This window comes from Pirellulales bacterium (assembly GCA_019636345.1).
Taxonomy (GTDB): domain Bacteria; phylum Planctomycetota; class Planctomycetia; order Pirellulales; family Lacipirellulaceae.
Window position 1 is genome coordinate 114,915 of sequence record JAHBXQ010000003.1, and the last position, 115,343, is coordinate 230,257.

At 66.9% G+C, this 115,343-nt stretch carries 90 protein-coding genes, 1 tRNA gene and 1 riboswitch (1 of these 92 only partly in view); of the genes, 38 read left to right on the plus strand and 53 right to left on the minus strand.

What is annotated here, in order from left to right:
- A protein-coding gene (locus tag KF688_08250; GenBank protein MBX3425655.1) for a PKD domain-containing protein crosses the window boundary here: on the minus strand, positions 1 to 1,788 show its 5' portion. 3,081 nt of this gene lie to the left of the window's left edge; 1,788 of the gene's 4,869 nt are visible here — the first part of the coding sequence; its start codon is at positions 1,786 to 1,788; the stop codon falls past the left edge of the window.
- A gap of 301 nt (positions 1,789 to 2,089) precedes the next feature.
- Here KF688_08250 and KF688_08255 point away from each other — a divergent pair, with 301 nt between their 5' ends.
- Positions 2,090 to 2,893 carry a hypothetical protein gene (locus KF688_08255; GenBank protein MBX3425656.1) on the plus strand — a complete coding sequence of 268 codons (804 nt, stop codon included), beginning with the start codon at positions 2,090 to 2,092 and terminating at the stop codon, positions 2,891 to 2,893.
- 127 nt (positions 2,894 to 3,020) lie between these two features.
- Here the strand turns inward: KF688_08255 and KF688_08260 are convergent, their stop codons facing one another.
- The 3 genes from KF688_08260 to KF688_08270 form a co-directional block, all read right to left on the minus strand.
- A complete protein-coding gene (locus KF688_08260) occupies positions 3,021 to 5,222 on the minus strand; it encodes an HlyD family efflux transporter periplasmic adaptor subunit (GenBank protein ID MBX3425657.1) in 2,202 nt (733 codons plus the stop codon).
- A 71-nt stretch (positions 5,223 to 5,293) separates the two neighbouring features.
- The gene (locus tag KF688_08265; protein MBX3425658.1) at positions 5,294 to 6,187 is read right to left on the minus strand and encodes an efflux RND transporter periplasmic adaptor subunit; all 894 of its coding nucleotides are present in this window, start codon (positions 6,185 to 6,187) and stop codon (positions 5,294 to 5,296) included.
- Positions 6,187 to 8,184 (minus strand): biotin/lipoyl-binding protein, encoded by a 1,998-nt coding sequence (locus KF688_08270; protein ID MBX3425659.1) that lies wholly within the window; start codon positions 8,182 to 8,184, stop codon positions 6,187 to 6,189. The genes KF688_08265 and KF688_08270 overlap by 1 nt, the downstream gene beginning before the upstream one ends.
- A 419-nt stretch (positions 8,185 to 8,603) precedes the next feature.
- Here KF688_08270 and KF688_08275 point away from each other — a divergent pair, with 419 nt between their 5' ends.
- A complete protein-coding gene (locus KF688_08275) occupies positions 8,604 to 10,751 on the plus strand; it encodes a TolC family protein (GenBank protein MBX3425660.1) in 2,148 nt (715 codons plus the stop codon).
- Positions 10,752 to 10,788: 37 nt separating this feature from the next.
- Here KF688_08275 and KF688_08280 read toward each other — a convergent pair whose 3' ends face one another.
- The 7 genes from KF688_08280 to KF688_08310 form a co-directional block, all read right to left on the minus strand.
- A complete protein-coding gene (locus KF688_08280; GenBank protein ID MBX3425661.1) occupies positions 10,789 to 12,933 on the minus strand; it encodes an AMP-binding protein in 2,145 nt (714 codons plus the stop codon).
- Between the two features lie 155 nt (positions 12,934 to 13,088).
- Positions 13,089 to 13,670 carry a hypothetical protein gene (locus tag KF688_08285; protein MBX3425662.1) on the minus strand — a complete coding sequence of 194 codons (582 nt, stop codon included), beginning with the start codon at positions 13,668 to 13,670 and terminating at the stop codon, positions 13,089 to 13,091.
- An 81-nt stretch (positions 13,671 to 13,751) separates the two neighbouring features.
- Positions 13,752 to 14,288 carry a hypothetical protein gene (locus KF688_08290; protein MBX3425663.1) on the minus strand — a complete coding sequence of 179 codons (537 nt, stop codon included), beginning with the start codon at positions 14,286 to 14,288 and terminating at the stop codon, positions 13,752 to 13,754.
- Between the two features lie 109 nt (positions 14,289 to 14,397).
- Positions 14,398 to 16,842, minus strand: coding sequence for an ATP-binding protein (locus tag KF688_08295; protein MBX3425664.1), 2,445 nt, complete (start codon positions 16,840 to 16,842; stop codon positions 14,398 to 14,400).
- A gap of 104 nt (positions 16,843 to 16,946) precedes the next feature.
- A tRNA-His gene (locus KF688_08300) sits at positions 16,947 to 17,020 on the minus strand.
- Between the two features lie 355 nt (positions 17,021 to 17,375).
- The gene (locus KF688_08305; GenBank protein MBX3425665.1) at positions 17,376 to 18,719 is read right to left on the minus strand and encodes a hypothetical protein; all 1,344 of its coding nucleotides are present in this window, start codon (positions 18,717 to 18,719) and stop codon (positions 17,376 to 17,378) included.
- A gap of 208 nt (positions 18,720 to 18,927) precedes the next feature.
- The gene (locus KF688_08310; protein ID MBX3425666.1) at positions 18,928 to 19,926 is read right to left on the minus strand and encodes a sugar phosphate isomerase/epimerase; all 999 of its coding nucleotides are present in this window, start codon (positions 19,924 to 19,926) and stop codon (positions 18,928 to 18,930) included.
- A 179-nt stretch (positions 19,927 to 20,105) separates the two neighbouring features.
- On the opposite strand from KF688_08310, the gene KF688_08315 reads away from it, so the two are divergent.
- From KF688_08315 to KF688_08325, 3 genes are all read left to right on the plus strand, one after another.
- Entirely contained in the window at positions 20,106 to 21,158 is a 1,053-nt protein-coding gene (locus KF688_08315) for a hypothetical protein (GenBank protein ID MBX3425667.1), read from the plus strand.
- A gap of 105 nt (positions 21,159 to 21,263) precedes the next feature.
- Entirely contained in the window at positions 21,264 to 22,022 is a 759-nt protein-coding gene (locus KF688_08320) for a hypothetical protein (GenBank protein ID MBX3425668.1), read from the plus strand.
- A gap of 110 nt (positions 22,023 to 22,132) precedes the next feature.
- Positions 22,133 to 23,818: a sigma-70 family RNA polymerase sigma factor gene (locus tag KF688_08325; protein ID MBX3425669.1), complete on the plus strand. Its 1,686-nt coding sequence runs from the start codon at positions 22,133 to 22,135 to the stop codon at positions 23,816 to 23,818.
- Positions 23,819 to 23,849: 31 nt separating this feature from the next.
- Here the strand turns inward: KF688_08325 and pepF are convergent, their stop codons facing one another.
- From pepF to KF688_08355, 6 genes are all read right to left on the minus strand, one after another.
- The gene (gene pepF / locus KF688_08330; GenBank protein ID MBX3425670.1) at positions 23,850 to 25,640 is read right to left on the minus strand and encodes an oligoendopeptidase F; all 1,791 of its coding nucleotides are present in this window, start codon (positions 25,638 to 25,640) and stop codon (positions 23,850 to 23,852) included.
- A gap of 164 nt (positions 25,641 to 25,804) precedes the next feature.
- Positions 25,805 to 26,791 (minus strand): ketoacyl-ACP synthase III, encoded by a 987-nt coding sequence (locus KF688_08335; protein MBX3425671.1) that lies wholly within the window; start codon positions 26,789 to 26,791, stop codon positions 25,805 to 25,807.
- Between the two features lie 211 nt (positions 26,792 to 27,002).
- Positions 27,003 to 27,683 (minus strand): hypothetical protein, encoded by a 681-nt coding sequence (locus tag KF688_08340; protein ID MBX3425672.1) that lies wholly within the window; start codon positions 27,681 to 27,683, stop codon positions 27,003 to 27,005.
- Between the two features lie 71 nt (positions 27,684 to 27,754).
- On the minus strand, positions 27,755 to 28,312 hold the full coding sequence (gene pyrE, locus KF688_08345; protein ID MBX3425673.1) for an orotate phosphoribosyltransferase: 558 nt from the start codon (positions 28,310 to 28,312) through the stop codon (positions 27,755 to 27,757).
- 134 nt (positions 28,313 to 28,446) lie between these two features.
- The gene (locus tag KF688_08350) at positions 28,447 to 29,916 is read right to left on the minus strand and encodes a LysM peptidoglycan-binding domain-containing protein (protein MBX3425674.1); all 1,470 of its coding nucleotides are present in this window, start codon (positions 29,914 to 29,916) and stop codon (positions 28,447 to 28,449) included.
- 394 nt (positions 29,917 to 30,310) lie between these two features.
- The gene (locus KF688_08355; protein MBX3425675.1) at positions 30,311 to 30,976 is read right to left on the minus strand and encodes an endonuclease III domain-containing protein; all 666 of its coding nucleotides are present in this window, start codon (positions 30,974 to 30,976) and stop codon (positions 30,311 to 30,313) included.
- A 273-nt stretch (positions 30,977 to 31,249) separates the two neighbouring features.
- On the opposite strand from KF688_08355, the gene KF688_08360 reads away from it, so the two are divergent.
- A complete protein-coding gene (locus KF688_08360; protein ID MBX3425676.1) occupies positions 31,250 to 31,792 on the plus strand; it encodes a DUF2617 family protein in 543 nt (180 codons plus the stop codon).
- A 71-nt stretch (positions 31,793 to 31,863) separates the two neighbouring features.
- Here the strand turns inward: KF688_08360 and KF688_08365 are convergent, their stop codons facing one another.
- The 8 genes from KF688_08365 to KF688_08400 all read right to left on the minus strand — a co-directional run bounded on the left by KF688_08365 (position 31,864) and on the right by KF688_08400 (position 43,932).
- Positions 31,864 to 32,685: an alpha/beta fold hydrolase gene (locus KF688_08365; protein ID MBX3425677.1), complete on the minus strand. Its 822-nt coding sequence runs from the start codon at positions 32,683 to 32,685 to the stop codon at positions 31,864 to 31,866.
- Positions 32,686 to 32,790: 105 nt separating this feature from the next.
- On the minus strand, positions 32,791 to 34,836 hold the full coding sequence (locus tag KF688_08370) for a hypothetical protein (protein ID MBX3425678.1): 2,046 nt from the start codon (positions 34,834 to 34,836) through the stop codon (positions 32,791 to 32,793).
- 77 nt (positions 34,837 to 34,913) lie between these two features.
- Positions 34,914 to 35,363 (minus strand): response regulator, encoded by a 450-nt coding sequence (locus KF688_08375; GenBank protein MBX3425679.1) that lies wholly within the window; start codon positions 35,361 to 35,363, stop codon positions 34,914 to 34,916.
- 181 nt (positions 35,364 to 35,544) lie between these two features.
- Positions 35,545 to 36,807, minus strand: a complete 1,263-nt coding sequence (locus KF688_08380) for a serine hydroxymethyltransferase (GenBank protein ID MBX3425680.1) — start codon at positions 36,805 to 36,807, stop codon at positions 35,545 to 35,547.
- A 112-nt stretch (positions 36,808 to 36,919) separates the two neighbouring features.
- On the minus strand, positions 36,920 to 38,233 hold the full coding sequence (locus KF688_08385) for a hypothetical protein (protein MBX3425681.1): 1,314 nt from the start codon (positions 38,231 to 38,233) through the stop codon (positions 36,920 to 36,922).
- 116 nt (positions 38,234 to 38,349) lie between these two features.
- Entirely contained in the window at positions 38,350 to 40,596 is a 2,247-nt protein-coding gene (locus KF688_08390) for a biotin/lipoyl-binding protein (protein MBX3425682.1), read from the minus strand.
- Between the two features lie 153 nt (positions 40,597 to 40,749).
- Complete coding sequence (locus KF688_08395) at positions 40,750 to 41,667, minus strand: HlyD family efflux transporter periplasmic adaptor subunit (protein ID MBX3425683.1); 918 nt, start codon at positions 41,665 to 41,667, stop codon at positions 40,750 to 40,752.
- 129 nt (positions 41,668 to 41,796) lie between these two features.
- On the minus strand, positions 41,797 to 43,932 hold the full coding sequence (locus KF688_08400) for an HlyD family efflux transporter periplasmic adaptor subunit (protein MBX3425684.1): 2,136 nt from the start codon (positions 43,930 to 43,932) through the stop codon (positions 41,797 to 41,799).
- Positions 43,933 to 44,381: 449 nt separating this feature from the next.
- On the opposite strand from KF688_08400, the gene infA reads away from it, so the two are divergent.
- From infA to lysA, 3 genes are all read left to right on the plus strand, one after another.
- Positions 44,382 to 44,606 carry a translation initiation factor IF-1 gene (infA, locus tag KF688_08405; protein ID MBX3425685.1) on the plus strand — a complete coding sequence of 75 codons (225 nt, stop codon included), beginning with the start codon at positions 44,382 to 44,384 and terminating at the stop codon, positions 44,604 to 44,606.
- A 341-nt stretch (positions 44,607 to 44,947) separates the two neighbouring features.
- Positions 44,948 to 46,648 carry a hypothetical protein gene (locus tag KF688_08410; protein MBX3425686.1) on the plus strand — a complete coding sequence of 567 codons (1,701 nt, stop codon included), beginning with the start codon at positions 44,948 to 44,950 and terminating at the stop codon, positions 46,646 to 46,648.
- 155 nt (positions 46,649 to 46,803) lie between these two features.
- A complete protein-coding gene (gene lysA, locus KF688_08415; GenBank protein MBX3425687.1) occupies positions 46,804 to 48,084 on the plus strand; it encodes a diaminopimelate decarboxylase in 1,281 nt (426 codons plus the stop codon).
- Between the two features lie 110 nt (positions 48,085 to 48,194).
- Here lysA and KF688_08420 read toward each other — a convergent pair whose 3' ends face one another.
- Both KF688_08420 and KF688_08425 read right to left on the minus strand, forming a co-directional pair.
- On the minus strand, positions 48,195 to 48,971 hold the full coding sequence (locus tag KF688_08420; protein ID MBX3425688.1) for a hypothetical protein: 777 nt from the start codon (positions 48,969 to 48,971) through the stop codon (positions 48,195 to 48,197).
- A 234-nt stretch (positions 48,972 to 49,205) separates the two neighbouring features.
- A complete protein-coding gene (locus KF688_08425) occupies positions 49,206 to 50,210 on the minus strand; it encodes an NADPH:quinone reductase (GenBank protein ID MBX3425689.1) in 1,005 nt (334 codons plus the stop codon).
- Between the two features lie 289 nt (positions 50,211 to 50,499).
- On the opposite strand from KF688_08425, the gene KF688_08430 reads away from it, so the two are divergent.
- The 3 genes from KF688_08430 to KF688_08440 all read left to right on the plus strand — a co-directional run bounded on the left by KF688_08430 (position 50,500) and on the right by KF688_08440 (position 54,386).
- Positions 50,500 to 52,047, plus strand: a complete 1,548-nt coding sequence (locus KF688_08430) for a DUF697 domain-containing protein (protein MBX3425690.1) — start codon at positions 50,500 to 50,502, stop codon at positions 52,045 to 52,047.
- Between the two features lie 116 nt (positions 52,048 to 52,163).
- On the plus strand, positions 52,164 to 52,970 hold the full coding sequence (locus tag KF688_08435) for a hypothetical protein (GenBank protein ID MBX3425691.1): 807 nt from the start codon (positions 52,164 to 52,166) through the stop codon (positions 52,968 to 52,970).
- 60 nt (positions 52,971 to 53,030) lie between these two features.
- Positions 53,031 to 54,386, plus strand: coding sequence for a GTP-binding protein (locus tag KF688_08440; protein ID MBX3425692.1), 1,356 nt, complete (start codon positions 53,031 to 53,033; stop codon positions 54,384 to 54,386).
- 60 nt (positions 54,387 to 54,446) lie between these two features.
- On the opposite strand, the gene KF688_08445 is transcribed toward KF688_08440, so the two are convergent.
- Positions 54,447 to 57,509, minus strand: coding sequence for a hypothetical protein (locus tag KF688_08445; GenBank protein MBX3425693.1), 3,063 nt, complete (start codon positions 57,507 to 57,509; stop codon positions 54,447 to 54,449).
- A gap of 437 nt (positions 57,510 to 57,946) precedes the next feature.
- Here KF688_08445 and KF688_08450 point away from each other — a divergent pair, with 437 nt between their 5' ends.
- Positions 57,947 to 60,145 carry an MMPL family transporter gene (locus tag KF688_08450; GenBank protein MBX3425694.1) on the plus strand — a complete coding sequence of 733 codons (2,199 nt, stop codon included), beginning with the start codon at positions 57,947 to 57,949 and terminating at the stop codon, positions 60,143 to 60,145.
- 77 nt (positions 60,146 to 60,222) lie between these two features.
- On the opposite strand, the gene KF688_08455 is transcribed toward KF688_08450, so the two are convergent.
- The gene (locus tag KF688_08455; GenBank protein MBX3425695.1) at positions 60,223 to 61,329 is read right to left on the minus strand and encodes a right-handed parallel beta-helix repeat-containing protein; all 1,107 of its coding nucleotides are present in this window, start codon (positions 61,327 to 61,329) and stop codon (positions 60,223 to 60,225) included.
- 172 nt (positions 61,330 to 61,501) lie between these two features.
- Positions 61,502 to 61,732: riboswitch (cobalamin riboswitch) on the plus strand.
- A 140-nt stretch (positions 61,733 to 61,872) separates the two neighbouring features.
- On the opposite strand from KF688_08455, the gene KF688_08460 reads away from it, so the two are divergent.
- The 3 genes from KF688_08460 to KF688_08470 all read left to right on the plus strand — a co-directional run bounded on the left by KF688_08460 (position 61,873) and on the right by KF688_08470 (position 65,028).
- Entirely contained in the window at positions 61,873 to 62,715 is an 843-nt protein-coding gene (locus KF688_08460; GenBank protein ID MBX3425696.1) for a DUF1559 domain-containing protein, read from the plus strand.
- A gap of 229 nt (positions 62,716 to 62,944) precedes the next feature.
- Positions 62,945 to 64,135 (plus strand): hypothetical protein, encoded by a 1,191-nt coding sequence (locus tag KF688_08465; GenBank protein MBX3425697.1) that lies wholly within the window; start codon positions 62,945 to 62,947, stop codon positions 64,133 to 64,135.
- 56 nt (positions 64,136 to 64,191) lie between these two features.
- Positions 64,192 to 65,028, plus strand: coding sequence for a PEP-CTERM sorting domain-containing protein (locus KF688_08470; protein ID MBX3425698.1), 837 nt, complete (start codon positions 64,192 to 64,194; stop codon positions 65,026 to 65,028).
- Positions 65,029 to 65,201: 173 nt separating this feature from the next.
- Here KF688_08470 and KF688_08475 read toward each other — a convergent pair whose 3' ends face one another.
- Positions 65,202 to 66,059 carry a hypothetical protein gene (locus KF688_08475; GenBank protein ID MBX3425699.1) on the minus strand — a complete coding sequence of 286 codons (858 nt, stop codon included), beginning with the start codon at positions 66,057 to 66,059 and terminating at the stop codon, positions 65,202 to 65,204.
- A 344-nt stretch (positions 66,060 to 66,403) separates the two neighbouring features.
- Between KF688_08475 and KF688_08480 the strand changes: the two genes are divergently transcribed.
- The 3 genes from KF688_08480 to genX all read left to right on the plus strand — a co-directional run bounded on the left by KF688_08480 (position 66,404) and on the right by genX (position 69,225).
- Positions 66,404 to 67,261 carry a shikimate dehydrogenase gene (locus KF688_08480; protein MBX3425700.1) on the plus strand — a complete coding sequence of 286 codons (858 nt, stop codon included), beginning with the start codon at positions 66,404 to 66,406 and terminating at the stop codon, positions 67,259 to 67,261.
- A 196-nt stretch (positions 67,262 to 67,457) separates the two neighbouring features.
- Positions 67,458 to 68,144, plus strand: a complete 687-nt coding sequence (gene bioD, locus KF688_08485; GenBank protein MBX3425701.1) for a dethiobiotin synthase — start codon at positions 67,458 to 67,460, stop codon at positions 68,142 to 68,144.
- Between the two features lie 130 nt (positions 68,145 to 68,274).
- On the plus strand, positions 68,275 to 69,225 hold the full coding sequence (genX, locus tag KF688_08490; protein ID MBX3425702.1) for an EF-P lysine aminoacylase GenX: 951 nt from the start codon (positions 68,275 to 68,277) through the stop codon (positions 69,223 to 69,225).
- 35 nt (positions 69,226 to 69,260) lie between these two features.
- Here genX and KF688_08495 read toward each other — a convergent pair whose 3' ends face one another.
- The 4 genes from KF688_08495 to KF688_08510 all read right to left on the minus strand — a co-directional run bounded on the left by KF688_08495 (position 69,261) and on the right by KF688_08510 (position 71,723).
- Positions 69,261 to 69,872, minus strand: coding sequence for a DNA-3-methyladenine glycosylase I (locus KF688_08495; protein MBX3425703.1), 612 nt, complete (start codon positions 69,870 to 69,872; stop codon positions 69,261 to 69,263).
- On the minus strand, positions 69,869 to 70,387 hold the full coding sequence (locus tag KF688_08500; protein ID MBX3425704.1) for a dihydrofolate reductase: 519 nt from the start codon (positions 70,385 to 70,387) through the stop codon (positions 69,869 to 69,871). Before KF688_08500 ends, KF688_08495 begins: the two co-directional genes overlap by 4 nt.
- A 179-nt stretch (positions 70,388 to 70,566) precedes the next feature.
- The gene (locus KF688_08505; GenBank protein MBX3425705.1) at positions 70,567 to 71,361 is read right to left on the minus strand and encodes a thymidylate synthase; all 795 of its coding nucleotides are present in this window, start codon (positions 71,359 to 71,361) and stop codon (positions 70,567 to 70,569) included.
- A gap of 98 nt (positions 71,362 to 71,459) precedes the next feature.
- Complete coding sequence (locus KF688_08510; GenBank protein ID MBX3425706.1) at positions 71,460 to 71,723, minus strand: hypothetical protein; 264 nt, start codon at positions 71,721 to 71,723, stop codon at positions 71,460 to 71,462.
- A 233-nt stretch (positions 71,724 to 71,956) separates the two neighbouring features.
- On the opposite strand from KF688_08510, the gene KF688_08515 reads away from it, so the two are divergent.
- The 3 genes from KF688_08515 (at position 71,957) to KF688_08525 (ending at position 73,417) form a co-directional block, all read left to right on the plus strand.
- Positions 71,957 to 72,370, plus strand: coding sequence for a (2Fe-2S)-binding protein (locus KF688_08515; protein ID MBX3425707.1), 414 nt, complete (start codon positions 71,957 to 71,959; stop codon positions 72,368 to 72,370).
- 103 nt (positions 72,371 to 72,473) lie between these two features.
- The gene (locus tag KF688_08520) at positions 72,474 to 72,800 is read left to right on the plus strand and encodes a P-II family nitrogen regulator (protein ID MBX3425708.1); all 327 of its coding nucleotides are present in this window, start codon (positions 72,474 to 72,476) and stop codon (positions 72,798 to 72,800) included.
- Between the two features lie 95 nt (positions 72,801 to 72,895).
- Positions 72,896 to 73,417, plus strand: coding sequence for an ACT domain-containing protein (locus KF688_08525; GenBank protein ID MBX3425709.1), 522 nt, complete (start codon positions 72,896 to 72,898; stop codon positions 73,415 to 73,417).
- Positions 73,418 to 73,545: 128 nt separating this feature from the next.
- On the opposite strand, the gene KF688_08530 is transcribed toward KF688_08525, so the two are convergent.
- Positions 73,546 to 75,117 (minus strand): alpha-N-arabinofuranosidase, encoded by a 1,572-nt coding sequence (locus KF688_08530; GenBank protein ID MBX3425710.1) that lies wholly within the window; start codon positions 75,115 to 75,117, stop codon positions 73,546 to 73,548.
- A gap of 399 nt (positions 75,118 to 75,516) precedes the next feature.
- On the opposite strand from KF688_08530, the gene KF688_08535 reads away from it, so the two are divergent.
- The gene (locus KF688_08535; protein MBX3425711.1) at positions 75,517 to 75,912 is read left to right on the plus strand and encodes a 4Fe-4S binding protein; all 396 of its coding nucleotides are present in this window, start codon (positions 75,517 to 75,519) and stop codon (positions 75,910 to 75,912) included.
- A gap of 112 nt (positions 75,913 to 76,024) precedes the next feature.
- On the opposite strand, the gene KF688_08540 is transcribed toward KF688_08535, so the two are convergent.
- Positions 76,025 to 76,849 (minus strand): sugar phosphate isomerase/epimerase, encoded by an 825-nt coding sequence (locus tag KF688_08540; GenBank protein ID MBX3425712.1) that lies wholly within the window; start codon positions 76,847 to 76,849, stop codon positions 76,025 to 76,027.
- Positions 76,850 to 77,123: 274 nt separating this feature from the next.
- Here KF688_08540 and KF688_08545 point away from each other — a divergent pair, with 274 nt between their 5' ends.
- The 3 genes from KF688_08545 (at position 77,124) to KF688_08555 (ending at position 78,865) form a co-directional block, all read left to right on the plus strand.
- Positions 77,124 to 78,059 (plus strand): site-specific DNA-methyltransferase, encoded by a 936-nt coding sequence (locus KF688_08545; GenBank protein ID MBX3425713.1) that lies wholly within the window; start codon positions 77,124 to 77,126, stop codon positions 78,057 to 78,059.
- Positions 78,060 to 78,125: 66 nt separating this feature from the next.
- A complete protein-coding gene (locus KF688_08550; GenBank protein MBX3425714.1) occupies positions 78,126 to 78,395 on the plus strand; it encodes a ribbon-helix-helix protein, CopG family in 270 nt (89 codons plus the stop codon).
- An 11-nt stretch (positions 78,396 to 78,406) separates the two neighbouring features.
- Positions 78,407 to 78,865, plus strand: a complete 459-nt coding sequence (locus KF688_08555; protein ID MBX3425715.1) for a PIN domain-containing protein — start codon at positions 78,407 to 78,409, stop codon at positions 78,863 to 78,865.
- 13 nt (positions 78,866 to 78,878) lie between these two features.
- On the opposite strand, the gene KF688_08560 is transcribed toward KF688_08555, so the two are convergent.
- The 4 genes from KF688_08560 to epmB form a co-directional block, all read right to left on the minus strand.
- Positions 78,879 to 80,000, minus strand: a complete 1,122-nt coding sequence (locus KF688_08560; GenBank protein MBX3425716.1) for a hypothetical protein — start codon at positions 79,998 to 80,000, stop codon at positions 78,879 to 78,881.
- A 31-nt stretch (positions 80,001 to 80,031) separates the two neighbouring features.
- Entirely contained in the window at positions 80,032 to 81,057 is a 1,026-nt protein-coding gene (locus tag KF688_08565) for a substrate-binding domain-containing protein (GenBank protein ID MBX3425717.1), read from the minus strand.
- Between the two features lie 336 nt (positions 81,058 to 81,393).
- Complete coding sequence (locus KF688_08570; GenBank protein MBX3425718.1) at positions 81,394 to 82,491, minus strand: 23S rRNA (adenine(2503)-C(2))-methyltransferase RlmN; 1,098 nt, start codon at positions 82,489 to 82,491, stop codon at positions 81,394 to 81,396.
- Positions 82,492 to 82,521: 30 nt separating this feature from the next.
- Positions 82,522 to 83,553 (minus strand): EF-P beta-lysylation protein EpmB, encoded by a 1,032-nt coding sequence (gene epmB / locus KF688_08575; GenBank protein MBX3425719.1) that lies wholly within the window; start codon positions 83,551 to 83,553, stop codon positions 82,522 to 82,524.
- A 164-nt stretch (positions 83,554 to 83,717) separates the two neighbouring features.
- Here epmB and efp point away from each other — a divergent pair, with 164 nt between their 5' ends.
- The 5 genes from efp to KF688_08600 all read left to right on the plus strand — a co-directional run bounded on the left by efp (position 83,718) and on the right by KF688_08600 (position 88,551).
- Positions 83,718 to 84,296, plus strand: coding sequence for an elongation factor P (gene efp / locus KF688_08580; protein ID MBX3425720.1), 579 nt, complete (start codon positions 83,718 to 83,720; stop codon positions 84,294 to 84,296).
- A gap of 147 nt (positions 84,297 to 84,443) precedes the next feature.
- On the plus strand, positions 84,444 to 85,076 hold the full coding sequence (locus KF688_08585; protein ID MBX3425721.1) for a LemA family protein: 633 nt from the start codon (positions 84,444 to 84,446) through the stop codon (positions 85,074 to 85,076).
- A 130-nt stretch (positions 85,077 to 85,206) separates the two neighbouring features.
- The gene (locus KF688_08590; GenBank protein ID MBX3425722.1) at positions 85,207 to 87,240 is read left to right on the plus strand and encodes a M48 family metallopeptidase; all 2,034 of its coding nucleotides are present in this window, start codon (positions 85,207 to 85,209) and stop codon (positions 87,238 to 87,240) included.
- Positions 87,241 to 87,440: 200 nt separating this feature from the next.
- Complete coding sequence (locus KF688_08595) at positions 87,441 to 88,076, plus strand: HdeD family acid-resistance protein (protein MBX3425723.1); 636 nt, start codon at positions 87,441 to 87,443, stop codon at positions 88,074 to 88,076.
- A gap of 73 nt (positions 88,077 to 88,149) precedes the next feature.
- Positions 88,150 to 88,551, plus strand: coding sequence for a diacylglycerol kinase (locus KF688_08600; GenBank protein MBX3425724.1), 402 nt, complete (start codon positions 88,150 to 88,152; stop codon positions 88,549 to 88,551).
- A 136-nt stretch (positions 88,552 to 88,687) separates the two neighbouring features.
- On the opposite strand, the gene KF688_08605 is transcribed toward KF688_08600, so the two are convergent.
- Entirely contained in the window at positions 88,688 to 89,848 is a 1,161-nt protein-coding gene (locus KF688_08605; protein ID MBX3425725.1) for a DNA topoisomerase IV subunit A, read from the minus strand.
- Positions 89,849 to 89,892: 44 nt separating this feature from the next.
- Positions 89,893 to 91,833: a DNA topoisomerase VI subunit B gene (locus tag KF688_08610; protein ID MBX3425726.1), complete on the minus strand. Its 1,941-nt coding sequence runs from the start codon at positions 91,831 to 91,833 to the stop codon at positions 89,893 to 89,895.
- A gap of 568 nt (positions 91,834 to 92,401) precedes the next feature.
- Between KF688_08610 and KF688_08615 the strand changes: the two genes are divergently transcribed.
- Positions 92,402 to 92,794 (plus strand): hypothetical protein, encoded by a 393-nt coding sequence (locus tag KF688_08615; protein ID MBX3425727.1) that lies wholly within the window; start codon positions 92,402 to 92,404, stop codon positions 92,792 to 92,794.
- Positions 92,795 to 92,987: 193 nt separating this feature from the next.
- Entirely contained in the window at positions 92,988 to 93,359 is a 372-nt protein-coding gene (locus tag KF688_08620) for a hypothetical protein (protein ID MBX3425728.1), read from the plus strand.
- Between the two features lie 161 nt (positions 93,360 to 93,520).
- Here the strand turns inward: KF688_08620 and glnE are convergent, their stop codons facing one another.
- The 7 genes from glnE to KF688_08655 form a co-directional block, all read right to left on the minus strand.
- Entirely contained in the window at positions 93,521 to 96,673 is a 3,153-nt protein-coding gene (glnE, locus tag KF688_08625; protein ID MBX3425729.1) for a bifunctional [glutamate--ammonia ligase]-adenylyl-L-tyrosine phosphorylase/[glutamate--ammonia-ligase] adenylyltransferase, read from the minus strand.
- Positions 96,674 to 96,959: 286 nt separating this feature from the next.
- Positions 96,960 to 98,423, minus strand: coding sequence for a tRNA (N6-isopentenyl adenosine(37)-C2)-methylthiotransferase MiaB (gene miaB, locus KF688_08630; GenBank protein MBX3425730.1), 1,464 nt, complete (start codon positions 98,421 to 98,423; stop codon positions 96,960 to 96,962).
- Between the two features lie 129 nt (positions 98,424 to 98,552).
- Entirely contained in the window at positions 98,553 to 98,720 is a 168-nt protein-coding gene (locus tag KF688_08635; protein ID MBX3425731.1) for a hypothetical protein, read from the minus strand.
- A gap of 171 nt (positions 98,721 to 98,891) precedes the next feature.
- Complete coding sequence (gene fmt / locus KF688_08640; GenBank protein MBX3425732.1) at positions 98,892 to 99,827, minus strand: methionyl-tRNA formyltransferase; 936 nt, start codon at positions 99,825 to 99,827, stop codon at positions 98,892 to 98,894.
- Between the two features lie 60 nt (positions 99,828 to 99,887).
- A complete protein-coding gene (gene def, locus KF688_08645) occupies positions 99,888 to 100,475 on the minus strand; it encodes a peptide deformylase (protein ID MBX3425733.1) in 588 nt (195 codons plus the stop codon).
- A 139-nt stretch (positions 100,476 to 100,614) separates the two neighbouring features.
- Positions 100,615 to 101,766, minus strand: a complete 1,152-nt coding sequence (locus tag KF688_08650; protein MBX3425734.1) for an FAD-binding oxidoreductase — start codon at positions 101,764 to 101,766, stop codon at positions 100,615 to 100,617.
- 118 nt (positions 101,767 to 101,884) lie between these two features.
- Positions 101,885 to 104,257: a DUF4159 domain-containing protein gene (locus KF688_08655; GenBank protein ID MBX3425735.1), complete on the minus strand. Its 2,373-nt coding sequence runs from the start codon at positions 104,255 to 104,257 to the stop codon at positions 101,885 to 101,887.
- A gap of 479 nt (positions 104,258 to 104,736) precedes the next feature.
- On the opposite strand from KF688_08655, the gene KF688_08660 reads away from it, so the two are divergent.
- The 4 genes from KF688_08660 to KF688_08675 all read left to right on the plus strand — a co-directional run bounded on the left by KF688_08660 (position 104,737) and on the right by KF688_08675 (position 111,703).
- A complete protein-coding gene (locus KF688_08660) occupies positions 104,737 to 105,726 on the plus strand; it encodes a MoxR family ATPase (GenBank protein ID MBX3425736.1) in 990 nt (329 codons plus the stop codon).
- A gap of 384 nt (positions 105,727 to 106,110) precedes the next feature.
- Positions 106,111 to 107,007: a DUF58 domain-containing protein gene (locus tag KF688_08665; protein MBX3425737.1), complete on the plus strand. Its 897-nt coding sequence runs from the start codon at positions 106,111 to 106,113 to the stop codon at positions 107,005 to 107,007.
- Positions 107,008 to 107,127: 120 nt separating this feature from the next.
- Positions 107,128 to 109,293 (plus strand): BatA domain-containing protein, encoded by a 2,166-nt coding sequence (locus KF688_08670; GenBank protein ID MBX3425738.1) that lies wholly within the window; start codon positions 107,128 to 107,130, stop codon positions 109,291 to 109,293.
- A gap of 133 nt (positions 109,294 to 109,426) precedes the next feature.
- Positions 109,427 to 111,703 (plus strand): hypothetical protein, encoded by a 2,277-nt coding sequence (locus KF688_08675; GenBank protein ID MBX3425739.1) that lies wholly within the window; start codon positions 109,427 to 109,429, stop codon positions 111,701 to 111,703.
- 5 nt (positions 111,704 to 111,708) lie between these two features.
- Here the strand turns inward: KF688_08675 and KF688_08680 are convergent, their stop codons facing one another.
- Positions 111,709 to 112,266 carry a hypothetical protein gene (locus tag KF688_08680; GenBank protein MBX3425740.1) on the minus strand — a complete coding sequence of 186 codons (558 nt, stop codon included), beginning with the start codon at positions 112,264 to 112,266 and terminating at the stop codon, positions 111,709 to 111,711.
- A 4-nt stretch (positions 112,267 to 112,270) separates the two neighbouring features.
- Positions 112,271 to 112,444 carry a hypothetical protein gene (locus tag KF688_08685; GenBank protein ID MBX3425741.1) on the minus strand — a complete coding sequence of 58 codons (174 nt, stop codon included), beginning with the start codon at positions 112,442 to 112,444 and terminating at the stop codon, positions 112,271 to 112,273.
- A 143-nt stretch (positions 112,445 to 112,587) separates the two neighbouring features.
- Between KF688_08685 and KF688_08690 the strand changes: the two genes are divergently transcribed.
- On the plus strand, positions 112,588 to 113,367 hold the full coding sequence (locus tag KF688_08690) for a class I SAM-dependent methyltransferase (GenBank protein ID MBX3425742.1): 780 nt from the start codon (positions 112,588 to 112,590) through the stop codon (positions 113,365 to 113,367).
- 495 nt (positions 113,368 to 113,862) lie between these two features.
- Here KF688_08690 and KF688_08695 read toward each other — a convergent pair whose 3' ends face one another.
- Together KF688_08695 and KF688_08700 are read right to left on the minus strand one after the other, a co-directional pair.
- Positions 113,863 to 114,819: a zinc-binding dehydrogenase gene (locus tag KF688_08695; GenBank protein ID MBX3425743.1), complete on the minus strand. Its 957-nt coding sequence runs from the start codon at positions 114,817 to 114,819 to the stop codon at positions 113,863 to 113,865.
- Positions 114,820 to 114,965: 146 nt separating this feature from the next.
- Positions 114,966 to 115,337, minus strand: a complete 372-nt coding sequence (locus KF688_08700) for a helix-turn-helix transcriptional regulator (protein ID MBX3425744.1) — start codon at positions 115,335 to 115,337, stop codon at positions 114,966 to 114,968.
- Positions 115,338 to 115,343 lie beyond the last annotated feature (6 nt).

Sequence of the window (115,343 nt, forward strand, 5' to 3'; positions counted from 1 at the left end):
CTCGACGGTCGTCATGGCGGACGTCTGCCCGCCGTCGTCGTCGCGGAGGGTAACGTTGATCTGGTAGACGTCGGTCGGGGTGCCGGTCGGGTTGTCATCGAGATACTGGTGCGTGATGGCGAGCGTACGGGCTCCGACGGCGAGCGTGACCGTCTCCAGCGGCGAACCGTCCCCCCAGTCGATCTCGACCGTGTGGACGTCGAGCGAACCGGGATCGTCGAACGAAAGTTGCAGCGTGGCGACGCCGTTCTCGTCGATCGTCGCGACCGGCTGCAGGATCAAGTTCGAGGGGGCGACGTTGCGGACCACGACCGACGCGCCGCCGGTGACCTCGCCCCCGTCGTCGTCGAGCACGCGGACCTGTACCGCGTACGTGTCTTGCGACGTGCCCGTGGGGTTGTCGTCGAGATACTGGTGTGCGGCTGTCAGCGTGCGGGCTCCCGGCGCCACGGCGATGACCTGCAGCGGCGAACCGTCCCCCCAGTCGATTTCGACCGTGTGCGTGTCGAGCGATCCCGGGTCGACGAACGACAGGTTCAATGTCGCCGCGCCGTTTTCGTCGATCGCTGCGATCGGGTCGATCACGAGATTCGACGGCGGCACGTTATTGACGCGGATCACCCCGGTCGCGACGGCCTCCCCGCCGTCGTCGTCGATGACGCGGACCGTGACGGTGTTGAGATCAAACGGCGTGCCGGTCGGATTGTCGTCGAGGTACTGGTGGGTCGTATTGAAATCCCGAGTTCCGAGCGTCAGGGCGAACGTCTCGATCGGCGAGCCGTCTCCCCAGTCGATCTCGATCGTGTGGGTGTCAAGCGTCCCGGGATCGGAGAACGTCAGCTCGAGCGTCGCGAGGTTGTTCTCGTTGATGACCGACTGCAATTGGAGTTGCAGATTCGAGGGCGGCACGTTGTTGACGAGGATCGTTCCCGTCGCGACGCCCACTCCGCCGTCGTCGTCGATGACGCGGACCGTGACGGTGTTGAGATCGAACGGCGTGCCGGTCGGATTGTCGTCGAGGTACTGATAGGTCGTGTTGAAGTCCCGGGTCCCGGGCGTCAAGGCGAACGTCTCGATCGGCGAGCCGTCTCCCCAATCGATCTCGATCGTGTGGGTGTCAAGCGTTCCGGGATCGGAGAACGTCAGCTCGAGCGTCGCGAGGTTGTTCTCGTTGATGACAGACTGCAATTGGAGTTGCAGGTTGGACGGGGCGACGTTCGACACCTGGATCGTCGCGGTCCCCTCGACCGACTCGCCGGAGCCGTCGATCACCTTCACGCCGATCGTGTTGAGGTCCAGCGGAGTCGCGGTCGGGTTGTCGTCGAGGTACTGGTGCGTCGTCCCGAAGAATCGGCTTCCCGCGACGAGCGAGAACGACTCGACCGGCGAGCCGTCGCCCCAGTCGATTTCGACTGTGTGCGAATCGGTCGCGTCAGGGTCGGTGAACTCGAACAGCAGTTCGGCGACTTGCCCCTCGTTGATTGGCGCCAGGGGCGCGATCACTAAGTTCGAGGGCGCCGTGTTGCCGGGGCTTCCTGCGGCGGGGACCGAGTCGGCAGTTGCGCCGCCGCCGCCGGCGGGCGCCAGCGGCGCCGCTTGCACGTGGTCGCCGGACGTCATGAGCGCGTCGAGCGCGAGCCCCGGACCGGCCGCGTCGAGCAGCCGGCGCGGTTCGAGCACTCGCGGCGCCAGCATCGGCTCCAACCGCGTCGCCGGCGTCGGCAAGCCGAGCAGTTCGCTCCAACTGCGCCGCCAGGCGCGCCACCGTCGCCGCGCGGATCGCTGCACCGAGGACGGAGCGTTCGAACGAGAGGAGCGGCTGTGCATGAAGAGCCCTGACGTCGGTTCGAGGGCGCGGCGTGACCCTGCTCGCGATGCCGCGAGCCGCACGCGCCCAATCCCTCGATTATCCGAAGGAAGCGTGAAACGTGTCAAACAAGTGGCGCTGGGCAAATTGTACGGGTCGTCGCGGTCGCCTCGGTTTTGCCGGCGGCGCCGCCAGGAGTGCAGATTCCGGTTGTAACGCGTCGATGCCCGGGGAAGTGCGAGCGGCTCGGACGCTTGCGAGCACGCCGCGAGGAGAACCCCCATGCAACGAAGTGGCACGACGACCCGGCGATCGGAGTCCCGCTGGGCCGGATCCGCCCCCAGGCGGCGGCTGGCGATCCTGACGGCCCTGGCGTTGGGGGCCTTGGCCCCGGGGGCGTCGGCCGAGGACCTGATGTCCCCGCTGTCGGCCGCGGCGTGTCCGACCGGCGCCCCGCGCAAGCCGCTCAAAGTGGCCGCCCTCATGTCGCTGGTCGACCAGCGCGATGCGCCCGTGGCGCCTCGGCAATCGGGCGCGGCTGACGCGACCCTCCCTGCGCCCGACTCTGCCGTCGAGCCCGGCGAACCCATCATGCCGGCCGAGGCGACGCCGCTCGCCCGTCCGTTTCGCCCCATCGGCCAAGTGACGCTCGACGCGGCTCTCCCGCCGGGCCTGACCCCCGGGGCCGCGGCCGACGCGCAAGCGTCAGCGGCCGAAACGGTCCCCGTGTTCGACGACGAACGCCGGCTGGGCGTGTGGGCTCACGTGAACAAACAGTGGGCCGCGACGAATATGCATCACCGACCGCTGTACTTCGAGGAGGTCAACCTCGAGCGCTACGGCTACACCCCGAGCCGCTGCTTGCAACCCGTCCTCTCGGGGGCCCGATTCTTCGTCACCGTGCCGGCGCTGCCGTACATGATTGCGGCTCAACCGCAGCACTGCACGTGCATCTACACGCTGGGTCACTATCGCCCGGGGAGCTGCGTCCCGCGCCGCCCTCATTGCCCGCTGGCCGGCCGGCACGGCGCCGGCATCGCCATGGAAACCGTGGTCGCGGTCGGGCTGGTGTTCTTGATTCCGTAGCGACGTGCGCCGGCTGAGTCCGTTTGAACTCTCGCGCATCGGCGCAATGCTCGCGGAGGAACTCGGAGCGGTCGACGATGCTCTGCGTGAGACGCTCGTCCCAGAGTCCCTGGCTTGCCGCTCCGCGTCACCACGGCAAGCGGAACAACTGCGCCAACTCGCGGCGAATGATCGCGCCGAGGGTTGAGCGCTCGATCTCGATCTTGGCCGTCCCGCGGGCTGAGGGGGCGAGAGGCAGTTCGTCGCCGTCGATGGAGATCTCGGCGACGTAAGCGGTCTGCGAACCGCGCGTCGGCGTGGCGGCGGTCGTTGACCGCTCGGGGGACTCCCCCTCGTTGCGTATGCGGCGCGTCACGCGGCGGACTTCGCCCGTGACGATCTTCAGCGGCGCTTGATCGAAGACGAGCCGCACCTGCTGGCCTGGGGCGACGGCGACGACGTCGGCCGGCTCGAGCGCCGCCCAAGCGAGCGACTCCCCGGCGGGGACGATCACCGCCAGCGGCGTGCCCGGTTCGACCCACGCGCCGGCGTTGCGCGGTTCCAGCGCCGTACCGGTCCACGTCGGCAAGCGGTCGGCGGCGAGATGGTGCGACGAGCGCCGCGGCGGAGCCACGACGCGACCGGCTGTCGGGGCGCGGAGTTCGAGCTCCGCGACCCGGCGGCGACGCTCGGCGAGTTGAGCTTCCGCATCGGCGAGTTCCGCCATGGCGAGCGGCAGTTCCGTGCCGGCGGCGGCGCCGGCGGAGCGCAGGGTGCGGAGCTGCTCGACCCGCGTGCGGCACAGGGCGACCTGGCCTTCCTGTGCGGCGAGCGCCAGTTCCAGCTCGGGGTTGTCGAGCGCGGCGAGCACGTCCCCGGCCGCGACCTCGTCGCCCGGTTGAACACGGGCTCGCACGGCGCCGGCGGTCGTCACGAACACGGGCCGGGTCTCGGCCGCGGCCGACACGATCGGCGCTTCAACGCGGCGCACGACGGGATAGCGCCACACGCCCCACGCTGCGGCGAACGTCAACATCGCGGCGAGCGCCGCGCGTGGCCAGCGCAAGCGGCGGCGCAGGCTGGGGTCGCACAGCACGCGGCCGATCGCCCGCAGCGGCCCCAGGGCGATCCCCAGCGCAGCAACGCCGGCCACGGCGTAGACGAGTCCCTCGGCCCGATACGGCGCGGCCAGCACAAGGAGCGCCGCGATCACCAGAGCCAGCACGACGAGCCCGTAAACCATCGACGCCGTCGCGTAGCCGACCAGCACGCGCCGCTTGCCGGGGGCCAACAGCGGTTCGTCGACCGTGCGTTCTCCCAAGAGCCACCGGCGCAGGAATCCGCCGGCGAGTCGTCGCGAGCGCGCCCCGAGATTGGGAACCTCGAGCCAATCGGACAACAAGTAGTACCCGTCGTACCGCAACAGCGGGTTTGCGTTGATCGCCAGCGTGTTCACCGAGGCGACGACCGCCACGGCCAGCGCCAGCAGGTTCACCGCCCCGGGCTGCGTGAATTGCCATACCAGCAGCGCGGTCGCGGCTAGGGCGAGTTCCACGAGCATCCCTGCGGCGCTCACCAGCATGCGACGCCCCTTGGCCGGCAGTTGCCAGGCGTCGCTGGCGTCGCAGTACAACGACGGCACGCCGGCCAGCAGCATCACGCCGATTTCGCGGCACTCGCCGCCGTAGCGTCGCAGAGTCACGGCGTGCCCCAGTTCATGCAGCACCTTCACCGCGGCGACGGTCGCCAGCCACAGGGGGAGCCGCCGCGGGGCGAACAACTCGCCGAGCGTCGGCAGCCGGGCCGCCAAGTCGTCGCCGCGCATCGCGAGCAGCGCCGCCGCCGCGCCGACGAGGATCGCGTACGCCGCGACGCCGACGGGGGAAAACAGCGGACGCGTCCAGCGAGCGAGCCGATCGACGACGGGCCCGGCGTCGATCGCTCCCAGCCGCAGCGCCAGCAGCGACAACGCCCCGTGCCAGCGAACGGCTCGCCGCCGCTCGGTCTCGCGTCGCTGGAGCTCGGGCCCTTGCCCTGGCCGGTCTCCGACGAGCAATCCCTGCTGGTGCAGCGTTGCGAGGAACTGATGCAACTGGGCGTGCGTCACTCGCCGCGGGGCGAACTCGCGCTCGAACGCCCGCCGCAGCGCGGCCAACGACGTCTCGGTGCGCAACTCCTCGAACAGGAAGCGCTCCTCGGCCGACAACTGCACGGTGGTCAAGGCGAGCGGGTCGCGGACCACGAACGTCGGTTGCCCGGCGAACTCGACGCGCACGATCGTCACGTCCCCGCGCGCCGCAAGCGCGAGCGGTCGATCGGCGGTCGAGAGTGCGAGCGGATGGACAGGCATCGTGCGTGAAGCAAGAAATCAACCTCGCGGCTTTACGCGAGGTTCTAGCTGGCGGAAGGCAGTTCGTTCGTTCAGGACTCGCCGTCGTCGGGGACGACCAGCCGCCCTTGCTGGCCGGGCCTGAGGGCGCCGGCGGGGTTATCCAGTTCGGCCCACACGCGGACCTGCCGGGTGACGGGGTCGATCTCGGGGCTTACGAAATGGAGTCGGCCGCCGTAGCTGCTCTCCGGCGCCGCGGAGCCCGCGTCTCCCGGCACGAACTGCACCGGGGCGCCGACGGCGGCCCGAGCGTCGGCCGCGTCGACGAAGCCCTCGGCCCGCAGTTTGTCGACCGCGATCAGCCGCAGCACGGCGGCGCCCGGCTCGACCCATTCCCCTTGCCGCGCGCGGACCAGCGTCACGACCCCCGCGAACGGGGCCCGCACGGCGTGCAGTTCCAGCTCGCGACGAACGACCGCCAGCGCCGCATCCTTCGCCTGCCAATCGAATTTGGCGAGCCGCAGGTCGTGCTCGGCTTGGCGGCGCTCCAACAGCAGCTTCTCGACGGTGAGCCGCTCGACGTCGAGTTGCGAGCGGCTGATGCTCTTGGCGAACTTGGCGATCGACTCCTCGCTCCGGGCCAGTTCGGCTCGGGCCACCTCGAGCGCCTTGTCGGCGTAGTCGACCGGCAGCGTGTTTTCGGCCTTCGCCCGGGCTTGGTCGCGTTCCGACTCGGTCCGCTCGACGACGAGCGCGGCGCTGATTGCGTCGAGCTGCACGAGCAAATCCCCCGCAGCGACCCGTTGCCCCTCGGCGACCGCAATCTTTTGGACGACGCCGAGTTGTCGCGCGGGGACCTCGGCCTCGGCCAACGGGCGAAGCACGACTGCCTCGACCACAAGCGGAGGCGCCGCCTTGGACGACGGCATGCCGCCGACCAGATTGCAGGTCGTCGCGATCAGCGTCAGAAGAAGCGGGGAACGCATCAGAACATCCACCATCGGTAAACGGTCGCGGCCAGATCATGGAGCCAGACGTACCCCAGCGAGCGGCGGCCGCAGTGGATCCGCACCGTGGCGGCCGTGCCGGCACGGGGCTCGGCAAGCTGGTCGGCGTCGACCGCCACGTGCACCGGCGCCGGCGGGGCGGGGGCGGAGAGGTCCTCGACGTCGAGCGTCGCCGCGACGGCCAGCCGATCCACGCGACCGGTGCGAATCTCGTCGACGTCTCCCGCCAAGCGGAAGCGGACCGGCGGCGCGGGGAGTTGTGCCACGACATGCCCCACGTCGCGCTGGTCGACCTCGGCGATCAGCTCCCACGCGGCGGTCGTGTCGGCAATGGTCAATAGCGCCTGCCCCCGCTCGACGGGGCGGCTCGCCAGCAGCGATTCGACGTCGCGGGTGAGGACCTGCCCCGCCACGGGGCTGACGAGCGTCAGCTCGGTGCGGCGGCGGGCGAGCAATTCCCGTTGCCGGCGGAGGCTGGCCCGCTTCTCGATCAGTTGCTGCTGCTCGGCGCCGGGGGGGAGTGCGGCGGGGTCGGCCGACTCGCGCACCGTGCGGTCGGTGCGGGCCACGGCCAAGGCGTCGATCCGTCGTTCGACGGCGGCCAGCTCGCCGGCGACCTGTTCTCGCTGCAGCTGCAACTGCGGGTCGTCGAGCACCACGAGCACGTCTCCCGCGGCGACCGTTTGGCCGTGAACGACGCGGACCTCGGCGACGCGGCCGGTCGTCGTCGCGAAGATTTCGTGCCGGGCCACGGGCATCAACACCGCCGGGGCCTCGACCTCGAAGTCGGTTTCGACGAAAGTCAGCGCGGCGGCGCCGGCGAGCACCGCCACGGCGACGAGCAGCCCGCGCGGCACGACCAGCGGTCGACTGGCGCGGGCGAGGGCCCGGCGCACGATCCGTCTGGCAAGCGGGCCGTCAAGAGCCTGCGCGCGAGCGAGGCTCGGGGCGCACAACTCGGCCAACTCGGCGGCGAGCGCAGCGGCCCCGGCGGGACCGGCGGCGTGGAACCACTCGGCGACCACCAGCGCGTCGTGCCGTGCGCGACCGTGCTGCGGACGTTCGGTCGGTTCCGGAGAAACAGCGTCTGACAGCGGCGGGAACGCCGCCGGAGCAGCGGCCAGCGTGCGGGCGTGGCTGTGATCGAGATACGCGGCCAGCGCCTCGGCCAGCGGCGGGGGGAGTTCGTCGCGCGGATCGTCGTCGTTCGCCTTCGCGGCGCCGACGGCCAGCGGTTCTCCCCAATCGGCCGCCCGCGGGGCGAACCGTTCGATTCGCTGGGCGAAGGCGCTCTTCGGCTCGACATGGTCGACGCCGCTGGCGGCCAGCACGCGCCACTGACGTCCGCGGCGAACGAGCAGCGTCAGCCGCTCGCAGCCGAGCACGCGCCGCCCTTCGTTGGCGATCGCGTAGCCGAGCGACGCCAAGTCAGGCGCCGCCTGGAGCCGCCGCAGCAGATCGACGGCTTGCCGCTCGATCGTCGCGGCCCCGGCGAGCCGGCGCAGCTCGGCGAAGGCGTGAAAATCGGCCGCCGCTGCGGCCAGCGCTCCGGCGACGTCGGGCAATTCCTCGCGGATCGCGCTCGGAGCGTCGGGGGTCAGAGCGAGCTCGATGACCGCGGCAGGTTCGGCGGTCGCGGCGTTCACCACCGGTTGCCACAGCGTATCGCCGCTGCGGCGAACTTCCGCGTCGGCGAACATGGCGAGGGCTTGAGCACGTCGGTCGGCCATCGCATCCGGGTCGGCGTCCGCCGAGGCGGCGTTGCGGGCGAGGAGTTCCGCGCCGCGCCCCGACGGCACGGCTCCCCAAACGGCGATCCGAACCTCCGGCAGCGCGGCAGCGAGCTCGCGGATCGCGGCGTCGTAAAACTCGCGCGGGCTCGCCTTGCGTCGGGCGGCGTCGTGGAGCCGCGCAAGCGCCTCCTCGAGCCGTTCCCAGCGGGCTGGGACCTCGTCGAGATGGGGAACGGAAGGCATGACGAGCATTCGCTGCGACAATGCTAGCAACGGTCATGCTAGCAGCGGTTGACAAGGGGACAGGCGCCCCGTCGCGAGCCGTTCAGAGGGCATTGGCAATGGCTCGCGAGCCAGTCCCCTTTTCAACAGCCTGCTATGCGGCGACGGAGCGGCAGGTTTCAGTATACGCATGCTCGGCGCCGGAACCGCTCGGGCGCGTCTCGCGAATTGTCCGCGGGGGCGTCGCTGGCGCCGCCAGCGGCGCCGGTTCTGGCAGTCGGCGAATTTTTGCCAGTCGAAACGGAATTGGTGGTTGTAGCGGTCATTGCGGGTCGAAAACGACTCCGTGCAGCGCTGCGCCGGGTGCGGTGCGCCAGCATTGCATCCAATGCCGACATTCGAGGCCGCGTGTGCAGTCTCCGCCACCAATTTCGCAGCCGATGCTCCTGACCCGCCTTTCCACCCCTGCCTGCCGCTGGTTCGCGGCGACGACGCTCCTGGCGGGGATGGTCCCGGGGTGCTCGACGCGCAAGAGCCAGCCGTTCAAGCCGGGCGAGTGCGGAGACTGCATCTCGGCCGTCGCGACGAGCGTCGAGTATCCCGACGTCAACCAGTGTTGCAGCCTCGATTCTGACTGGGGCGCGGTCGCCCCGGTGACGATCGCCAATCCGACGCAGGTCGACTATTGGAATCTCACGCTCGAGGAGACGATCCAACTCGCTCTGGCCGAGTCGGAGGTGATTCGCGATCTGGGGGGGGCCGTGGTCCGCTCACCGCAGACGGCGACGACGACGCTCGACCCGGCCCTCCGCGAGACCGACCCCCGTTTCGGCGTCGACGCGGCGTTATCAGCGTTTGACGCCCAGTTCAGCACCAGCGTCTTTGGCGAAAAGAACGACCGAGCCCTCAACAACCAGTTCTTCGGCGGCGGCACCCGGTTGTTGCAGCAGGACCTCATGGTCTGGCAGACGGCGCTGACCAAGCGGGCCGCCGCCGGCACGCAATACACCGTGCGACAGTATGTCGATTACGACGCGAACAACGCCCCCGGCAACGAGTTCCCCAGCGCGTGGAACGCGAACATCGAGGGCGAGTTTCGGCATCCATTGCTGCAGGGAAGCGGCATCGACTACAACCGGATCGCCGGGCCGACCAATGTTCCCGGCGTCTACAACGGCGTGCTCGTGGCGCGGGTCAACACGGACGTGCAGATCGCCGATTTCGAACTGGCGATCCGCGACCTCGTGAGCAACGTCGAAAACGCCTACTGGGACTTGTACTTCGCATATCGCGATCTCGACGCCAAAATCGCGGCCCGGGACGCGAGCCTGGAAACCTGGCGACGGATTCACGCCCTGTACGAATCGGGTCGTCGCGGCGGCGAGGCCGAGAAAGAGGCTCAAGCTCGCGAGCAGTTCTTTCTGTTCCAGGAGGAAGTGCAGAACGCGCTGTCGGGCCGGTTGATCGACGGCACGCGGACCGGCAACGGCTCGAGCGGCGGCACCTTCCGAGCTCAGGGCGGCGTCCATGTCGCGGAACGGCGGCTGCGGATGCTGCTGGGGCTGCCCCCCAGCGACGGGCGACTCATTCGCCCCGCCGACGAGCCGATCACCGCGCCGATGGCGTTCGACTGGAGCGAAGTCACCGGCGAGTCGCTCGTCCGGCGGGTCGAGCTCCGCCGGCAACGGTGGGTCGCCCGACGGTACGAACTCGAGTGGATCGCCAGCAAGAATCACTTGCTCCCGCAGTTGGACGCGGTCGGGCGGTATCGATGGCGCGGATACGGCAAGGATCTGCTCCCCACCGGGGTCGACCAGGGCCGATTTGAGAGCGCCTACGGCACGCTGGCCGACGGCGACTTTCAGGAATGGCAGGTCGGCATGGAATTGACCGTGCCGCTGGGATATCGCCAAGCCTTCGCCGGCGTGCGGAACGCCGAATTGCAGCTCGCCCGGCAGCGAGCCATCCTCCGCGAGCAGGAACGACAGGTGTTGCACGACGTGGCGGCGTCGGTCGCCGATTTGGACCGGGCCCGCGTCGTCTCCGAGACGACCGCGAACCGGCTCGCCGCGGCCCAGCAGCAGTTGGCGGCGGTCACCGCGGCGTATGAAGCGGACAAGGCGCCGCTCGATCTTCTGCTCGAGGCCCAACGGACCGTCGCCGACGCCGAGAGCCGGCACTATCGCGCGCTGGCCGAATATGCGATCGCGATGAAGAACGTCCACTTCGCCAAGGGGACGCTGCTGGCGTACGACGGGGTTCACCTGAACGAAGGCCCCTGGAATTCGCAGGCCTACTCCGACGCGGCGGCGCTCGAGGCCCGTCGCGGCAAGGCGCGCCATCTGAACTACGCCTCGGCGATCTCGCCGCGGGTGAGTCGCGGGGGGTACGACCAGGACCCGGCCATGGCCGAGGCGCTGCCGTTGGACGCCCCGACAGCCCGGGGACCGGAGTTGCAGGAGGAGCCGGAGTCGGACGAGACGGCAAGCGCCGCGAGCCCGACGGTCGCCCCGACGAGCGAGATCTTGCCCAAACTCCATGCCGCCGAACCGGCGCAACACGGCGTCGAACGGATGTGGGTGAAGTAACGACCGCCGTGCAGCGAGACGCCGAAGCGCTCGAGCCTCACGCCGGCGCGGGGGTCGTTTGGATTTGCTCGGCCAGATAACGGCCCATCGAGGCGGGAGTGGGGAACTCCATGGCCATGATCGGGGGGAGCCGTACGCCGAACGCCTCCTCGATCGCCACGCCCAGTTCAAGCGCCGTCAGCGAATCGACCCCCAGCTCGGCGAAGGTCGCCTCGGGGACGAGCTGACCCGCCCCTTCGCCCAAGTGTCGGCCGATCCAGGCCAGCAGCCAACGGGCGATCTCCTCGGCCAGTCGTTCGACCGACAGCGACTCGGCCTGGTCCAGAAACGCCGGCCGGCCTGACCCCGCGGCGCGCGCGTCGGGCGCTGCGCGGTCTTCGTCTGCGGGGCGGCGCCATTCGGCCAGGATCGGCAACTCGCCCGCCTCGAACAGTTCGCGGCATCGGGTCCGCTGCACCTTGCCGCTGGTCGTGATCGGCACTCCCCCCGGGCGCACGAGCAGGATCGCGTGGGGGTCGAACTCGAACTCGTCGACGATCGTCGCGCGGATCGTTCGGAGCACGGGGGAAAGGTCGCCGCGACGATGCTCGCGCCCCACTTGGTGGACGACGACCAGCCGATCCTCTGTTCCCTCGCTCACTGCGAACGCGGCGCCGAGGTCGAGCGCCGCGTCGGCCGAGCGAACCGTTTGCTCGATGTCCTGCGGGTAGAGGTTGCGACCGCGGATGATGATGACGTCCTTCATCCGCCCGGTGACATAGAGGTTGTCCTGGTGAAAAAATCCCAGATCGCCCGTTCGCAAGTACGGCTCGTCGCGCTCGGGCAACCGGGCGGCGAACGCGGCGAAGTTCTCCTGAGGGCGATTCCAGTAGCCGCTGGCGACTGAGTCCCCGGCGACCCAGACCTCGCCGATCGCCCCGTCGGCGAGCGGCTGGCACGTTTGCGGATCGACGATCGCCACGCAGATGCCGGCGAGCGGCTGGCCGCAGCTCACCACGGGCTTGGCCGTCGGCGTGCCGTTGGCGGATGCGAATCGTCCTGCGGCCAGTTCGGCGCGATCGGCCCGCAACACCGCGCCCGCGCCGACGGCGCGCCCGCCGGTGACCAGCAGCGTCGCCTCGGCGAGCCCGTAGCAGGGGTAGAACGCCTCGCGGCGGAAGCCGCAGGAGGCGAACGCCCCCGCGAAGCGGTCGAGCGCCGCGGCGTCGATCGGCTCGGCCCCGCAGAACGCCAGCGACCAGCAACTCAGGTCGAGGTCAGCCAGGGCCGCGGCGGTCGCCTTCTCGGCGCACAGGTCGTAGGCGAAGTTCGGCGCTCCGCTGATCGCCGAGCGGGTCGTGCTCAGTTTCTCCAGCCACGACAACGGCCGCCGCAGAAACGCCGCGGGCGCCAGCAGGTGGCTCGTCCCCCCCACGTAGAGCGGCGTGAGGATGCCGCCGATGAGCCCCATGTCGTGGTACGCCGGCAGCCAGAACACGCCGGACAGCGGCGGGTGGTCGTCGTCGGCGATCTCGATCCCGAACCCGCGGCGAATCGTCTCCAGGTTCGCCAGCAAGTTGCCGTGGGTCACCATCACGCCGCGCGGCTCGCTGGTCGAGCCCGAGGTGTATTGCAGGAAGGCGAGGCTGCTGCGGTCCGCGTGGGACAGCGTCGGCACGCGGGTCGTGGCCAATTGGTCGACGGCGATCCACGGGCAATCTCGCACCGCGGGCGACTGCTCGGCCAATTGCACGGTGTCGACCGTGGCGGCGGTGGTCAGAATCGCGGCGGCCTGGCAATCGGCGACGATCGCGTCGAGCCGCGGCGACGGTCGGCGAGGCTTGGGGTAGGTGGCCGGCACGGGGACGACCCCCGCGTAGAGGCAGCCGAAAAACGCCGCGATAAAATCGAGCCCCGGCGGGAACACCAAGGCCGCGCGATCGCCTGGGGCGACTCGGCGTAGCAGCTCCTCGGCCACGGCCGCGGCCCGCGAGTCGAGTTGGGCGTAGGTCCAGGCGACTTCGGCCCCCGACTCGTCGGTGAAGGTGAACGCCGTTTGGGAGCCCCGCTGGCGCGCTCGGCGACGCAACAGCTCGGCCACGGAGGTGAGCGGCGCGTCGGACGCGGTCCCGGGCAAGGTCATGGCATGTCCGACAGGCGGGGCGAAGGCGGCGAATCGCGCAAGGCAGGCGGTCAGGGACATCGCGACGGTCTTCCATTGGAAGGCTGACGGCCGCCGCGATGAGGCTGCAAGGCCTGCGGCAGCGAGCCTCGCACCGCTTGCGATGCTCAGATAGAGTAGCGGGAAGCGACGCCCCTCTGCAACATTCCGGCCCCCCGAGCCCGGAGCGAGGGGGGCTACTTGTCGGCCGAGTCCGTCGCAGGGGTCGGTTCGCCCGGTCGCTCGGGGGTTGTCGCAGCCGCCGGCGATTGCGGCCGGGGTCGCTGCGGGACCGAGCCCACCGGGGCGCCGGTGAGATAGGCGTATTGCAGCCCATTGAGCGACAGGAACCCCTGAACGAACGATTCTTGGGGTCTGTCCTTGAGGGACACCTGCACGCTGCCGATCCCGGCCACCACTTGCCTCGAGTCGGTCGGGTCGGTCACCATCAGTCCCTCGCAGCGGACATTGCGCATTTGCAGATAGTCGTCCGCGAGCCCGAAGAACTCTTGTCCTGAGCTGTCGGTCAGGACGAGTCGCCCCACTTGGCGCGAGGGCGCCCCGGCGTCGCCGCCAGGGATCGTCGCCGAGGCGAGCTCGGCGAGGATCCGCCCCTGCGAATCGACGACGTGGAGTTGCTGGCAGGCGATCGACTTGGCCTGAACTTCGGTGCAGGCCAGCGTCTTGGTCTCGACCTGATGGAGCAGCTTGTCGCGGATTGCCGCACCCAGGGCGAAGAACAACAGCGGGTAAACGATCCAGCGTTCGCGTTCGCTCATGTGCGGGCTTTCGCGTGAGAGGCGGTCATGAATTGATTGGCTGGCTCGACGGCCGCGATGCAGTTGCCGCAAGCTGGCGGCTTAACGCTCCGCGCGGCGGAAATACAACGCGCCGAGCCGCCGATCGGCGCCGACTTCGTGAAGCGTGAACCCGTCCAGGCCGTCCGACCGCTGGTCGAGTCCGAGTTCAAACCGGCGCCGGACCGGCTCGGGATCGCCGGCCCCCTCGGGGGCGGCGGGGGTGACGATCTCAATGACCACCCCGGCGGGGCCCGATTCGACGATCTTCCACGTCCCCTCGACGGGGGCGCCGTCGACCGCGCCGTTGATCGCAAGCCGCACGCGCTGGTTCGCTTGCAGGTCGAGCGTCACTTCGACGTCGTGCCGCTCCCAATCGGTGACGAGCGCCGGGGGTCGTGCGCTGGCGTCGTCGTCGCCGTCGATCGTCAAGCCGCCGGACGCGGCGACCAGTTCGCGGTACTTGTTCTCATCACGTTCGCCGCGGGCGGCGACCGTGTCGGGTTTGCCGACCCAGGTCCCTTCGAGCGTTCGCGCCGGTCCGTGACCGCACCCCGCAAGCGGAATCAACACGAGCAGCGACAGACGAAGCGCAGACATCACGCGGCGAGATCCTGGGAGCGGGGCCGAGACTCTCAGCTTACCTGCCAGAGGCGACGCTGGCGACCCGACCGCCGTCAGGGGCGCGTGCGCCTCAGGCAACGGGAGTTCAGTACGCGGGGCGGTCGCCGCCGGAGCCGCCGATCCACCAGGGGAGCCACGCCAGCACGACCTGATCGACCGCGATGTCGCTCTTGCGAGGGCTCGCCTCGATCTTGGCGAGCTTGAGATTTCCCGGTTCAAAGTCGAAATCCAACTGCTCGATCTCCCGCTGGCAGTCGGCCTGGGCGGCAAGCACCCGCTGCCGAGCCGCGTCGACCTCCGACTCGGCCCGCGCAGTGCGGCTGCGGGCTTCCATCGTCTGCCGACTGCCGGTCGCGGTGACGACCTGCTTACGGGTTCGCCCTCCCAGCACTCGGATCGCGACCACCTCGACGATCCGCAGGATCATCTCCCACACGCGGCCCCAGAAGCGCGACTTGAGTTCCGCCAGCGTCCGCTCGGCCTTGGCGAGGTCCCCCTCGGCCCGTTCGACGAGCTTGGCGTGTTTGGCGCGGATCCGCTCCTTTTGCTCGTCGCGACGCTCACGAGCCAGTTGGCTCATCCGGATGCGGAAGTCGGCCTCCGGCTCGCCCGGCTCGCTGCGCGCATCAAGCTGCGCGCACTGCCATGCCGTGTAGCGTTCGGTTTGGTAGAGCCGGGCCTCCAGATCGCTTCGCCAGGCGCGGTAGTTCTTCGCGTCGGCCAACTCGCTCGGGTAGTCGGCGTATTCGGCGTCGCCATGGGGGTTCGCGGCCCACAGCGGCTGGCGTTCGAAGATCATCGCCGTCGTCCACATCGGGCGCGGCAACTCGCCATGGATCGGCTGCAGCGCGGCGTACTCGCACCACACGTCGACGTCGTCGGCCGCTTTGACGAAGTGGAGCCGCCCTGCGGCCGCCAGCGCGGGGCGATACGCCAGCCGGGCGCCGGCGGTCGGCGGTTCGCCGACCGGCCAGAATCGCTGCGGGACCTCGGCCGACATGACCGGCCGCGCCGAAGCGGCCGCGCCGGCAAGTCCGCGCGGCGGGACGGAGGGCGTGGCGCCGGCTGCGTCGTCGCCGCCGTTGGCCGCGCCGGCCTCGGCAGCCGCCTTCTTCTTCCTGTCCTTCATCAACTCGGCGATCTGCGTCCGCGTAAGCGGCCCTGCCAGATACGACAGCGCCCACCGCGTCTGAAACACCGTGGGAGCGTTGTCGTGGACGTTGTTCATCAGGAAGACGCGATTGCCGAGCCCGGCGAGGGTTTGCTCCATGCGGCGGCGGTCGAACTTGGCGCCCGCCTCGGCCGAGGCGCCCTCAAGTCCCTCCAGCACCCTCATCTTGTCCCGCTCGGTTTGCAGCCGCCCCAGGAACCAAGCGCCGGCGTTGGAGAGCCCCTTGTAGTCGAGGTCGACGGGGTTCTGCGTCGCCAGCACGCATCCTAGACCGAACGCCCGGGCCTGCTTCATCAGCGTCAGCATCGGCCGCTTGCTGGGAGGATTGCCCACAGGGGGGAAATACCCAAACACCTCGTCCATGTACAGGATCGCCCGCAGGCTGCCTGTGCCGGGCTGGGTGCGCATCCAAGCAAGCACCTCGTTCAGCAGGATGGTCACGAAGAACATCCGCTGCGCGTCGCTCAGGTGGGCGATCGAAAGAATCGCCAGCCGCGGGCGTCCGTCGGAAGTGTACAGCAGTCGCTGCACGTCGAGCGGTTCCCCTTCCAACCAACTGGCGAACGACGGCGAAGCGAGCAAATTGTTCAGCCGCATCCCGAGCGCCAACCGATCGGCCGCGGGAAAGAAGGCGTCCAGGTCGACGACCCCGACCCGCTTGAACGGCGGTTGCTGGATTTCGTGAATGAGCGTCGCGAGATCGAGATCGCGTCCCGCGCGCCAGGCGTGATCGAGCACGTTTGAGAGCAAGATGTGCTCGCGGCTCTTCACGGGGTCGGCGTCGATGCCCAGCAGGGCAAGCACCCCCGACGCGGCGGCTTGCACGCGGTCGAGATACGCGTCGCCGTCATCGACGATTTCCTGCGGAGGGGCGTTGAACGATTTGAGGATCGTCAGCGGCACGCCGGCCGTGGAGCCGGGGGTGTAGATCACCCTGTCGACGGCATTGTTGTAGCGGGCGATTCGCGCTCCGTCCTGCCCCCACTTCCCCAGCCCGGTGCGCCACAACTCGGCCGTCTGCGCGGCGAACTCGTCGGAGGAGATCCCCTTGCGAGCCGCGACGCTCTCGTCGATCCAGGGGCGGAAATCCTCGGGTCGCAAGTCCGGGAACGTGAGCAGCAGATTGCCGAGGTCCCCCTTGGGATCGATCGCGATCGCCGGGATGCCGTCGAGGCCCGCCTCCTCCAAGAGCGACAGGCACAACCCCGTCTTGCCGCTGCCGGTCATGCCGACGCACACGGCATGGGTGGTCAGGTTCTTGCTGTCGTACAGCAGTTCCTCAGCCGAGGTTTCGCCGGTCGCGAGGTCGTGCTTGCGTCCCAGGTAGAACGAGCCGAGGTGTTCGCGGTGCAGTGCCATCGGCGAGACGCGAAGCGAAGGGGCGAAAAAGGACGAGCCGACGCCCCCTCTGGCGACGCCGCTTCAGCGGCCGCCGCCCCCGACCGTGCAGGCGGTTAAGAAAGGGTGGCTGATGGGACTCGAACCCACGACATCCAGAATCACAATCTGGCACTCTAACCAGCTGAGCTACAGCCACCGTGCGCGTCTGGCGATGGTACCCCCCCGGGGAGCGCGGGTCAACGCCCGGGCCGGGCGTCGCGGGGGCCGGGCGAGGCTTGCTCGCTACCGCGGCCGCCGGAGCCGCAGCGCGACCGTCGCGAGGGCGATCCCCGCGGCCATCCCCGCGACGAACGTCAGCAAGCCGGCGGGGAATTCGTGAGGGGTGACATGGGCCAGCAGGCTGCTCATGGGACAAACTTTCTCGGCACGAGGTTCGGATTGACGGTTGGTCGGTAGCGGCTTTCCGTGAGCGCTTCTCTTGCGAGAATCGCCGCGACTTTCGGAGAGAGTCGCCTACGCGGCGCCGCGGAGGGGGATCTCGAAAGGGGGAGTCACTCGCCGGCCGGCAGAGTCGCGAGGAACTCGCGGTACTCGCGGTCGAGCTCGCCGTAGCTCTTGCCGGTCAATTCGCTGAGTGTATCCGGTTTGTCCTGGCCCGCGTAGATCCGCTTGAGCAGTTCCGCGAACGGTTTGCGATAGGCTCCTTCCGCCCCGTCCATGAGAAACGCGGCGAGCCCCGCACTTTGGCTGTAAAGCTGCGGCAAGTCGGTCCGTTTCTGCAAGTCGGCCATCGCCAAGGGCGCAAGTTCCGCCAGCGGCACGTAGTAATCGTCGACCAGCCGTCGCTGCCGCGCCGCGGGGAGCCGTCCTTCGCTCGCGGCGCCGATCGCGAACGCGGTCGGCCGCCGGCCCGGCTCGCCCAGCGCGATGAGCGATTCGAAGTAACATGCGATCCCTTCGATCGCCCAGGCGTTGCTCGTGGCGCCGGGGCGACGTCCGCCGGTGTTCGCCTCTTCGAAAAACTGGTGAACCGCCTCGTGATCGATCGTGCCGCGATCCTGATCGGGGCCCGCGAAGAAGTGGCTCTCCCGCTCGCGGTCGAAATAGATTCCCAGCGTCACTTCGATCTGCGGCTGGCGGGGCGCCAGCGCCGCGTTGTAGGCGGCGCGATCGCGGTGGTAGAACACCCGAAACGGCTTGCGGCGATAGCCGGTCGGCTGCTTGCCGTCGAGTCGGGCTTGCAACTCGGCGGCGGGGAGCTCGAACTCGCCGAAGAGTTGTCGCCACACGTGGTGGAGCGTTTCCAGTCGCACCGCAAACTCGACCGCCGCTTCGCGACTGTGGTTGGTTTGCACCATGACGTGGTCGGTGCGAACCTGCCAGCCGCGGTCAAGCGCGGCGTGACGCCCGGCGTCTTCGGCGGCGGTGATCCAGCGATTTCCCCAGGGGCGCTCGCCGGCGGCGTAACGCGGACCGTCTCCGGTTTGGATCCAGCCGAAGCGCGGATCCCACTCCTTGCCCGCGGCCAACTCGCGAGCCGCGTACCCGCCGGCCCATTGGTCGCCGACTCGTTGGTAGCCGAGCAGCCGCCGGGCGCCGGCGTGATCGGGATCGGCGGCGACGACCCGCGCCGCCAACCGAATCGCCGCTGAAACGTCGCCGCGGGCGACGACCGCCGGCATGTGCTTCCACAGTTCCTCGGCGTCGCCGACGCCCGTCACAGGGGGCAAGGCGCCTGAGTAAACGTCCCCCGGCACGAACAGCAACGTGGCGGGCGCCCCCGAGGTGCGGGGGCTCTTCGACTCCGTCGAGTCCGGTCCCTCGGCTGCGGCGGCGCGCGCAACGGCGCCCAGCGCGACCAAGCCGAACAGCAAGCGGAGCGACGGCGACGGCATGACCAAGCCCGACGGCGAAAGGACCTCCCGGTACGTTCGAGTATAGCAGCGCGATCGGCGGGCGGTCGCAGACTCCGCGGGCTGACGCCTCGCGGCTCCTGTCGGAGCTTGCGAGTCGTGGATGAGCCGCGAGGCGTCAGCCCGCGGAGCCGCACGGCAGACGATCCCGAAGGCGATCGGTCGCCTGCGCTAAGCTCGCAAGCCCGAGCTACTCGTCTGCAAACGCCGCGTCAAAGGCGACGTTGCTGGGGGCGAAGTCGAGGTTGCGGACGAACTCGCACGCTTCGGCCGCGCCGTGCCGGCGGTCCATGCCGCTGTCTTCCCACTCGACCGACAGCGGACCCTGATAGCCGACTTGGTTGAGGGTGCGGATAATTTCCTCGAAGTTCACCCCGCCGCGGCCCGGCGAGCGGAAGTCCCACCCGCGGCGCGGGTCGCCGAAGTTGAGATGGCTCGCCAGGATCCCCGTGCGGCCGTTGAGCGTGACGATCGCGTCCTTGACGTGCACGTGGTAGATGCGCTCCGGGAACTCGCGGAGGAACTCGACCGGGTCGATTCCCTGCCACAGCAAATGGCTGGGATCGAAGTTGAACCCGAACTCGGGCCGATTCCCCAGGGCCTCGAGCGCGCGCCGGGCGGTGTAGACGTCGAAGGCGATCTCGGTGGGATGGACCTCCAGCGCGAACCGCACCCCGCACTCTCCGAACACGTCGAGGATCGGGTTCCACCGCTCGGCGAACAGCTCGAACCCCGCGTCGATCATCGCCGCGGAGACCGGCGGGAACGAGTACAACAAGTGCCAGATCGACGACCCGGTGAACCCGTTGACGACTTCGACGCCCAGCTTCTTCGCCGCGCGGGCCGTGTTTTTCATTTCCTCGGCGGCGCGGCTGTTCACGCCGCCGGGGTTGCCGTCGCCCCAGACGTAGGGGGGGAGGATCGCCTTGTGCCGCTCGTCGATGACGTCGCACACCGCTTGGCCGACGAGATGGTTGCTGATCGCGTGGCATTCGAGGTCCGCCTTTTCGAGCGCCTCGCGCTTCTTCCCGCAATAACCGTCGTCGGCCAGGGCCTTGTCCACCTCGAAGTGGTCGCCCCAGCAAGCGAGTTCGAGCCCGTCATAGCCGAACCCGCCGACCATGTCGGCAAGCTCGGCCAGCTTGAGATCGGCCCATTGACCGGTGAACAGGGTGACGGGACGGCTCATGGCGACGCTCTCCCAAAGGCGATCGAAGAAGAGTGAAACGAGTCGCGTATTGTGGCGCGACGCCCAGTTCGGTGCAAGTTCTGCGGACTGGCGGTTCCATCCCCGTGCAGATCGGCCGGCGTGCTAGAATTCCAATGTTCAATCTCACGTTCCGCTCCCGAGGCGATCGAGGCGGCGATATGCAAGCATTTCGAATCGGCCTCGCGGCGTTTGCGGCGCTCGCTTCGGCGGCGGCCCTGGCGGCCGTGCCGGTCGAGATCGAGGTCGCCGCGGTCAGCGGGGCGCCGCTCGATCAGTTGCAGACTTGGGCGCAGGCGCTCGGCAAGATGGATCTGGAGCGCGTCACGCTGCGCGGCGCTCGTGACGGCGAACAACCCGCGATCGCGACCGAGGAGTTCGGCGGGGCGAAGCGGTTTCGCGTGCTGGCGCTGCTTACGCGCAACAACGAGCTGCAACTGCCGCGGGGTCGGTTCGCGTTGGCCGACGCCAAGCGGCTCGAGGCGCACCTTCGCGAGCTTCCCGAGGCGCTCGACGAGGCGACGATCGAGCGGGGAACGTTCGGACTCACTCGGGAGGACTTCGCCCGACTGCTGACGGCGATGAGCGCCCCGGCCGACGACGCCAAGTCCGAGACGCCGACCGGGGCGTGGCTCCGCCGGACGACCGCGGCGCTTCCGGCGTCGTGCGAGTGGTCGCCGACCGCCGAAGCGGCCCTCGCCGGCGCCGAGCCGCTGGGGATCGATCTCTCGCGCTACTCCGTCGGCATGGCCCTGGCCACGGTGTTGCGGAACCAGGGCCTCGCACTGCTTCCGGACCAGCGTCGCCGCGAGCCGCTGAAGCTGCGGATCGTCGCGTTTGGTCCCGGCGTCGACTGGGACTTGGCTTGGCCGACGGGCTGGAAGCCGGAACAGACCGCGCGGCAGGTCGCGCCGGCGATGTTCCGATCGACGACCGTCGAGATCGCGAATTACTCGCTCGCCCAGGCGCTCGCCGCGCTGGAAGGTCCGCTGGGGGCGCCGATCGTGCTCGACCGCTTCGCCCTGACCGAGGCGAAGATCGACCCCGCGGCGATCCAGGTGAAGATCCCGCGGAAAAAACTGCTCGTGAAAACCGCCGTCGACGTATGCCTCAGCCAGGGCCGGTTGGCCGGCGAGTTGCGGGTCGACGAGCTTGGTCAGCCGTTCTACTGGGTGACTCGGTTCGGACCGACGAGCCCGCGGGCGACCAAATGAATGGCGGATGTTTGATGTCGGTTTTTTGATGTGCGAGAATGCGGGAGCTTGCTTGTCGCCCATCGACAATCCAATATCCCGCACTCCGCGTTCCGATCATGTCTTATGTCCGCTGAGTCGAGCACACTGCTTCCTGCGTCGTGGGAGGTTCCGTCGGTCCTGCGACAACGGCTGGGACGGCATCCCGGCAAGCAACGGTCGATGAAGGCCGAGGGGCATTTGCTGCTCGTGCTTCACGCGCCGCCCACCAAAGACCACGAGCTTCGCGAAGGGCGCTTCTTCTGGCGCAATCCCCAGGGAAAGTGGGCCCCTGCGGCGATGCATCACGGCCAGCATGCGCTGGGCGAGTTGCTTGACGATTACGACCGCGTGCTCGACGAGCTTCAGGAAGCGTTTCAGCGGGTCGAGGCGGCGCGGGACTACTTCAACCTGTTCACTCGGCTCAACCCGTTGGTCCGCTCGCTGCGCCATGCGCACGAGGTGCTGCAATCGGCCCGCGAGTCGACGCCGGACGATCGGCAGCTGATCGTGTTCCGCGACCGGGCGTACGCCATGGTCCGCGCGGCGGAGCTGCTGCAGGACGATACGAAGTTTGCGCTGGAATTCGAGCAGGCCCGCCGGGAGGAGGAGCAGGCCGCGTCGGCCCAGCGGATGGCGGTCTCGGCCCACCGGCTCAACGTGCTGGTAGCCTGTTTCTTCCCCGTGGCGACGCTGGCGGCGATCTTCGGGATGAACCTGCGCCACGGGCTCGAGGAGGTCGACGAAACGAGCGGTCCGTGGCCGCTGACGGCGATCGTCCTCGGCGCGCTGGTCAGCGGCTTTCTGTTGTCGCTGTTCATCACGCGCAAGCCGCGGAAGAAATAGGATCCGCCAGGGTCGCGGCCTCGAAGCGATCGAGAATTCTCTCCAGCTCCACGATTTCGACGGAATTCGCGGCGGGATTGTCCGCGAGCCTGCATTCCTCCCGTAGAACGATGCACGTCCCCCCAGCCAGCCCTGCAGACTCCGTGGCGCCGACCGCCGAGGTAACGGCGACCGACGACGTGCTCCTGCAAAGGTTCGCCCAAACTCACGACGAGTCGGCGTTCGCCGAGCTTGTCCGCCGGCACGGCAGCCTCGTGATGGGGACGTGCATGCGGACGTTAGATCGTTTGCACGAGGCCGAGGACGCATTTCAGGCCACGTTCATGGTGCTTGCCCGGAAAGCGGTCGGCGTGCGCGTGGCTCAATCGCTCGCGCCGTGGCTGTATTCGACGGCTCGCCGAATCGCAGTCCGGGCGGCGCAACAACGACAGCGTCGTTTGGAGACGATGATGCCCGCGGATTTCGTCGACCGCAGCGACCCGTTGGCCGAGATGGAGGCCAAGCATCGTTTGCACGTGCTGGAGGAGGAACTCGATCGACTCCCCGCAAAGCTCCGCGATCCGCTCGTATTGCACTACTTGAGCGGCAAAACCAACGGTGAAGTTGCGAAAGCCTTGGGAATCACAATCCGTGCGGTCGAAGGTCGGCAGCGCCGCGGCAAAGCCGCCCTGCGCAACCATTTGGCGCTGCGTCGAATTAGCCTGCCGTTGGCGGTCGCAGCGCTGACGGCGGCCCAACAGACGATTGCGGTCGCCGTCGATCCTCGATTGGTTCAGTCGACGGTCGCCGCCAGTTTGTCATTCGCCGCGGGTGAAGCGTCGACAACCTGCTCTCCGGAACTGCATGCATTAGCACAGAAAGAGGTGATTCTCATGAACGCTTCCATGCCCTCGACCGTTATTGCGTTGGCCGCCGTCGTTTTGTTGGGAGGAGTCGCGACGATCGCCAGTCAGGCGGGGACCGCTGAGTCCGCTTCGTCGGGCGCGGCGCTCGATTTGGGCGCCGACGTTGTCGTCGCAGAGGGGACGGCGGTCCCGGCCGAAGTCGCCGTATCGCCGGCAAGCGATTCGGAGGTCGTTCCTGCGTCTGCAGGGGGCGAGAATCCGTTTGCCGCGAGAGTCGCGGCAAACCCGACAAGAACAGACGCATCTGCCGATCCGCAAAGCGCCACAGGCAAAAGACCGGAGGAGCGCTTGTCCTTGTCGTGGACTTACGATCGTCCCTCGCTGTCGAGGAAGCGACTTACGCAACGAGAACTCGAAATTCGCACTGCGCTGAATACGCCGATCTCGCAGATTCAGTATGCCGAGACGCCGTTGAATCGGGTGATCGAGCAAGTCGCCGACGAGGTCGGCGTCGCCATCATTTTTGATCGTCATGCGCTCGAAGACGAAGCGTTGTCGCCGGAGATCGAGGTCTCGGTCGATCTGCCGCAGATGCAGTTTCGCTCGGCGATCAACTTGATTTTGCGCGAGGCGACTCGCGACCTGACCTACGTCGTCGAGAACGAAGTCTTGGTGATCACGACTCGTCGTCGCGCCGACGCGCTTCTGGAAACAGAAATTTACGACGTTCTGCCAGTCTGCGAGGGGGGGGCGATCAGTCTCGCTGATCTGCGAGACGTCGTTCTGAAAGGCACGGACGCCGATTCGTGGCAGGAAAACGGGACGGGCGAGGGAACAATTTCAGTCGTCGACGGCGCCTCGCTCATGATTCGCCAGACGCAGGCCGTGCACGCAGAGATCGCCGACTTGTTCGAGCAAATGCTCCGACTCGTCAACTCGCGGAATCAGTAACGGGCGGCGACGGCCGATCGAGTCGCCTTGCCTACAGCAGTTCGTCCAACTCCGTCACCAGCGCCTCGAAGCGGTCGAGCGCCGTGCGCACGGGGGTGGGTTCAGCCATGTCGACGCCGGCGTCGCGCAACAAGTCCAAGGGGTCCTTCGAGCAGCCCCCCTTGAGGAACGACAGGTAATCGTTCAGCTCGCCGCGGCCGCCGCCGAGGACGCGCTCGCTGAGCGCAATCGCCGCCGACAATCCCGTGGCGTACTTGTACACGTAGAACGCCCGGTAGAAGTGGGGGATGCGGAAACACTCCAGCTTCAGTTGGTCGTCGATCGCAAAGTCGGGGCCGAAGTAGTCGGCCAGCAGCTTGCCGTAGACGTCTTTGAACGACTCGACGGTCAGCGGTTCGCCCGCTTCGCACAATTCGTGGGCGATTTTCTCGAACTCGGCGAACATCGTCTGGCGAATGATCGTGCCGCGGATCGCGTCGATGTCGCGGTTGACGAGATAGGCCCGCTCGGCGTCGCTCTTGGCGTGCGCCATCAGATGCCGGCTGAGCAGTTGCTCGTTGAACGTGCTGGCCACTTCGGCGACGAAGATGACGTAGTTGTAGTAAAGGAACGGCTGATGCTTGCTGCTGTAGTAGCTGTGCATCGAGTGCCCCGCCTCGTGCGTGAGCGTGAACACGTGGTCGAGCACGCTCGCTTGGTAGTTCATGAGGATGTACGGCGCGGCGTCGAACGTGCCGCAACTGAAGGCGCCGCTTTGCTTGCCGCGGTTGGGGTAGCGGTCGCACCAGCGGGCCTCGCCCAGCCCCTCGGCCAGCACCCCGCAGTACTCGCTTCCGAGCGGTTCGAGCGACCGCAGCACGACGTCGCAGGCCTGCTTCCAGGTGCGCTTCTGGTCGAGATCGGCCAGGATTGGCGCGTAGGTGTCGTAATGATGAATCTCGCGCAGCTTCATCTTCCGCCGACGCAGATCGAAGTACCGATAGAGGACCGGCAGCCGCTCGCGCACGGCGGAGATGAGATTGTCGTACACCGCCGCGGGAACGTTGTCGGGGAACAGCGCCGCGGCCCGGGCGCTTTCGTATCCGCGCGCTTTCGCGTAATACGCATCCCGCTGAATCGAACCGGACAACGTCGCGGCCAACGTGTTCTCGTGCGCGGCGAACACCTCGTAGTACTGGTGAAACGCCTTTTGCCGGACGCTGCGCTTGGGGGCGTGCAGCAGAGCCGAGAACGACGAGTGGGACAGCTCGACTGTCTCGCCCGCTTCGTTCTTGATCGTGCCGAATTTCAGGTCGGCGTCGGTGAGTTGCCGAAACGCGCGGTTCGCCGCGTCGGCCATCTCGCTCTGCATGGCCAGCAACCGTTCCTCGGCGTCTGACAGCGTGTGGGGCCGATAACGGTCGAGCCGCTCCAAGAGCAGCCGGTAGTGCGCCAGCTCCTTGGACGCGAGATACTCGGCGAACCGCTTTTTGGAGATCGCCATGATCTCGGGTCGAATGTAGCTGGCCGCCTGACTCGCTTCGCTGGCCGTGAACTGGTATCGCCCGACCATCCGCTGATAGACGCTGTCAGCCTGATCCTCAGTCGTCTTGAGAAACGCGTACGTGCCGATCCGCTCCCCCTCGCGATCGAACTTCTCGTCGAACGCCAGGCAGGCCGCCAGTTGTTTAGGCCCGTCGGCCAGCGTCCCGCGGAACGCGGCGAACTTGGGGATCTGCTTCTTCCACTTCTCGAACGCCGTTTCCCACGTCTCGTCGGAGGGGAACAGCGACGCGAGATTCCAGGAGTCGGCTTCCTTCACGGCAGACCGGGCCGGAAGCATTTGAGCCTGGGGCTTGGTGCGAGCAGGGGTTTTCGTGGCGGACATGGGGGAAGGGATTCGTAGTTAGTGACTAGTGATTGACGACCGGCGATTGGGGGAAGGCGACAGCGAAAGGGGGATGGCGTTTGGCGCTGGTTCCGATCGCCAATCGCCCGCGCAGCGCCCTACCATCGCCACGCCAGCGTGCCCCAGGCCAGGCCGGCGCCGAAGCCGCACATGACGACGTGGTCGCCCGACTTGATCCCGCCCGCGCGGACCGTTTCGTCGAGCGCGATCGGAATGCTCGCCGCCGAGGTGTTTCCGTAGCGGTCCATGTGCATGACGACTCGTTCGCGGCCGATTCCCAGTGCGTCGACCGCCGCTTCCAGGATGCGCACGTTCGCTTGGTGGAACAGCCAGCAATCGATCTGCTCGGGCGTCAGCCCGGCGTGGTCGAGCACCTGCAACACGTTCTCGTGAACCAGCCGCACGGCCCACTTGAACACGGGGCGACCTTGCATCTGCATGTACCAGCGGCGATCGAGCCGGCCGTCGGGGTAGACCTCGGGATGTTCCGTGCCGCCCACCGGGCGGGTCAGCGATTCGATCCCTCCGCCGTCGGCGCCGATCGTGTACGCCAACGGCCCTTGTTCGTCGCTGCCGGCGGTCAGCAGCACCGCCCCGGCGCCGTCGCCGAACAGCGGGTAGGTGGTTTTGTCGTCGGGGTCGAGAATCCGCGAGTTCGTGTCGGCGCCGATCACCAAGGCACGGCGACTGCACCCCGTGGCGACGAACTGCATCCCTGCGGCCAGAGCGTAGGTGAACCCGGCGCACGCGGCAGCGACGTCAAACGCGCCGCAATTGAGCCCCAACGCATGCTGCACTTTCGTGGCGGTCGCCGGCATCAGCCGATCGGGCGTGAACGTCCCCAGCACGAGCAGGTCGACGTCCTTGGCCGGGACGTCGGCGGCGACCAAGCAACGACGAGCCGCCTCGATCGCCATGTCGCTGGTGGCCATGCCGGGGGGGGCGTGCCGGCGTTCGCGAATCCCAGTCCGCTGGACGATCCAGTCGGCGTCGCACCCCAGGCGCGCGAGGTCGTCGTTGGTGACGATCTGGTCGGGGACGAAGCTGCCGGTCCCGGCAATCTGCACCCCGGTCAGCCGCCGCAAGGGCGATCCGCCGACCGATCCGCTCGATTCGCTCATGGTGCAGAGCATCCTCGCGGCGACTGCGGCCGCGGCAAAATACCGTCGTTGGGGCAATTTCGAGAAGATAAAAGGGTACGCCTTGGCCCCCGAAATCGCAAGGCGAACCGCGGCGTCGCGACCTCGGTCGCGAAACGTTGTGAGCGGCGGGGCGTGGAAGATCGTGACAGGCGCGTTATGCAGCGCGCCCCTTGCGGCGGTAGAGAATCGCGTTGCCTGCCTTGCCCGCTTCTTCGACGGCGCCCGTTTCGCGCAGACAGTAGGCAATCCGCTGGGCGATCCACCGCGGCACGCCGAGCCCTTCCGCGAGATGCCCCGTGTGGAACGGCCGCGGCAGCCGCGGCGGGAGCAGCCTCATGAGGTCGCTCGCCTTGCGGAACTGGTGATGCGAGTCGACGGCAACGAGTCGCTGGTCCTCGATCTGGAACTCGGCCTCCGGGCGTCGTCGCCGACGTCGCTTGCCGCGTCCCGGGTAGCGCAGCTCCTCGACCTCGACCAGCACCACTTCCAGGGTGAGCCGCGGGTGGGGAAACACGCGCGTGAAGTAGACCAACTCGTCGAACAGGTCGAGCAGCGTGCCGCGCTTCGGGCTCTTGCGCCGGCTGGTCGGCTCGGCGCCAGGCGCGGGAAGCTTCACGAGCGTCTTGCGGGCGACGATCGGCTTGACGACCCGCACGCGGTGCGAGTCCAGCAGCCGGCGGATCTTGTCGCGAATCGCCGCCAGCGACCCATGCTGCACCTCGATCAATTCTTTCCCGCGCACCGCGTCGATGCGGTAATCCCCCAACACCACCTCGTGCAACGTCGCATCGGCCACATAGAGGGCTTTGAGTTGGCGATGGAGCGAGGTTTCCATGGGGAGCGAGGAAGCAGAGGGAAGGGACAAGGCGGAGCGGGGAAGCGAACGCAGGTTGATCCGGTCGCCAATCACCCCTCCGGCCGCGCAATGCCGAAGTCCTCGATCGTCACGAGCGTCGTCAGTTCGTAGCCGCGCGCCGCGAACGCTTCGCGGCCTCCTTCGAGGCGATCGACGATCGCCAACACGCGGCGAACCTTGAGCCCGACCGCTTCGCAGCGCTCGATTGCCAGCAGCGACGATCCCCCCGTCGTGACGACGTCTTCGACGATCGCCACCTCCTCGCCGGCGACGAACGGGCCTTCGACGAACTTGCCGGTGCCGTGCTGCTTGGCTTCCTTGCGGACCATGACGCCGCGGAGCGGTTTTCCCTCGACGCCGGCCAGGGTGAGAATCGCGGCGGTGATCGGGTCGGCGCCGATCGCCATGCCGCCGACGAGCGGCGGGAGATCGTCCCCCATCAGCTCGAGCATTCCCGCGCCGATGAGCCGGGCGCCTTGCGAGTCGAGGGTCACGCTGCGGCAATCGAGGTAATAGCTGGCTTTTTTCCCTGAAGCGAGCGTGAAGTCGCCGAATTTCAGGGCTCGCTCGCGGATGAGGTCGATCAGTTGCTGGCGATCGTACGACACGGCAGTCTCGCTTCGTCCCGGTGAACGGCGGCGCGACCTCGCGCGAGGCCGCTCTCGTCGGCGTGTATAACCCACGTGACGCCGATCGTCGACGACCCCGGGGCCGAATCTCGACCGGGAGCCGGCTCGGAGCGCTACCGTCGGATCGTGATCCGCGAGCCGACCGAGAGGATGTCGAACACGTCTTCGATGTCGGGCGAATCGAGGCGGATCACCCGGCCCGCCGGCTCGGGGGAAGCTGCGTCGGGGACGCCGGGGCCGCGCAGCACCGCCACCTGGCCGCTCAGCGCCGTCGGGTTCTGCAGCATCACCGACCGGTCGACGCCGTCCGCGGGCGGATGGGGCACGTTGGGCGCGGCCGACGCGGGCGCGAGCGGCTTGTCGACCACCTCCCACTGTCCGTCTTCCACAGTCAGCGCCGGGTCGATGTTCACCCGGAACCGACCGGCATAGCGGCGATCGAGCATGAGCGTCAGTTCCCGGTCGCTCAGATCGATGAGCGCCGAAAACGGCCCACGGACGACCTTCAGTTCTTGCCCGGGCGCGAGCGGCTGTCCGGGGGCGACGCCGTTGATCTTGCCCAACAATTGCGGCGAGACGTCGTACTTGGCCGCGATCCCGTCGATCGTCTCGCCCGCTTGGACCAAGTAGGGAGGCTCAAGCCGATGCTCGGTCGAGTAGATGACGCTGCCGGCAAGCTGGCTCAGCAGGCCCTCCACTTCGGCGGATTCGTCGCGGGTGAGCGAGGGATCGCCCTGCCAGTCGCTGAGCATCTGCAACGCCTGGGCGAGCTCGCCCCGATCGAGAGCCGATTGAATCGACCGCCGCGATTGGGCGTACAGAGAACCGGTCGACGAAGCCGGCGTGTCAACCGGGGCGGGAGCTGAAGCTACGGCAGCGTCAGCGTACCGACCAAGATCGCCAGCCGGGGGCGTGGCTTCAGGCGCCTCGGTCGCGACGTCGCTCCACGGGGCGGCGGCATCCGTCGTCGCGGTTGAGACCTCGGCTGTCGGGGAAGCCGAAGAAGCCGAGTCGCCCGGCGTCGAATAACCCTGCGTCGGGTCATCTTGCGCCAGCGGAGGGGCGCCGTAACGGTCGCCGCTCATCACGGCTGCTGCAGCGCCAGCGCCAGCGAGCGTTCCCGCCGCGGCTGCCACGGCCGGTGCGGCCGAGGCGCTGGTTTGTTCCTGCGGGATCTCCGGCATCGCGGGCTGCGTCGCAGGCGCTGCAGGCTCGGCGCCGGGCGTCGTTGACGGAGCCGCTGCAACGAACGGCGGAGGCCCGTCCGTACTCGCGGCAGCCGTGTCGTTCGTGAACGGCGGCGGAGTCGTCGCTGTGCCGCCGTCCCAGGCCGGGGGTGCAGAACTCGGTTCGCTGGGGACGAACGCCGGGGGAACTCCGCCGGAACCCGCGGCCAGCGGCGCGGTTCCTTGCAACGGGGACCAAGCCGTCGGCTCGTCCATGCCGCTGTCCAGGCCGACGTTGAACTCGTATTCGCCGACGCCGTCCGGGATGACCGGCTCGGTCTCGGTGATTTTCACGTACAACACGAAACCCGCGACGGCCAACAACATGATCGTCGCGAGGGGTCGAATCGAACTCACGGCTCGTCCTCCATGACAAGCGGGGGGTGGCGCCAAAACAGCGGCGAATTCACGGTGCGCACGCGCGCCGGCAATCCTAGCGCCGCGGATCGTAGGAGAAGCCGGGGAATCGCACCACGGCAGTTCCCGCGCCGAAGACGATGGTGCTAGCAGCGGAGGGGAGGGCGGGACCATCGTGAGCCCGCGCTGCGATATTTGAAGCATGAAGCTCGAAAGTCGCGACAAATCCGAAAACCGGCTATCGAAGGATTCAAACTGCCGGAGGTCGTTGCCGGCTTGGTTGGGGGATTGGCATATTGGATTCGGGATGTGCTTCGACTTTCGTGCTTCGTATGCCGTCTTTGTTCGTCCCCTTCCGTCCGGTTGTCCCGAGGTCCCGTCGTCCCTGCCTTCGTCACCACGGCTCGGCGATTCCCCCGGGGGGAAGCAGCCCGCAGAGGGGGCAGTCGGCGCACTTCGGTTGCGGTTTGCACCACCGTTTGCCGACTTCCACGATCAGGGCATGCAGTTCGTTGTAAGTCGCCGGGTCGACGGGCAATTCGTCGACGAGCCGTTCCTGCAGACGGCTGTAATCCGCGTCGTAGTCGATCCACCCGTGTCGAGCCCAAATCCGCAGCGTGTAGGCGTCGACCGCCAGGGCCGGCATTTCCAGGGCGTAAAGCAGGATCGAGTCGGCCGTCTCGGGCCCGATGCCGTTGATCGCCAGCAGTTCCTCGCGCAGGCTCGTCATGTCGGTTTGCCGCAGGGCGTCGATCGAGCCGTCGTACTCTCGGACGAACCACCGCATGAGGTTGGCGAGCCGCTTGGCTTTGACGCGAAAGTAGCCCGCGGGGCGAATCAGCGCCTCGAGTTCCTCGGGCGGGAGTTCGACGAGGCGATGCGGATCGAGAGCCTCGGCGTCGCGCAGGTTGGCGATCGCCCGCTCGACGTTCGCCCACGCGGTGTTCTGCACGAGCACGGCGCCGACCATCACCTCGAGCGGCGAATTCGCCGGCCACCAATGTTGCGGCCCCAATGCCGCGAGCAGCGTTTGAAACACGTGCGAAGCGTCGATGCGCATCGGAAGGACTCGTACTGCTAGCGGCGGACGTCGTGCTGCGACGTACGACGCGAGGATTTGTCAAGCGAGAAGTGCGCGAATTCTCTGTGGAAGTTCCCGCCAAGAAACTTCCCTTTGAGACTCGCCGCGCGGAGAATTATAATCAAGTCGTCACAAGCGCCGATTCGTTCGTATGCGCTTGCGACGTCGCCCGCCTCCTTTCCGACTGCGACCGACGCCGAACGCTTGGCTTTGGGAGCGAGTCGGCTGAAGATACCAGCCATGAATCGTCCGATGCTGTCCGTTCGTCCGAAGATCGCGGAACTCGTCTACCAGTTCTACGGGCGGTCGCTCCACCCCGAGTTGTTCGACATTCAGCAAAGCCGTCGCGTGTCGCGCGGCGATTATGCGGCGACGATCCATATCACCAACTCGGGCCACGTGGTGACGTGGACCTACCAGGGGCTGGTGCTGACCGAGACGGCCGCAGCGGCGAACCAGCCGCTGCCGCAGCGGCGCCGGCTGATGGCCTATCGCCTGCAGGGGACCCGCTCCGACGCGATCGATTGCCGCGGCGGAGTGCGGTTCGAGATGAGCTACTCGCTGGAGCCGGCCGACAGAGAGAAGTTCGCCGCGTACGATCAGCAACTCACTCTTCCCGCGACCCGCGACGGGATGCTGCAACGGTTTGAGGCGAGCGGTCGGTTCGAACGGGGCGCCCTCAGCTATATCGCCGTCGATTGCCGCGACAAGGCGATGCGAATCCAAGCGTTCCACACCTTCCCCGACGACGCCGCGGTGCTGAAGATCCAAAGCGTCTATCGCGTGCCGAAGTAGGACAGGCTTTCAGCCTGTCGCCGCATGCCAGAGTCGGGGAACAAGGCCCTGCTGAAACGTCCGCGGGCAGGCTAGACGGCCCGCCCGACGAAGTCGAGCAGCGCCGCGTTGTACGCGGCGGGGTTTTCGAGCGGCGCCATGTGGCCGGCCATAGGGACCTCGACGAAGCGGCCCTGCGGCAATGCGGCGGCGAGTTCGCGCATCTCGGCCGGGGGGCTAATTGCGTCCTCGGCGCCGACGATTGCCAGCGCGGGGCAAACGATCTCGCCAAGTCGGTCGCGCACGTCGGGTCGCACGGCCATGCCGATCTGCGCAGCAGCGATCCCCGCGGGCGAAGCGCCCCGGATCATCGCCGTCACACGCGCAACCGCCGGCAGACCCGCGGCGAGCGTCGCCGGGGCGAGCAGCTTGGAAATCATCCCCTCGGCCGCCGCGGGACTGTTCTCGGCGAGAACCCGTTCGGCCATCGCTCGACGATTGGCCGCCGCCTCGGGAGGATCGGCCGCGGCGCGGGTGTCCGAGAGGACCAGCGCCCGCAGCCGCTCGGGGGTTTGCAGGGCGAATTGCCACGCCACGTAGCCCCCCATCGAGAAGCCCGCCAGCACGACCGGCGCGCGCACGCCGGCCGCGTCGAGCACGGCGACGAGATCCGCGGCGTACCGCTCCATGGGAACGCCGCTGCGAGCGTCGTCGGGGCCGATTCCCGATTGGCCGAACCCGCGCAAATCGGGCGCGATCACGCGATACGTTCCGGCGAGCGCCGCGACCTGCTCGTCCCACATCGAACGGTCGAGGGGAAAGCCGTGCACGAGCGTCACGACCGGCCCGGCGCCGATGTCGGCGTAGGCGAGTTCGACTCCGTCGGAGGTCGTCGCTTGGCAAGCGGCAGTCATGGTCGGCCTCTCACGTTTCAAGAGGATGGGAGTCGTTTCATGCATGCGGCGCGTGAATCGAACGGTCCGAGCGCAAGCAAGCGACGCCCGTCCCCTTTTCGCCCGTCATTGTCCGGCCCGTTTGGCCTTCTCTTGCCGGAAGAACTCGAGCTGCCGCTGCATGACGCGTACATGCGGGGAGAGTTCGCAAGCGCGGGATTGCGCCTCGAGCGCTTTGTCGAGATCGCCGACGGCGTAATAGCAGCGGCCGAGCGTGTCGAGAAAGCTCGGCTCGTCGGGCCGAGCCTTGAGCGAGTTCAGCGACAGTTCGAGCGCCTCCTCGTAGTTTCCCTCGGTGTTGCTCACCAGCCACGCGTACTGATTGCACAACTGCGCGTAGTAAAGCGGATTGTCGTCGACGTCCTTGACGTAGCTTCGCAGACGATTCGCCTCGCGTTCGATGTGATACTGCGTCGTGCGATGCGATTCGGCGTCGTCGTCGGTCAGGCGATAGAGGGCGATCAACACGTCGGGGTCGTGCTGGTTGCTGGCCAGCGCCAGTTTGAGATGGCTCCGCTGGGCCGCCCCGTCGCCGGCGGCCTCGGCTTGGCAGGCGGCGTACAGATACCGGCGGCCGGACAATCCGCTTAGATACTCGCGGGCCGAGCCGCTGCGAGAGCGCTCCTCGATCGCGGCGTTGACCGCCTTGCGCAAAGCGGCGTCGGTGCGGATCGCGTCGGTCACCTCGGCAAGCACCTCGGCGGCGCCGGCGTACTCCTCGCGATCGTGCAGCCACTGGGCCAGCGACTCGCGCGATTGAATCGCCACGAACGTCGCGACCGGATTGTCGTCGATGATCCGCCGGTACTCGCGCTCCGCCCAGGGGATGGCGCCCCATTCGGCCAGGGCGTCGGCCGCAGCCTTGCATTCTTCGAAGTTCGGATCAGGCCGCTGGTACGCCGCATTGGCCGCGGCGGTCGCCTCGGCCGCGCGGCCCAGCTGCCGCCAGCCCGTCGCGGCCAGATACTGGCACCCCCGTTCCGAGGCGGCCAGCTTGGTCCTGTCCGTCAGCAGCTTTGCGAGCGCGTCGTGGCAGCGATGGGCGAGACACCAGTCAATCGCCCAACACATGGCCGTCGCGCCGGGGGTCGCGCTCTCCTCGTAAAGGTACTGCGTGTAGATCAGCGTCGCGACGCCTGCGTCGAGCCGCGCCCCGGCGAGTTCGGCGAGTCCCCGGGCCCATATCTCGTCGTCGGGATTCTCGGCGTCGAAGTCGATCACGCGCCCCAGCGCCGCCGCCAGTTCGGTCGCGGTCCCCGTGGCGCGACACTGACCGAGGTGGTGCTTCACCAGCCGGAACGTCACGCGCGGGTCGATCCCCTCGGTTTCGACGCGAAGCTCGGCGAGTTCGGCGTCGATTGCCGCGTTGAGCGCAGCCAGAGCGGCTTGCGGATCGGTCAGGCTCGTCAGCCGGATGCGAATCCATTGAGCGGGAACCTGCTGTGCGTCGCCGAGCTCGCGCTCGATTGCCCGCGCGAGCGCCCCGCCGCGGGACAAATCGTGATCTGGGGCGCTGAGAATCGCCAGGGCCGCCGATTTGGCGACGCTCGGATAGCTGTCGAACCGCGCCATTCGGCACAACGGCCCGATCCCCTGTCCGTCCGGCAGCGCCGCCAGGTGGGCCAAGCAGGCGATCCGGCCCTGCTCGTTGAGCGTCTTGTATCGGGCGAGGATCTTTCGCGCCGGCAGCGGATCGTCGGGCCGGACCCAATCGATCTGCAGCCGCAATTCGATGTAGTGAATTCGCTCGCGGACTTCGAGGTCGGGATGCTCCTTGGCCGCGACGACAGCGTCGTAGACGTCCTGCCCCAAGCGAAGCAATTGTTCCTCGGCGCGGGCCCGCTCGGCGAAGCTGGAACTGCCCAGCTCTTCGATCAACTGCGGGACGTCGGCCAGCGTCGCCGCCGCGGGAGTCGCGCCGTGTTCGGCCGCATTGCGGGCAATTGGCGAAGCGGTCGTCAAGTCGGGCCGCGTCCCCTCCGCGCAGAGGGTCGCGTCGCCGGAGAGGATCGCCGCCGCCAGCGCCAGCCTGCGCATTCCGAGCGTGCATACGCCGACGACCGCCGCGCCGCGCGGACCGCCGCAGTCGAGGAGGCGTTGCTCGGCGCTCATGGGCGGTTACCTGGCGTCGGCTTCGAGGGGGGCGGCTGCGGCAGGGGATTGTGCGCCGGTCGACGGCCGACAGCGATTCAATTCGCGGCGCCGGCGCGTTCGTCCATGCTCTCGATGTAACGGCGCAGTCGCTCGCGTTCGTCGGTCACGTGCCGCAGCTTGAGCATGTTGTCGACCCGCTTGAGCAGCTCGAGCTTGTTGACCGGCTTGGAGATGAAGTCGTCGGTCCCCGCCTCGACGGCCCGTTCGATGTCGCCGTCCTCGTTGAGCGCGGTGACCATCAGAATCATCACGCCGCTGGTGGCGGGATCGCCCTTGAGACGCTCGCAGACCTCGAACCCGCTCAGTCGAGGCATCATCACGTCGAGCAGGATCAGGTGAGGTTGGAACGAGCCGAACTTGTCGAGCGTGTCTTGCCCGTCGACCGCGATTGCGACGTCGACGTCGCGATCGGCGAGAAACGCTTCGAGCAACTCGACGTTCTGTTCGTTGTCGTCAGCGATCAAAATCCGGTCCCGTTCGCTCATGACATCACCCAATTCTGGAAATGCGACCACCAAGGCACGACGGGCACGAAGCGATGCGGCGAAGCAACGACATGACTGCGAGTCGGCTGGACGAGCGGACCACGGCAGGTTCGGACACGCCGCGGTCCCGTCGTCCCGATGTTCCTTCAAATTCTTGGCGTCTTGGTCGCTGCCCTGTGAACTAAACTGCCGTGGCTTCCAGCGCCGCGGCGGGGACGGGAAAGTCGATGCACAACTCGCGAATTTGCCCGCGGATGCGCTCCAGAACCGCCGCGTCGTCGGCGTGGCGGAGCGCCTCGAGCATCCAGCCGCCGATCGTGCGCATCTGATCCTCGCCCATCCCGCGGGTCGTGAGCGCCGGCGTGCCGACGCGAATGCCCGAGGGATCCATCGGCTTGCGCTGATCGAAGGGGATCATATTCTTGTTGACCGTGATCCCCGCGGCGTCGAGAGCCTCCTCAGCCTTCTTGCCGCCGATGCCCAGCGACGTGACGTCGACCAGCATCAGGTGGTTTTCAGTTCCGCCGCTGACCAGGGACAACCCTCCCGCGGCCAGCGCCTCGGCCAGGGCGCTGGCGTTGTCGATCACTTGCCGGGCGTAGACGCGGAACTCGGGCTTGAGCGCCTCGCCGAAGCAAACCGCCTTGCCTGCGATCACGTGCATCAGCGGCCCCCCCTGGATGCCGGGGAACACGCGGCTGTTGATCGTCTTGCCGTATTCTTCCTTGGCCAGACACAAGCCGCCGCGCGGGCCGCGGAGCGTCTTGTGGGTGGTCGTCGTCACGAAGTCGGCGACCCCGACCGGATTGTCGTGCAACCCCGCCGCCACCAGCCCCGCATAGTGGGCCATGTCGACCATCAGCTTGGCGCCGACCTCGCGGGCGATCTCGGCGAACTTCGGGTGCGGGATCTCACGCGGATAAGCGCTCGCCCCCGCGACGATCATCTTCGGCTTGTGCTCGCGAGCCAGCCGGGCGACCTGATCGAAATCGATCCGGTGATCGTCAGGCCGCACGCCGTAGGAGATGAAGTTGTACAACATCCCCGAGATGTTTAGCTTCATCCCGTGGGTCAGGTGGCCCCCGTGGGCCAAGTCGAGCCCCAGGACCGTGTCTCCCGGCGCAAGCGCGGTCAGGTAGATCGCCGTGTTCGCTTGGGAGCCCGAGTGAGGCTGCACATTGGCGAACTCGGCGCCGAACAGCTCCTTCGCCCGATCGATGGCGATTTGCTCGACGACGTCGACGAACTCGCACCCGCCGTAGTACCGCCGGCCGGGGTATCCCTCGGCGTACTTGTTGGTCAGCACGCTGCCGACCGCCTGCATGACCGCGGGACTGGTGTAGTTTTCGCTGGCGATCATCTCCAGCCCGTCCTGCTGCCGGGTCGCCTCGTCGGCGATGGCGTTCCACACGGCAGGATCGGCGGCGGCAAGGAGGTTCGTCATCGGGGGGCAGGCGGGGGTGCGGGGAGACGGGCCGGCCTCGCCAAAATTGCAACTGGCGACGCCATCGGCAGTTAACGCGATCGGTGTATTCTCAAACCCGGCCCCGAGGAAGTCAATCGGCGATGACCGCCCGCAGGTCGCCCGAGTTGTCGCTGAGCGAGGCGGCGGAGTCGTTCACGCGGAGATAGAGGATCGCGTCGCGCCGGGGCGTGATGCGGGCGGCGAGGCCGACGGGGCAGGGGGCGGCGAAGTCGGGGTCGGGCGCCGCGTCGGGCCGGTCGGGGGGGGACGCGACCCTGTCGGCCGCGGTCGGCGTCATCGGGCGCAGCGCCGCGTGCAGTTCCCCCAGCGGTCGCCCCGCGTGCCAGCGGAGCGTCACTCCCCCCGGTTCGCAGGGCCACGGTCGACCGTCTTCGACGGCGATGACGTACCGTCCCTGCGCGGAAATCTGATACGTGCGCCCGGCCCGCAACACCGCGCCCGTCGATTGCCAGCCCCGATCGGCGCGAATCCGAACCTCGCGTTCGCCTGCGCCGACCTCGTTCGCCTCGCGATGCGTCATCGCCATGCGGGCGAAGTCATAGCCGTAGTCGATCGTCGCACAGTACGCTTGCCACTCGCACGCAAGGTCGCCCCAATCCGCGGCGAAAGTCTGCCGGACGCGATCGTTGAATTCGGGCTCGCTCGCTGCGGCCGCCAGAGTTCGGAACCGCGCACGGAACTGGGGGTGACCGTCCAGCAGCGCACAGAGCGCCCAGGTCCAGGCATAGGCGTCGTCGCTGATGGCGCGCGCCCCGTCCAGGGCGAGCACCGCCTCCAAGGACAGCGAGGCGCCCGCGGCCGCTGCGTCGCGCAATGTTCTCACCCGGCCCCACATCGGCACATCGTCCCGCTTCGCCGGAAACGCAGGGAGGCGCAGGCGGTCCTTGTCGGCGCTTGCCGCGGCGTTCCAGGTATGCGAGCCCAACAACTCGGCCATCCCCTCGGCGTACCACCCGGGTCCGGTTCCGCCGAGGAACTCGTACATGAAGGCATGCACCCCCTCGTGCAGCAACAGGTGGCGGCGGTAGTAGTCGCTTGGCTGCTCGACGAGCCACAGCTCGCGCCCCTGGGCGAAGCCGTTGGCGAACTCGGGGTTCCGCTCGGGCATCAGCCCCAACGCAGCGAAGGTTCCGCGGTCGTCGATCAGAAAGGCCTGCGCGTGCCAAGCGCCCACGCGCTCCGGCGCGACGCCGAAATGCTCCGCCCACAACGACACGGCCGCCGCGAACACAGCGGGGAGTTCGTCGATCGCGGGATTCGGCGGCAAGTCGGTCCACAGCCGCAACCGCTGCCCGGCGACGACGCGCATCCCTGCGGCCGCGGCTCGCGCAGGGGGAACTTCGCGCGGCGGCGGCGACTCGGCCTGAACCCTGGGGACAAACAAGCAGAAGGAACCGCAGAGGAACGCGGTGAGACGCAGATTTGCGCTGGGACGCCTTCGCGCTGCACGTTTCTCCGCGTTCATTTGCGGTTCACCGATTGGCACGGCAGGCACGGGCGTCAGATGTCGAAGTTGAACGTGCGACTCAGGTAACGCATGATCCGCGCGGCGAGCGTCCGGTGCGGGGTCGTGATTCGCGCCCGGCCGGTGAGCCCGTTGCGGAGCAGGCCCGAGGAGTTGTCGAGCGGGGCGGTCGCTTGGTAGCTGGTGGTCAACGGGCGGATGACCCCGTCGGGCTGCGGTTGGGCCGCGACGGGGCCCCCGGAGGTGCTCGCCAGTCGGGCCGGGACCGCTTCCATCGCATCGGTCGAGCGGTGGTCGATGGTCGAGTCGAATTCCTGCCAGCTCGCCTCTTCCAAGAGCAGTTGCACCCGCTGGCCTTCCTGCACGAGATCGACGTCGTTCTGATCGACCACCATCACTGCGTCCCAGGCCTCGGGGTCGATGATCTGACAGACCATGTTCCGCGGTCCGTCGGGCTGCATCAGGGCGCCCAGATTCTTGGGCTCCAGCGGGCTGCCCGACCACTCGGGGAGCTCGACCTCGGGATCGGCGTGATGCGCGGGCGCCGGGGGCGGGGCGATCACCGTGCCGGCGATCGGCGCCTTCACTTCCAATTGAGCCAGCTCGGTTCGCTTTTGGGCGAGCCGCTCCTCGGCCGCTTGCAAGAGTTCGCGGGCCGTATCGAGCCCCGCCGCCGCGTCGGGATTGCGCAGCCGCAGGCGTTCGAGGTTTTCGATCTCGGTCTTCGCCGCCGCTCGATCTCCTTCGAGACGGAGGATTTCGGCCTCGGTCGATTCATTGACCAGACGCACCAGCACCTGTCCCGCCTCGACCCGATCGCCGGGTTGCACGAGAACCTCGACCAACCGGCCAGGGGACTCGACGTAGACGCTGGCGGCCCCGCGGGGCTGGATTTCGAACGGGCAGTACACGTGCGACGGCAGCGGCACGAGCAGCACGGCCGCAACGATCCCAGCCAAGACCAGCAGCGTGAGGTACATCCGCAGCCGCTTCATCTTCGTCAGTCTCCCCGGCACTTTGAAAAACTTGTAGGCCTTCCAGGCTGGCGCTGCGAACAGGCCCCAGATCGACGCGAGCGCGATCGTCTGGCCGATGACTTTCAGACCGTACGGCTCGAACACCTTGTTGAGGAAGAACAGAATCGAAAACAGCACGACCCAGCGATACACGAACGAGGCGACTGTGTACAGCGCGAACAGCGATTGATGCCGCTTGGGCAGAAAGGGATCTTCCGCCTCCTCGAGCCCCAGGCACCACTTGGCCAGCTTGCGATTGAGGATCGTATTGGCCTTCTGCCGCAGGTTGGGGACCTCCATGAGGTCGCTGAGGATGTAGTACCCGTCGTATCGCAACAGGGGATTGGCGTTGAACAGGATCGTGCTCACCGAGCTGACGAACATAACGTTCAGGCAGGTGTAGTTGAGCCACCCCGGCTCGCTGAACCACCAGAGGAAGGTGGCGATCGAGGCGAGCACCACCTCGACGTACATCCCCGCGGCGCCGATCGCGGCCCGCTTCCATCGACTGGGGAGCATCCACGAGTCGCTTACGTTGCAGTACAAGCAGGGGGTGAGCACGAGAAACATGACCCCCATTTCGTGGCACTCGCCGCCGAAATGCTTGCACGACAACCCGTGGCCGAACTCGTGCAGAATCTTGGTGACCGCCAGCGTGGCCCCCAAGGCGAGCCAGTTCTGCGCGTCGAAGAACGAGTGGAAGGACGGCAGCCGCGAGCGGAACACGTCGAACTCGACCGTCACCAGAATCGCCGCGGCAAGCATTAACGACAGGTTGAAGACCGTCGCCGGTCCCGAGAAGAAGAACCGGCCGATCGGCCGCATCGCGTTCAGAATCTTCTCAGGGTCGAACCCGCGGAATCGGAACGCGAGAATGTTGCTGGCCGCGGCGAGCAGCTCCTTGCGTTTGCGTTCGTCGCGGCGCTCCTTGAGCTGATGTCCCTGGCCCGGCGAATTGGACAGCACCAACCCGCTGCGATGGAGCATGCCGATGAAGTTCTGCAACTCCTCGACGCGGATCGTCTGGGGCGGAAACTCGCGCTCGAACTGTTCGGCGATCTCGTCGAGGCTCGACTCGCCGTCGAGCATCTGCAGGATCGCGAACTCCTCCTCCTCGAACCGAAAGTACTGCAGCCCCACCGGATCTTTGACGACCCAGTAGACCCGGCCTTGGTAACGCTGCTTGCGAGCCTTGAGATCCGGCCGTACCCGGATCGCCAGCTTGCGCGACGAGCTGGAAACGATGCTGTCGGCAAGCGTGGGCATGGCGGAAGGCGAACGGCGATCGAGATTGAGGGACTCGCGCCCGCGCGCGATCCACGCACGTCAAGTTAGCGGTCGACGCCCGTCGACCCAAGCGAATTCCCGGTCACGCCTCGAGCGTGTCTTTCGCCGCGGCGGCACGAGCGAACCGGCTCACTACCGCGACAGTTTGCGGTCCAGGTGGATCGTCACCTCGACGGTCATCCCGGGGCGGAGGACCCAATCCCCCTCGATCTGGACGTTCTTCATCTCCGCCCGGACTTTGTAAGCGAACTCGGACGATCCGCCCTGCACCTCCTGGTCGACGAAGGCGATCTGTCCCTCGACCAAGGCGGTCCGCCCGCGGGCCAGGGTCGCCGTCGCCGTGACCGCGCACCCGTCAAGCTCCTGCGGATCGTGTTGCGAGGCGGGCACCACGAGGTTGACGTACAGGTCGTCGAGCCGAACGAGTTGAAGCACGGGATCGCCCGGGTTGGCCCACTCGGCCTCGTGGGCGTACAGGATTTGCACCTCGCCGTCGAAGGGGGCGCGGATCGTCCGCCGCTCGACCGCGACGTTCGCCGCTTCGAGTTCGGCCTCGTACGCGTCGGCGTCCATCCCGGCGAGCACGCGATCGTTTTGCGCCTTCTCGTATTGCAGCAAGGCCTTCTGCCACACGAGCTTCTTCTGCCGCAGTTGGATTTCGGGGACCGACTTGGGAACGGCTTTGTTCGCCTCGACGTCGCGGTCCCAGTCGGCCCGGGCGACGTCGCCGGCGGCGTCGGCGTAGCGCAGCTCGATGTCGTCTTCGGCCCGCTTGCGCGCCGCGTTGCGTTTCGACTCGGCCACCTTGCGTGCGGCTTGGGCTTGGCGATCGTCGATCTGGGCGAGCAATTCGCCTGCCTGGACGCGGCTCCCCTCGCGGACGGGCAGCAGACGGATCACCCCCGCTTCCTCCGCAGGGATCTTCACGGTCTGCACGAATTCGACCGTGCCGCTGGTGTGCACCTCGGCGGCGACGGAGCGCCTTGCGGCGAGACCGACCACGACCAGCGACGTCAACAGCAACGCACGACGACAGCAACGACGGACCATCACGATACCTCCGAAAGCGGCGCGGGCCGCGATTCATGCCAAACTGCAACGCGAAGACCACGGATGACGCGGATCCCGAGCGATCCGTACCGTCGGCGGTCGCTCGGGACCGAAGTCGCCGCGGCCCAACTATATCCGGAACAAGATCCGCGACTGGACGAACTCCCACAGTTCGTGGAACCACACGTAACCGATCGGCGCCCGGCCGCAGCGGATCTTCGCCTTCACGTCGGCCGCCACCTTCAGGTCGCGGGCCGGGTCGGCCACGATCTGCTTGAGCTGCTCTTGATCGAACTCGACGTCCATCCGGACCGTGTTCCCTTTGTCTCCCTCGACCTCGGCGTTGGCGTGGATCGTGGTGACGCGGCCGACGAGTTTCTGATCGACGTTGGTCGCCAGGATGAACGTGACTTCCAATTGGGCCTGGGAATCCTGACGGAGCAACTCGTCGAGTTGCGCCGTCACGTGCCCCATTTTCTTCTCGGGGACGTAGATTTCGAGCATCCACCCTTGCGACGGGTCGGCGATCTCCATCAGTCGATGCCCCGTGCGGACGGTTCGTCCCTGGATGAGGTCCTTGACCTTCCAGGTGACGACCTTGCCGTCGACGGGGCTGCGGATCAGCAGCTTCTCGCGCTGCGATTTGTGAAACGCGACCTGCTTGTCGAGGCCGTCGAGTTGCGTTTGCAGGACCGCCTTCTCGGCGATCAGTTGGTCGCGATCTCCGGGGCGGGCCGTCGCGGCGCTGAATTTGCGCAATTGCAGATCGACCGTGCTGATCTTCTGCAGCACGGCGTCGCGTTCCTTGTTCAGCGCGACTTCCTGTTCGTCGAGCGCGCTGCTCCGCTGCACGGCCAGCACTTCGCCCGCGGTCACCGCGTCGCCGTGGGTCTTTTTGACCTCGGTGATCATGCCGTCGAGCTCGGCGAACACGTTGCGGCGTCGCTCGGGGAGCAGCTTGCCGTCGGCCGTGACGGTGAAGTCGTACGGCACGAGCGTCAACGTCGCCGCCACGGCCGTCACCGCGATCGCCGCGGCGATCGTCTTGGGCAGATTGCGGGCCGCGACCAGCACGCGGCTCTTGCCGATGAGCCGCCACAGCGGCATCAGGAACAGACTCTCGTGGAACGCCGCATTGGTGAGCGCCGTGCCGCTGTGCCGGCGCACGACGTCGACCCGCTGCAACAGCCCCTCGGGCTGCCGACCGTCGACGAGCTGCTCGATCACCAGGACGCCCAGAATGTTGTCGGCCCGTTTCTTGGCGGCATCGTCGTCGTCGCCGGAGTCGTCGATCTCGCGCAACGGGAGGACGGCCAGTTGCTTGGTATGCGATTCGTCGACGTAGGCGTTGACCGCCTTCTCGACCTGCGGGGCGAGATTTTTCGTGTCGCCGGCGTACCATAGGTCCTCGCCGCTGCGGCCGACGACCCGAGCCAAGTCGCGCAACAGCCGGACGACGTTCGACCGCTTGTCGAACGTGTCCTGCCCGCTGATCGCTTCGACGACGTAGCTGCTCCCCTTGCGGAGGACGACCGTCACGCGGTCGCACCCGATGAGCCGCCGCCCTTCGTTGGCGATCGTGTAGGCGGTCTCGCGGGAGTCGAGTCGTTCGTGAACGAGCGACGTGAAGCTCTCGAGCTGCTCCCACAACGATTGCTTGCTGACGAACTGCCGCAGGCGGCGGGTCTTGAGGTACTCGCCGGCGATCTCGCACATTTGCACGAGAAAGCGGAGGTAGCCGCGCTGGGCAGTCGGCCGGGCGCCGGTCCGCTGGAAAATCTCCACCAGCCCGTCGACCCCTTTGTCGGTGCGGATGGGAGCGACCACCAGCAAGTAATCGGTGGGGTTGGCGGCGATCTGGTGCTGGTCGTCCCCCTCGCCCCCCGCGCCGGAGTGGGGCGGGGCGAGGCTCGGCTCCCCTTTCTCGGCGATTTGGGCCAGAAGCCGGGCGTGCTGCATCTGCAGCGCGGGGTCGCGAGCCAGCCCGGTCTGCTGCAGGTTCACCTGGTACTGCGGTTTGAAGCCGGCGCCTTCTTCAATCGTCCAAACGACCCCGCCGAACGCGGCCAACGCGGCAATCGATTTGTCGAGCAATCCGGCGAAAAACTCAGTCGGCTCGACCTCGCTCTTGGCCAGGTCGTCGACTTCTTGGACGAGGGACTGGATTTCCTGCTTGGCCCGGCGGATGGCGTCCTCGTCGGGCAGCCTCCCTTCGTCGGCGTACTCGTCGCTCACAGCCGGACCTCGACGGAATTCGTCAGACATGGGATCGCACGGCGCCCAAGGGCCGGGAGGAGACGAGTTGTCCCGAGGGCTGCGGCGCGGCACGGGCCGAGCGATCTCGGGGCGATAGCGGAATGAATCATTTTTCCGATGCGGGCGGAAATCGTCAAATTGTTATCTGGCAACAACTTGCACCGAATTAAGGGAGGGCCGGCAAGACCGTTGCTGCGGGCATGTTCCGGCCAAAGAGAGTGTTTCCCGCCCTGGGGGACAAGACCAATCTCGAAGTTGCCCCGTCCGGGGGGTCGAGAGGAGGGCCCGGACCGGCCGAAGCCGGCCGAAATGGCTCACGACTCGCCGTTGGACAGTGCCGCTGGGAGTGGTAGGATAGTAGGATTATCGACGACGCGCGGTCGTCGAGTGCATTTCGCCGGTCGGTGCGCGGGCGGGGTCGTTCCTTGCTCTGGCGGCGCCGCGGCTCTGAGAGATTTATGGCTAAACAAAAGGAAGAAGCCCTCGAAGTCGAGGGAGTCGTCACCCAAGCCCTGGCAAACACCCGATTTCGCGTGGAAATCGAGGGGGGGCACACCGTGACCGCCCACGTGGCCGGTCGCATGCGCAAGTACTTCATCCGCATCGTCCCCGGCGACAAGGTGCGGGTCGAATTGTCGCCCTATGATCTGACCAAAGGTCGGATCACGTTCCGCGAGCGGTAGGCGACTCGCGGCGCCGCGCGTCCGGTGCGTTCCGGTCGATCTTTGCGCCCCCGCGGGGGGCGTTCTGCGCTCGTTTCTTGGCCTCGCGGCCGTTTTTTTGGCAATACTGGCCGAGATTCTCGGCGATTGAGCGTATACATTCGTGGGTGCGAGAAGGCCGCTCCGGCGCACTTCGAGCGCCGGTCGAGCCGTCTTCAGCCGGGACGCCGGGGGGCGCGCCCGGGCTTGCTGCAGCGAGCCGCTTCGCCAGGCTGCCTGTTGCACCGGGCGAACCGTCGCGCTTGCCTTCCCGTACCCACCCTCGTTGCGGACATTCTGCCTCGTTCTAGGAGTTTTTGATCGTGATCACCTCAGTCCTTCGCACGACCGCCGCCAGCGCCGCGGTTGCCGCCGCGCTGACCGGCTCGCTCGTGAGCTCGGTTCGCACCCTTGCCGCCGAACCGATGGCGGTCGTCGCTTTCTCGGGCTACGACGCGCTGATGCAAGACGCCGATTTCATCGGCAGCCTGGGCGGGCAACCGCAGGCGTCGCAGACCATCGAGATGATGCTGCAGATGTTCACGCAGAACAAAGGCCTCGCGGGGCTCGACAAGTCGAAGCCGATCGGGGTGATCGTGCTGTCGGATCAGGGGATGATCATGCCTCTGATCTGCGTGCCGGTCACCGACGCCGCCGAACTGTTGGCCGTCGCCAAGGGCTTTGGCGTGACGACCCAAGACATGGGGGACGGGATGATTCAGATTCAGACCCCCAGCATGCCGCTGTTCGGCAAGGAGTCGGGGGGGTGGCTGCACCTGTCGATCGCGCCGACCGCCGTCACGGCGGCCCCGGCGAACGTCGCCGCGATGCTGACCGATTTGACCCAGGAGTACGACCTCGCCGCGCGGGTGTTCGTGCAGAACGTCCCCGAGGCGTATCGCCAGCAAGGGATCGAGATCATCTCGCAAGCGGCCCAACAGGGCTTGCAGAAGCAAGCCGGGGAGAGCGACGACGACTACGCCGCTCGTGAAAAGCAAGTGGAGGACGGACTCGCCCAACTTCGCGAGGCTTTGGCCCAGCTTGACCAACTGACGTTCGGCTTGGCGGTCGATTCGAAGCAAGCTCGAGCGATCATCGACGGCAGCGGGACGGCTCTGCCCGGGACGAAGCTGGCCGAGGAGTTCGCCAAGGCCGAGAAGTCGACGACCAATTTCGCGGGGTTCTTCGAGCCTGAGGCGGCGATGACGTTGTGTCTGGCGGCCGAGGCGGCCGAGAGCGATCTGGCTCAGATGGAGCAGCAGTTCGCCGCCGCGCGCAAGGAGGCGTACAAAGAGATCGACAAGAACGACAAGCTCTCCGACGAGGGGAAGACGACGATCAAGTCGGCGCTCGACGACATCCTGGCGGCGATTGAAGCGACGGCGAAGGCCGGGAAGTTCGACGGCGGGGCGGTGCTGAATCTCGAGGCTTCGGCGCTGACTTTCGTCGCCGGCGGCATGATCGTCGAGCCGGCCAAGATCGAGTCGGCCCTGAAGAAGATCGTCGAAGTCGCCGAGAAAGAGGGCAAAGGCGACATGCCGAAAGTGTCTTGGAACGCCCAGCAGGTCGGGGGACACGCCTTCCACACGCTGTCGGCCCCGGTTCCCGAACATGAAGCAGAAGCCCGCACCATGTTCGGCGAGTACGTTGAGATGGCCGTCGGAATCGGCAAGGAGTCGGTGTACTTTGCCGTCGGCAAGGACTGGCAGCAAAAGGTGAAAAGCGTCATGGACGCCTCGGCCGCCAGCCCCGGCAAGAGCGTCCCCCCGATGGAGATGACGTTCGCTCTGGGCCAGATCATGAACTTCGCCAAGACCGTGGCCGAGGACGACGTCAAACCGATGCTCGAGCAAATTTCGCTGATGATCGCCAACGAGACGAGCGGCCGCGACCACGTGCGGATGGTGGTCCAGCCGATCAAGAGCGGTCAGCGGATGCGGTTCGAACTCGAGGAAGGGGTCCTGCGTTCGATCGCCATGGGCGCCATGGCGGCCCAGATGCAGGCGGCCGGCGCCGGCCGTTAGGCGCCGCCCGCGACCTGCGAACCACGACGTCCCAGCGGCGGTCCTGCACGGAGCGGGACCGCCGCTTTCGCGTCCCAGCGGCAACACCTTCCAAAGTCGCACGGAGCCCTCCGTACGCTTCCGCCTTCCTCTTGAGAAACACGTCTCTCCAAGTCATGAGCGTCACTGCCGAATCGACTTCCCTGGTTGAAACCGTGGCCGGACTCGCCGTCGAGCAGATCGCCGAGCAGTTCGGCACCCCCGTGTACGTGTACGATGCGGCGGTGATCGCCGAGCGGTGCGCGGATCTGGCCGTATTCGACGTCGTGCGGTTCGCCCAAAAGGCGTGCTCGAACATTGCGGTGCTCGATCTCGTGCGGCGAAACGGAGTGGTCGTCGATGCGGTGAGCGCCGGCGAGATCCACCGCGCCATCCTCGCCGGGTACAAGCCCGGCCCCGGCGAACCGCCGCAGATCGTCTACACGGCCGACATCTTCGATCGCGAGGCGCTCGACATGGTCGCGCGGCTCGACGTGCCGGTGAACTGCGGCTCGCCCGACATGATCGATCAGTACGGCGAGCGTTGCCCCGGGCGGGGGATCACGCTCCGCATCAATCCCGGCTTCGGCCACGGGCACAGTCAGAAGACCAACACCGGCGGGCAGCAGTCGAAGCACGGCATCTGGCACGAGCAACTCGGCGAATGCGTCGACCGTGCCGCCAGGGTCGGCCTGTCGATCACGGGACTGCATATGCACATCGGCTCGGGGACCGACCTGTCGCATCTCAGCCAGGTGTGCGGCGCCATGGAAGCGGCGGCCCGTTCGGTCGGCGATTCGGTCCGCACAATCAGCGCCGGCGGCGGACTCTCGACTCCCTATCGCGCCGGCGACAAACGCGTCGACGTCGCTGCGTACTATGAACTGTGGAACGCCACGCGCACCAAGCTGGCCGAGGCGTTCGGCCATGCCGTGAGTCTTGAACTGGAACCGGGACGATATCTCTCCGCGGAGAGCGGCAGTCTGATCGCCGAAATCCGGGCCGTGAAGCGGATGGGGACGAACACCTTCTATGTCGTCGATGCGGGGTTCAACAACCTGGCCCGGCCGATCCTGTACGGGGCGTATCATCCGATGGCGATTTGTCCGCGGGGAGGCCCGCGCGGATCGCAGATCTCGACGCACCCGGTGATCATCGGCGGCCCGCTGTGCGAGTCGGGCGACATCTTCACGCAGGAAGAAGGGGGGTTCGTCGCCGCTCGCGAACTGCCGAAGGCCGAGGTCGGCGACTATCTGGTCATCGGCTGCGCCGGCGCCTACGGCGCCGTGATGGGGAGCAACTACAACAGCAAGCCCCTGGCGGCCGAGGTGCTGGTCGAGGAGGGCGTCGCGCACCTGGTCCGCGAGCGGCAGTCGCTGGAGGACCTGACGCGCGGGGAACGCATTCCCCGGCGGTAGTCCGTCTCTGCTGCGAACTCGCTTGACGGAGCCTTTCCCCTCTCCCAGCCCACCCCGCAAGGGAGGGAGCCGGAGCGGATGGAATGCAAACAGCGATCCGCGCGTCTTCCTTATTGCCCGGCCGGTTCGGCGGTAGCCGACTCCTCAGCGCGGGATTCGACAGGCGCTTCCCACGTCGCGCGAATCGCGGCGAATCCCTGCGGGTCGTGCTTCTCCAACTCTCTGCGCACGAAGGGGAAGAAGTCGTTTTTGCCGTAGTAAGCTTCGCTGAGTTCGGCGAAGTACTCTTTGTCGTTGGTCGTCGCGTACGCCTTCTGCGTGCCGCCGGCGACATAGGGGACGCGGTCGTACAGGCCGCGGTCCATGGCGTTGCGATACGCGGCGGCGATCTCCGCATGGTCCTCGCCCAGCACGCGGAAGTGCCAAGCGTGGGCCAACTCGTGGAGCACCATGCACGGTTGCGCGGCGGCCGACCACTCGACGAAGTTGCGGGCGTTGGCGATCTCGACGCCCCCCGTCTTGGCGGGATTGTAGCCGTTCTCCGTAAGCCATCTTCGCGAGACGTGGTACTCGGCGCCTCCGCGCTCTTTGGCGTTGAGCTCGACCCAAATCTGAACCTTGCGCAGCTCGACCAGCGCGTGCTCGGGCAGAACCTTCACGATCTCGGTCAGCTGCCGCTTGAGTTCCCGACGAGTCTTGGTCGCCAGTTCGGCGTCGGCGTCAACGTCGCGGTGGACGAGGACTGAGAAACCCGCGCTGGTTTCGCTCGCGTACTCGGAGAGGGGGGCGTAAGCCTCGCTGCGAGTCGGATTCGCGACGAGCCAGAGCGCCGCCAGTGACAGATTCAGCGCGACTCGAAATGTCGCGTACGACTTCGTGCTGGTCATCGGCCGAGCTTCGTCTCAAGACTCAAGGAATGAGCCGCGAGGCGATAGCGCCGGGCCCTTTGGATTATCGTCGAATCGTTTCACTTCACACGCGGCTAGCGCGGCTTTGCTCGTCGTGTGGGACAGAGCCTCGTGCTTTGACGCAGGCTTGGTTTCGGACTGGCATGTGCGAAACGCGTTCTTCGAGCCCGGCCTGCTGAGCGTCCGGGAGGAACGTGTCTTGGCGAGACGGGACTACGACAGTTTCACCAGCAACTTGCCGCCGACGGGGTGCTTTCCTAACACGGTGCTGTTGTGTTGCAGGTCGTGGAGCAAGGCGGTTTCCTCAAGGGGCGCGACGCGATCGATCGGCGTACGAAGTTTGCCGGCGGCCAAGAGGTCGTTGACTCGCGCTGCGGCGCGGGCCTGCGTCTCGGGGTCGCACAGGAACATCACGAATCCCAGCAGCCGGCAGCACTTCACGTAGAACGGACCGATCGGCAGCACCGGCCGGGCGTCGCGGCCGGCCATGACCACGATTCGGCCGCGCTGGGCCAGCGCGTTCACCGCCAGTTCGAGTTGCGGTTCGCGACAGGTTTCCCACCACACGTTCACGCCGCCGGGGGCCCAGTCGGCGATTGACGCCGCGACGTGGTTGTGGTCCTGGTGCAGGTAGTCGACCGTCGTTTCGGCGCCAAGCTCGCGGCAGCGACCGCATTTCTCCGGCCCCCCGGCGACGGCCAGCACGCGCGCCCCGGCCGCGGCGGCCATTTGAACGACCATCGACCCGACCGCTCCGCCGCCGCCGTGGACGACGATTTGGTCTCTCGGTTGCAGGTTGGCTTCCTCGAACAACCCCAGGGCCGCGGTGAGTCCTACCAGCGCACTCGCTGCGGCTTGCTCGTCGCTGACCTCGTCGGGGATCGGATAGAGCCACTGCTGGTCCACGGCGGCCAGTTCGGCGAACGTCCCCTGCCGGCCGAGGAGTCCCTGGTTGGAGCCCCAGACGCGCATGCCCGGAGAGTATCGCATGACGCCGGGGCCGACCGCCTCGACGACGCCGGCCAGATCGCACCCGACGACGAAGGGGGTCGGCAGTTCCATCGCGACCATTCCGCTGCGGACGTACGTGTCGATCGGATTGACCGCGGCGTAGGTCACCCGCACAAGGACCTGCCCCGGCCCAGGCTGCGGGTCGGGAAGGTCGCCGATGGTGATGTTTTCGACGGGGCCAGGAGCGGTGATATAAGCGGCGCGCATGGTATTGCCTCACGCAGGAGAGCCACGGATGACGCAGATTACTTGGGATACGACTATTGGCCACAAAAGAGACAGGAAGCACAAGAGGGGATTTTCATTGCGCCCCGCGGTCCTAGGACGATCGGTCCTTCGTGAGGTCATCTCGCGCCTTGGAGCGATCTGTTCCGGATGACGGCGTACGAGTTGCCGTCGCCCGTTTGTGTCTTCAGCGATTTTCGGCCAATCGCCTCTGCGAAATCTGGGTTCTCCGTGGTTAAACACTCGCCAAGTCGGCAGCTATACTGGTCGCATGAGTTTTCTCCCCCGCAAGCTTGGCCTCGTTCTGCTGGCGTTCGCCGCCGGGTGGGCTTACGCGGCGGTGGCGTGGTTCCCGACGATCGTCGACATCTACCAGCGGGTTCACGCCCAGCAGCCGTGGCTGGCGTACAGTTATCTGTCGGTCGTCGGCGCCGGGGGACTGACCCTCGCGGGGCTGACCGTCGGGATCATCGCCCACCTGTGGAAAAACTCCGCGGCGAAGGCCAAGAACGAGGCCCGCCGCAGCCGCGACCCGAGCGCCTTGTCGACCGGCGAGCGTCGCGACGAAATCGCCGACAATCTGGCTGCGGGGCGAGATTTTGCCGAGAGCGAGCACGCCGACCCGGCCGTGCGAACCAAGTTGCGCGAGGCGATTGTCGAACTGGAGTCGAAGCAATCGGCCCAACGGCTGGAGATTGCCGCATTCGGCACGATCTCCAGCGGCAAGAGCACGCTGCTGAACGCGCTCGCCGGGCGCGATGCGTTCAGCACCAACGTCGTCGGCGGGACGACGACGATGCGCAGCGAGCTTCCCTGGCCGGGCGCCGACCGCGTGACGCTGGTCGACACGCCGGGGCTGGCCGAAGTGCGCGGCGAAGCCCGCGCCGCCGAGGCGGCTGCGGTCGCTCAGAACGCCGACCTCGTGCTCTTGGTGGTCGACGGGCCGCTCAAGGCGTACGAGGTCGAGTTGGCCGAGGCGCTGCTTGCGATGGAGAAGCGGCTCATCGTCTGCCTCAACAAAGAGGACTGGTACGACGCACGGCAAGAGAGCGAGCTTACCGCGCAAATCGCCGAGCAGCTGCCGGGCGTCGCCCGCGAGGACGTCGTCGCGGTGCGCGCCGGGGCGACGCAGCGGCCGCAGGTGCGCGTGCTGGCTGACGGTTGCGAGGAGACGGTTCTGGTCGACGTGCCGCCGAACGTCGAGCCGCTCGCCCGGCGGATGCTGGCCGTGGTGAAGCGGGACGGCGGCGATCTGCTGCTCGCCAACCTGCTGTTGCAGTCGCGGGGGATGGTCGACGAGGCGAAGCGGCAGGTGCGCGCCCGGCTCGACGAGCGGGCCGAGGAGATCGTCAGTCGGTCCATGTGGGTCGCGGGGGGGGCGGCGGGGATCAACCCGATTCCGCTGTTGGACTTGGCCGGCGGGAGCGCGATCACGCTCAAGATGGTCCTCGATCTGGCCAAGGTCTACCAGCAACCGCTCGACGTCGACTTGGCGGCGAAGATGCTCGAGGGGCTCAGCAAGAACCTGATCGCCATGGTCGGCGCCACGGCCGCGACCCCGGCGTTGGCCGGGCTGGTGGGCTCGCTGCTGAAGACGGTCCCGGGGATCGGCACGCTCGCCGGCGGGCTGGTGCAGGGACTCGTCCAGGCGCTGGTCACCAAGTGGATCGGCCGAGTTTTCATCGCGTACCTGCAAAACGAAATGAAACCGCCCGAGGGAGGCCTCGCCGAAACGGCCCGCCGCGAATGGAGCCGCGTGACGACGCCCGAGGAGCTCAAGAAGCTGATCCACCTGGGGCGGAGCATGCTGCGGGGGTGAAGTGCGTTTGTTTCACCATGGAGGCGCGGAAGACGCCGGGAAGCGAGAGGACGGAACGACGCGAGATGCAAAAGTCCGACGCAACTACCGCTGACGCCAGCCCCGCGCGCCTACACGTGCTTCTGGCTCGCGATGCGCCGATCGGGCTGGTAATCAGGCGCGGACCCTCGAAGCAGGTCGCCACAATCCTGTGGGACCGCAAGCATGATCGCTTTCAACTGGGACAGTGGATGAAGGGGCGCATCTACGAAGACCGATGCGATATCTCGCCCGATGGCCGGCACTTCGTCTACTTCGCCATGAACGGCCGCTGGAAGTCCGAAACCAGGGGTTCATGGACGGCAATCTCGGGGGTTCCCTACCTCAAGGCACTTTCGCTTTACCCGCAAGGCGATACGTATGGAGGCGGGGGCTTGTGGCTCGACGATCGCGCCGTTTGGTTGAATGCTTGCCCGACGAGCGCGCCGCTGCGCGAGTCGACGGCTTTCCGCCGCACAACGTCCAATGCGTTCGCTGAATACTGTCGCCCGCACTGGCCGGGGCATTACGAGGTACGGCTCTTGCGAGACGGCTGGCGACGTACCGACCGTTCGTTGAGCGGCGATCCTCGGTCCACGGTCGTCTTCGAAAAAGTCGTCGACCGGCGCTGGCGATTGCGCAAGTACGAAAGCCCCGTCGTCGCCGCCGACGGAAAGGCGCCAAAGCCCTGTTTCTGGGAGTTGCATCGGCTTGTTCACGAACGATCGGGGGTTGTCGTCGATTGTCCGGATTGGGAATGGGCCGACATGGATTGCTCCCGTCTCGTGTGGGCCGCCGACGGAAAGCTGTTCACCGGAACTCCAACCCTCGATGGCCTGCAAGACATCCGCGAGCTTTACAATTTCAACGGCATGGCGTTTATCCAGGTCACAGCTCCGTACTGAACCTCCCGGCCTAGTTGCCTCCGTACCCTCTCTGTCTCCGTGGTGAAATGACGCCTCCCCATGACCGAAGCAACCGTCAACACGTCATCCCCACTCGCCGACGCCGACTACGACGCCTCGCTCGCGGCGATTCGGCGGGCCGTGCGGGAGTTCGAGGGGTGTCGGCCCGCGGAGCTTGAGGTGCTCGCCCGCGATCTCGATCAACTCGCTCGGATGAGCGAGAAGCTGGCTGCGGGGCGGGTCGAGATCGCCGTGTTCGGCGAGATCAGCACCGGCAAGAGCGCCGTGATCAACGCCCTGCTCGGCGAGCAGCGGGCCGCAGTGAACGTCCGCGGCGGGTGGACCAAGGACGTGTGGCACGCTTCGTGGACCTCGGCCGGGTATGCCCTGCCTGGGTTCGGGGCGTCGGAGGTCGTGCTCGTCGACACGCCGGGCCTCAACGAGGTCGACGGCGCCCAACGGGGCGAGATGGCGACGGCCGCGGCCGAGCGGGCCGACTTGGTGCTGTTCGTCGCCGACAGCGATCTCAACGAGGTCGAGTACCGGGCGCTCGTCGAGCTCGCCGCGAGCAACAAGCCGCTCATTTTCGTGCTGAACAAGAGCGACCTGTACCGCCCGCAGGAGCTTGAGGACTTGCTGACCCAGTTCCGCGGTCCGCGGCTCGCCGGGGTCGTCGCCCCGGACAACATCGTCGTCGTTGCGGCCGATCCGCGCGAAGTCGAGTACGTGATCGAGGCGGCCAACGGGTCGACGCGCTCCGAATGGCGCAAGCCCTCGCCGCGAATCGACGATCTGCGGCTGCGGGTCCTGGAGATGCTCGAGGCCGACGGCAAGAGCCTTGTGGCGCTCAACGCAGCGATGTTCGCCGCCGACAAGGGGGATCGCATGCGGGCCCTGCGCGTGCGACTGCGCGAGGACGAGGCGAACCGGGTCGTGTGGAGCTTCGCCGTCACCAAGTCGCTGGCCGTGGCGATCAACCCGGTGGCGGTCGCCGACGTGCTGGGGGGGATGGCGGTCGACGCGGCGATGATCGTCACGCTGGGGCGGATCTACGGCATCCCCGTCAGCCGCACGAACGCCCAGTCGCTGGCGTTATCGATCGCCAAGAGCGCGGGGCTGGTGACGGTGTTCGAGGCGGTCGTCAGTTGGGCGAGCAGTGCGATGAAAGCCCTCACCGGCGGGTTGAGCACGGCGCTTTCGCACGTCCCGCAGGGCGCTGCGGCAGGGTACGGCAGTTACATCGTCGGGCAGGCCGCGCGGTACTACTTCCAGCACGGCGCCAGTTGGGGGAACGAATCGCCGAAGCAAGTCGTCAGCCAGATCCTGGCGAACACCGACAAGAAGTCGGTCATCGAACAGCTCAAGGCGGAGATCCGCAAGAAGATCGCCCGCAACGTCCATGCGGACGAGCCGTGAGGCGGAGACGTCGCTCCGCGAGGTCCGCTGAAGACGCGGAGTGCGCCGCGCCGGCGAGGGTTACTCGAGGCCGAACGCCCCGGCCGGCGGGACGTCGATGCCGGTTTCGCGCGTGAGGCGCAGGTTCGGCAGGAACCGCGGTTCAAGCAGGAACGACACGCCGACGTTGTTCTTCGAGTTGTCGACGTTGAAGCCCATGGTGAACAGCATCGATTCGCCGATGCGGGTCAGGGCGAGCGTTTGGCCGATGTTGCCGGCGGTCGACAGGTCGAAGGTCGCCGAGGCGGAAGAGATCCACTTCTCGCTCAGCCGGTAGTTGTAGCTGCCCAACAGCACGTTGCTGTTGATCGGGCCGTTGATCGTGCGGACGCCGATGTAGCCGTTGCCGCGGCTGGGACGGTTGATGACGATCCCTCCCGAGGCGGTCGCAAGTCCGCTGCCGAAGAAGTCGGCGGCGCCGTCGCTGACGACCGTGAACCGGTCGCCCAAATGCCACCGCAGGTCGTAGTCGAACAGGCCGAACTCCTGACCGAAGTTGTCGCGGTTCGCGTCGGGAAAGAGCGACACGTTCATGTCGAGCGTGAGCCAGTCGACGATATGTTGTCGCCCGGGGCCGCCTCGTTTGGTCTGCCAGCGGTTGCGCATTCCCAGTCGGGCGACCATGAGGTCGTCGACCATTTCGGTCGAGGGGGAGGTCACCCACCCCTGCAGTCCCGAGCGAATCGCGTAGAGTCGCGGGTCGAACTTGGGGTCGCTGATGCTGGGCGGAAGCGTTCCGTCGAAAATCCGTCGCCGGAATTCGTACAGCGAAATGTCGTCGAGCGGGTCGTACAACGGCAATTGGTCGAAGTTCTGGTTCGCGTCGGCGTACGACAACTCCGCGTCGAACACGACCTTGTGAGCCAAGCCGTTGAGATTGAACAGCGTATCGCGGTACTCGGGGAATACGGCCCACATCGGCACGCTCGCACGGACGCCGGCGTGGACGTAGGCTCTGTCGAGCGAGTTGCCGGTCAGGTCCTCGCCCCAGTGGGCGAACTCGCCGAGCGCAAACGGAACGACTTTGACGACCCCCAGTTGCACCGGCAGGTCGAACTCCTGCCGCGTGGCGGCCCGCACGCCGCGCGCGTTGCCTTCCCAGGGGAACAGCGAGAACTGGCTGGCAAGGGTCGGATCGGTCGGCGTCGAGGCGGTGCGGTGGTCGAGATACGCGACGTGCGAGTGCTCGAACCACGTCAGCCGGTCATCCAACAGCGACGCCCCTAGCCAGTAGTGGTCGAGCCGCGGCAGCTCCTGCGTTTCGGTGAAGAAGTCGTTCACCCGCGCGTTGGCCGAGAGGGCCCACTCGCGGTTGTCGTCGAGCCGTTTGAGCCGGACCCCGGTCCGCGGCGACTTCAGCTCGTCCCACTCGCGCTCGTAGTACTGTTCGAGGAACGTGCGGTCGGAGATCCAGCCGCTCTCGGCGGTCAGTTCCCAACCGTTTTCCAGCCGCTGGCGGTGTTGGCCAAAGAGGCGGAAGCGGAAGTTCTCCTCAGGGTTGATCGTGCGGCGTCCCAGACCGAGGTTGTCGACGCCGCTGTCGCGAATGGCCCAGGCGTCCCATAACCCCCTCGCGGGGCCGTCGAGTCCCAGGAAGCCGTTGCGGTTGTACGAGAAGTCGGTCCCGAACCCGAGACCTCGATCGCTGAGATAATCGGTGCTGAGCCCCCAGTCGGTGCCGGCGGGGGCGTTGCGCATGCCGAACAACTGGTACGCGTCGTAATCGACTTGCACCTGCGTGCCGAAGACGTTGTCGTTGCCCAAGCGGACTCGATCGATGACGAACGACGGCTCTTCGAGGTCGGTCGTCACCCGCGGCCAGTAAAATACGGGGATGCCGCGGAGATAGACCGCGTTGCCGTAGCTTTCGGCGACCTGTTTATGATCGACCACGGCATCGCCGGTGAAGGGATCGACCAGCGGGGCCCCGGTCGCGGGGTCGACGACCGTTTTCTGAACGTCCTCGAAGACGATCTCCTTCGCGCCGATCGCGTAGGAGGGTTCCTCGAGGCGGCTGGTGGTGACGATCGCGTTGGTCGCGGCGAAGCGCGATTCGTCAAGCTGCCGGACCGCCGCGGCCTTGAGCCGCACGAGCCCGGGGTACTCGAATCCTCCCAGGTTGGGCAGCGGCGTGAGGACCTCGGCGTTCAAGATCACGCCGATCTGCCGGCGAACGTCGTAGTACATGCGGTCGGCGTAGACGACGCGGTCCCCCTGGCGGAACTCGATGTTCCCTTCCATGTAGATTTCCAGCGGGGCGTCTTGCGTCTGCAACCCGGCGCCTCCCGGGCCGCCGCTCACCCCCGAGGCGAACACGACCGCCCGATCGGTGGACAGGTCGATGACCCCCAGCGGGCCAAGGTTCGCCGGCAAGCCCTCGGCGGCGACTCCCTCGATCAGCAGTCGCACCCCGCCGGAGAGCACCATCGCGTTCTCGCCCGCGGGGCCCGGTTTCCATTCGAGGTTGAACGGCAGGTCGCTGCGGGGGAAGAGTTGAAACCGCCGCACCCCCGGCGGAAGCTGCTGCGCCGTTGCGGGGACGGGCGTGAATTCGGTGAACTGGGCGAGCAAGAGTTGTTGCCGACGCTGGGGATCGAACTGCTCGAGGCCGCGCGAGTAAATCTCCGGCTTGATCTGCGGTTCGGGGGCCGGCTCGGGCAAACTTAGCTTCAGCGGTGCGGTCGTCGCGAAGCGTTCGAACCACGTCGAGCCTTGCTGACGACCGAGCAGGCCTCCCTTTGCGGCGTCTTCCGGACGACGTTGGAAGTCGACCGTCAGCGGCGCCCCTTCGACGCTTTCAAAGTACGCGATCACTTTCGTCGGCTCGCCGAGGGACTTGCCGGGGGCGATCCACAACACCGCTTCGGAGCCGCGGGCGTAGGTGAGACCCTGGTTCAAATAGACGTGCCCGCGCAAACGATAGACGTCATAGATCCCCTGGCGCCAGCGCTCGCAGTAGTCCGCGGCGATCGTGATCGGTTCAGCGACGTCGACGCCTGGGGCCGCGATGTCCGCGGCGCGCGATAGCGGCTCGACCGTCTGCCACGCGCACGTCGCCGCAACCGCGACGAGCGCCAGCCGCATCCATCGCACCAGCGCGCACGCGCGGCGCTGGCGCTCGCGGCAGCGCGCAACGGCACGGCGTCGAAGTGGCGGCAGAGGTTTCAGCGACTCACCTTCCTGGCGAGGGTCCGCCCGGCGGCAAACGCCGCGCAAACCGGGGGCGATCCGACCGTTCTGGTCATCCGAAAGACAAGCGTGACGGGGACTTGCGCATTTTGGGCCCGGACAAAGGCGGCGAAGTATAGGGGCCGGCCGCGTCGGGGGTCAACATGCTTTGGCCCGGGGGCGAGGTTCCGCAATCCCATGCCTGACAAGCAGTTGCGACGACGCTAGCGGTCCGTCGTCCGCTCTCCCCCCTCGCGATGCAATCGTCGACCCCCTACGCTTCACCCCGGAGAACCCTAGGCGAGCCCCTGTGGCTCGCCCCTCGCCGCCGTCAGATCACACGCGATTTGCCCATGTCTCCCCTCATGTTCCGCCGCGTCTTGGGCGCCATGATCCGTTGGCGGTGGGCGTTGTTGGTTCTGGCTGCGGCGCTGGGGCTCGTCGGAGCGATCGTAGGAAGCCGGCTGACGCTCGATCGGTCGATCGAGAAGATGTTTCAAGCCGACGACCCGCTGCTCGTTCCGTTCGAGCGAATGAAGCGCACGTTCGGCGAGCACGAAATCGTGATGGCGCTCTACGCCGACCCCGAGCTGGCAAGCGAAGCGGGGCTGGCTCGCGTCGAGCGACTCGCCGCGCGGATGCGCGAGGTCCCCGGCGTCGTCGCAGTCGTCTCGCTGCTCGAGCCGCCGGGGGCGAGCGACTTTGCCGACGCGGGGCGCGGAGCGCGGTTTCGCGACATGTTCGCCGGGTACACGCACAATGCGTCGCTCGACGGGGCGGGAGTGATCTGCCTGATCGAGCGTGCAGGGGTCGGCCCGACGACGCGCCGCGAGACCTTGGCGCGGATGCGCTCCGCAGCGGCTGATTATGACGCCGCCGTGCTGGTGGGGGAACCGATACTTGTCGAGGAAGCGTTCGACCTGCTCGAACGCGACGGCAAGCTGCTGAACTCTTGGTGCACGGCGCTGGTGCTCGCCGTGATCTTGGCTTGCTTCCGTCGGTTGACGTGGCTCGCTCTGCCGCTGGCGACGGTGTGGTTGGCGCTCGCGTTGACCCGCGGACTGTTGGCGGCGTCGCAATTGCAGTTGAGCATGGTCAGTTCGATGCTAGGGGCGATCGTCACGGTCGTCGGCGTGGCGACCGTGGTTCACGTGATGGTCCGGTATCAGGCGTCGCGGCAGCGCGGGCTGGCGCCGCGGCGGGCCCTGCTGACGACCCTCGAACAACTTGCCGTGCCGGTGACCTTCGCCTGTCTGACCGATGCGGCCGGGTTCGGCGCTTTGATGGTCTCGCGCGTCGGCCCCGTGCACGATTTTGGGCTGATGATGGCGCTGGGCAGCTTGCTCGTGCTGCCGAGTTGTGCGCTGGCGGCGCCAAGCCTGACGTTGGCCGGCGGGGCGCGCGACGTCGTCGCCCCCCCCGCGCCCGATGCGGCGCGGGGTTGGCTCGTCACCGGGCTCGAGGCGCTGTTGGCGTGGTCGACAAGACACGCCCGGCTGCTGATCGCAGGGTTCGGAATCGCGGCGGTGTTGGCCGGTTGGGGAACCCGACGACTCGAACTGGAGACCGACTTCACGCGCAATTTTCGCGCCGGCAGTTCCATCGTCCAGGCGTACGAGTTCGTCGAGAATCGCTTCGGAGGCGCAGGCGTGTGGGACCTGATGATCCCGGCGCCAGAGCGAGTCGACGGCCGCTGGCTCGCCGAACTTGTCGACCGCGAAGCCGCTTGGCGGGCCGCGAATCCCAATCTCGGCAAGGCGATCTCGCTGGCCGATGCGCTCGCCGCAGGATTGGGCAGTTCGACTGCGCTGCGCCGTGCGCCGACATTCGCTCTGGCCGCGGGGATGCGACTGATGCGAGCCCGGATGGTCGAGTTCGTCGAGGCGATCGACAACGTCGACCCCGAGACCGGTCGCAGATGGTTGCGCGTGCTGCTCCGTTCGCCGGAGCAGCTTCCCGCGGCGGAGAAGGCCGAGTTGATCGCGCAAACGACCGCCGCGGTGCGGGCGGACTATCCCGAGGCGGAGGCGACCGGATACTACGTGCTGCTCACCCGACTGGTGGAAAGTCTCCTGGCCGACCAGTGGACGACGTTCGCCGTGGCGGCGGGGGTCGTGCTGGCGATGCTGGCGGCGGCGTTTCGCAGCGTGCCGCTCGCGCTGGCGGCGGTCGTGCCCAACATGGCGCCCTCGCTGGTGCTGTTCGGGGCGATGGGTTGGCTGGGGATTCGCGTCAACATGGGCGCCGCGATGATCGCCGCGGTCAGCGTCGGGCTGAGCGTCGACGGCAGCATCCACTACGTCATGCTGTACCAACGGCTGCGGCGGCGCGGCGCGAGCGTCTCCGCGGCGCTCGTGCAGGCCCAGGACTTGGTTGGTCGAGCGGCGACGTTCGCCACGCTTGCGCTGATCGTCGGATTCGCGGCCTTGGCGCTGAGCGACTTTGTCCCCACGGCCTATTTCGGCGTGCTGGTGAGTTTGTCGATGGTCGGCGGGCTCGTGGGGAACCTCACGGTGCTGCCGATGTTGATCGCGGCGCTTTCCGAGGACTGACGCCCTTGGTTCGGAGGGAGTGACGGGAAGTTCGCCGGCGCGCAGCCCCTCGCTTGCGGCTTGGCGCGCTCCGACCGTCACCGCACCTCGCCCGGCTCGCCGTAGGCGTTCTGCTCGACGGTCGTTCCCGCCTCGGCGACCACCGGCGGTTGGTTGTCGAGATGCCTTGCGATCCAGTTGTGATGCACTTGGCAGCGGTCTTCCGGGACGCCGCGTATCTTCACCGCGATCGCGAGGGCGCGGAACGTGTTGTTGCGGATCTCGATCGACGTGCCGGCGACGTTCGTTCCGTCCCGGCGGTCGCGTCCGCCGTGCATGTCGAAGCAGTGGCTGAGCGACTCCCCCAGTTCAACGTTGTGGGCGGCCACGTAGCCCGACCCCGGGCGCCCCGTCCCCGCAATCGAGTGGCGGTTCCAGTTGAACAGATTGCGCTCGATCGTCGAGGTCGCCACGTTGTGACAGACGCCGTACCCCAGCCCCTGGTATTGGCAGTGGTGAATCGACGAGTGGTGAACATGGTGCCCCGTTCCGCGGCGCAGGTCGATCCCCGCATGGGCGAACGCCGAGATGTCGCAGTTGTCGACCTCGAGCCGATCGTGCTCCGTGACGATCCCGTTGCTCGTGGGGAACTTGTAGTAGTAACGGCGATACTCGGGCCCTTCGAGCTCCATCGCGCGGCGATGGTGGTCGAGATGCCGTTTGGGGCAGGGCCCCTGCAGCCGCAAGCCCGTGATCCGCACGTCGGGGCCCAGGGCGCGGATCATCACGGGGGTGTCGAGAGCGTCGCTGACGAGGATCGCCCCGCGCGAGCCGTCGACGCCCCGATTGCCGGCCAGCGTCACGCCGGAGGGGATTTCGAGCACAAGCTTGTCGACGTAGATCCGCGCGGTGAGGTCGATCTCGGTCTCGCCGGGGAGGAACACCGTTTGTCCGGCTTGAGCTTGCGCAAGCGCGGCCAACAGTTCGTCCAGCGTCGCGACCTCGAAGTCGCCTCCGGCGACGGTCGCGCGGTAACCCTCTCCTCCGCCGAGGGGCCCGCGCTCGTCCGCTTGGGCGCCGTAGACGACGCCCAAGCGCTCGATGAACGTCGGCTCGTCCGCTGCTGCGCGGGCCGACGAAGCGAGCCAGACGCCGAGGCAAGTGGGAATCAATAGCTTTGCGACGAACCAGGGTGTTTGCAGCATCGTGGGCGTCCTCAGGCGTGGAGTCGGCGGAGAAGAGTTCGGCGCAAGGAGCGTCGCACGAGCGTCATTTTATCCGCGATGCGATCGCGCGCCGCGCGGCAACCGCGACGTTGTTTCGCGTTATTGCGCACCGGGCTTTGACACGGCTCCGGAGTGCGTTTAGACTCGCCCCGTTCACTCACCGTGCGTCGGTGGTCGACTCGGGCGATGCGTAGCTCGCAGTCGACGGAACAGGGAATCCGGTGCAAATCCGGAACGGTTCTCGCCGCTGTGACTGGGCGACGAGGTCGGACGCTTCTGCGAGCCATTGCCGTCGGCAGGCCTTCGGGTCGGTCGCGGCGAGAAGGCCCCCGTCCGACCGAGCCTGGGAGTCAGAAGACCTACCGTCGCACCTGTCGGTCGCGCCTCTTGCGAGAGCTCAAGAAGCGCGACGCATTGGCGTCTGCAGCGCGGCCGCAAGCCGCGCGCCTGGCTACTAAGCCGTCGCGGGGTCGTCCCTCGCAGGCTTGTGCGTCGGCAGTCGTCGGAACGGTCTTCGGTTCCATGCCACGGCAGGGAGCATTTCATCCGCGGGCGTTTACGCTGGTCGAACTGTTGGTCGTCATGGGGATTCTCGGCGCGCTGGTCGCGCTGCTTCTCCCGGCGGTTCAGAGTGCGCGCGAGGCGGCTCGTCGGACCCAGTGCGCCAACAACCTGCGGCAAGTCGGCGTCGCGCTGCAAACTTATCACGCGGCCTACGGCGAATTGCCGATCGGGTGTCTCGACAAGCGAATCCCCCGGGTGAACCCCGCGGGACGGCAGTTGAGTTGGCTTGCGGCGATTCTTCCGCAGATGGATCAGGCCCCCCTTGCCGCGCGGCTCGATGCGACGGCCGCGTTCGATTCGGCGGCGAACCGCGCGGCGGCGGAGACCCCGGTGGCGTCGTTTCTGTGTCCCAGCGTCGTCCGCTGGGCCAGCCGCCGCGAAGGGGCGTTCGTCACGACCGTGTTGCAGGGAGCCGCTGAGCTGTTCGCCGCCGCGGCCGCCGACTACGGCGGCATCTACGGGGCGACCTACAAGAGTCCCTCGGCCAACGGCGTGCTGTTGTACGACCGGGCCGTTGCGCTCCGCGAAGTGACCGACGGCGCGTCTCGCACGCTGGCGGTCGCCGAGGACGCGGGTCGCGGCGCCGCAATGGACGGTCAGTGGATCAACGGCGAGAACGTGTTCGACACGACCGGCCAAGTGAACGTCGAACAGGACAACGAGATCTGGAGCGATCATCCCCAGGGTGCGCAAGGCGCGTTCTGCGACGGCAGCGTGCGGTGGATCGACGCCGCACTCGACGTGGCGATCGTCGAGGCGATGGCGACCCGCGCCGGAGAGGAGGTCGAGCATGCACGCTGACACGCCTGATGCAACGGCGGGAGCAGAAATCACTTCACTCCGGCGCCACGGAAGATGCGTAGTAGGGGAAATAGCCAATCTTCAAGCTCCAATGACCATGGACGATTCACCGATCGCCCGTCGTCAATCGCCCGTCGCATTGACCAGCATTGATCAACCGTCGTCGGGCATTGGTCATCGCAGCTTAGCGCTTGCGAGCGTTTCGCTCCGGATCTCTGTGGCGTTCTTCATGTCATTGGCCGCATCGCCGGCGCTCGCTGCGCCCGCGGGTTACGTCACGCGGACGATTGCGCTCGACGGTCCGCCGGTCGGGATGGCGTTCGCCCCTGACGGTACGCTGTACGCCGTCGAGGACAGTGGTTACGGCGCCAATACGATCGCGCTGCGAGCCATCACGTCCGGCGGAGCGGTCGGCGCCCCGGTGACGTTCGCCGGGGACGATCCGTTGAACTTTTGGGTCGGCGGGGTGGCGTACGATCCGATCGCCGAGCGGATTCTCGTGACCGACAACACGACCGACGGACGGCTCTACTCGCTGGGACTCGATGGCAGCCGCGAGACGATCGCTACGAGGATCAACGCCATCGCGGGCGTTATCGTGCATTCCAGCGGCGAGATCTTTGTCTCGACGTCTCGTGGCGCCGGGTTGGGGACGATCAGCCGCGTCGATCGCGCCACCGGCGTCGCAACGACGCTTCTCGGCGGACTGGACTATGGCGCGGGGCTGACGCTCGACGGGGCGGGGAACCTGCTCTTTCTCGATGCGTTGGCCGGCAACCCGACCGAGGGTCGGCTGTGGCGAGCGGGAGTGCAGCACGACGTCGGCGGCGTGACGCTCGTCTCGCCGACGGTGATCGCCACGGGCGTCCCCGCGGCCGCTGTGGCGATCGACGACCAGGGGGACCTGTTCGTCACCGGCTTCGGCGGGGTGTTCGCCCTCGCAGGGACGGTCCCTGAGCTCGCAGCCGAGCCGTTCGACACGCGAGAGATCGAGGGACAGTTCGCCACGGCGATCGCGTTCTGCCCGGGGAGTGCACCGTTTGAGCCGTTCGCGGGACCCGACGGCGGGGTCTTGGCCGTAATGGCCGACTTCGGTTTCGGCGCCACGGTCGACGAGTTCGTGACGCTCTTCACCCCGGCACGGCCGGAGGACTTCGACTCCACCGGCCTCGTCGATGGTGCGGACTTGGCGATCTGGTCGCAGCACTACGGCGCTGCGGACGTCGGGCCGGCGTTTGGCGACGCGACCCAGAACGGCGCCGTCGACGGGGCCGACTTTCTCCGTTGGCAACGCGCAACCGGAACGCACAACGCACTTGTCGGCTCGGTTCCGGAGCCGAGGGCCGCGTGGTTGTGGCTTGGCGCCCTCGTCCTGGGCTGGGCGTTTCGCACAAGGGCCTCGTGCGTCGCTTTGTGTTGACTGTATTTGTTGAATCGTGTTCTTCACCTCTGGTTTTGCTTCAGAAAGGTCGTCTCATGAAACGCTTCGCACCGCTCGCCGCGGTCATTGCTCTCGTATTCGCCGCCGGCGCTTGGGCCGGGCCCTATTCAGGGCCGACGGATACGGCTCACGCCGTCGACGCTGCGATTCCCGCGGCGAGTCCCCTGTTCGTCGAGTGGGCCGATGCGATCGACCCGGCGCGGACGGCGTACGCTCCTCGCGGCTCGGCCGCGATCAACCCCGGCGGGACGAACAGCTTGGGGGATCTCGACGCCGATGAAATTGCCGCCGGTGCGCAGCCTGGCTACATCACCGTGACTTTCCCAAGCGGCATCCGCAACGGCGCGGGGCCCGACTTCGCAGTGTTCGAGAACGGGTTCGTGTTCCCGAGCGATCCCTACTTGTTCGCCGAGTTGGCGTACGTCGAGGTCTCGTCCAACGGCGTCGACTTCGCCCGATTCCCGTCGGTCAGCACGAACATCGACTGGCAAGGGACGTTCGGCCAGTCCTTCGGCGGGTTCGACATGACCAATGTTCACAATCTCGCTGGAAAGCATGCGAGCGGTTTTGGCACACCGTTCGATCTCGACGACTTGACGAGCGATCCGCTGGTGATCGGCGGACAGGTCGATCTCGCGGCGATCGCCTTTGTGAAACTAGTTGACATCCCCGGCAACGGCGCCTTCGTCGACAGCAGCGGTAGTCCGATTCTCGACACATGGTTGGGGACAGGGGGAACAGCAGGATACGATTTCCGACTCGGCGTCGGTCACGGAGTGGGCGTGATCAACGCGATCCCGGAACCGCTTTCACTGTCGCTAGCAGCGCTTGGCGCCATTTGCTTGGCATATTCGCGGCGCGGTGTATGTTGAACTTCGTGAAGGAGACCCGCGCGTCGGCCATCCTTCGGCGTCGCTCGAATTGACGTGCTCGTCAACGGGAGGGGAGAACTCGAGCGACGTTAGATCGGCCTCTTGACGTTTGTTCGGCCGACCGTTCCTTCACGAGGGAGTTGCTCGCGGGACGATTCATCAAGACGGGAGACCTAGGCATCATCACCCGAATCGTCCCGCGGGCTTTTTTCCGCGGCGCAGACTTGCAGAGGAGAAGGCGACGCTTCGGCGTCGCTTTTTTCGTGCGCGGAACGGTCTTTCGGCGCCAAACGGTCGTCGCTCCATGAGTCGACCGCCAAGCAGACCGCCCAGGCGATGCACCAACCGATCGACGCGACCATGAGCGTCGCATCGCTATTGCGTTCAAGAAGATTCACGGACACGAACGCGACCGCGAGAATCCCTCCTGCGATGACCGCGGCATAGCGAGTCTGGGGGGGATCGGGGCGAGCGAGTCGCCATGCGAGAGCGAATCCGGCGACATACGCGACCGTCAGCCAAGCCACGGCGTCATGACTTCCCAGGAGTTCTCCCACAGGCGAATTCCTCAAGCAAGCCGACACGATGGCGACGACGATCGACCAGCCGAACAGTTCGATCAGCGGGAACTGCCACGGCCCGTTCTCGCCGCGAGATCGATCTCCCAGCAGTCGGCGACCGAGCACAAGCGTCGCGGCGCCTAGTGCGGCAAGAACTTGCATGAGAAAGACGACGCCGACGTAGCGGCTCCAGCGGCTCCAATCATCGCTGAAGGTCAGGAGAGTCGGAAACAGCGCGGTTCCCCCGGCGAACAACCCGAGCCGCAGCAGTCGGTGGGCCCGCCATGCCGCGACCGCGGCGCCGGACAGGTAAATCGGACCCAGCAAGACCGCGCACAACAACTCGTTCGGGCCGCTCGCCGTGAGCCGATCCGCAGTGGGCAGCTCAAGGGTGAAAACAATCGTCGCCGTCACGACCGCGGTCGCCGCGAAGAAAAGCCATGTCACCGGTCGTCGCCCAATACTCGGCATGGCACAACTGTACCATGCCTTGAGGGCCTGCGCCGGGAGCGGTCGGGAGGTTTCGCCGCCGAGTTCCCAGCGGGAGCAAAGCCAGAGACAAACAAGGCGTTCCGCGCGGCGAGTTCGGAAAAATGCGGCATGATTCGGCCGGCATCATTTGAGGCAGCGGATGCCAGCAGCGTTCGTTGCTGCTCTGACTCGCACTACGTCCTCCGCGACCTCTGTGGTGCGCCTAAACCCCATTTCCGCTACGCCCTGGCGAGAGCGAGATGCGGCGTTGAAAATCCCCCCCGTTCGGGCGACAATCGGCGGTTCGCACCGCCCGCCGCCGCCACTGTCTTTTGCGACTCGCCGTGTCTCGCCTCGTCCAACAAGACGTTTGTTGCCTGCTAGGGGATCCCGTCGCGGGGAATCCCAACCACTACATGCTGGAGAAGGCGTTCGAGGTCGCGGATCTGGATTGGCGGTTTCTGACGTTCGAGGTCTCGGCCCGCGATTTCGAGGGGGCCTTGCGGGGAGTGCGGATCTTCGGCTTCCGCGGAGTGATGCTCGCCCCGCCCCATCGGGGGCGGGTGCACGCCTACCTGGAACAGACCACCGATGCCGCCCGGATCAGCGGGCAGGTGAACTGCCTCCACCAAGTCGACGGCAAGCTGCACGGCCATAACACCGAGGGTCTCGCCTTGCGGCGGTTGCTCGAGCCGCACGCCCCGATGAAGGGGGCGACGGCCGTCATCCTCGGCGGGGGGCGGCTCGCCCATTCGATCGCGGCGGAACTGGCCCTGGCCGGAGCCGCGGCTTTGCGGTTCGTCTGCCTCGATCCGGGGCAGGTCGATACGCTGCAGACGACGATCGGCAATCTCAAGGAGCCTCCCGCGTGCTCGACGCTCGTCTGGCCGAACGAGGGGATGCTGGAGATCGACGAGGGGACGACCCTGGTGATCAACACGACCCCCTTGGGGCGATTCGACCAGCGCACGTCGCTGCCGATCGACCTCGCGGCGCTCGGCAAGAAGACGATCGTCGCCGACGTCGTCTACAACCCGCCGCTGTCGCCGCTGCTGCGAGCGGCGCGCGAGCGGAAGCTGACGACGATCGACGGGTTGACGCTGCTCGTGGAGCGGGCCGCCGCGGCGTTCGAAATCTGGACCGGCGCCAGCCCCGATCGCGAGGCGATGAGCGACGCGGTCGAGGAGTTTCTGCAACTGTAGCGGAGCGAGAACGCGCTGCTCGCGCCACAACGAAGACAGGAGGCCGCGAATCGGCGCAACTCGTCGCGATGTTCTTAAGCCAAGCGGCGTCTGGGAACGCCCCCGACCCGCCAAGAGGACCGTCGATTCGCGTTGATTCGCGGTCCTGCTTTTCCTGGCGCCGCAACCAGCATTCGATCAGAGAGAGTTTTCGCCCATGACGTGCGGTCTGTTCATCGCCGGGACGAGCACCGAGGTCGGCAAGACCCGCATCGGGGCGATGATTGCGCGGGAACTCTTCGGTGCGGGGCGTCGCGTCGGAGTCTACAAGCCCGCGGCCAGCGGCTGTCGCATCGAGGCGGGCCGCGTCGTCGCCGACGATGCGGTCAGGTTGTGGGAGGCCGCGGGGAGGCCGCTGACGACGGACGAAGTTTGCCCGCAGCGTTTCCTTGCCCCCGTTTCGCCCCCGCGCGCTGCGACGGCCGAGGGACGCCGCGTCGACGAGCGCCTGTTGCGGGCAGGTCTGGCGCCGTGGCTCGCCGCGAGCGAAATCGTGCTCGTCGAGGGCGCCGGCGGGCTGATGTCGCCGTTGGGAGACGCGACCTACAACATCGACCTCGCCGCCGACTTCGGCTTTCCGCTGGTGATCGTCGCGGCGAACGAGTTGGGGGCCGTCAACCATTCGCTGCAGACGATCGTCACGGCCCGAGCTCGCGCACCACGGCTGCCGATTGCCGGGATCGTGCTGAACCAAGCGGCGCTGCGCGAAGGGGACGCGAGTCTCGCAACGAATGCGGACGATCTCGCCGAGCGGTGCGGCGTGCCGCTCTTGGCGACGGTGGCCCACGGCGGCGAACAGTTCTCGTCGACAATCGATTGGTTCGCTCTCGCCGGCGACTCGTAGGACCTAGAATATCCCAACCAGCCGGACTGCAACGCGGTCCGGAGTGCAGCGCGCGTGCATCGTCGCTCTTCCGGCTAGGGGAGACTGCGAGCCGCAGTGCGATCTGTTCATGGCGTAGTCGAGGACTCGAGTGACCGACGACGATTCGTCACGATTTGCTCTGCACCGCGAACGCTTGCAGCAACGAGCCGCGTTGCTCGCCAGGCTGCGAGCATTCTTCGCCGCGCGGGGTTTCGTCGAGGTCGCGACTCCGCTGCTCTGCGACGAAGTGATTCCTGAATTGCACATCGAGCCGATCGCTGTCGAAGGGAGGTGGCTGCAGGCGTCGCCCGAGTTGTCGATGAAGCGACTTCTCGCCGAGGGGATGCCGGCGATCGTGCAAATCGGCCCTGCGTTTCGGCGGGGAGAGCATGGGCGGCTCCACAACCCCGAGTTCACGATGGTCGAGTGGTATCGCGTCGGCGACGACTTCGTCGCCGGGGTGAGCTTGCTTGCCGAATTGTGCCGAGAGTTGCTCGGCGGGGACGTGCCGATCACGCAAACCGCCTATGCCGACGCGTTGGCGACTCACGCCGGGATCGATCCGCACCAAGCGTCGCTCGCGGAATTGGCTCGCGCTTCGGAGCGACTTGCCGTGGTCGTCCCGGCGGACATGCCGGAGGATCGCGACGAGTGGCTCAACCTGCTGCTGGCGGCGGCGGTGGAGCCGCGACTCGGGGCGGCTGGGCCGGAAATTTTGTGCGACTACCCGCCGAGCCAAGCGGCCCTCGCCGCGACGCGAATCGACCCCCAGGGGAACGTGGTTGCCGAGCGGTTCGAACTGTACTGGCGCGGGGTCGAACTGGCTAACGGCTACCACGAACTGACCGACGGGACCGAGTTGCGGCGTCGGTTTGAGGAAGTGAACGCCCGTCGCGTCGCCGACGGGCGGGCGGCGCTGCCGCTGCCGGAGAAGTTCCTCGCCGCCCACGCCCGTCTGCCGCCGTGCAGCGGCTGCGCCCTGGGCTTCGACCGGCTGGCGATGCTCGCCAGCGGCGCCGGCAGCATCGCGGAGGTGATGACGTTTGCGTGGGAAGAGTGAGACTCGGAGCGGCTTCGCCTCTCCCTCCAAGGCGCTCACTTGTTTCCCCTCGCCAACTCCCGACACGGTTTGTGGCGAAAGCAACTCACCAGATGGTCGTTGACCAGTCCTGCGGCTTGCATGTGGGCGTAAACGATCGTGCTTCCGACGAACTTGAAGCCGCGCTTCTTGAGATCCTTGCTCAGGGCGTCGCTCTCAGGCGAGGTGGCGGGGATCTCGGCGTGTTCGCGCCAACGATTTTGGACTGTTCGTCCGTCGACGAAGCTCCACATGTAGTCGTTGAACGATCCGAACTCCTCCTGGACCGCGAGAAAGCAACGGGCGTTCGAGACCGCCGCGGCGATCTTGAGCCGGTTGCGGACGATCCCGGGGTCGAGCGCCAGTCTTTCGATTCGCTTGGCGGTGAAGCGAGCGACCTTCTCGGGGTCAAAGCCGGCGAAAGCCCGGCGGTACCCCTCGCGTTTGTTGAGGATGCAGGACCAACTGAGCCCCGCTTGGGCGCTTTCCAGCGTGAGAAACTCGAACTGCTTCCGATCGTCCCGCACCGGGACCCCCCACTCCTGATCGTGGTAGGCCAAGTACAGTGCGTTTCCGCCGCGGGTCCACCCGCAACGTGTCGGTTCGGCGGCGGGACGTCGGGCGCTCATGGGGCGACTCGTTCGTAGAGTTCGAAGCTGCACGGATGCTCGTTGCGGTCGTCCGCCTCGTGACGCTCGCTTGCGGCGAGTCGCCATGCCCGAGGATCGATCTCCGGAAAGTGCGTGTCGCCGTCGACTGTCGCATGAACGCGGGTGAGGTGGAGCCGATGGGCGTGCGGGAGCGCGGCGCGATACAACTCGGCGCCGCCGATGACGAAGCACTCCTCGCCCCCGGGCGCCGCAGCGGCGAGTTTCAACGCGGGCGCCAAGCCGCAAGCGACGAGGACGCCGGAAACAGCAGGGCGGTATTCGGGGTTGCGGGTGACGACGATCGAGGTTCGCCCCGGGAGGGCCCGGCCGAGCGAATCCCATGTCTTGCGCCCCATGACGATCGGATGGCCCACGGTCAGTCGCTTGAACCGCTGCAAGTCGGCGCTCAGTCGCCACGGCAAACCGCCGGCGCGGCCGATCACCCCGTTTTCGGCGACGGCGACAATGAGGGAGATGCGCTGTGCGTCAGGCATGCAATTCGACGGAACGACGGAGGACGCAAAAAGGGAGCAAACGATGAAGCAATGTGCGAAGCGGCAGAAGTTCGACATTCGATGAATACGGGAGAGGGGGACGGCGTTCACCGTTCCGCCTCAAACCGTCTCCGTAACGTCCGTGCCTCCGTGGCGAACCCGTTTCCGCCGCGCCAAGCTCAAACCGCGACTGGCGCCTTGATGTGCGGATGCGGGTCGTAGTTTTCGAGCGCGAAGTCCTCGTACGCGAACGCGAAGAGATCCGTCACGCTCGGGTTGAGCCTCATCGTCGGCAGCGGGCGCGGCTCGCGGCTCAACTGCAGACGAGCTTGCTCCAGGTGGTTGTCGTACAGATGGGCGTCCCCCAGCGTGTGGACGAACTCTCCGGGGGCCAGGTCGGTCGCCTGTGCGACCATCATTGTGAGCAGCGCGTACGAGGCGATGTTGAACGGCACGCCAAGAAAGACGTCGGCGCTCCGCTGATAGAGCTGGCACGACAGTCGCCCCTGGGCGACGTAAAACTGGAACAGCAAATGGCACGGCGGCAGTTTCATCTGCGGCACGTCGGCCACGTTCCACGCGCTGACGATCAGCCGCCGCGAATCGGGGTTCGTGCGGATCGCGGCGAGCACCGCCGACATCTGATCGATCAAATGCCCGTCGGGCGTCTCCCACGATCGCCACTGCTTGCCGTACACGGGGCCCAGTTCGCCGTCGGCGTCCGCCCACTCGTCCCAGATCGTCACGCCGTGCTCGTTGAGATACGCGACGTTCGTCTCGCCGCGCAGGAACCAGAGCAGTTCGTAGATGATGCTCTTGAGGTGAACCTTCTTGGTGGTGACCAGGGGAAACCCTTCGCTCAGATCGAATCGCATCTGGTGCCCGAATACGCTGCGCGTGCCGGTGCCGGTCCGGTCGTCCTTGTGGACGCCGCTGGCGAGGACGCGATCGAGGAGCGCGAGGTACTGGTGCATGGGGGAACAATCTGTATTCGGCGACGAAATCCAGTATGAACTTGCGACGCAGTGAGCGGCGGCGGCCACGCCGCTCACCCTCGACTACCCGACGCCCCTCACTCCTTCCCCTGCAACTCCGTCACCTTCTTCGCCAAGAGCGCCGGGTCGTCTTGCTTCTGCAAGTGCTCGATCTCCTGCGCCGGCACCCCGCAGCGCTCCAGCGCCGCGGCGATCTGTTTCCACTTCGACGCCCGAGTTTTCCCCTCGGCGAGATAGAGATCGGTCACCAACTCCCCAAGCCGCTGCAGCGAGATCGCGTCGCGGTTGTCGTAGAAGTTCTTGATGGCCTTTTGCTGGAATTTGGAGTACTGGCGATCCATCGGCGTGGGGGAGTTCGGAGGGTTGGGGGCGGCGGTCTGCTTCGCGACTGATTCGCTCCGAGCATCGGCGGTCGAATTGCGGAGAAAATCGACCGCCAGCGGGCGAGAACCGATCAATATGCGGGCCACTTTCCCGGGGATTTTTGGCGCGGTAGAGTATGTTACTCGCGCCGCGTCGCCCATGGAACCCAATCCGGCGCCCCCCTCTCCGCTTGCCAGGAACGCCCCTCGCCATGCCGGTCATCAAGTTCGTCAAGGAACAGAAGGAAATTGAGGTCCCGGCAGGCGCCAACCTGCGGGCCGAAGCGATCAAGGCGGGCGTCAACACTCACCAGGGGCTCAACGGCTTCGGCGCCGGGCTCAATAAGGTGATCAACTGCCACGGCTTCGGCCAGTGCGGTACGTGCCGGGTGCGGATTACCAAGGGGATGGACAACACAAGCAAGATGGGGATGGTCGAGAAGCTCCGCTTCAAGGTGCCGATCCCCACCCCTGTTACTCCCGGCGGCGTCGACCCGCTGCCGTGCCTGGCGTTCGTCGGCAACGAGGAGACGATGCGCTTGGCGTGCCAGACCAAGGTTTACGGCGACATCGAAGTCGAGACCGGCCCCGAGATCGATTTGTTCGGCGAGAATTTCTTTAGCTGAGTAGCTGTTAGACATAAGCCGTAAGCTCTAAGCCAGAGGAGGGCGGAGTTTGCGACCGCCGCAGCGACGATTGCTTGGCTTACAGTTCGTAGCTGCTCCCCTTATGAAACAAGTCGTCGCCATCGTGAAGCCGTATCTGGCCGAGAAGATTCTCGAAGGCCTCCGGCGGGCGCCCCTCGAGGCGGTTCACGTTCGCGAGGTGAAGGGTTTCGGCAAGCAAAAAGACTATCTCAACGAGTACGCCGACAGCGAGTACCGCGACGCGTTTCTCCCCAAGGTCGAGATCACCGCCTGGGTCGAGGACGGCCGAGCCGAGGAGGTGATCCAACGGATGGTCGAGGCCGCCCGCACCGGCCGGATGGGTGACGGCAAGATTTTCGTCCTGGGCGCCGAGAGCTACGAAACCGTGCTGTCCGCGGGGAAGAAGTGAACCGGCGATTGAACGCCATGTCGCGGTGAGCGGCTCCTCATCCAATTCGCGCCCGTTCGCGTCATCCGCGGACGCCTATTTCTGAATCGAGAAGCATGTCGCAAACTTCGCTCGTTTTGACCGTGCTGGGGCCCGATCGGCCGGGGATCGTCGAGCAGATCGCCGCCGTCGTCGCCGAACACGGCGGCAACTGGATCGAAAGCCGGATGGCTCGGCTCGCGGGGCAGTTTGCCGGGATTTTGCGAGTCGAGATTGCTGCCGAGGGAGCGGCAGGCTTGACCGCTGCGCTCACGCATTTGAACGCGGAAGGATTGGAGTCGGTCGTCCACGCCGACCCCGTCAGCTCGGCCCCCGGCCAAGGCCTCGTCGTGCAACTCGACTTGGTGGGGCACGACCAGCCGGGGATCGTCCGCAAGATCACCCGCGTGCTGGCGGGGCACGGGGTGAACGTCGAGGAGTTCGAGACCGAGTGCGTCCCCGCCCCCAACACGGGCCAGCCGCTGTTCCGGGCCGCGGCCCAACTGCGGCTCCCTGCGGGGCTCGATCGGGAGACGCTCCGCGAGGCGCTCGAACAGGTCGCGGCGGATTTGGTCGTCGACGTCGAACTGAAAGGGTGAGAGACGGAGTGCGCAGCGCACTCCGCGGGCTGACGCCTCGCGGCTCGGATGTGCGCAAGAGCTTAGCGACTATTTCCGAGCCGCGAGGCGTCAGCCCGCGGAGCGAAGCGCCCATCGCAGCGTTGCGCTTACTTCAATTCCAGCACCACCACCGAGTGCGCCGGCAACTCGACCGAGAGCTTCCCGTCGGCGATCTTCCCGCCGGCGAACGGGGCCGGCTTCACCTGCTCGGGCTGATCGAACGTGTTATGGGCGTCCAGTTTTGACGCGGTCAGGATCCGCCCCGTCGCCGTGGTCGCCTGCACGCCGGGCAAGTCGAGCGCGACCGCGACGGCCTTCGTCCCGTGCAAATTGGCCAGTGACACGTGGACCTTGCCCTGTGCATCGCGGGAGGCGGAGACGCTGGCTGCGGGGATCGACTCGCCGCCGAACTCGTACGGCGCGGAGTTCAACTCCACGGGCAATCGCTCGGCGTCGTGGTGGACCTTGTACATCTCAAACACGTGGTACGTGGGGGTGAGCGTCATCCGCGGACCGTCGGTGAGGATCATCGCCTGCAGCACGTTGATCACCTGCGCGATGTTGGCCATGCGGACCCGCTCGTTGTGGTCGTGGAAGATGTGAAACGTGACCGCCGCGACCAGCGCGTCGCGGAGCGAGTTCTGCTGATAGAGAAATCCTGGATTGGTGCCCGGCTCGTTCCGATACCAAGTGCCCCACTCGTCGACGTACAGGGCGATCCGCTTTCGCGGATCGTGCCGATCCATGATCTCCTCGTTGACGACAATGCAGTGTTCCATCTTCAGAGCGTCGCGGAGGATGGCGAACCAAGCTTCTTCCTCGAACCCGGTCGCGGGACGCTTGTCGCTCCACGGGGCGGCGAGCGTGTAGTAGTGGACCGAGAGGGCCTGCATCCGCCCGCCGACGCGCTCCATGACGACGCGGGTCCAGTTCGCATCGGCCCCGCTGGGACCGCAGGCGACGCGCGTAAGCCGGTTGCCCGAGTACTCGTTGCAGTAGGTCGAGTACCGCCGGTAAAGGTCGGCGTAGTACTCGGGCCGCATGTTGCCGCCGCAGCCCCAGTTTTCGTTGCCGACGCCGAAATAAGGGATCTTCCACGGCTCGGCGCGACCGTTGGCGCGGCGCTCGTTGGCCAAGTCGCTGTCGCCGGCGAAGGTCATGTACTCGATCCAGTCGCGCATCTCGGCGGGCGTGCCGCTGCCGACGTTGCCGGCGATGTACGGCTCGGCGCCGATCAACTCGCACAGGTCGAGAAACTCATGCGTGCCGAAGGCGTTCGTGTCGATCACGCCCCCCCAAAAGACGTTGATCCGTTTGGGGCGCTGGTCGCGGGGGCCGATGCCGTCGCGCCAGTGGTAGTTGTCGGCGTAGCAACCGCCGGGCCAACGGAGGTTGGGAATCGAGATCGCCTTGAGGGCTTCGACGATATCGGTCCGCATGCCGCGGACGTTGGGGACGGACGAGTCTTCGCCGACCCAGATGCCGTCGTAAATGCAACGCCCCAGGTGCTCGGCGAAGTGTCCGTACAGGTGCCGGCTGATCTTGCCCCCGGTTTGCTCGCCGTGGACTGTCCCGGCGGCGACGAGCGTCTCGGCGGCTGCCGCGGGGCGAGCCGCGACGACGACGGCGATCGCGACGACAAGGGCCGACGACAGGGAAAGCAAGCGAGCGGGAATCATGGCAGGGCCTCGCAGTGGGGGGCGGTCGGCCGGCCGCGGCCCGGGTCGGGCGGGGCGACGGCAGAGGAGCGGGGAGAGAAGGGCCGGCGTGCGGTCCCGGGGTTTGGAGTCTGTTCCCCCCGCCGCGCCCCGTCAAGCAGCGGGGGTTTCGAGTTTCCGTGAAATAATTTACGAGATCGCGCATACCCCTGTCTCCTCGCCCCGCAGCAAAGGTGGGGATTGACTTGGCCCCGTGCCGATGAAGAAGTAAGATTGTGACAGATTTCACAAAGTGTCCCGGCGGCGCCGGCGGGTTTCAGTGCCCACGGTTCCCGGGGCGCTTCGGAAAATCGCTTTGCCGGGGCGATGCCCTGACCGCCGCGCCGCCCTGTACTTCCCCCTGACTCGCTCGCCGCTGCCATGGCCAAACAAGCTCCCCGCAAGAAGGTTCCCAAGGCGCTTGCGGTCATCAACGCCGACAACTGTACCGGCTGCGAATCGTGCCGCGAGGTCTGCCCGGTCGATTGCATCGAGCTGCGCACGATCGACCGCGGCATCGTGAAAGGGACGCAGCAGTGGTGCGAGATCGATCTCGAACGCTGCGTCGGCTGCGAGGTGTGCATCCACATCCCGGGCAAGGCGTCGAATCCCTACGACCTAAAAGTCTGTCCCTGGGATGCGATCGAATTGGTCCCCACGGAACTGGCCGCGACGGTGGTCGCCGACATCGGCGGTCCTCCTGAGTACATCCAGGAGCATTGGGATCGTCTGGTGGGGAGCGCCCACATGCTGGCCGAGTTGCGGGCGTCGACGTAGTTTGGACGCATCAAGGCAACCTTGAAGGCACGCAGCAGTCGGGTCTGCCGTCCCTGGCTGGCGCCGCCTTTGTGCCCTTTGCGGCTTGGCGCTCGACACGGCCGAATCGTCGTCACGCGAACCGCCGCATGTACTCGATGCTTAGCCGGGCGAGTTCTTCGGGGGTCGGTTCGTAGCGAAACGCCTCGACGCTGACCCAGCCGTCGTAGCCCGTCTCCGCAAGCGCGGCAAAGATCGGCGCGAAGTCGATCTCTCCCATTCCTGGGCCAAGAAGGTTCGGATCGTTCGCGTGGAAGTGGACCGTCCAGTCGCGACTGGCGCGGATCGTTTCGGCGATCGGCTGCGACTCGCTCGCCATGGCCTTGACGTCGAGGTGGAGCTTGCAGCAAGGGGAGTCGATGAGCTTGGCGAGCCGCACTCCGCTTTCCGCGGTGAGCATGAAGTCCCCCTCGGCGGGGCCGAGCGGCTCGAGCGCGATCGTCACGCCGTAGTCCGCGCAGGCCGGCATTGCGGCTCGCAGGACCTCGGCGGCATAGGCTTCGGCGTCAGCGTAGCTCACCCCGGGCAGCAGATTGCGCTGTTGCGGCGAGCCGAGGACCATCACCCTCCCCCCCAAGTCGCCGCACAGTCGGGCGAGCTCGCGCAGGTACTCGCTCGTCGCGGAACGGACCGCCGGATCGGGGCTGGTCAGGTAGTAGCCGCTCGTCTTGGCCAGCAGCCAATGGAGCCCGACGACCTCGAGCCCCGCGTCGGCTGCCTGCTGTCGCACCTCGCGCCGCCGTTCGGCTGGCACGTTGCGGACGTTGAACGGCGTTGCGTCCGGAAGAAAGGTGAACGGAGCGATCTCAACCCCGTCGTAACCCAATTCCCGCAACGCGGCAAACGCCTCGCCGAAGGGGTGCGGGAGAAACATCTCGTTGCAAGCGGCGAATTGCATGGCGGGAGGAGGGATCAGAGGCGGAAAACCGGAGGTCAGGGAGCAACTGAGGCTCGGCAAGGGGGGCGTCAGGAGGCTCGGCGATGATGCGGCACGCTTGCCACCGCGCGGGCCATCGTCGATATTCAGGCATTCAGTCGACGGACGCAGGCGACCGACCCATTGCGGGTTCGCCCGTCGCCGACGTTCCGTCATTTTCTCCCCGATTCCGTCGCGCATCAACCCGCATCCCGGGTCGTCCGCATCCCTCTCTCGCAGGACAAGGCCGCCGATCATGCCGCTCGCATCAGGGAAGATCCACCAGGGCGACTGCCTCGATCTGTTGCCGAAGATCGCCGACGGGGCGGTCGATCTGGCGTTCGCCGACCCGCCGTTCAACATCGGGTACAAGTACGACAAGTACCACGATCGGCAGGAGGACCAGGAGTATCTCGATTGGTGCGCCGCGTGGATCGCCGAAATCCACCGCATCCTCAAGCCGACCGGCACGTTTTGGTTGGCCATTGGCGACGAGTACGCCGCCGAGCTGAAGTGGATCGCCACGCGGCAGATCCCCGAGCGGTTCATCATGCGCAGTTGGGTCGTGTGGTACTACACGTTCGGCGTGAACTGTACGCGCAAGTTCAACCGCTCGCACGCCCACCTGTTCCAGTTCATCAAGGACGAAAAGGCGTTCACGTTCAACGCCGAGGACCCCGCGGTCCGCGTCCCCTCGGCCCGGGCTCTCGTGTACGGCGACAGCCGGGCGAACCCGACCGGGCGGCTCCCCGACGACACTTGGGTTCTGCGGCCGCAAGACGCCCCCGAGTCGTTTCAGCCGATGGACGACACCTGGTATTTCAGCCGCGTCGCCGGCACGTTCAAGGAGCGGCAGGGCTTCCACGGCTGTCAGATGCCCGAGCAACTGCTGGGCCGGATCATCCGCGTCAGCAGCAACGAGGGGGATACGGTGTTCGACCCTTTTTCCGGGAGCGGGACGACCTTGGCCGTGGCGAAGAAGCTGGGACGCAAATTCCTGGGTACGGAGCTGAGCGGGGATTATGCGAAATACGCGACCGAGCGGCTGCAAACGATCCGCAGCGGCGACCCATTGGACGGCCCGGCCGACCCGCTCTCCAGCAGCCCGAACACAGCCAACGGCGTCACCCTGGAAGCCCGCAACAAGCGCAAGGCGGGCGATCGCCGACAGAAGACGCTGTTGGGGGAGTGATCGTTCTTCGATTGGCCACCGGGCGTGACATCTTGACATCATTTCAGGTGATGCTATGATGTCATAATGCAGCGATCCACCGTCCGCCTCGACGACGACCTCATGTTCGCGCTCAAGGAGCGCGCCCACCGCGAGGCGACGTCCGTCACGAAGCTGATCAATCAGGCGATCCGCGACTGGCTGGCGGGGCGAACAACCGGGCCAGCGCGGCGGACGCCGTATGTCCAAAAGACGTTCTCGATGGGCGAGCCCCTCGTCGATTTGAACAAAGCCTTGCAGTTCTCCGGCGAACTCGAGGACGAGGCGATCATTGAGCGGCTTCGTCGCGGCACGTGAGGCGCGTTGCGATGACGATCGTCGACGTCAACGTTTTGCTCTACCTGATCAATCACGATGCGGCGAGCCACGCGCAGGTGCTCGCTTGGTGGTCCGGCAAGATCGACGCAGGCGAGCGCCTCGGAATCCCGTGGTACGTCGTCCAGAGCTTCCTGCGCCTGGCCACGCATCGCCGAGTCTTTCTGAGGCCGCAACGTCCGGCGGAAGCCGTCGCGCGGATCGACGAATGGCTTGCCTGTCCCGAATGCGAGATCGTCGCCGAGGCGTCCAATCATTGGGCCGTGTTGCGCGGCCTCGTCACCGAGCAGGGCGTCGCAGGCGACCACATCAACGACGCCTACCTTGCGGCCCATGCCATCTCGCGCGGCGCGACGCTCGCATCGTGCGATCAGGACTTTTCGCGGTACCGGAACCTCCGCTGGGAAAACCCGGCCGCTGCGAAGCGTGGCGCGTCACCACGAACGCATTAGCCGACTCACGCTCCTATTGCGGCAACTTCTTCGCCGCTTCCTCGCCCGCGTAACGTTCGATCAGAGCGCGGCACTGCTGCCGTGTCCGCGGATCGCTGCGGGCGGCGTACATGTCGGCCAACGCCGCGGCCGCCTTGGGCTGGAGCGATTCGGGGAGGCCGAATCCCAGACCCCACAACGCTCGGCCCCAGTCGTTCGGGTCGCGGTCGGCCAGGGTCTCGACAAGCTTGTCGACGACCGCTTCGTTCTTCGATTTCAAGGTCGACAGTCCGAAGTAGATGGCGTCGTGTCGCGATTCCGGGTCGTCGGCCAACGCGATGATTCGCGACGCCAGCTTGTCGGAGACCTCTGCTCCCCACAACCCGCGCAGCGTCTCGCGTCGGACGCCGGCGTCGCTGGAAGCGAGCAGTTCGAGCACGATTTCCTCCGAACGCCCCGCGATTTTTCCGTCGCCGAAGCTGAACAGCAGGTGGGACATCGAATTGTCGACCAACGGCGTCCGCCGTTCCCAGATCGACTGGACGAGCGACAGATCCTCCGGCCGGCGATCGGTGTTCAGCAACGCGTAACAGGCCGACGTCAACAACGGCCCGTCGGTCCCTCGTTCAATGAACGGCAATACGAGCGGCCGGAACCCGGCCTTGTCGTACTCGACGTCTCCCGACTGGGCCAGCGTTTCCAGCGCAGCCATTTGCCGCGGCGCGTCGTCCCCTTGCAGGGCGGTGCGCAACTCGGCGATCGTCTCCGCACGACGTTGAGAGGCCTCCGGGCCAATGGCCCGCATCGCATCGATCCAGGCCTGGGCTTGTTCGCGCTGCGAGAGCCGCACTTGGTGCTCGCGCTGCAGTTGTGCCGTCCGATCTCTGCTGCGTCTTTCGACGAGCGGCCCGAAGTTAGCGTACAGCTTCTGGGCCGCGGCCTTCAGGCGGGCGAGATCGGCCTCGTCGATCGGAGCCCCGGCCTCGACGGCCGCCCGCCACGGCTCCAGGGCTTCCACGGCCCGCTCCAACTCGGCCAGCGCCGGCTTGGGATCGACCGCCGTCGGCTGCGAGCCCTGCTCTTCGGCGCGGGCTTCACCTGCAACCCCGGCCAACCATGCGACGAGAGCGACTCGGCCGAGCAATTTCACACTCATGGAGATCACGACGCCTCCGCAGTTTTGGCCGCTATTTGCCCGCGTTCGCCTTGAGCCGTTCCTCAAGCTGCCGGCGGAAGTCGGCCAGCGAATCTTTGGTGACCGGCAAGGCTGCGATGCCATAGGTGCTGTACGAACCCTTGAGCGGCCGCAGGCCTTCGTCGCCGCGGGAGAACGAGGCGAGCGTTCGCACCGCGTCGTACCCGTACCGATACGGATCTTGGGCGACCGTGGCGAAGATCGCTCCCGACTCGATCCCGTCGAGAGTTTCCTGCTGTTCGTCGAACGCCACCACGGCGACCTGGCCGATCTTGTCCTCCCCCTTGAGCACGTCGAGCAGGATGGCGCCGTGCTGGGCGTTCATCCCCACGATGCAGGCGAGGTCGGGATGCGCGGCGAGCGCCTGCTTGACTCGTTCGCGACAGCGGTTCGAGTCGCCGTCGTCGACGATCCGCTCGACGACTTCGTACTCGGGCCGTGACTCAGAATCCTCGCCAGCGGTCATCGCTCGCTTCATCGAATCGTCGAACCCCGCCTGCCGCTGCAGCATGTTGTCCTTAGTGAGGTTCGCGAACAGCAGGGCGACCTTGCCCCCGGCGGGGACCGCTTGCCGGACCAGATCGGCCGCCTGTTGACCCGCCTGCACGTTGATCGTGCCGATGTACCGCAGCCGGCGCGACTCGGGGGCGTCGGAATCGAACGTGATGACGGGCGCCTTTTCGGCGATCTTGTCGATCAGCGCCGCCTGGCCCTTGGCATCGAGCGGGCTGACTCCTAGCCCGTCGAGCTTGCCGCCGTCGAGATCCTCCAGCAGTTTGGTTTGCTGGGCGACATTTTCGTCGTCGGGCATCTTTACGTCGAGCCGGACCGCATACTCTTCGGCCGCTTCACGGGCGCCGCTGGCGACGAGTTGCCAGAAGGGTCCCGAGCCGCCGGTCACCAGCGCCACATCCACCAGTTCGGGCTTCGGTTCGCTGAAGACCTGCGCCCGATACCACGCGGCGGCCAGCAAGGCGATAACGGCGGCGATCAGCAAAGAGCGTTGTTGAGGGGACATCGCGGCGCCTCCTTCGGTCAGTGAGAAGAGAAGAGGAGAGCCTCTATCGAAAAGCAGCCGGTCGAGAAGCGAGGTGCCCGAACCGATCTTCGCGCATTCTCGCATTTCCGCCAGAGCGCGGGAACACCCCGCCGCAAAAATCGCGGAAGACAGGTCCATGGAACTTCGGAGTCCCAACGGCCCCGACAGTCCCCGCTTGCCGCAGGCTGCTAGCCCCGGGGTTGTTGAATTGCCGTCGCTCGTTGGGTTTCACCCGCGGCTAGCGCCGGACGGCTCATGTTCTGGGGACAAGACTTTGCATGAGGCCGCGAGCCAGATCCCGGTCGCCACAGACGGCTAGGCGCGCACCGCGGCGTTGGCGGCGATTGCCCGAGCCCGGTTTTCGCGCTGCACGAGTTGTCCGCAGGCGGCCGCGACGTCGGCGCCCAAGCTGTAGCGGATCGTGGTCGCCAGCCCAGCCCGCTTCAGGACGCCGGCGAACCCCTCGCGCACGGCTTGCGAAGAGCCGGTCAGATGCGGGGCGCCTTCGATCGGGTTGAACGGGATCAAATTCACATGGACGTTGAGCCCCGCACACCACGCGGCCAGTTCCCCCGCCTCGGCCAGCGAATCGTTCACCCCGGCGAGCATCAAGTACTCAAGCATCACCGTCGGCCCGGACGCACGCCCAGCGGCCTGAATGCGGTTCACCTCGACGACGGCGCGACGCAACTCCGCCAGCGGGCGCCTCTTCGCCAGCGGGATGAGCCGCTCGCGAGTCTCCTGCCGCACGCTGTGCAAGCTGAGCGCCAAATTGACCGCGGGGAATCGCCGCGCGCAGCGGAGCATCGCCTCGGGGAGCCCGACCGTCGACACCAACACGCGACTCGGGGGGTGGTGGAACAGCTCGGGCGCCGTCAGGGCCGCGAGAGCTGCGTAGAGGTTCTCCTCGTTATGAAACGGCTCGCCCATCCCCATGAAGACAAGATTGCGGATCGAGCGACCCTCGGGCTCAAGCAATTGCTTGGCTTGGACAAGCTGATCGAGAATCTCCGCGGTCGACAGGTTCTGGGCGATCCCCATCTTGCCGGTGGCGCAGAAGTCGCACGCCGCGGCGCACCCGACTTGGCTGGAAACGCACAGCGTCGTCCGGCCCGTGGCGATCCGCAAGACGACCGATTCGATGAGCATCCCCGCAGCGGTTCGGAAGAGGATCTTCGTGGCGCCGTCGAGTTGCGAGTCGCAACGCCGGTCGAGCGCGAGAGCGTGGAGCGTCACTCGACCGGCGAACTCGTCGCGCATCGGGCTCGGCAACGTTGCGAGGGCCGCTTCGTCGCTCAAGCCGCGCTTGAGCAGCGCGGTCCGCACTTGCCGCACGGCCTGCGGATCTAGCCGCAACTCGCGCCGCAGGGCGTCGACGGCCGCGAGATCGAAGAGCGTCAGTTGGTCGTTCATTGGGAACAGACTCGCGCGAGATGTTCGGCGCTAGGCGACCGGCAGCTTCGCCGGGGCGCCGGGGACTTCGCGGACGTATCGCGGGACCATGTAACCCGGCAGGCGGCGGGCGAGTTCGGCGACCAACTCGCGGCCGCTCGTCTCGGGGACCTCGAAGCGGGTCGCTCCCTGAACGCGATCGAGTTGATGGAGGTAATACGGAGCTACGCCGACCGCGACGAGCCGTTCGCTCAGCTCGGCAAGCGCCTCGACCGAATCGTTCACTCCGGCCAACAGAACGGCTTGATTGAGCAGCATCACGCCGGCGCGGCGCAGCCTGTCGAGCGCAGCGGCCGTCTCGGCGTCGAGTTCCCGAGCATGGTTGGCGTGGATCGCCATGATCGGCGTCAGCCGCGATCCGCACAGCCACTCGAGCAGATCGTCGGTCACCCGCGCGGGGATCATGATCGGCAGCCGGGTGTGGACTCGCAGTCGAGCGACGTGCGGGATCGCCGCGATCCGCTCGACGAGTCGCGCGAGCCGGCCATCGACCAGCATCAACGGATCGCCGCCGCTGAGGATGACCTCGTGCAGCAGCGGGTCGGCGGCGATTGCGTCCAAGGCGGGGTTCCAGGCCGCGTCGGCGTGGGGCGTTTCCTCGTACGGGTAGTGGCGTCGGAAGCAGTATCGACAATGGACCGCGCAGGCCCCGGTCGCGACCAACAGGGCCCGGCCCGAGTACTTGTGGAGCAGCCCCGGGGCCTCCCGGGCGGCGCCGTCGGCCACAGGGTCGGCTGTGAAGCCTGGGACGGCGGTCGACTCGGCCGCGACCGGCAGTACCTGCCGCAGGAGCGGGTCGGCCGGGTCGCCCCGCTGAATCCGCGCCAGATACGCCGGGGGGACGAACGTGGGGAACTGGGCTGCCGCAGCCGCCGTGCCGGCGACCAGTTCGACCGGCAAATCGAGCCGGCGGCACAACTCCGCGGCATCGCGCACCGCGGCGCGCAACTCGGCCTGCCACGCCGGGAAACCCCCGTCAGGACGGGCGCGGACAAGCTCGCTCTGCGGCGTTAAAATGCTCATTTTCGCCCCGTCGCGGGTCCTCAGGCCCGACCGTGGATCTTCGCCAATCTCGCCGGAGGGGCTATGCCCCCTGGATCGCGGACCGCGCGGCGGTCCGGCTCGGGAGCCTTCCCTGAGCCAATACGAACGTACAGCACGCCATCTTCACAAGGAACACGCGCCCGATGGGTACCTATCATACCAGCGATTTCAAGAAGGGGCTGAAGGTTCAGATCGACGGCATCCCGTACCAAATGGTGGAAATGAACTTCCGCAAGCCGGGCAAGGGGACCGCCCTGTACGAGTGCAAGATGCGGAACCTCATCCGCGGCACGGTCGTCGACCGCACCTACCGAGCAGGCCAAACCCTGGAAAGCGCCGACGTGTCGGAGTTCACCGCCCAGTACTTGTACCGGTCGGGGGAGAACTTCGTATTCATGAACAACAATGACTACGAGCAGTACGAGCTCACCGAGGAGCAGGTCGGCGACTCGGCCCGGTTCCTGAAGGAGAACATGGACTGCCAGTTGATGGTGTACAACAATTTGCCGATTGCGGTCACGGCCCCCAATCATGTGATCCTGCAGGTCACGTACTGCGAGCCGGGGGCCAAGGGCAACACGGCCACGAACGTCACCAAACCGGTCACGCTGGAGACGGGGGCCGAGATCCTTGCTCCGGCCTTTATCAATCAGGGAGACTGGCTGCGGGTCGACACCCGAACCGGGGAATATATCGAACGGACCAAGGAACCGGGGGCCTGAGCGAATACCCCTGCAACTCCGGCTCGTCGCCCCGGACGAGAACCGCAATCGGATCGGGCGGCTTTTGGCGAACCGTGCCCCCCGCGATCGAGTAGACTGTTCCAACCGTCGCTGCCATATCGAGTCCCTAAGTCCGCGAGGTAATCCGTGACTGCCGCATTCCCCGTGCTGATCGCTCTGTCAACGACCGCCCAGGTGCTCATCGGCGTCGCGATCGGCGGCGTGCTGTTGGCGATGTATCTGGTGGGCGTCTTCAACCGCCTCGTGGCCTTGCGAAATCGGCTGGACAACGCGTTTTCGCAGATCGACGTTCAGCTTCAACGGCGTTACGATTTGATCCCCAACCTCGTCGAGACGGTCAAGGGCTACATCAAGCACGAGCGCGAGACGCTCGAGGCGGTCATCAACGCCCGCAATCAAGCGGTTGGCGCCGCCAAGGCCGCAGCCGCGGCGCCGGGCGATCCCGCGGCGATGCACGCCTTGGGAGGAGCCGAGAACGCGCTCGGCGCCACGCTGGGGCGGTTGTTCGCCCTGGCCGAGGCGTATCCCGATCTCAAGGCGAACCAGAACATGGCCCAACTGACCGAGGAACTGACCGCCACGGAGAACAAGGTTGCCTTCGCCCGGCAGGCGTACAATGACTCGGTGAACAGCTACAACGCGTACCGGCAGTCGTTCCCCCCCGTCGCGTTCGCCGGCATGTTCGGCCACAGCCAGGACGCCGAGTACCTGGAGTTCGACAGCAAGGCGATCGCCGAAGCGCCGAAGGTGAGCTTCTGAGCTAAAGAAGAAGGGGGCAGGGGGGAAGAGGCGTAGATCGTTGTTCTCCCCCCTTCGGCCTTCTTCCCTCTCGCCTTGGTACGCCACTCGTGCGATCGCCGGTCACCGCTTCGAGCTTCGCGGAAGCGCCATGTCCACCGACTTCTTTGAACGCCAGGACGCCGCGCGGCGGTCGACGACGTGGCTGGTGGTCATGTTCGTCTTGGGCGTGCTGGGGATCGTCGGCGGGACGATGGCCGTCGCCTGGGCGGTCCTTGAAGGGGCGAGCGGCTACAAGGCCGCCGGCGAAGGTCGCGTCCTCGACCTGCCCGAGATGTTCGGGCACTTGACCCCTGACGATCTCGTCGCGATGCTCGCCGCGGGGGGGGCATCGCTGGCGTTGATCGGCGGAGGCAGTCTCTACAAAGTCGCCCAACTCTCCGGCGGCGGTTCGGTCGTCGCCGAGGGGCTCGGCGGCAAGCGGGTCTATCCCGATTCGGCCGACGCCGTGGAGCGTCGGTTGCTGAACGTAGTCGAGGAGATGGCCCTCGCCTCGGGGGTCCCCGTGCCGCCGGTCTACATGCTTCAGACGGAATCGGGGATCAACGCCTTCGCCGCCGGCTACTCCCCCAGCGACGCGATCGTTGCCGTCACCCGCGGCGCGGCCGAGCAACTCTCGCGCGAGGAGCTGCAAGGGGTCGTCGCCCATGAGTTCAGCCACATCCTCAACGGCGACATGCGGCTCAACATCCGGCTGATCGGCGTGCTGCACGGCCTGCTGCTGTTGGGGCTCATCGGCCGGATCATGCTCCGGATGATCAGTCACTCGGGCCGAAGATCCAGCGATTCGAAGAGCGGAGGAGGCGTCGCGGTCGTGGCGCTGATCGGGCTGGCTCTGTTCGTCCTGGGGTATTTGGGAACGCTCATGGGGAGCCTCATCAAGGCGGCCGTTTCGCGGCAGCGCGAGTATCTGGCTGACGCCTCGGCCGTGCAGTTCACCCGCAATCCCGGCGGATTGGCCGGAGCGCTGAAGCGAATCGGGGCGCGGGCGATCGGCTCGCGAATTCAGGCCCCCAACGCGGCCGAGGCGAGCCACCTGTTTTTCGCCCAAGGGGTGTGGGAGGGACTCACCTCGCTGACTGCGACCCACCCGCCGCTGGAAAAGCGAATCCTGGCGCTCGAGCCGCAATGGGACGGCAAGTTTCCCACGGCCGAGACCCGGCCTGCCGTCGAGCGAGAACTCGCGGGCGGAACCGATCCGCGACGACGCGGCGAGCAAGTGGCTGCGCTGGCCGCCGGCGCAGTCGCCGCTGCGGCGGCAGGAGCAACCATGACCGACGCCGCCGAGGTCCCGTTGGCGGTGGTCAAGCGCGCGGCTGACCAAGTGGGGGATCCTCAGGAGCTCCACCGGGCCTACGCCGCGAGGCTGATTGACGCGTTGCCGCCGCTGGTGCGCGACAGCGCCCGCGAGCCGTACGGCGCCCGGGCGGTGCTGTTCGGGCTGCTGCTCGACCGCGATCCCGGCGTTCGCGAAAAGCAACTCGCCACTCTTGCCGCCTACGCGACCAAGGACGTCACGGCGCTGACCGTCAAACTGTCGCCGCACCTGGACATGCTCGAGGCCCGCATGCGGCTGCCGCTGGTGGACATGTCGCTTCCCGCGTTGCGGGCCATGTCGCCGGAGCAGTACCGGACGTTCCGGCAATGCTTCGTCGAGTTGGTCAAGGCCGACAACCGGTTGGGTCTGTTCGAGTGGGTGCTGCATCGCGTGCTGCTGCGCCACCTGCAGCCGCAGTTCGAGCATACGGCCCGGACGAAGGTCGCCTACTACGGCCTGCAGAAGCTTGGGCGCGAGTGCTCGGTGCTGCTGTCGACGTTGGCCCACGCCGACAATCGTCTTGCCGAGGCCCCGGCGGCATTGGCCCGGGGCGCCGCGATGTTGTCCGGGGCGAGGGTGACGCTGCTCGACCCGGCCGAGTGCGGCCTGGAGCCGCTTCGCGGCGCGCTCGACGCGCTGGCTCGCGTGGCCCCCAAGCAGCGCCAGTCGCTGGTCGCCGCCTGCGCAGCGACGATCTGCGCCGATCACGAGGTGACCGTCGCCGAGGGAGAGCTCCTGCGCGGGGTGTGCGACATGCTCGATTGCCCCATGCCCCCGCTCCTGCCGGGGCAGCCGGTGGCGGCGTGAGACGTGCTACGTTCGCGGCTTTCGCGCTGGGCGGCGGACGCCAGCCCCCGGCGAGGCCAGATTCAGGCCTTTTTGGCAGCTCGCCGGCGACTCGCGCCGTCCGCTCAAGGGGCTATGCCGCGCGGTTTTGCGGGATGATACAATGCTCCCCAGGCGGACATTCGTCCGTTCCCGACTCCTGCAACGCTGAGGGGGAAACCATGAACGGCCTCGTCGAACCGCGTTCGTCCGATCCGATCGCCAAGTTGCTCAATCACGAGTTGCGTCGGCTTCACGAACAGTGGTGGTGCTTCCTGCTGTTGGGCGCGCTGCTCGTCGCGTGCGGCACGATCGCGATCGTCTACCCGTTCATCTCGACCCTGGCGGCCGTGTCGGTCCTGGGGGGGCTGCTGTTGGTGAGCGGCGTGGCCACGGTCATCAGCTCGTTTTGGACCGGCCAATGGAGCGCTTTCTTGCTGCAGTTGCTGGTTGGCATTCTGTACGCGGTCGTGGGATTGGCGGTGATCGACAAGCCGCTGGCCACGGCGGGGGTGCTGACGCTGTTCATCGGCACGTTCGCCATCGTCGTCGGCACAGTGCGCATCGTCGCCGCGCTCTCGATCAAGTATCCCCTGTGGGGTTGGTCGCTTCTGAACGGCGCCGTGACCGCGCTGTTCGGCGTGCTGATCTATCGGCTGGTGGCCAAGGAGCCGGCCGCCGTACTGTGGATCATCGGTCTGGTGGTGGGGATCGAACTGCTCCTGAACGGCTGGACCTGGGTCGCGCTCGGGCTGCAGTTGCGAAAGGTCGGCCCCTGCGTCGCCGACGAAGCCGCCGGCGGAACGAGAGTCGGCTAAGCCTTGCCGCGTGGATACCGCCTCGCAGAATTCCGCCCCGTTGGCGTTCCACTCCTTGCCCCCCTTGCCGACGATGCCCGCCGACCACGACGACGATCGCGACTTCCGGTGTCGCACTTGGCCGCGGAAGTTCGCCGACGCCGCGCGGGGGATCAAGATCGCCGTGCGCGGCGAGGCGAGCTACTTCGTCCACATGCTCGCCACGGCGATCGTCGTGCTGGCCGGGGTGACGGCCCGGATTACGCTGTCGCGCTGGGCCGCGCTGGTGTTGTGCGTCGCGCTGGTGCTCGTGGCCGAAAGCCTGAACACGGCGATCGAACGACTCGCCCGCGCCGTGACCCGCGAGCAGGACGCCCGGGTCCGCGATGCGCTGGACATCGCCAGCGGTGCCGTGCTCTTGGCGGCGATCGGCGCCGCGGTTGCCGGGGCCCTGATTCTCGGGCCGCCGCTGGTGGCGATGCTCGAAAAACGGTGAGCGCTGGACCGCCCCGGGCTGTCGAGCCGCGAGCTCCCTCGCCGGCCGCGCACTGCGACGGGCGGCGAATGCACTGCGCGAGTCCCCCGCGTCGCCGGCGAGGCGGAGCCTCGCGGCTGGGGGTGACGCCTCGACCTCAATCGAGCCAGTCTTGCGCCTGGAGCCGCTCGGGGACGTAGACTTCGGTGACGTAGCTGATGTCGATGGTCATCAGGCCTTCGACTTCCACCTTGAAGTCGTTCTTGAGCATCCGCTGAATCTCGGCTTGCCAAGGCCGTTTCTTCTCGAACCAGGGGTAGTTGGCTATCTGTTTGGCCCGCTTTCGGTCATTTTCATTCAAGCCGATGAGAGCCGCGTCAGGGAGCTTGTAGCGCTCGACGTCGATGCTTCGTAAACCCAGGTACTTGGCGTCGGGGATCGCCATTCGTTGGCTCTCAAAAGCGAGATTGATCGACCCCTGCTTGAGCACGCTGTAGATGTAGTACCCCCAGGGATCGTTATCGAGCACGCAGTACACCGGCAGGTTGAGTTCCGTGTTGAGTCGGTGCAGCAGTCTGCGAACGCCGCGCGGCGGCTGGCCGCCGCCGTGGGTCAGCAGGCAATGGTGCTTTTCCCAGAAACGATCCTCGTTGAACCGCTGCCAGACGGTGTCCTTTTCGACATGCAATACGAACTTGGCGCCGCATTTCTTGCGATCCAATTCGATGATATTCGACTCGACGATCGACGGAATGCTGTAGCCGCCGGAACCCATGCGCGAACAATCAATAGTGTCCCCTTTGTCAACGAGCGTGATCGGCCCGACCATGCTGCCGGCCGCCTTGGCGTACAAATGCAGCTCTTCGCGAATGCTGCCGAGCAGGACTTCCAAATCCTCAATAATCGGGTCGCTGTCCGACTGATCTTCAAATGTGTTTTCCGTCGAGCCGGCGATGCGGTGTTTGAGCATGTAGTACATGCCCCGCAAGCTCGTCGTCTTGCCGGAGTCCAACAGCCGTTTGCATCCGCTGGCGACCAGCATCGTGCGCATGTACGCCTTGGCCTGCGACAGGTCGAACAGCTGCCGGCGGTTCTTGCCGGAACCCATCTCGATGATCCGCTTCCGCGGGCTGTAGTGGACGTTCGACAGCGTGCGGCTGGGGATGTCGACGTAGGGGTCCTTCTTCGCATCGGCGGCGCTGACCACCCGATCGGCGAGCCCCACGAGCGACCCCATCGTTTTTTTGTCCCGCGCCGACAAGGCGACGCGCGTCTTCGTAGCAGGAGCCCCGGCAGGGCGGCGGACTTTCTTGGCCATGGGATTTCGCAAGAGGCGTTTAGCCCCCGGTCATTGACCGGGGGTCAAGGGGATGATTCTGACTCGACGACCGGCGTGCGCCGAATCGCCGCGGCGTGGTTCGCGGGGTCGACGATTAAGACGTTTTCGCCGTAGTCGATTTCCTCGGCTTTGAGCTTCCGGCCGCGGTCGTCCATCTTCATGTCGGCGTCGGCGGTCACCTTCTTGGCGACCTTGAGCAGTTGGTCGTACAGTGCGTCCTGCTTGGCGCCGTTGATCTCGCTCACGGCGACCGACACCTCCTTGAGGTACCGCATGAACACCTCGCGGCGGTCGCTTTGCTGCTTCACCCGCAAGCGGCGGCGGAGGTACATTCCCAGCTTGCGGCCGACCGCCTGCAGGCCCAGTCGGATTTCCTTTTGGATCTCCGGATACCCGGCGACCGCTTCTTTCGACTCGCTGGTGAACGGGACCCACACGCTGGCCATGTGAACCATCAGCGTCACCGGGCCCTTGGGCAATCCGCCGCGCGACTGGCTCAGTCCGTAGCTGCGCCAGTTGGTCTGCATGACGGTCTGCGTGATCGCGCAGGCCGCCTGCTGGAACTGCAGCGGCACGCGATTGGCCAGCCGCAGCACCTCCATCGATTGCCCTTCGGCGACGTTCACGTTCTGCATCGCGGCGAACAGTTTCTCGCTCTCCTTCGGCTTCAGCTTGCCCGGGGCGCTGCGGGTGCCGAGCCCCGAGTTCTTGATGATCCGATCGGCCGCGTCGGAGCCCAGGCCGTTGAACGTATGGATGAGAAACTGCCGCACGGTGCGGGCGTCCGTCTCTTCGAGCAATTCCAGGAGCAAGTCCTTGGTGACGTTCTGCGTGGGCGCCGTGCCGCCGTATGCGAGCCCCACCTCGATGACGAACGGATTGCCGCGATAGACGGCCGGCGGGCGGGTCGCGGCGGCGTAGAACTCGCCCGGCACGACCTGATGCAGCCCCTTGAGGATCAGCTCCTCGCCGATCGGGCAGATGCAGTCGGTCGCCGGCGGGGCGATCTTCGTCCCTTGGATTGCGTGATACAGGGCGTCGGCCCCGGCGCGGTCGATCTTCTTGGCCGGCGTTCGGGGCGAGACTTTGGCCGTCGTGCAGATCTTTCGGGCGATCGACGGCGAGACCCGCGAGAAGGTCGTCGTGAAGAACTGCGAGACCGTCGTCCCGTCCGCCTCGGACAGCATCGCGGCCAACCGGCCCAATTCGACCCCGTACGGGTGGGGCAAGATCTCTTTCGGTTCGGGGGGGAGCTTATCGGCCGCTCGCACGTAGTCCCGCTGCGTGCCGTCGGGATCGAGGTAGTGGAGCGTCACGTGCGGATTGGCGATCGCGGTCTGGTGGAGATACTCGTCGACGCTCCCCCGGCCGCGAATGTATTTGGCCTCGAGCTCGATCGTGACCCGCGTGCCGTGCGGCTGATCGACCCATTCGATGCCGTGCTTGGCAATGTACTCGGCCCCGGCGGACCCGGGGGGGATGTCGACTCCTTCCCCTTTGCCGTTGAGGATTTTGGGTTCGTTGCGTTTCGTGTCGATCGCGATTTCGTAGTAGTGGGCCGGCTTCTTGGGGCTGATTCGCGAGATGATCTTCACCGGCTTGCCGGTCGTCTGCACGCCGTACATCCCCGCCGCGCTGATGCCGATCCCCTGCTGCCCGCGGCTTTGCCGCAGGCGATGGAACTTCGAACCGTACAGCAGCTTGCCGAAGATCAACGGAATTTGCTTCTTGAGGATCCCCGGGCCGTTGTCTTGGATGCCGACCTTGAAGCGGTCGGCGCCGGTCGTCTCGATGTGGACCCAGATCTCGGGGAGGATGCCCGCCTCCTCGCAGGCGTCGAGCGAGTTGTCGACCGCCTCTTTGATCGTCGTGAGGAGCGCCTTGCGGGGGTTGTCGAATCCCAAGAGGTGCCGGTTCTTGGCGAAGAACTCGCTGACCGAGATGTCGCGCTGCTTGGCCGCCATCGATTGGGCGGTGGCGCGGCGCTTTCCCGCGGCGGGGGCCGCCTCGGCGACGTCGGTCTCGTCAGCCTTCGCGGGCGCACCCTCCTCGGGCGCGGTCGTCGCGACGGCGCGCTTGCGGACTTTCTTTTTGACCTTCTTGCGCGGACGGGTCGAGGGGTCGTTCTTGGTGACGCGTTTCTTGGTCGCCAACGGGCGGCTCCTGTGCTGATGCGATCGCGGTGATTTCGGACGGCGACCCGTCGAGAATGCGTCGCCCCCGCTCCGAGTCGAGCGGCCCGGGGCGTCAAGCTTTGCCGGAAGGGGCGATTATATCGATTGCGCCGGGGGTCTCTAGCCGCAATGGGGCCCGGGGACCGCTACAAACGGTTCGGGCGTTACGGCTGGCAAACAAAAACTGATCGTCACCGCCGGACCTGTCCGACACCAGAAAACACGACCCGTTCCGTGGTCCGTCCCCCAGACGACGGGCTAGGTGCAAGTCTCGGAGAGACTTGTCGAGGTACGACCCACCGACGCGACTCGCCCCCCTCCCGCCGCGAGTCGCCCAGCGCAAGGAGGCGCTTTCCCGATGACATGCCGATTGACCCGTACGGTTGTGCTAGCAACCTCGCTCTTGGGGATGTGTCTGACCGCCCGCCCGGCCGCGGCGGTCGAGGGCCTCTACAAGCGAGTGATCAGCTACCAGGCGAAGGAAGACCTCTTCGGCCAGTACTACGAGGGACCGGACCCGTCCGGGGCGACTGCCCAGATGTACGTGTCTCCCGTTCCCGTGCCTCCGAACGTCGGACACACCTACACGACCTACCAGCCGCTCATGCCGCACGAGTATCTGTACCGGCACACGCGGTCGCACTACGCCCACGTTCCCGGGGCCGGTTGGACCCGCGCCAAGGTCCGCTACGGCACGGCCGGTTTGCGGCTCGACCATCTGTGGTGGAAGGCCCAGGGGAGCCGGTGGTAGTCGCGAGGCGGGTGCAAGAAACCGGGACTATGGGACTTCGGGACCATAGCGCCATTCGATCCCACGCGCCCATCGAGCGTCGCGGCGGCTGATCTCAAGCGATTGCGTTCTACCTTTACCATACTCCAAGAGTCCCATCGGCCTGTCGTCCCCCCAGCTGATGGTTCCCCCATCTTCCCGCCAGGAATTCCCCATGAACACTCTGCGAGTCGCCTTAATCGCGCTGGCGGTCGGCGCGCTGGGCGTTGCGGCCGACGAGGCCGCGGCCGAGATGCCGTACCTTCGTCCGTTGCGCCGCGCCCAGTCGTACAACTGGCACGGCAACTACGCCTACACCCAGTACGGACGGCCGACCGCGCTGGTCGTGCCGCCGACGGCCCAACTGCAGACGAACTGGAGCTGGGGCGCCCCGTCGTCGCGCGTGTCGCGGATCGACCACCAGTTCACCCGCAACGACGGCGGCCCCGGTTCCGTCGCCGCCCGGCCGACTCCGCTGTGGCCGATGGACACGACGATGTTCGGCGTCTACTACGTCCGCGGCCCGTGGTACCCGACGCAGCCGTAGAAGGCCGCTGCGCGGGAAGCTTGAAAACCGAATGCCGAAATCCGACACGAACCCGCAACCCGAAACCCTGTCACAACGCGCCTTCTCGTGCGGGCGACCTGGGAATTCGGAGTTCGGATTTGCGTCGGATTTCGCGCTTCGGACTTCGCGCGTTCGGGCTCTCATTCCATCGCTTCGCGAAACAATTGTTCTACAAGTTCGCGGGTGAGCCACTTCGCGCGGTCGACCTCGGCGCACAATGCTGGGGCGGTGGGGTAGCCCATCAGATAGGCGAGCTTCTCGATCTCGCGTTCGTCGGCGGGGAACTCGTGCCGGCCGGCTGAGTTCATCAGTCGGATGCGGGCCTCGACGCTCCGCATGAGCCGGTACTCGGCCTCGAGCGTCCGGGCCTGCTGCGAGTCGAGGCAGCCCGCCGCAGCCAATGCGCCCAGCGCGTCGAGCGTCCCCGTGACGCGCACCGCCGGCCGTGCGGGGCCGTGCTTCAGTTGCAGCATCTGCACCAGGAATTCGGCGTCGACCGTGCCGCCGGGACCTCGCTTTAGGTTTTGCGGCGAGGCGTCCTCCTGCAGTCGCAGGCGCATCTGCCAGATCTCGCGGGCGTCGTCGGGAGACCAGGGTCGGCAGTCGATCGCCGCGGCGACGGCCAACTCGGCCCGCCTGCGCGCCGGGCCGGTCCCCAGGATGACGCGTGCCTTGAGCAGGGCTTGCCGTTCCCACAACTGCCCGCCGCCGGAGCGGAAGTACTCGACGAACGCATCGAGCGGCAACGCTAGGGCGCCGCTCTTCCCTGTGGGGCGCAGCCGGGGATCGATCTCGTACAGCCGTCCCTGGGGGCCGAAGTGATTGGTCCCCTTCATGATCCGTTGGGCGAGCTGACTGAAGAAGTGGTTGTTGCTGGTGGCCGAGGCGCGGCTCCGCCCGTTGGGCAGCGTGCGTCCCTCGGCCTCGTACAGGAACACCAAGTCGAGATCGCTGTGGTAGTTCGGCTCGCGGCCCCCCAATTTCCCCATGGCCAGGACCAGAAACTGGCAGGGTCGCCCCGCGTCTTCGGCCGTCGGCGCCCACGGCTCGGCCGGGTAGGCCGCCTCGTCGTCCCCGTCGGCCGCCGAACCGAGCGTCGGCTGCCCGTGCTTGTCGAGCAGCTTCGCGAGTTCCGCGTCGGCGATCTTCCGCAGGCACGCCTCGGCAATGTCGGAGAGCGCCGCGTGGGTCGCCCGGACGTCGTCCTTGCCGACGATGTCGCGCACCCCGACGCGCAGGTGCTGGGCGTTCTTGAAGCTGTGAAGGATGGGGTCGAGATCCTCCGCTCCGCGAGCCAATTCGGCCAGCGACGCTTCGAGCCGCTCGAGCTGCGGCAGCCGCTCCACCAGCAGGCTGTCCATCAGTTCGTCGATCATCCCCGGGTTGCTGGTGAGGATGCTCACCAAGTAGGGGCAGGCCGCGCACAGCGTCACGTACAGGTTGAGCGACGGGTGGTTGCGGCTGAACAGCTCCCACAGCGCCGCCTTGCCTCCCAGCGAGTCGCTCACCCGGCTCAGCGTGACCAGCGTCCCGTCGGGGTCGGGAGTCGCGGCGATCGCCGCCAGCAGCCGCGGCGCGATCGCCGCGAGGAACAGCCGGCACCGCCGCGTGGACAGAAAGGGAATCCGCTCGTTGGCGAGCGACATGAGATTGTCGTACGCCGCCGGCACGTCGCGAAACGGATACCGCCCCAGCACGCGCGCGATCGTCTCGGCGCCCGGGTCGGGATCGTTCACCAGATCGACCTCGGGGTCGGCCTCCGGGTCGCCGGCGAACGAGTCGTGCAACAGGTGGTTGAGAATCCGGCGATTCAGCTCCGTCCGTTCGGCGTACTCGCGGTCGAACGCTGCGGCGATCGCCTTGCCGTCCTCGCCTGCGTACCGCAACCGGCGAGCGAGCTTCACCGTCTCCAGCGCGCCGCCGGGAAGCGAGTGGGTCTGCAGGTCGTACATCATCTGCAGCCGATGCTCGACCCGTCGCAGGAAGGCGTAGTTGTCCTCGAGAATCGTCCGCTCGCGGTGGGTGAGACAACCGGCCCGTTCGAGCCGTTCGATCGCTTCGAGCGTGTTGCCGGTCCGCAGGCTTGGTTCCGAGCCGCCCGTGACCAGTTGCAGGAATTGGATGACGAACTCGATATCGCGAATCCCCCCGCGGCCGGTCTTCACGTTGCTGGCCAGGTTGTCGGCGGCGTTGGCCTGCTTCTCGATCCGGCGCCGCAGCGAGCGAATTCCCGCGATGTCCGCGAGGCTTAGGTAGCGGCGGTAGATCCACGGCTCGATCTCGTCGAGAAATCGGTGCCCCAACTCCACGTCCCCCGCGATCGGTCGAGCCTTGATGTAGGCTTGCCGTTCCCATGTGCGGCCCTGCGTGTCGTAGTACGTCAGGGCCTGCTCGACCGTGTGGCACAGCGGGCCCTGCTTGCCGTGGGGGCGCAGCCGCATGTCGACGCGGTAGGCGAACCCCAACTCAGTCGTTTCGCTCAGGAGGCGAATCAGGTCGGTCGCGATCCGGGTGGCGGTCTCAACGGCGTCGGCGACTCCCTCGGCGCCGTCGACCAGGAACACCAGATCGATGTCGCTGGAGTAGTTCAGTTCCAATCCGCCGAGCTTGCCCAGGGCGAGCACGACCAGATCGGGGAGCCGCTGGGGCGCCCCGCCGCGGGCCGCTTGCCGCGCCGCGAGCTTGCGGCGGGCGAAGTCGAGCGCCGCTTCGACGACCGCGTCTGCGACGTACGAAATCTGTCGAGCGACGGTCCCGATGTCGTGCCCCGCGATGATGTCGCCGTAGGCGATCCGCAGCGTCTCGCGCCGCTTGAACCGTCGCAGGGCGTGCATTACCTCGACTTCGCCGCTGAACTTGCGGACCTCGGCGACCAGCTCGTCGACCAACACGTTGCGCGCCACCGGGCTGCCGCCGGTCATCCGCAACAGGTCGTAACTCTCAGGATCGGTGCAGAGCAGATCGGAGAGGCTCTGGCTCGTGCTGAACAGCGTGAGCAGCTCGGAGAGCGCCTCGCGATCGCGCTCGAACAAGGCGGCGCTGGACAACAGGTTGCGGGTCGAGAGCAGGTAGCGCTCCAGATTGTTGAGCGCCATGTCGGGATCGGGAAGCCCCGGGGCCGCGGCGGCGAACTGCTCGCAGATCGTCCCCAGCAAATCGAGCGGCAGGCCCGCCGTCGCCAGCCGCAGCAAGTTGGCGTGGCCGGTGCGCGGATCGGCGACTCCCAGGGGAATGAGCCACTCGCTCGCCTCGGCCGGGGCGTCGAGCATCGTCCGCACGCGATCGATCTGCATAGCGCGTCTGTACCAGCGCGGAGCGCACGACTTCGCCGAATCGTCGCAACCGACGACCCGCCGACGCCCGCGCTCTCGCAAACCTTCGCCGCCTAGCTAGGGATTGCAGCCGGAAGGCAAGAACCGGCCCGCTCCGCCGCAGACCTGTGATTTCATTGTGCCTGCCAGGGGCGGGGAAATCAACTTGAAGCAACGGCATTCGCAGGCGGTTCAGTCGCTTGACCGCACATGACGCTCTTCAATAGCTATTGCGAGTCGGCCTGGAAAACATTGCCGAAGCCGCCGCTCACGCTAACAGCGAGAACACTTCCGGCCCGACTTCCTGCGTCACGACCTCGCCGAACAGCGTGTGGGCGTTCGCGTCGTACACGGTCACCGGCAGGAGTTGTCCGACTTGACGGCGGTTGCCGGTGAAGACGACGATCCGGTCGCACATGGTCCGGCCGACCAGTTGGTACGGCCCGTCGCCGCCGGCCTGAGGAACTCCCGGCGCGGGGAGCTCGCTGCCGACCGCGTCCGCTTTCGCGGCCGCCTTGCTCAGGCCCTCGACAAGCACCTCGACGTCGCGCCCCAGAAATCGCTGGTTGTCCGCTTCGGCGATTTCGTTTTGAAGCGCCAGCAGGTGATTGTTCCGACGCCGCTTCACCTCCTCGGGGACGTCGTCGGCGTACAACTCGGCGCCTTTCGTGCCGGGGCGCTCGCTGTACTTGAAGATGAAGCTGTTCTTGAACCGGCACTCGCGCACCAACTCGACCGTTTGCTCGTAATCCTCGTCGGTCTCGCCGCTGAAGCCGACGATGAAGTCGCTCGTGACCGCGGTCTCGGGCATCCACGTGCGGATCCGCTCGTGCATCTCGCGGTACTCTTCGACCGTGTACCCGCGCTTCATCCGCCGCAGCACGTCGTTCGAACCGCTTTGGGCCGGCACGTGCAGGTACTTGGCGATCTTCGGCAGGTCGCGCACCGCGGCCAACACGTCGTCGGTCATGTCCTTGGGGTAGTTCGTGACGAACTTGATCCGATCGAGCCCGTCGATTTCGTGCAGCTCGGCCAACAGGTCGCTGAATCGGGTCGTCCGCTCCCCCTCGCGATAGCGGTAGCTGTTGACGGTCTGACCCAAGAGCGTGATCTCGCGGGCGCCCTCGCCGGCCAGTTGCCGGGCCTCGGCGACAATGTGCCGCGGCGGGCGGCTCTGCTCGGGCCCGCGGACGCTGGGGACGATGCAGTAGGTGCAGAACTTGTCGCACCCGATCTGGATTCGCACGTACGCCTGAAACGGCGTGGGACGCATCGTCGGGTCGCGCAGCGGGTCGAAGCTCTCATGGCTTCGCTCGACCGCGTCGCGGGAGCCCTCTTTCCGATCGAGACTCACCTCAAGCTGCCGCCCGGCCCCGGCGGCGACTTTCTCGATCAAATCGGGGACCTGATGCAATTGCCCCGGGCCGACGACGAGGTCGACGTACGGCGCCCGCGTGAAGACGGTGCGCTTGTGGTTCTGGGCCATGCAGCCGATGACGCCGATGATCTTCTGCGGGTTCTGCAGCTTGGCGTTTTTGAGTCGACCCAGCGCGCTGTAGATCTTCTCCTCGGCATGCTCGCGGACGCTGCAGGTGTTGAACAGCACCGCGTCGGCGTCGAGCGCCGAGGAGGTCAATTCGTACCCCCGCTTGCGCAGGCTCGCCACGACGAGCTCGCTGTCGAGCACGTTCATCTGGCAGCCGACAGTTTCGATGTAGAGCTTCTTGGGCATGCCGTCGAGGACGATGGGACTGGAGGACCGGGTGGACGAAGGAAAGAAGAATCGGGGCAGCCAGCACGCGACTTGGGTCAGGTTCGACGGTCCCGACGTCCCCTGGGCCCAGGCTCCCATGGACCCGCGCTACGCCGCGTCGCGGTCTTCGTCGGTCGGGACCTTGTCGAGTTGCTTGGCCAGCAACTCGCGCACTTCGTTGAGCATCTCGTTCCGCCGGATCGCCATGAGGCGCACGAGCGAGACGACCGCCACGTATGCGGCGGCGCCCATGATGACGATGTCCCAGGCGTCCATGACCGGAGTCTCCCGGAAGGTCCCGTTCCAGGTCGCCGCGATCCTCGCGGCCGACTCAGCATGATACTCGGAATCCCCCGGCGCCCGCGAGTCCAACCCCCCTGAGGTAGTGTTCCCATTTGCGCCCTTGGAAGGGTGGCTGGGGTCGCAGCGCAGCGGAGCCCCCAGGAATCACCCTCCCATGCGGTCCCCGGGCGTCAACGGATGCCCGCGCAGAAAATCCGCCGCCGGCATGGCCCGCTTCCCAGGCGCCTGCACCTCGATCAATTCCACGGCTCCCGATCCCGCGGCGACGACCAGCCGTGAATCCGCAACCAGCACCGTCCCCGGCGCCGCCGGCTCCGAGGCGTCGACGACCGCCCCCCGGTGGACGATGAGCCGCAGCGGCTCCCCGCGGACGGGCTGTCGCACGTCGGTGAATGCCCGCGGCCAGGGCTGCATCCCGCGGATATGGTCCTTGATCGCCTGGGCCGAGCGCGACCAGTCGATCGCGCCCTCGTCCTTGCCGAGCCGCGGCGCTGTGGTCGCCTCGGCGGGGTCTTGGGGGACCGGTTCGGCCGACCCCGCGGCCAGTTTGGCGATGACCTCGGCCACGAGGTCGGCGCCCATCGCGGCAAGCCGCGTTTCGAGTTCTCCGGCCGTTTCGTCGGGGTCGATCGCCGTCCGCTGCACCCCCAGGCACGGCCCGGCGTCGAGCCGCGAGATCATGTGGATCACCGTGTTGCCCGTCTCGGCGTCGCCGTTCAGGACGGCCCGTTGCACCGGCGCCGCCCCGCGGTAACGGGGCAGCAGCGACCCGTGGAGGTTGATCCCCCCCAGTCTGGCCGCGGCGAGGGCGGCCGGTTTGAGAATCTCCCCGTAGTCGCACACCACAAGCAAATCGGCGGCGAGCGCCTCGAGCCGAGCGACCGCCTCGGGCGCGTTGACCGTCTCGGGCTGCCACAGCGGCAGGCCCAACTCCTCGGCTGCCGACTGCATCGGCGCAGCCGGCGCCCGACGTCCCCGCGGCGGTCGCGTCACGACCAGCGCGACCTCATGCCCTGCGGCGACCAACCGCCGCAGCGTCGGCACGGCGAACGGACCTGTTCCGAGGGCGACGAGTCGCATGGGACGCGGTGATGAGTGTCTGGGATTGGGATGGCGTGACGGATCCGTCAATCACGCCCGTCACGTCCTCAGTCTCTCCAAATCGGCGATACGGGCGGCGATCTTTTCGTCGCTCGGCAGGTCTCCCGTATTGCGGCGGCTCTGAAAGTCGAACTCGAACTCCGCCAAGTCGTCGCGAATCTCGGCGAACTGCGCGGGGGTCAGCCGGTCGATGAACAGCCGACCGTCGAGATGATCGACCTCGTGCTGCAGAATGCGAGCCAGGAACCCCTCGGCCTCGGCGACGACATGCTCGCCGGCCAAGTTGTAGGCCTCGACTTTGATTCGCGAATTCCGCACCACAGGGGCGTGAATCCCCGGGATGCTGAGACACCCCTCGTCCCCTTCCTCCTGCCCCTTGCCTCCCGAGAGGATCGGGTTGATGAACACCGCTTCGGCCTCGGTCTGCGTCGAGTCGCCCGTCGGATTGGCGACGAACACGCGGTACGGCAAATCGACCTGATTCGCAGCGAGCCCCACTCCTTCGTTCTCGTACATCAACGCGAACATCTCGGCGATCATTCGCTTCAGGTCGGCGTCGACCCGCGCCAGCGGCCGCGACACGTGCCGCAGAGTCGGGTGGGGATAGTGAATGATTTCCAGCGCCAAGGGACTACCTGCCGAGGATGCGCGTCGGTGACTTCGCGGAGTTCGCGAGGGAGGAATTCCTCAGTATACGCGGAGCGCGCCTCCCCACGAAGTCCCGCCGGGGAGGCGGTTGAGGGCGATTTTGCGGATCGCTTGCGGCTCAGCGCTCCGTCTCGATCCCGACGCTCTGCAGCACCTCCGCGGCGATCGCTTCGGCGCATCCCCAGGAGAGCGACACCCCGCCTCCGCCGTGCCCGTAATTGTGGAATACCGGCACGTCGTCGCCGCGCCGGGCGTTGTTCGGGTCGCGGCCCACCTGCACCGCGTCCGCAACGGGGCGGAGCCCGACCCGCGTTTCCAACACCCGCATCCCCGCGAGTCGCGGTTCGACCGCTTGGCAGCGGCGGACGATCCGCCCGGTCAGGCGCTCGTCAGCGGGGGGCGCCTCGCATTGCGGCGACTCGGCCGACGTCGGCACGTAACTCCCCCCCAGCACCACCTCGCCCGGGCCGCCGTCGAGCAATTCGCCGCGCGGCACGACATACAACGGCTCCTCGTGGAACGCCCCCGAGTGAATCACGGTCAGCCGGCGCACTCCCGGGGCCGCGACCCGCAGCACCTGACCCGCCACAGGACGAACTCCGCCGGAGCGGCTGCCGTCGGCGAACATCTCCGCGGCGAATCCGGCGCAGTTCACGACTGCGTCGCAATGGTGCTCGCGTCCCAACTGTCGAAGGTCGCCGATCCAGATCTCGGGCAAGATTCGCCCTCCGGCGTCGGCGAGCATCGCTTCCAGGAAGGGCAGGTAGGCGTCCATCTTCACGACGATCGTCTTGAACTCGACCGTCGCGGCGAACGTCCGCCGCCCCAGCGGGTCGTCGGTGCCGAAGTCGAAGGTCCGCTCGGCGCGCGGCAAGTCGACGCGCCGCACGTCAGTCCCCGGCAGTTCGCGCCACCAGAGGTCTTCCACGTACCGGGTCGCCTCGGCTTCGCCCGGGGCGTCGACGAATTCAACGGCTTCCTGGCGCCGGGCGCCGCTTGCGGGGGCCTCCGCAGCCAAGGCGGCCAGCCAGCGGTACGTCGCCGCCGCCCACTCGCGTCGAAAGCCGCTGACCGCGTAGGGATACCACGACGCCGCGGCGACGGCCGAAGTGATGCCGCGCCGCCTCCGACCGGCGAACACGGCGACCTCGCACCCTGCGCGGGCCAGCACGATCGCCGTCGAGAGTCCGATCACCCCGGCGCCGACGACGGCCACGTTCGGGTTGCGATGCATTTGCGTCGGCGTCGGTTTCACGAGCAGCGAATCCATACGCCGACGATCGCACGTTTGCCGTGCCGACGCAACGGGTGGCGCCGGCGGCCAGCGCGTCGCCGACGAGAGTGCAACTCAGTTGGTGCAACTCAGTTGCAGGCGTACGACCGCCCCTCTACGGCGTTCCCGCGGCATCGGGGGTCAGAGCGTACAGCACGGCGTTCAACGCCAGCCGGGCCGCGTCCTCGCGGGTGTAGCCGCGGCAGGCGAGGGCTTCGTGCTTTTCCAAAGCGCAACTGACGTCGTACGGCGAGAAGATCACCGCCAGCCGCCCGTCGAGGACGATCCCTTCGATCTCGGGCTCGACCTTCTCGACGCGGGTTCGCAGGGGGCGACCCGGCTGGGCCGCGGCCGGTTCGCGGCGGTTGACTTGGCGAATGTCGTACCCGCCGGCCGCCGGGCCGAATAGCGGATGAGTCACGGGGATCCGCTGCAGCTTGGCGTCGGGGAGCGCCAGCGCCATCTCGCGGCGGAACGCGGCGGCGAACTCCTTGCTCGCGCAAATCGAGTCGGCCAACAGCGTGCCGCCGTTGGTCAGGAACTTGGCCAGCCCCTCGCGCTCCGCCTGACTGAAGCGGAAGTCCTGCCGGCCGTGCATGAACGCCAGGATGAACTGTCCCTCCTCCGCCAGGGCCGGGTCGCTGGCCCGCAGGTCGATCTCTTCGCTGCTGACGCTCAGTTGCAATTCGCCCTGAGCGGCGGTCCGCAGCAGATTGGCCAAAGCGCCGGGGGCGTCGTTGCATCCCCCCCCGTGCAGCAGTTTGGCGATGCGGATCATGCCGTAGCTCCCCAGCACCTCGCCGCTGTCCAGCTCGGCCAGCGCGAACGTTTCCTCCTTCCCCTTCGGCTCGCGATTGGTGGCGTAGGCCAGCACGTTCACGCCGATCGCCATTGCGTCGTCGATGCGCTGCTCGACCGACTCGGGAAGCGGCTCGCGATTGGCGCGGCCGGCCAGTTCCCAGTAGCACGACAGGTCGACCTCGCTGAACACCGCGCACGTGCGGCAACCGTACTCGACCGCCCACAGCCGACCGACGTACGGCGATTCCGGCCGCACGAGCTGCTCGACCCGCCAGAGCGGATGCTCGGGGCCGACCCGTCGCAGGCGATACTCCGGCTCGGGAAAGACCTGCTCCATGAACTGCCGGAAGCCCGCGTCGAACGGCCCTCCGTCGGCGCAGCACGCCTCGGCGAACAGAAACCCGCCCCGATCGAGGTACTCGCGCGTCTTGGCGGCCATGCCGGCGAGTTCGGGCGCCTGGCTGCCGCTCACCAACAGGACGGGGGCTTGCAGCAGGTCCTCGACGCTCGCCTTGTCTCCCCGCAGCACTTGCCAAGTCAGGTTCAGCCCCCACAGGTCCTCGGCCAGCGACACGACGTTGGCGACGCCGCTGGGGTGACGATCCCAATCGGCGCCGGGGCCGTGCTCCAGTTTGCCCACGAGCACCGGCCACCGGCCCTTGCTCAGAAACAACAGGGCCATCGACGTGGCGATGTGGGGGTTGTTCTCCGAATGGCCCGATCCGACCCAGTAGTGGCCGAACGGGTCCTGCTGGCTGAGCAGAAACTCGGCGCCCTCGCGATACCAGTCATGCTCGCCGATGAACCGCCGCGACGTGAGCCGGCCGAACCGCTCAAGCCCGTAGAGATAGTAGTAGTGCCAGGCGTCGCGCGAGCCGGGGTTTTGCTGGACGGTGAGGTTCCGACCCATCCAGATCAGGGCTCGCGACAACCAATCGTCCTTGGCGGGGGGGAGGCAGCAGTTGACCCGGTTGCCGTCGACCTTGGCGGCGCCGTCGGAGATTTGTCCCGTGCAGATGACCATCGCGCCCACGCCGGCGCAAGTCATGCTGCCGGTGCCGGGCCAGTTTTCCTCGGCGTGATAGCCCCACGCGCCGTCGGGGCGCTGGCATTTGCGCCAGTACTGCTCGGCCAGTCGCCAAGTTTCGGGCTTTACCTTGGCGCCCGCGCGGGCCGCCTCGTACAGAGCCAGCACGGCGAACTGCGAATTGCTGTTGTCGCCGTTGAAGTCGCTGGGATAGGACCATGCCCCCGCATTGGGGCCCTGATTGATCTGGGTTGATTCAAGCCAGGCGACGTTGCGCTGGATAAGCGCCAAATCGCCGCGCTCGGCCTCGGCCAGCACCATCGTCTGCAGCGAGACGCTGTAGGTCTTCGTCGGCTGGATCGCGCGGAGGTAGGCGAGCGACTTCTGAATATGCGGGTCGCTCGCCGGGACTCCCGAATTGAGCAGCGCCAACGTCACGAGTCCCGTGACGCCGCCGGGGTATTGCAGCATCTCGCTCCACGAGCCGTCGCGAGATTGCTCTTGGAGCAGGTAGGTCTTCCCCTGATCGATTGCCGTACGGACCGCCGCGGCGGTCAGAACGGGGTTTCGGTCGCGCTGAGCGGCGGCAGGGGACGCCCCGAGCCCGATCAAGACGATCGCCGCGGTTCCCTGCAGAATGCATCGCGCGCGTCCGAGCATGGTCCTGTTCCCGGCGAGGTGCAAGTGGTCCCGTCGGCTTTATCCTAGTACGCAATCTCAGGAGAAACAAACGGGCCACGCGTCGAGAACCTCAAGTCCTGTGCAAGCGCAATTCGCACCCAGGCGCGAAACGACCGGCGACAAAGCGGGATGACTCGCTTCCATCGCTCGGCGGGGATCGATCGCTGCCGACGTCGTTGTCGGGCGTACCAGGATGCGAGCAGTGCGCGATCGTCTGTACGCTTTCGCGCCGCTGCTCGAGATCCCCCGGTCGTAGCGGGGGAATGCACGTCGCCGCCCGGCCCGCGCATTGTCCGGGTTCTGACGCGGCTATAGAATCGCTTGGTCGCCGGGCCTGCGGGGGGCACGCCCGGGCGGCGCCGCTGTCGCCGCCGTCGACAAGGCTTGCGCCGTTTGCCCCGTCTGTCACTCTCGCCCGAGGTCGTCTCTTGTCCAGCCCGCCCCGCAGTCTCGGCGACATCCTGCAAGAGTTCCGCCAAACCCGCGTGGTCATGCAGCAGGAGCTGCAGAAGGTGATCATCGGGCAGGAGGAGGTCATCCAGCAAATCTTCGCCGCGATCTTCACCCGCGGCCATTGCCTGCTGGAGGGGGTTCCCGGACTGGCCAAGACGCTGATGGTCAGCACGCTCGCCCAACTGCTGGATTTGGGGTTCAAGCGAATCCAGTTCACCCCCGACCTCATGCCCTCGGATATCACCGGCACCAACGTGCTGGACGAGGACGAGCACGGCCGGCGGAGCTTCCGGTTCGTCGAGGGGCCGGTGTTCACCAACATTCTACTGGCCGACGAAATCAACCGCACCCCGCCGAAGACCCAGGCCGCGCTCCTGCAGGCGATGCAGGAACGCGAGGCGAGCGTAGGGCAAACAACCTATAAGCTCCCCGAGCCGTTCTTCACCATCGCCACGCAGAACCCGATCGAGCAGGAAGGGACCTACCCGCTCCCCGAGGCGCAGCTCGATCGGTTCATGTTCAACATCAAGGTCGACTACCCCACGGCCGAGGAGGAAGAACGGATCCTCGCCTCGACCACCCGGCAGGAGAGGCCGGAGATCCGCAAGATCCTCACGGCCCGGGCGATCCTCAATTTGCAGAAGCTGGTCGGTTCGGTCGCGGTGAGCGAGTACATCGTCAAGTACGTCGCGTCGCTGGTGCGGGCGACGCGGCCGAAAGACGCGAGCGCGCCGAAGTTCATCCAGGAATGGGTCGACTGGGGCGCCGGTCCCCGCGCGGGGCAGTTCCTCATTCACGGCGGCAAAGCGTTTGCCGCCATGGACGGCCGATTCACCGTGGCGGTCGAAGACGTGCAGCGAATCGCGATCCCGGTGCTGCGACATCGGATCAGCACGAACTTCCAGGCGCAAGCCGAAGGAGTGACGAACGAAGACGTGGTCAACCGCTTGCTGGAGACGATCGCGACGCCGGAGATCCCGAAGTACGGGGGGTAGGGAGTTGGTAACGGAGATGGGGCGGAAATGCACAGCGCCGTTGAGTTTGGAGAGTACGATGGGCGTCAGGAACTGTCGCGATCGCATTGCATTGCAGAAGACGATGGAATTGGCCTGCGAGGCCTACGCGTTGAGTGCCGGTTCTCCAAGCCGGAGTTTCGCCGCTTCGTCTCGATTGCGATGGGATCGCTCCGAGAAGTCGAGACGCAGCTGGAGTAGGCCGCTCGATTGAACGGCGCCTCGGTCGCTTCCGCTGACGAAAGCGCGCGGCTGGCTGAAATGGGCTAAATTCCTCCGCGGTCTCGGAAAGTCGCTGGAGAGCCGCTGATCGCGAACCGTCCCGTCGGCACGACTCCTTGCCCCCAACCAACGATCTCCTGCGCCGTGGCCGCCGTAGAAAAATACCTCAAGCCCGAAGTCATCCGCCAAATCTCGCGGCTTGATCTGCGCGCCCAGTTCATCGTGAAAGGTTTCCTCCAGGGCCTCCACGCCAGCCCGTTTCACGGCTTTTCGGTCGAGTTCAGCGAGCATCGCAAGTACACCCCCGGGGACGATCCCAAAGACATCGACTGGCTCGCCTACGCGAAGACGGATCGGTATTACGTGAAGAAGTTCGAGGCCGAGACGAACATCACCGGGTACCTGGCGATGGATCTCTCGGCGTCGATGGCGTACCGGTACGAGCAGGAGCTGTCGAAGTTCGAGTACGCGACCTGTCTCGCCGCGGCGCTCTGTTACCTGATGGTGCTGCAGAAGGACCCCGTGGGGCTTGTGACGTTCGGCGAGCGGATCGTCGACAGCCTTGCCCCGCGCAGCAACCGCCGGCAGATCGGCAACATCCTGTCGCTCCTGGCCAAGCTCGAGCCGCGCGACAAAACCGACGTCGCTCGCAGCCTCACGCAACTCGCGGCGATGCTCAAGCATTCGAGCCTCGTGATGGTGTTCAGCGACTTGCTGGCCGAGCCCGAGCCGGTGCTCGCGGCGCTGCGGCGGCTGCGGCACGGGGGGCATGACGTGATCGTGTTCCACATCCTCGACCAAGCCGAGACGACGTTCCCGTTCGAGGGGCTCGTGGAATTGGTTGACCCCGAGTCGGGCGAGCGGATCGAGGTCGACGCCGACGGTTACCGTGCCGATTACCGGCAGGAGATCGCCGATTTCCGCGACCACTATCGCCGCGAATGCCGCCAAAGCCGCATCGACTACGTCCCGCTCGACACCTCGATGCAGTTCGACCGGGCGCTCACCGAGTACTTGGTCAATCGCCGGGCGCTGGGATGAGACTGCGCATTGATCGCCGACCACACGTCCCAAGGACCGACATCCGTCAGCCGTGCCGATTGTCCTCATCGGTCGTTCAACCTTGGCTGAACGGAACGCCACGTTCGCTGACATGATCTGATGGGATTTCTCACGCCAGCTTTGACTCTCGGAGCCTTCGCGATCGCCGTGCCGATCGTGTTGCATCTGGTCATGCGCCGGCAGCCGCAAGTGCTTGAGTTTCCCGCCCTGCGATTCGTGCAGCGGCGACGCGAGTCGAACCGCCGGCGGATGCAACTGCGGCACTTGCTGCTGCTTGCGCTGCGGTGCGGGGTGATCGGGCTGTTGGCGGTCGCGCTCGCCCGACCCACGTGGCGGCCGCCTCAGACGCGCGGCAAGGCGGGCGCCCCGCTCGCCGCGGCGTTGGTCGTCGACAACTCGCCCCGCATGGAATACGTCGAGCTGGGTCGCACCCGGCTGGAAGCGGCGTCCGAGGCGGCCGTCGGCGTTCTCAAACGACTTCCCGCCGACGCCCAGGCGACCGTCGTCGATCTCGCCGCGGGATCGGCGCGGTTCGCGCTCGACGCCGAAGCGGCGATCGCCCGGGTCGAGCGGCTCGCCTCGGCGGCCGACGCCCGCGAGTTGGCCGCGGCGGTGGTCGACGCAATCGAACTGACCGCCGCCCAAACCGAGCGGCAGGGGCAGGTGTTCGTCTTCTCCGACCTCGCGCGCGGCGCCCTGAACGACGCCGCGGTGGAACAGATCGCCACGGCCCTGGCCGCGGCGCCCGAAGTGCAACTGGCGCTGGTGGACGTCAGCGGCCAAGGGACGCGGAACGTCGCCTTGGGCGAGCTCGTGCTGAGCGGCGTCGCCCTGCGGACCGGCGAGCCGTTGCGGATCGAAACGACCGTCGCCGCCCCCGCGGCGAGCGATCCCCCGTTGGTCGAGTTGCTCGTCGCCGATGGCCGCGGCGAACTGGTGAAACGCGGTCAGCAGTTGGCCGCGCTCGGCCCCCCCGGCGACGACGACGTCGCGGCGGCGCAGATCGAGTTCTCGCTCGACGACCTGCCGCTCGGCACGGTGCAGGGCGTCGTGCAGCTTGCCGCGACCGACGCCTTGCCGATCGACGATCGCCGGTTCTTCACGGTCGAAGTTCGCCCCGCAGCCAAGGTGCTGCTGGCGGGCGAGACGCCGGCCGACGTCGCTTTGCTGCGCGAGGCGCTGGCCCCCTCGTTGTTCGACAACCAACCGCAGCGCTTCTCCTGCACGGCAGTCGCCGCCGGCGAGTTGGTCCGTACCGCGCTGGAGGACTACCAAGCGGTGCTCGTGGTCGACCCCCCGCCGCTGCCGACCGACGCTTGGACCGCGCTGTGGGACTATGCCGAAGCGGGAGGCGGGGTCGGCGTCTTCCTCGGTCACAACGCGACGAGCGAGGCCTTCAACGCTCCTGGCCCGCAACGACTGCTGCCGGGGAGGCTGAAGCGGATCTCGCGCGACGCCACGTACTTTCGCCCGCGCCGGCTCGATCACCCGGCCCTCGCGGGGCTGAAGGCCTACGCCGAGACGATCCCCTGGCAGGTGTGCCGAGTGGATCGATACTGGCAGTTCGAGCAAATCGAAAAGCTGACGAGCGACGCCTATATCGTGGCGGGCTTCGCCAACGGACAGCCGGCGCTGGTCCAGCGCGCGGCGGGGCGGGGTCGGCTGCTCGTCGCGACGACCCCCTGGTCCGAGCCGCTCAACCCCCGCGGGCGCGAACCGTGGAACGAGCTGACGGCGCCCTCGGCGGCCTGGCCGTTCGTGGCGTTGTGCGATCAATTGGTCGGCTACCTGGCCCGCGACGTGCAGCCGCAGCTCGACTATCTCGCCGGCGACACGGCGACGCTCCCGCTGGCCCCGGGCCAGCGGGTGACGACCTTCGTCCTGCGCACCCCCGACGGGCAGGGGTTGCGCCGCACGGCGGGCGCCGGCGACGGCAGTTTGTCGATCAGCTCGACCAGCCAGCCGGGCAACTACCGCGTCACCAGCGGCGGCGATCGGCTTGATCGGGGGTTCAGCGTCAACATCGCGGCCGAGTACAGCGAACTGGCCCGGCGCGACCCGGCGGAACTCGCCGAGGCGCTCCCCGCGAAGCAGTTCCAACTGGTCGCCGGCGGCGACGAAGCCGCGAACCTCGTCGCCGAGGCCGCCGCCGGCCGCGAGCTGTACCCCTGGGCGATCGGTCTCGTGGCGCTCGTGTGGAGCGCCGAGCACTTGCTCGCGAATCGGTTTTACGGGTCAGAGCGAGGAGCGAAGCTTGATGCGTGAGTCGTAAGTCGTCGTGCGCGCCGAGCCGCATGCGTCGGGCGAGCGCGCCTCTGTCGCGCAGGTCGCTCGCGCACGCTTGTGCCAGTTCATTGAATTCGCTTTCACTTCCCTTTCTCGCCTTCCCCCCGGTCGCATGTCTCAGTGGTCGTTCGATCCTGTCGGCGGGTGGTTGCTGTTCGCGGCGGCGGCGCTGGTGCTTGCGCCGCTGGCGGCGCTCGGACCGCAGAAGGTCGGCCGGGGGAAACGGACGACGCTCGCGGCGCTTCGCGGGGTCACGCTGCTGGCCCTGTTGACGGCGATGCTTCGGCCGGCGCTCGAGACGATCGAAAAACGAAAACTTCCCGGCACGCTCGTGATCCTGGCCGACCGCTCGCGGAGCATGCAGGTCGAAGACGCCGCGGCGAACGCCTCGCGCTGGGACTCGGTCCGGCAGTCGCTGGACGGGATCAAGGGTCGCCTTGCCAAGCTCGCCGAGGCGTGGGACGTGCGGGCGTACACGTTCGCCGACGGGGTCGAGTCGGCGCTGCTGGAGGCCGGCGCCGTGCAATTGCCCGACAAGCCCGAGGGTTCGCAAACCGCGATCGGGGCGGCGCTGGCCGACGTGATCGACCGCGAGTCGCAGCAGCGGCTGGTTGCGGTGCTGCTGCTGTCCGACGGGGCCCAACGAGCGTTCGCCCCCCGCGACGAACCGCCCCAAACGGTCGTCCAGCGGATGGCCGCCGCGGGCGTGCCGCTGTATGCGTTCGCCTATGGCCAGCCGTCGGTGGGAGATCAGCCCGACCTGCGACTTAGCGACCTGCTGGTCAACGACGCGGTGTTCGCCGGCATGCCGACGACCGTCCAAGGGGTCGTCACCGCCACCGGCTACACGAACCAGTCGTTCAACGTGCAACTGCTGTGGGAAGACGCCTCCGGCGCGATGGTCCCGGCGGCGACGACCAAGATCACGATCAAACCGAAACGGGGCGGGATTCCGATCGAGCTGACCCACGTTCCGACCCAGCCGGGCGAGTACAAAGTCACCCTCGCAGTCGAGTCGCCCGAGGGGGAGCTTGTTGCGGCGAACAACTTGCAAAGCACGTTCGTCACGGTCCTCAAGGGGGGAGTGAACGTCCTGTACTTCGCCGGCGCCGATCGCGTCGGGGGCTTGCCGGGGATCGAGCCGCGGTTCGTGCGTCAGGCGCTGGCCGCCTCGCCCGATTTGCATGTCGAGTACGAGGCGCTCAACTACCGCAGCCCCGAACTCGACTATCGCGCGCGGATCCGCGACGGGCGGTACGACGTGTTCCTCTTGGGCAACGTCGACGTCACGGCGTTCAGCACCCGCACCTGGCGCGACATGGCCAACCTCGTCGAGCAGGGCGCCGGGTTGGGGATGCTCGGCGGGCTGCACAGCTTCGGCCCGGGGGGCTTTCGCAACTCGCCGCTCGACGACCTGCTCCCCATGGACATCGGCCCTGCCGAGCGGCAGAACTTCGGCGAACCGCCGCGCGCCGACATGCACGTCCAAGGCCCGCTGAAGCTCGTGCCGGTGGTCCGCAACGGCGCCGTCCACCCGATCATGCGCCTGCCGGAGGCGGACGGGGGAGAGCGGCGGTGGGCCGAACTCCCTGCGCTCGACGGCGCCAATCGGATCGAACGGCTGCAGTTGAAACCCACGGCCAGCGTCGAGGCGACGTCCGCCGACGCCCGCTTGTGGCCGCTGTTGGTGACCCACGGCTGGGGGGACGGCCGCGTCGCGTCGCTGGCGGTCGATTCGACCTGGCACTGGCAACTGGGGGGCCGCGGCGAGGTCCATCGCCGCTTCTGGCGGCAGTTCATCCTGTGGCTGGCTCGCAAGGACGAGACCGAGGGGCAGCGGGTGTGGGTCAAGCTCGACCAGCGCCGCTACCAACCGGGGGCTCGGGTCGACTTCACCCTGGGCGCCGCGGACGAGAAAGGCGAGCCGCTCGAAGGGGCGACGTTCGATGTCCAGGCGGCCCGTCCCGACGGCGCGGTCGAGCAGGTCCGTGCGATCCGCCGCGGCGCGGATTGGGGGGGAAGTTTCGCCGCGACCGCCGCGCCGGGAGACTATCGCGTGACGGTCCGCGGCCGCGACGACGCGGGAGCCGACTTGGGGGACGCCCAAGCCCGCTTCGCGGTGATCGATCAGGACGTGGAACTCGACCAACCGGCGGCCGAGCCGACGCTGCTGGCGTCGCTGGCCAACATGACCGCCGACAGCGGCGGCGCCGGCCTGGCGCCCGAGCAACTGCCGGGGCTCGTCGACGAACTGTTCGCCAAGTCGCAAGAGTTCGAGGAAGAGACCGTCAGCCGCGTCACCCTGTGGGACACCTGGGGCCTGTTTGCGGCGCTCGTCGGGGGGCTCTCGACGGAATGGTTCTTGCGCAAGCGGTGGGGATTGACGTGAGGCCGCTAGGACCGAGCCGCGTGACGAAGGCGACGCCAAACGTCGGCGACTTCGAGCTCCTCGGCGAGCTCATCGGCTGCTGCGTCGACGAGCGAACAATCAACCATTGCGCCGTTGACGCGCAGGATGCCGGCGATGTCGCGAGGATGCTTGTCCGATCCCCTTTCGTGACAGTACGCCAACTTGCCGATAATCACGTCGGCTGGAGAGGCGACTTGAATCGAGCCGTCCTCGCTCAAGGGGACTCGCACGGAGCGCTCGATCTGTCCGCGCTGCCATGCCGCGGCGCCCTGGACGATAAAGTCGATCTTATTGCCCGACTTCGGATGGATCACGTGGAACGGACGCAAGAGTGCGACCGCTTCTGCCGCAGCGGCGCGGTTCACGTCGAAGTTGTCGGGGGGGAACGCGGCGCACAGGAGGTCGACGTGCCGGGAATCGATCTCAACGACGACGTCGATGTCCGGCGTGAACCGCGGTTCGCCCCAAATGCCGCTGGCGAACGAGCCGACCAGCGCGTAGCGAGCTCGCAAGTGCTCCCAAGTCGTCGCGACGAATCGCAAGAGGTCATCCTGTTCCGCCGCTGACCCTCCGGATCGCGGCAGCGCGGATTTGCTCGGCCGACCAGGCAGGTTGCCGCACGCGTTCTTCCGCGGCGGCCAGCGCGAGAGCCGTCCGCCGGGCTGCGGCGATCATGGCAATTTTCTCGGCCGGCGATTTCGCACGCAGCACGGCGACCATCTGCGGGTCGAGCGCGTCGTGGGCGGCGACGGGATCGTTTGGCGAGGCGGGTGGTTCTGGAAGCGATATGGGCGTATTTTAGCGTAGACCTGAGTCGCCCGCTTGCTTCGTTTTGTCCGTCTCCGTCAGCCCCGTTTGCGCCTGTGGAAACCGTCGCCGCGCCGTTGTACGACTTCCCCAAGTATTACGATCTCGTGTACGGATCGGACTGGAAGGCGGAGTTCGATTTTCTGGAGGGGTGCTTCGAGCGCTATACCGACCGGGTCGTCGAGCGGCTGTTCGAGCCGGCTTGCGGCACGGGGCGGCTGTTGTATCGGTTCGCCAAGGTCGGCTACGACGCGGCGGGGCTCGACCTCAACCCCAAGGCGATCGCGTTCTGCAACGAGCGGCTCGTCAAGCACGGCCTGCCCCCCTCGGCCTTCGTGGGCGACATGAGCGACTTCAAGCTGCGGCGCAAGGTCGACGCGGCGTTCAACACGATCAACAGCTTTCGCCATTTGCAGACCCACGCGCAGGCCGTGGGCCATTTGCGCTGCATGGCCTCGTGCATCGCCCGGGGGGGGCTCTACGTGTTGGGGCTCCACCTGACCCCCACGGCCGTCCCGCCGATGGAGGAAGAAAGCTGGGCCGCCCGTCGCGGCAACTTGGCCGTGCTGTCGCGGGTGTGGGTCGTCGAGCACAACCGCCGCAAACGTCAGGAGCGGGTCGGCATGAGCTTCGACGTGTACACCCCGACCCGACAACTGCGGATCGTCGACGAAACCGCCTTCCGCACCTACACCGCCCCGCAGATGCGCGACCTGCTGGCGGAGGTTCCCGAGTTCGAGATCGTCGCGATCCACGACTTCGGCTACGACCTGAGCTACGAAGTCGTCGTCACTGCGGCGACCGAAGACGTGGTGTACGTGCTCAGGCGGAGGTGAAGAACAAGTCTCGCCGCGAGGCGATCAGATGGCGTGCTGTGCGTACCGGAGGAGCCCGCGAATCGCGCGAATCAGCGTGAAAGAATCCGAATGTTTCTTCGCGATCCAGCCCTCGTCGATGTCCCGGGCGTTCAGCATGCCGCAGCCCCGCGAAGAAGACTATCGCAGAGGACGCTCACTCGCCGGGCGGATACGCGAAAAGCGGACACTCGCCAACGACGCCTGTCAGGGCGACGAACACGCACGGGCGTCGTTGGTTCGGGCGCACAAGTCAACTGCACCAGGACGGTTCGTCCTGGGCCACGAACGCAAACCTCAAAATGCCGCCGAGCGCTACCAAATGACTACGTTTTTGCCCACGCCAGAGAGCGGTCGGTGAAAACGACCGCTGCAGCAATCGAGTCCTGCCTCTCATCGAAGTCGATGCAACCGCGGCGCACTAGCGCACTTCGAGATCGCAGCAGGCAGTTTCACCGCTCTCCTCACAGCCCGTTCTTAATCCACACGCAATACGATTTTGCCTCGCACACCGCCGCTCTCAATGCGTCGATGTGCTTCGGCTGCCGCTTGGAGGGGCAATTCCGCGCTGATGACAGGACGGAGCTGACCTCGCTCGACCAGCGTTGCAATGGTCGCTAATCGTGCGGCGTCCGGGGATGTGAAGACGAAGTGGAGAGCCGCATTCTTGCTATAGGCGTTGAGCAGGTTGTGGGGTTGATCGTGGTCGACGATGCTGACTAATCGCCCCCCGGACGCAAGACATTCGATGCTCCTCTTGAACGTTACCCCTCCGACCGTGTCGATCACCACGTCCACGCCACGGCCATCAGTTAACGACAGAGTTTCAGCCACAAAGTCGGTCGTCTTATAGTCGATGGCGTGACTTGCTCCGAGCTCTCGGACTAACGACTCGTTTGGAGGCCTGCACGTGGTCAAAACCCTCGCGCCGCTGATTGTCGCCATCTGAATAGCGAGTGATCCGACCCCTCCCGCTCCCGCATGGATGAGGACCGAGTTGCCTGGCGAAATTCGTCCCCGCTCAAACAAGCACTGCCATGCCGTCCCCGCAGCGAGTGGCAACGCTGCGGCCTCGACGTGCGTCAGCGTGTTTGGCTTTCTCACCACGACCGCTGCCGGAACGACATGCTGCTCCGCGTAGGTTCCGGCGCCGGCCAGCAGCGGGGTCATGTAGAACACCTCGTCTCCCGCACCAATATTGCCGGCGCCCTCACCCACAGCTTCGACCACACCCGACGCCTCGCTGCCCAAGATCAACGGTAGTCCAACGCTGTGGGCGTAATCGCCGCGACGCGACTGGATATCCAGTGGATTCACGCCCGAGGCATGAACGCGAACCAGCACATGCAGCGGTGGGAGGGTCGTTGGGGAGTCTACTGTCTGGTATTGCAGTTGATCCGCGCCACCGAACGCTTCCAGTAGGACTGCTTTCATGGCCGTTCCGTTCGACTTGGGTTTGGTTCGGATAGACCTTTCCGCCACTAAGACGTCGCAGGAGTTGCAGGGCGCTTTCGGGGAACTGATCACACGACTGCTGCTACGGCCACATGTGTGCGCTGAAACAGCGTCGCCGCGACAATTCACGACTCTCGCCGCTTGGCCGCATCAAACTTCGCCGCTGCTGCATGGATGGCAGGCATGTGGAGTTCGGCCCACCTCGTGATGTCCGCCAGAAGTGGGAACATCTTCTTTCCCAGGGGCGTTAGCGAATACTCAACGTGGGGAGGTATCCGCTGCAACTGGTTCCGCTGGATGATGCCGTACCTCTGCAAATGTCGCAGTTGTTGGGTGAGCATCTTTTGAATAATGCCCGGCATGCATTCTCGCAATTGATTGAAGCGCTTGGCGCCTTCTTGCAAGTGATGCACAATTCCGACGCGCCATTTGCCGCCAAAGACGACCGTCGCCTGCTCGGCAGGACAGCAACTTCGCGTGGTGAGCTCGTCTTTCATCGCTTC

Bases quoted from the DNA above. Each gene is read 5' to 3' on its own strand.
- KF688_08255 (MBX3425656.1), top strand. From the start codon at position 2,090: ATGCAACGAAGTGGCACGACGACCCGGCGATCGGAGTCCCGCTGGGCC.
- KF688_08260 (MBX3425657.1), bottom strand. From the start codon at position 5,222: ATGCCTGTCCATCCGCTCGCACTCTCGACCGCCGATCGACCGCTCGCG.
- KF688_08265 (MBX3425658.1), bottom strand. From the start codon at position 6,187: ATGCGTTCCCCGCTTCTTCTGACGCTGATCGCGACGACCTGCAATCTG.
- KF688_08270 (MBX3425659.1), bottom strand. From the start codon at position 8,184: ATGCCTTCCGTTCCCCATCTCGACGAGGTCCCAGCCCGCTGGGAACGG.
- KF688_08275 (MBX3425660.1), top strand. From the start codon at position 8,604: ATGCTCCTGACCCGCCTTTCCACCCCTGCCTGCCGCTGGTTCGCGGCG.
- KF688_08280 (MBX3425661.1), bottom strand. From the start codon at position 12,933: ATGTCCCTGACCGCCTGCCTTGCGCGATTCGCCGCCTTCGCCCCGCCT.
- KF688_08285 (MBX3425662.1), bottom strand. From the start codon at position 13,670: ATGAGCGAACGCGAACGCTGGATCGTTTACCCGCTGTTGTTCTTCGCC.
- KF688_08290 (MBX3425663.1), bottom strand. From the start codon at position 14,288: ATGTCTGCGCTTCGTCTGTCGCTGCTCGTGTTGATTCCGCTTGCGGGG.
- KF688_08295 (MBX3425664.1), bottom strand. From the start codon at position 16,842: ATGGCACTGCACCGCGAACACCTCGGCTCGTTCTACCTGGGACGCAAG.
- KF688_08305 (MBX3425665.1), bottom strand. From the start codon at position 18,719: ATGCCGTCGCCGTCGCTCCGCTTGCTGTTCGGCTTGGTCGCGCTGGGC.
- KF688_08310 (MBX3425666.1), bottom strand. From the start codon at position 19,926: ATGAGCCGTCCCGTCACCCTGTTCACCGGTCAATGGGCCGATCTCAAG.
- KF688_08315 (MBX3425667.1), top strand. From the start codon at position 20,106: ATGCAAGCATTTCGAATCGGCCTCGCGGCGTTTGCGGCGCTCGCTTCG.
- KF688_08320 (MBX3425668.1), top strand. From the start codon at position 21,264: ATGTCCGCTGAGTCGAGCACACTGCTTCCTGCGTCGTGGGAGGTTCCG.
- KF688_08325 (MBX3425669.1), top strand. From the start codon at position 22,133: ATGCACGTCCCCCCAGCCAGCCCTGCAGACTCCGTGGCGCCGACCGCC.
- pepF (MBX3425670.1), bottom strand. From the start codon at position 25,640: ATGCTTCCGGCCCGGTCTGCCGTGAAGGAAGCCGACTCCTGGAATCTC.
- KF688_08340 (MBX3425672.1), bottom strand. From the start codon at position 27,683: ATGGAAACCTCGCTCCATCGCCAACTCAAAGCCCTCTATGTGGCCGAT.
- KF688_08355 (MBX3425675.1), bottom strand. From the start codon at position 30,976: ATGCGCATCGACGCTTCGCACGTGTTTCAAACGCTGCTCGCGGCATTG.
- KF688_08360 (MBX3425676.1), top strand. From the start codon at position 31,250: ATGCTGTCCGTTCGTCCGAAGATCGCGGAACTCGTCTACCAGTTCTAC.
- KF688_08365 (MBX3425677.1), bottom strand. From the start codon at position 32,685: ATGACTGCCGCTTGCCAAGCGACGACCTCCGACGGAGTCGAACTCGCC.
- KF688_08370 (MBX3425678.1), bottom strand. From the start codon at position 34,836: ATGAGCGCCGAGCAACGCCTCCTCGACTGCGGCGGTCCGCGCGGCGCG.
- KF688_08375 (MBX3425679.1), bottom strand. From the start codon at position 35,363: ATGAGCGAACGGGACCGGATTTTGATCGCTGACGACAACGAACAGAAC.
- KF688_08380 (MBX3425680.1), bottom strand. From the start codon at position 36,807: ATGACGAACCTCCTTGCCGCCGCCGATCCTGCCGTGTGGAACGCCATC.
- KF688_08390 (MBX3425682.1), bottom strand. From the start codon at position 40,596: ATGCCCACGCTTGCCGACAGCATCGTTTCCAGCTCGTCGCGCAAGCTG.
- KF688_08395 (MBX3425683.1), bottom strand. From the start codon at position 41,667: ATGGTCCGTCGTTGCTGTCGTCGTGCGTTGCTGTTGACGTCGCTGGTC.
- KF688_08400 (MBX3425684.1), bottom strand. From the start codon at position 43,932: ATGTCTGACGAATTCCGTCGAGGTCCGGCTGTGAGCGACGAGTACGCC.
- infA (MBX3425685.1), top strand. From the start codon at position 44,382: ATGGCTAAACAAAAGGAAGAAGCCCTCGAAGTCGAGGGAGTCGTCACC.
- lysA (MBX3425687.1), top strand. From the start codon at position 46,804: ATGAGCGTCACTGCCGAATCGACTTCCCTGGTTGAAACCGTGGCCGGA.
- KF688_08420 (MBX3425688.1), bottom strand. From the start codon at position 48,971: ATGACCAGCACGAAGTCGTACGCGACATTTCGAGTCGCGCTGAATCTG.
- KF688_08425 (MBX3425689.1), bottom strand. From the start codon at position 50,210: ATGCGCGCCGCTTATATCACCGCTCCTGGCCCCGTCGAAAACATCACC.
- KF688_08430 (MBX3425690.1), top strand. From the start codon at position 50,500: ATGAGTTTTCTCCCCCGCAAGCTTGGCCTCGTTCTGCTGGCGTTCGCC.
- KF688_08440 (MBX3425692.1), top strand. From the start codon at position 53,031: ATGACCGAAGCAACCGTCAACACGTCATCCCCACTCGCCGACGCCGAC.
- KF688_08445 (MBX3425693.1), bottom strand. From the start codon at position 57,509: ATGCGGCTGGCGCTCGTCGCGGTTGCGGCGACGTGCGCGTGGCAGACG.
- KF688_08450 (MBX3425694.1), top strand. From the start codon at position 57,947: ATGTCTCCCCTCATGTTCCGCCGCGTCTTGGGCGCCATGATCCGTTGG.
- KF688_08455 (MBX3425695.1), bottom strand. From the start codon at position 61,329: ATGCTGCAAACACCCTGGTTCGTCGCAAAGCTATTGATTCCCACTTGC.
- KF688_08460 (MBX3425696.1), top strand. From the start codon at position 61,873: ATGCCACGGCAGGGAGCATTTCATCCGCGGGCGTTTACGCTGGTCGAA.
- KF688_08465 (MBX3425697.1), top strand. From the start codon at position 62,945: ATGTCATTGGCCGCATCGCCGGCGCTCGCTGCGCCCGCGGGTTACGTC.
- KF688_08470 (MBX3425698.1), top strand. From the start codon at position 64,192: ATGAAACGCTTCGCACCGCTCGCCGCGGTCATTGCTCTCGTATTCGCC.
- KF688_08475 (MBX3425699.1), bottom strand. From the start codon at position 66,059: ATGCCGAGTATTGGGCGACGACCGGTGACATGGCTTTTCTTCGCGGCG.
- bioD (MBX3425701.1), top strand. From the start codon at position 67,458: ATGACGTGCGGTCTGTTCATCGCCGGGACGAGCACCGAGGTCGGCAAG.
- KF688_08495 (MBX3425703.1), bottom strand. From the start codon at position 69,872: ATGAGCGCCCGACGTCCCGCCGCCGAACCGACACGTTGCGGGTGGACC.
- KF688_08500 (MBX3425704.1), bottom strand. From the start codon at position 70,387: ATGCCTGACGCACAGCGCATCTCCCTCATTGTCGCCGTCGCCGAAAAC.
- KF688_08505 (MBX3425705.1), bottom strand. From the start codon at position 71,361: ATGCACCAGTACCTCGCGCTCCTCGATCGCGTCCTCGCCAGCGGCGTC.
- KF688_08510 (MBX3425706.1), bottom strand. From the start codon at position 71,723: ATGGATCGCCAGTACTCCAAATTCCAGCAAAAGGCCATCAAGAACTTC.
- KF688_08515 (MBX3425707.1), top strand. From the start codon at position 71,957: ATGCCGGTCATCAAGTTCGTCAAGGAACAGAAGGAAATTGAGGTCCCG.
- KF688_08520 (MBX3425708.1), top strand. From the start codon at position 72,474: ATGAAACAAGTCGTCGCCATCGTGAAGCCGTATCTGGCCGAGAAGATT.
- KF688_08525 (MBX3425709.1), top strand. From the start codon at position 72,896: ATGTCGCAAACTTCGCTCGTTTTGACCGTGCTGGGGCCCGATCGGCCG.
- KF688_08530 (MBX3425710.1), bottom strand. From the start codon at position 75,117: ATGATTCCCGCTCGCTTGCTTTCCCTGTCGTCGGCCCTTGTCGTCGCG.
- KF688_08535 (MBX3425711.1), top strand. From the start codon at position 75,517: ATGGCCAAACAAGCTCCCCGCAAGAAGGTTCCCAAGGCGCTTGCGGTC.
- KF688_08540 (MBX3425712.1), bottom strand. From the start codon at position 76,849: ATGCAATTCGCCGCTTGCAACGAGATGTTTCTCCCGCACCCCTTCGGC.
- KF688_08545 (MBX3425713.1), top strand. From the start codon at position 77,124: ATGCCGCTCGCATCAGGGAAGATCCACCAGGGCGACTGCCTCGATCTG.
- KF688_08550 (MBX3425714.1), top strand. From the start codon at position 78,126: ATGCAGCGATCCACCGTCCGCCTCGACGACGACCTCATGTTCGCGCTC.
- KF688_08555 (MBX3425715.1), top strand. From the start codon at position 78,407: ATGACGATCGTCGACGTCAACGTTTTGCTCTACCTGATCAATCACGAT.
- KF688_08560 (MBX3425716.1), bottom strand. From the start codon at position 80,000: ATGAGTGTGAAATTGCTCGGCCGAGTCGCTCTCGTCGCATGGTTGGCC.
- KF688_08565 (MBX3425717.1), bottom strand. From the start codon at position 81,057: ATGTCCCCTCAACAACGCTCTTTGCTGATCGCCGCCGTTATCGCCTTG.
- KF688_08570 (MBX3425718.1), bottom strand. From the start codon at position 82,491: ATGAACGACCAACTGACGCTCTTCGATCTCGCGGCCGTCGACGCCCTG.
- epmB (MBX3425719.1), bottom strand. From the start codon at position 83,553: ATGAGCATTTTAACGCCGCAGAGCGAGCTTGTCCGCGCCCGTCCTGAC.
- efp (MBX3425720.1), top strand. From the start codon at position 83,718: ATGGGTACCTATCATACCAGCGATTTCAAGAAGGGGCTGAAGGTTCAG.
- KF688_08590 (MBX3425722.1), top strand. From the start codon at position 85,207: ATGTCCACCGACTTCTTTGAACGCCAGGACGCCGCGCGGCGGTCGACG.
- KF688_08595 (MBX3425723.1), top strand. From the start codon at position 87,441: ATGAACGGCCTCGTCGAACCGCGTTCGTCCGATCCGATCGCCAAGTTG.
- KF688_08600 (MBX3425724.1), top strand. From the start codon at position 88,150: ATGCCCGCCGACCACGACGACGATCGCGACTTCCGGTGTCGCACTTGG.
- KF688_08605 (MBX3425725.1), bottom strand. From the start codon at position 89,848: ATGGCCAAGAAAGTCCGCCGCCCTGCCGGGGCTCCTGCTACGAAGACG.
- KF688_08610 (MBX3425726.1), bottom strand. From the start codon at position 91,833: ATGGCGGCCAAGCAGCGCGACATCTCGGTCAGCGAGTTCTTCGCCAAG.
- KF688_08615 (MBX3425727.1), top strand. From the start codon at position 92,402: ATGACATGCCGATTGACCCGTACGGTTGTGCTAGCAACCTCGCTCTTG.
- KF688_08620 (MBX3425728.1), top strand. From the start codon at position 92,988: ATGAACACTCTGCGAGTCGCCTTAATCGCGCTGGCGGTCGGCGCGCTG.
- glnE (MBX3425729.1), bottom strand. From the start codon at position 96,673: ATGCAGATCGATCGCGTGCGGACGATGCTCGACGCCCCGGCCGAGGCG.
- miaB (MBX3425730.1), bottom strand. From the start codon at position 98,423: ATGCCCAAGAAGCTCTACATCGAAACTGTCGGCTGCCAGATGAACGTG.
- KF688_08635 (MBX3425731.1), bottom strand. From the start codon at position 98,720: ATGGACGCCTGGGACATCGTCATCATGGGCGCCGCCGCATACGTGGCG.
- fmt (MBX3425732.1), bottom strand. From the start codon at position 99,827: ATGCGACTCGTCGCCCTCGGAACAGGTCCGTTCGCCGTGCCGACGCTG.
- KF688_08650 (MBX3425734.1), bottom strand. From the start codon at position 101,766: ATGGATTCGCTGCTCGTGAAACCGACGCCGACGCAAATGCATCGCAAC.
- KF688_08655 (MBX3425735.1), bottom strand. From the start codon at position 104,257: ATGCTCGGACGCGCGCGATGCATTCTGCAGGGAACCGCGGCGATCGTC.
- KF688_08670 (MBX3425738.1), top strand. From the start codon at position 107,128: ATGGGATTTCTCACGCCAGCTTTGACTCTCGGAGCCTTCGCGATCGCC.
- KF688_08675 (MBX3425739.1), top strand. From the start codon at position 109,427: ATGTCTCAGTGGTCGTTCGATCCTGTCGGCGGGTGGTTGCTGTTCGCG.
- KF688_08685 (MBX3425741.1), bottom strand. From the start codon at position 112,444: ATGGTCGCCGTGCTGCGTGCGAAATCGCCGGCCGAGAAAATTGCCATG.
- KF688_08695 (MBX3425743.1), bottom strand. From the start codon at position 114,819: ATGAAAGCAGTCCTACTGGAAGCGTTCGGTGGCGCGGATCAACTGCAA.
- KF688_08700 (MBX3425744.1), bottom strand. From the start codon at position 115,337: ATGAAAGACGAGCTCACCACGCGAAGTTGCTGTCCTGCCGAGCAGGCG.